Source organism: Marinobacterium sp. YM272, assembly GCF_050908845.1.
Classification (GTDB): Bacteria; Pseudomonadota; Gammaproteobacteria; order Pseudomonadales; family Balneatricaceae; genus Marinobacterium_D.
Genome location: NZ_CP194171.1, coordinates 3747702 through 3863044, shown reverse-complemented (window position 1 = coordinate 3863044; position 115343 = coordinate 3747702). Strand labels below are relative to the sequence as shown.

General features: G+C 58.5%; 101 protein-coding genes and 2 pseudogenes (1 of these 103 only partly in view). 58 read left to right on the top strand and 45 right to left on the bottom strand.

What is annotated here, in order from left to right; genetic code table 11:
- Positions 1-100: 100 nt before the first annotated feature.
- Complete coding sequence (locus ACQUQP_RS17205; RefSeq protein ID WP_432696265.1) at positions 101-1594, bottom strand: carboxypeptidase M32; 1494 nt, start codon at positions 1592-1594, stop codon at positions 101-103.
- 203 nt (positions 1595-1797) lie between these two features.
- On the opposite strand from ACQUQP_RS17205, the gene ACQUQP_RS17200 reads away from it, so the two are divergent.
- The 3 genes from ACQUQP_RS17200 to ACQUQP_RS17190 are packed head-to-tail and all read left to right on the top strand — an operon-like array spanning position 1798 to position 5694.
- The gene (locus ACQUQP_RS17200; RefSeq protein ID WP_432696264.1) at positions 1798-3141 is read left to right on the top strand and encodes a vWA domain-containing protein; all 1344 of its coding nucleotides are present in this window, start codon (positions 1798-1800) and stop codon (positions 3139-3141) included.
- Between the two features lie 46 nt (positions 3142-3187).
- Positions 3188-4996, top strand: a complete 1809-nt coding sequence (locus ACQUQP_RS17195; protein WP_432696263.1) for a sensor histidine kinase — start codon at positions 3188-3190, stop codon at positions 4994-4996.
- Positions 4993-5694 carry a response regulator transcription factor gene (locus ACQUQP_RS17190; protein WP_432696262.1) on the top strand — a complete coding sequence of 234 codons (702 nt, stop codon included), beginning with the start codon at positions 4993-4995 and terminating at the stop codon, positions 5692-5694. Before ACQUQP_RS17195 ends, ACQUQP_RS17190 begins: the two co-directional genes overlap by 4 nt.
- A gap of 86 nt (positions 5695-5780) precedes the next feature.
- On the opposite strand, the gene ACQUQP_RS17185 is transcribed toward ACQUQP_RS17190, so the two are convergent.
- Entirely contained in the window at positions 5781-7460 is a 1680-nt protein-coding gene (locus tag ACQUQP_RS17185) for a tannase/feruloyl esterase family alpha/beta hydrolase (protein WP_432696261.1), read from the bottom strand.
- A gap of 353 nt (positions 7461-7813) precedes the next feature.
- Between ACQUQP_RS17185 and ACQUQP_RS17180 the strand changes: the two genes are divergently transcribed.
- Together ACQUQP_RS17180 and ACQUQP_RS17175 are read left to right on the top strand one after the other, a co-directional pair.
- Positions 7814-8542 carry a hypothetical protein gene (locus ACQUQP_RS17180; protein WP_432696260.1) on the top strand — a complete coding sequence of 243 codons (729 nt, stop codon included), beginning with the start codon at positions 7814-7816 and terminating at the stop codon, positions 8540-8542.
- Positions 8543-8680: 138 nt separating this feature from the next.
- A complete protein-coding gene (locus ACQUQP_RS17175) occupies positions 8681-9118 on the top strand; it encodes a PACE efflux transporter (protein WP_432696259.1) in 438 nt (145 codons plus the stop codon).
- A gap of 45 nt (positions 9119-9163) precedes the next feature.
- Here the strand turns inward: ACQUQP_RS17175 and ilvY are convergent, their stop codons facing one another.
- Entirely contained in the window at positions 9164-10042 is an 879-nt protein-coding gene (gene ilvY, locus ACQUQP_RS17170; RefSeq protein WP_432696258.1) for an HTH-type transcriptional activator IlvY, read from the bottom strand.
- Between the two features lie 205 nt (positions 10043-10247).
- On the opposite strand from ilvY, the gene ilvC reads away from it, so the two are divergent.
- Both ilvC and modF read left to right on the top strand, forming a co-directional pair.
- Complete coding sequence (gene ilvC, locus ACQUQP_RS17165; RefSeq protein WP_432696257.1) at positions 10248-11720, top strand: ketol-acid reductoisomerase; 1473 nt, start codon at positions 10248-10250, stop codon at positions 11718-11720.
- Between the two features lie 102 nt (positions 11721-11822).
- The gene (gene modF / locus ACQUQP_RS17160) at positions 11823-13250 is read left to right on the top strand and encodes a molybdate ABC transporter ATP-binding protein ModF (RefSeq protein ID WP_432696256.1); all 1428 of its coding nucleotides are present in this window, start codon (positions 11823-11825) and stop codon (positions 13248-13250) included.
- An 87-nt stretch (positions 13251-13337) separates the two neighbouring features.
- Here modF and ACQUQP_RS17155 read toward each other — a convergent pair whose 3' ends face one another.
- Positions 13338-14384, bottom strand: a complete 1047-nt coding sequence (locus ACQUQP_RS17155) for a sensor domain-containing diguanylate cyclase (protein WP_432696255.1) — start codon at positions 14382-14384, stop codon at positions 13338-13340.
- A 366-nt stretch (positions 14385-14750) separates the two neighbouring features.
- Here ACQUQP_RS17155 and ACQUQP_RS17150 point away from each other — a divergent pair, with 366 nt between their 5' ends.
- Both ACQUQP_RS17150 and ACQUQP_RS17145 read left to right on the top strand, forming a co-directional pair.
- On the top strand, positions 14751-16208 hold the full coding sequence (locus tag ACQUQP_RS17150; RefSeq protein ID WP_432696254.1) for a TrkH family potassium uptake protein: 1458 nt from the start codon (positions 14751-14753) through the stop codon (positions 16206-16208).
- Between the two features lie 2 nt (positions 16209-16210).
- The gene (locus tag ACQUQP_RS17145; RefSeq protein ID WP_432696253.1) at positions 16211-16894 is read left to right on the top strand and encodes a potassium channel family protein; all 684 of its coding nucleotides are present in this window, start codon (positions 16211-16213) and stop codon (positions 16892-16894) included.
- 32 nt (positions 16895-16926) lie between these two features.
- Here the strand turns inward: ACQUQP_RS17145 and ACQUQP_RS17140 are convergent, their stop codons facing one another.
- The 7 genes from ACQUQP_RS17140 to ACQUQP_RS17110 all read right to left on the bottom strand — a co-directional run bounded on the left by ACQUQP_RS17140 (position 16927) and on the right by ACQUQP_RS17110 (position 25588).
- Entirely contained in the window at positions 16927-17874 is a 948-nt protein-coding gene (locus ACQUQP_RS17140; RefSeq protein WP_432696252.1) for a carbon-nitrogen hydrolase family protein, read from the bottom strand.
- A gap of 351 nt (positions 17875-18225) precedes the next feature.
- Positions 18226-19110 (bottom strand): EamA family transporter, encoded by an 885-nt coding sequence (locus ACQUQP_RS17135; protein WP_432696251.1) that lies wholly within the window; start codon positions 19108-19110, stop codon positions 18226-18228.
- On the bottom strand, positions 19107-19952 hold the full coding sequence (gene phnX / locus ACQUQP_RS17130) for a phosphonoacetaldehyde hydrolase (RefSeq protein WP_432696250.1): 846 nt from the start codon (positions 19950-19952) through the stop codon (positions 19107-19109). Before phnX ends, ACQUQP_RS17135 begins: the two co-directional genes overlap by 4 nt.
- A gap of 204 nt (positions 19953-20156) precedes the next feature.
- The gene (locus ACQUQP_RS17125) at positions 20157-21866 is read right to left on the bottom strand and encodes a putative 2-aminoethylphosphonate ABC transporter permease subunit (RefSeq protein ID WP_432696249.1); all 1710 of its coding nucleotides are present in this window, start codon (positions 21864-21866) and stop codon (positions 20157-20159) included.
- A gap of 14 nt (positions 21867-21880) precedes the next feature.
- Entirely contained in the window at positions 21881-23047 is a 1167-nt protein-coding gene (locus ACQUQP_RS17120; RefSeq protein ID WP_432696248.1) for a putative 2-aminoethylphosphonate ABC transporter ATP-binding protein, read from the bottom strand.
- Between the two features lie 65 nt (positions 23048-23112).
- Complete coding sequence (locus ACQUQP_RS17115; protein ID WP_432696247.1) at positions 23113-24162, bottom strand: putative 2-aminoethylphosphonate ABC transporter substrate-binding protein; 1050 nt, start codon at positions 24160-24162, stop codon at positions 23113-23115.
- A 523-nt stretch (positions 24163-24685) separates the two neighbouring features.
- Entirely contained in the window at positions 24686-25588 is a 903-nt protein-coding gene (locus ACQUQP_RS17110; protein ID WP_432696246.1) for a LysR substrate-binding domain-containing protein, read from the bottom strand.
- A gap of 132 nt (positions 25589-25720) precedes the next feature.
- Here ACQUQP_RS17110 and phnW point away from each other — a divergent pair, with 132 nt between their 5' ends.
- The 3 genes from phnW (at position 25721) to ACQUQP_RS17095 (ending at position 29157) form a co-directional block, all read left to right on the top strand.
- A complete protein-coding gene (phnW, locus tag ACQUQP_RS17105) occupies positions 25721-26857 on the top strand; it encodes a 2-aminoethylphosphonate--pyruvate transaminase (RefSeq protein WP_432696245.1) in 1137 nt (378 codons plus the stop codon).
- A 364-nt stretch (positions 26858-27221) separates the two neighbouring features.
- Complete coding sequence (locus ACQUQP_RS17100) at positions 27222-28460, top strand: MFS transporter (RefSeq protein ID WP_432696244.1); 1239 nt, start codon at positions 27222-27224, stop codon at positions 28458-28460.
- A 157-nt stretch (positions 28461-28617) separates the two neighbouring features.
- On the top strand, positions 28618-29157 hold the full coding sequence (locus ACQUQP_RS17095; protein ID WP_432696243.1) for a DnaJ domain-containing protein: 540 nt from the start codon (positions 28618-28620) through the stop codon (positions 29155-29157).
- A gap of 30 nt (positions 29158-29187) precedes the next feature.
- Here the strand turns inward: ACQUQP_RS17095 and ACQUQP_RS17090 are convergent, their stop codons facing one another.
- Both ACQUQP_RS17090 and ACQUQP_RS17085 read right to left on the bottom strand, forming a co-directional pair.
- Positions 29188-29922, bottom strand: coding sequence for a helix-turn-helix domain-containing protein (locus tag ACQUQP_RS17090; protein ID WP_432696242.1), 735 nt, complete (start codon positions 29920-29922; stop codon positions 29188-29190).
- A 36-nt stretch (positions 29923-29958) separates the two neighbouring features.
- The gene (locus ACQUQP_RS17085; RefSeq protein WP_432696241.1) at positions 29959-31002 is read right to left on the bottom strand and encodes an FUSC family protein; all 1044 of its coding nucleotides are present in this window, start codon (positions 31000-31002) and stop codon (positions 29959-29961) included.
- A 215-nt stretch (positions 31003-31217) separates the two neighbouring features.
- Between ACQUQP_RS17085 and ACQUQP_RS17080 the strand changes: the two genes are divergently transcribed.
- The 23 genes from ACQUQP_RS17080 (at position 31218) to ACQUQP_RS16970 (ending at position 54346) form a co-directional block, all read left to right on the top strand.
- A complete protein-coding gene (locus ACQUQP_RS17080; RefSeq protein WP_432696240.1) occupies positions 31218-34670 on the top strand; it encodes an acyl-[ACP]--phospholipid O-acyltransferase in 3453 nt (1150 codons plus the stop codon).
- Positions 34671-34684: 14 nt separating this feature from the next.
- On the top strand, positions 34685-35995 hold the full coding sequence (locus tag ACQUQP_RS17075) for a DUF2157 domain-containing protein (protein WP_432696239.1): 1311 nt from the start codon (positions 34685-34687) through the stop codon (positions 35993-35995).
- A gap of 61 nt (positions 35996-36056) precedes the next feature.
- On the top strand, positions 36057-36578 hold the full coding sequence (locus tag ACQUQP_RS17070) for a GDYXXLXY domain-containing protein (protein WP_432696238.1): 522 nt from the start codon (positions 36057-36059) through the stop codon (positions 36576-36578).
- Between the two features lie 313 nt (positions 36579-36891).
- On the top strand, positions 36892-37533 hold the full coding sequence (locus tag ACQUQP_RS17065; RefSeq protein WP_432696237.1) for a DUF1285 domain-containing protein: 642 nt from the start codon (positions 36892-36894) through the stop codon (positions 37531-37533).
- Positions 37534-38023: 490 nt separating this feature from the next.
- Positions 38024-38953, top strand: coding sequence for a catechol 2,3-dioxygenase (locus ACQUQP_RS17060; protein ID WP_432696236.1), 930 nt, complete (start codon positions 38024-38026; stop codon positions 38951-38953).
- A 115-nt stretch (positions 38954-39068) separates the two neighbouring features.
- A complete protein-coding gene (locus ACQUQP_RS17055; RefSeq protein WP_432696235.1) occupies positions 39069-39368 on the top strand; it encodes a phenol hydroxylase subunit in 300 nt (99 codons plus the stop codon).
- A 45-nt stretch (positions 39369-39413) separates the two neighbouring features.
- Entirely contained in the window at positions 39414-40397 is a 984-nt protein-coding gene (locus ACQUQP_RS17050; RefSeq protein WP_432696234.1) for an aromatic/alkene monooxygenase hydroxylase subunit beta, read from the top strand.
- A 10-nt stretch (positions 40398-40407) separates the two neighbouring features.
- Positions 40408-40677: an MmoB/DmpM family protein gene (locus ACQUQP_RS17045; RefSeq protein WP_432696233.1), complete on the top strand. Its 270-nt coding sequence runs from the start codon at positions 40408-40410 to the stop codon at positions 40675-40677.
- 39 nt (positions 40678-40716) lie between these two features.
- Complete coding sequence (locus ACQUQP_RS17040) at positions 40717-42216, top strand: aromatic/alkene/methane monooxygenase hydroxylase/oxygenase subunit alpha (protein WP_432696232.1); 1500 nt, start codon at positions 40717-40719, stop codon at positions 42214-42216.
- A gap of 95 nt (positions 42217-42311) precedes the next feature.
- The gene (locus ACQUQP_RS17035; RefSeq protein WP_432696231.1) at positions 42312-42674 is read left to right on the top strand and encodes a phenol hydroxylase subunit P4; all 363 of its coding nucleotides are present in this window, start codon (positions 42312-42314) and stop codon (positions 42672-42674) included.
- Positions 42675-42689: 15 nt separating this feature from the next.
- Positions 42690-43751 (top strand): NADH:ubiquinone reductase (Na(+)-transporting) subunit F, encoded by a 1062-nt coding sequence (locus ACQUQP_RS17030; protein WP_432696230.1) that lies wholly within the window; start codon positions 42690-42692, stop codon positions 43749-43751.
- A gap of 513 nt (positions 43752-44264) precedes the next feature.
- Positions 44265-45725, top strand: a complete 1461-nt coding sequence (locus ACQUQP_RS17025) for a 2-hydroxymuconic semialdehyde dehydrogenase (RefSeq protein WP_432696229.1) — start codon at positions 44265-44267, stop codon at positions 45723-45725.
- Between the two features lie 8 nt (positions 45726-45733).
- Positions 45734-46531, top strand: a complete 798-nt coding sequence (dmpE, locus tag ACQUQP_RS17020; protein ID WP_432696228.1) for a 2-oxopent-4-enoate hydratase — start codon at positions 45734-45736, stop codon at positions 46529-46531.
- Complete coding sequence (gene dmpH, locus ACQUQP_RS17015; protein ID WP_432696227.1) at positions 46531-47325, top strand: 2-oxo-3-hexenedioate decarboxylase; 795 nt, start codon at positions 46531-46533, stop codon at positions 47323-47325. Before dmpE ends, dmpH begins: the two co-directional genes overlap by 1 nt.
- Positions 47326-47341: 16 nt before the next feature.
- On the top strand, positions 47342-47566 hold the full coding sequence (locus ACQUQP_RS17010) for a tautomerase family protein (protein WP_432696226.1): 225 nt from the start codon (positions 47342-47344) through the stop codon (positions 47564-47566).
- Positions 47563-48477 carry an acetaldehyde dehydrogenase (acetylating) gene (locus ACQUQP_RS17005; protein ID WP_432696225.1) on the top strand — a complete coding sequence of 305 codons (915 nt, stop codon included), beginning with the start codon at positions 47563-47565 and terminating at the stop codon, positions 48475-48477. Before ACQUQP_RS17010 ends, ACQUQP_RS17005 begins: the two co-directional genes overlap by 4 nt.
- The gene (gene dmpG, locus ACQUQP_RS17000) at positions 48477-49520 is read left to right on the top strand and encodes a 4-hydroxy-2-oxovalerate aldolase (protein WP_432696224.1); all 1044 of its coding nucleotides are present in this window, start codon (positions 48477-48479) and stop codon (positions 49518-49520) included. The genes ACQUQP_RS17005 and dmpG overlap by 1 nt, the downstream gene beginning before the upstream one ends.
- A gap of 91 nt (positions 49521-49611) precedes the next feature.
- Complete coding sequence (locus ACQUQP_RS16995; protein ID WP_432696223.1) at positions 49612-50376, top strand: SDR family NAD(P)-dependent oxidoreductase; 765 nt, start codon at positions 49612-49614, stop codon at positions 50374-50376.
- Positions 50377-50500: 124 nt separating this feature from the next.
- Positions 50501-50911 (top strand): tautomerase family protein, encoded by a 411-nt coding sequence (locus ACQUQP_RS16990; protein ID WP_432696222.1) that lies wholly within the window; start codon positions 50501-50503, stop codon positions 50909-50911.
- Positions 50912-50927: 16 nt separating this feature from the next.
- Positions 50928-51254, top strand: a complete 327-nt coding sequence (locus tag ACQUQP_RS16985; protein WP_432696221.1) for a 2Fe-2S iron-sulfur cluster-binding protein — start codon at positions 50928-50930, stop codon at positions 51252-51254.
- A 698-nt stretch (positions 51255-51952) separates the two neighbouring features.
- The gene (locus ACQUQP_RS16980; protein WP_432696220.1) at positions 51953-52909 is read left to right on the top strand and encodes an alpha/beta hydrolase; all 957 of its coding nucleotides are present in this window, start codon (positions 51953-51955) and stop codon (positions 52907-52909) included.
- Between the two features lie 41 nt (positions 52910-52950).
- Entirely contained in the window at positions 52951-53706 is a 756-nt protein-coding gene (locus tag ACQUQP_RS16975) for a hypothetical protein (RefSeq protein ID WP_432696219.1), read from the top strand.
- A gap of 169 nt (positions 53707-53875) precedes the next feature.
- Positions 53876-54346 (top strand): hypothetical protein, encoded by a 471-nt coding sequence (locus ACQUQP_RS16970; RefSeq protein ID WP_432696218.1) that lies wholly within the window; start codon positions 53876-53878, stop codon positions 54344-54346.
- Positions 54347-54683: 337 nt separating this feature from the next.
- Here the strand turns inward: ACQUQP_RS16970 and ACQUQP_RS16965 are convergent, their stop codons facing one another.
- Positions 54684-55589: a LysR substrate-binding domain-containing protein gene (locus tag ACQUQP_RS16965; RefSeq protein ID WP_432696217.1), complete on the bottom strand. Its 906-nt coding sequence runs from the start codon at positions 55587-55589 to the stop codon at positions 54684-54686.
- Between the two features lie 162 nt (positions 55590-55751).
- On the opposite strand from ACQUQP_RS16965, the gene ACQUQP_RS16960 reads away from it, so the two are divergent.
- The 5 genes from ACQUQP_RS16960 to ACQUQP_RS16940 all read left to right on the top strand — a co-directional run bounded on the left by ACQUQP_RS16960 (position 55752) and on the right by ACQUQP_RS16940 (position 64452).
- Positions 55752-57422: a DUF1302 domain-containing protein gene (locus ACQUQP_RS16960; protein ID WP_432696216.1), complete on the top strand. Its 1671-nt coding sequence runs from the start codon at positions 55752-55754 to the stop codon at positions 57420-57422.
- A gap of 32 nt (positions 57423-57454) precedes the next feature.
- Positions 57455-58807: a DUF1329 domain-containing protein gene (locus ACQUQP_RS16955; protein ID WP_432696215.1), complete on the top strand. Its 1353-nt coding sequence runs from the start codon at positions 57455-57457 to the stop codon at positions 58805-58807.
- A 104-nt stretch (positions 58808-58911) separates the two neighbouring features.
- A complete protein-coding gene (locus ACQUQP_RS16950) occupies positions 58912-60030 on the top strand; it encodes a WD40/YVTN/BNR-like repeat-containing protein (protein WP_432696214.1) in 1119 nt (372 codons plus the stop codon).
- Complete coding sequence (locus ACQUQP_RS16945) at positions 60030-62465, top strand: efflux RND transporter permease subunit (protein ID WP_432696213.1); 2436 nt, start codon at positions 60030-60032, stop codon at positions 62463-62465. The genes ACQUQP_RS16950 and ACQUQP_RS16945 overlap by 1 nt, the downstream gene beginning before the upstream one ends.
- 298 nt (positions 62466-62763) lie before the next feature.
- Positions 62764-64452, top strand: coding sequence for a sigma 54-interacting transcriptional regulator (locus tag ACQUQP_RS16940; RefSeq protein ID WP_432696212.1), 1689 nt, complete (start codon positions 62764-62766; stop codon positions 64450-64452).
- 262 nt (positions 64453-64714) lie between these two features.
- Here ACQUQP_RS16940 and ACQUQP_RS16935 read toward each other — a convergent pair whose 3' ends face one another.
- From ACQUQP_RS16935 to ACQUQP_RS16900, 8 genes are all read right to left on the bottom strand, one after another.
- Positions 64715-65680, bottom strand: a complete 966-nt coding sequence (locus ACQUQP_RS16935; protein WP_432696211.1) for an asparaginase — start codon at positions 65678-65680, stop codon at positions 64715-64717.
- 350 nt (positions 65681-66030) lie between these two features.
- Positions 66031-67407, bottom strand: a complete 1377-nt coding sequence (locus ACQUQP_RS16930) for a D-serine ammonia-lyase (protein WP_432696210.1) — start codon at positions 67405-67407, stop codon at positions 66031-66033.
- Positions 67408-67452: 45 nt separating this feature from the next.
- Positions 67453-68238 carry a sulfite exporter TauE/SafE family protein gene (locus tag ACQUQP_RS16925; RefSeq protein WP_432696209.1) on the bottom strand — a complete coding sequence of 262 codons (786 nt, stop codon included), beginning with the start codon at positions 68236-68238 and terminating at the stop codon, positions 67453-67455.
- A gap of 88 nt (positions 68239-68326) precedes the next feature.
- Complete coding sequence (locus ACQUQP_RS16920; protein WP_432696208.1) at positions 68327-69817, bottom strand: amidase; 1491 nt, start codon at positions 69815-69817, stop codon at positions 68327-68329.
- Positions 69818-69890: 73 nt separating this feature from the next.
- A complete protein-coding gene (locus ACQUQP_RS16915) occupies positions 69891-71537 on the bottom strand; it encodes an ABC transporter ATP-binding protein (RefSeq protein WP_432696207.1) in 1647 nt (548 codons plus the stop codon).
- Positions 71537-72427, bottom strand: coding sequence for an ABC transporter permease (locus ACQUQP_RS16910; protein ID WP_432696206.1), 891 nt, complete (start codon positions 72425-72427; stop codon positions 71537-71539). The genes ACQUQP_RS16915 and ACQUQP_RS16910 overlap by 1 nt, the downstream gene beginning before the upstream one ends.
- Entirely contained in the window at positions 72427-73368 is a 942-nt protein-coding gene (locus ACQUQP_RS16905) for an ABC transporter permease (RefSeq protein WP_432696205.1), read from the bottom strand. Before ACQUQP_RS16905 ends, ACQUQP_RS16910 begins: the two co-directional genes overlap by 1 nt.
- 98 nt (positions 73369-73466) lie before the next feature.
- Entirely contained in the window at positions 73467-75071 is a 1605-nt protein-coding gene (locus ACQUQP_RS16900) for an ABC transporter substrate-binding protein (protein ID WP_432696204.1), read from the bottom strand.
- A 188-nt stretch (positions 75072-75259) separates the two neighbouring features.
- Between ACQUQP_RS16900 and ACQUQP_RS16895 the strand changes: the two genes are divergently transcribed.
- Entirely contained in the window at positions 75260-76162 is a 903-nt protein-coding gene (locus ACQUQP_RS16895; protein WP_432696203.1) for a LysR family transcriptional regulator, read from the top strand.
- A gap of 15 nt (positions 76163-76177) precedes the next feature.
- On the opposite strand, the gene bhcC is transcribed toward ACQUQP_RS16895, so the two are convergent.
- Entirely contained in the window at positions 76178-77341 is a 1164-nt protein-coding gene (gene bhcC / locus ACQUQP_RS16890) for a 3-hydroxy-D-aspartate aldolase BhcC (protein WP_432696202.1), read from the bottom strand.
- A 144-nt stretch (positions 77342-77485) separates the two neighbouring features.
- Here bhcC and ACQUQP_RS16885 point away from each other — a divergent pair, with 144 nt between their 5' ends.
- Together ACQUQP_RS16885 and ACQUQP_RS16880 are read left to right on the top strand one after the other, a co-directional pair.
- Positions 77486-78238: a TetR/AcrR family transcriptional regulator gene (locus ACQUQP_RS16885; RefSeq protein WP_432696201.1), complete on the top strand. Its 753-nt coding sequence runs from the start codon at positions 77486-77488 to the stop codon at positions 78236-78238.
- 20 nt (positions 78239-78258) lie between these two features.
- Positions 78259-79491: an NAD(P)/FAD-dependent oxidoreductase gene (locus tag ACQUQP_RS16880; protein WP_432696200.1), complete on the top strand. Its 1233-nt coding sequence runs from the start codon at positions 78259-78261 to the stop codon at positions 79489-79491.
- Between the two features lie 410 nt (positions 79492-79901).
- On the opposite strand, the gene yaaA is transcribed toward ACQUQP_RS16880, so the two are convergent.
- The 3 genes from yaaA to ACQUQP_RS16865 form a co-directional block, all read right to left on the bottom strand.
- Positions 79902-80684 (bottom strand): peroxide stress protein YaaA, encoded by a 783-nt coding sequence (gene yaaA, locus ACQUQP_RS16875; RefSeq protein ID WP_432696199.1) that lies wholly within the window; start codon positions 80682-80684, stop codon positions 79902-79904.
- 114 nt (positions 80685-80798) lie between these two features.
- Positions 80799-81038, bottom strand: a complete 240-nt coding sequence (locus ACQUQP_RS16870; protein ID WP_432696198.1) for a DUF2789 domain-containing protein — start codon at positions 81036-81038, stop codon at positions 80799-80801.
- Positions 81039-81177: 139 nt separating this feature from the next.
- Positions 81178-81447: a hypothetical protein gene (locus tag ACQUQP_RS16865; protein WP_432696197.1), complete on the bottom strand. Its 270-nt coding sequence runs from the start codon at positions 81445-81447 to the stop codon at positions 81178-81180.
- A gap of 126 nt (positions 81448-81573) precedes the next feature.
- Here ACQUQP_RS16865 and ACQUQP_RS16860 point away from each other — a divergent pair, with 126 nt between their 5' ends.
- The 3 genes from ACQUQP_RS16860 to ACQUQP_RS16850 all read left to right on the top strand — a co-directional run bounded on the left by ACQUQP_RS16860 (position 81574) and on the right by ACQUQP_RS16850 (position 84085).
- Entirely contained in the window at positions 81574-82854 is a 1281-nt protein-coding gene (locus ACQUQP_RS16860; protein ID WP_432696196.1) for a tryptophan--tRNA ligase, read from the top strand.
- Positions 82855-82882: 28 nt separating this feature from the next.
- Positions 82883-83737, top strand: coding sequence for a sulfurtransferase (locus tag ACQUQP_RS16855; RefSeq protein ID WP_432696195.1), 855 nt, complete (start codon positions 82883-82885; stop codon positions 83735-83737).
- A 150-nt stretch (positions 83738-83887) separates the two neighbouring features.
- The gene (locus ACQUQP_RS16850) at positions 83888-84085 is read left to right on the top strand and encodes a hypothetical protein (protein ID WP_432696194.1); all 198 of its coding nucleotides are present in this window, start codon (positions 83888-83890) and stop codon (positions 84083-84085) included.
- A 72-nt stretch (positions 84086-84157) separates the two neighbouring features.
- Here the strand turns inward: ACQUQP_RS16850 and cysK are convergent, their stop codons facing one another.
- Entirely contained in the window at positions 84158-85126 is a 969-nt protein-coding gene (cysK, locus tag ACQUQP_RS16845) for a cysteine synthase A (RefSeq protein ID WP_432696193.1), read from the bottom strand.
- 265 nt (positions 85127-85391) lie between these two features.
- Between cysK and ACQUQP_RS16840 the strand changes: the two genes are divergently transcribed.
- Positions 85392-85871 carry a tetratricopeptide repeat protein gene (locus ACQUQP_RS16840; RefSeq protein ID WP_432696192.1) on the top strand — a complete coding sequence of 160 codons (480 nt, stop codon included), beginning with the start codon at positions 85392-85394 and terminating at the stop codon, positions 85869-85871.
- A gap of 22 nt (positions 85872-85893) precedes the next feature.
- On the opposite strand, the gene ACQUQP_RS16835 is transcribed toward ACQUQP_RS16840, so the two are convergent.
- The 8 genes from ACQUQP_RS16835 to ACQUQP_RS16800 all read right to left on the bottom strand — a co-directional run bounded on the left by ACQUQP_RS16835 (position 85894) and on the right by ACQUQP_RS16800 (position 92849).
- Positions 85894-87285: a DUF4139 domain-containing protein gene (locus ACQUQP_RS16835; protein ID WP_432696191.1), complete on the bottom strand. Its 1392-nt coding sequence runs from the start codon at positions 87283-87285 to the stop codon at positions 85894-85896.
- 28 nt (positions 87286-87313) lie between these two features.
- The gene (locus ACQUQP_RS16830; RefSeq protein ID WP_432696190.1) at positions 87314-89314 is read right to left on the bottom strand and encodes an SUMF1/EgtB/PvdO family nonheme iron enzyme; all 2001 of its coding nucleotides are present in this window, start codon (positions 89312-89314) and stop codon (positions 87314-87316) included.
- 41 nt (positions 89315-89355) lie between these two features.
- Positions 89356-90204 carry a 3-deoxy-8-phosphooctulonate synthase gene (kdsA, locus tag ACQUQP_RS16825; protein ID WP_432696189.1) on the bottom strand — a complete coding sequence of 283 codons (849 nt, stop codon included), beginning with the start codon at positions 90202-90204 and terminating at the stop codon, positions 89356-89358.
- Between the two features lie 34 nt (positions 90205-90238).
- Positions 90239-90655: a PilZ domain-containing protein gene (locus tag ACQUQP_RS16820; protein WP_432696188.1), complete on the bottom strand. Its 417-nt coding sequence runs from the start codon at positions 90653-90655 to the stop codon at positions 90239-90241.
- Between the two features lie 54 nt (positions 90656-90709).
- Positions 90710-91654, bottom strand: coding sequence for a GIDE domain-containing protein (locus tag ACQUQP_RS16815; protein WP_432696187.1), 945 nt, complete (start codon positions 91652-91654; stop codon positions 90710-90712).
- Positions 91655-91661: 7 nt separating this feature from the next.
- Positions 91662-92234, bottom strand: a complete 573-nt coding sequence (locus tag ACQUQP_RS16810) for a LemA family protein (RefSeq protein ID WP_432696186.1) — start codon at positions 92232-92234, stop codon at positions 91662-91664.
- Positions 92235-92345: 111 nt separating this feature from the next.
- Positions 92346-92555 (bottom strand): DUF2788 domain-containing protein, encoded by a 210-nt coding sequence (locus tag ACQUQP_RS16805; RefSeq protein ID WP_432696185.1) that lies wholly within the window; start codon positions 92553-92555, stop codon positions 92346-92348.
- 93 nt (positions 92556-92648) lie between these two features.
- The gene (locus tag ACQUQP_RS16800; RefSeq protein WP_432696184.1) at positions 92649-92849 is read right to left on the bottom strand and encodes a CopG family transcriptional regulator; all 201 of its coding nucleotides are present in this window, start codon (positions 92847-92849) and stop codon (positions 92649-92651) included.
- Between the two features lie 133 nt (positions 92850-92982).
- On the opposite strand from ACQUQP_RS16800, the gene dauA reads away from it, so the two are divergent.
- A complete protein-coding gene (gene dauA / locus ACQUQP_RS16795; RefSeq protein WP_432696183.1) occupies positions 92983-94716 on the top strand; it encodes a C4-dicarboxylic acid transporter DauA in 1734 nt (577 codons plus the stop codon).
- Here dauA and ACQUQP_RS16790 read toward each other — a convergent pair.
- Positions 94707-95177 (bottom strand): Rrf2 family transcriptional regulator, encoded by a 471-nt coding sequence (locus ACQUQP_RS16790; RefSeq protein WP_432696182.1) that lies wholly within the window; start codon positions 95175-95177, stop codon positions 94707-94709. The genes dauA and ACQUQP_RS16790 overlap by 10 nt on opposite strands.
- Positions 95178-95432: 255 nt before the next feature.
- Here ACQUQP_RS16790 and ACQUQP_RS16785 point away from each other — a divergent pair, with 255 nt between their 5' ends.
- A complete protein-coding gene (locus tag ACQUQP_RS16785) occupies positions 95433-96662 on the top strand; it encodes an NnrS family protein (protein WP_432696181.1) in 1230 nt (409 codons plus the stop codon).
- A gap of 425 nt (positions 96663-97087) precedes the next feature.
- On the opposite strand, the gene ACQUQP_RS16780 is transcribed toward ACQUQP_RS16785, so the two are convergent.
- Both ACQUQP_RS16780 and ACQUQP_RS16775 read right to left on the bottom strand, forming a co-directional pair.
- Positions 97088-98836, bottom strand: coding sequence for a DEAD/DEAH box helicase (locus ACQUQP_RS16780; RefSeq protein ID WP_432696180.1), 1749 nt, complete (start codon positions 98834-98836; stop codon positions 97088-97090).
- Positions 98837-98869: 33 nt separating this feature from the next.
- A complete protein-coding gene (locus ACQUQP_RS16775) occupies positions 98870-99343 on the bottom strand; it encodes an Lrp/AsnC family transcriptional regulator (protein ID WP_432696179.1) in 474 nt (157 codons plus the stop codon).
- Between the two features lie 330 nt (positions 99344-99673).
- On the opposite strand from ACQUQP_RS16775, the gene leuA reads away from it, so the two are divergent.
- On the top strand, positions 99674-101341 hold the full coding sequence (gene leuA, locus ACQUQP_RS16770) for a 2-isopropylmalate synthase (RefSeq protein WP_432696178.1): 1668 nt from the start codon (positions 99674-99676) through the stop codon (positions 101339-101341).
- 6 nt (positions 101342-101347) lie between these two features.
- Here the strand turns inward: leuA and ACQUQP_RS16765 are convergent.
- From ACQUQP_RS16765 to ACQUQP_RS16750, 4 genes and pseudogenes are all read right to left on the bottom strand, one after another.
- Positions 101348-101782 (bottom strand): annotated as a pseudogene (locus ACQUQP_RS16765) (GGDEF domain-containing protein); the annotation flags it as partial.
- A gap of 543 nt (positions 101783-102325) precedes the next feature.
- Positions 102326-102778: pseudogene (locus tag ACQUQP_RS16760) on the bottom strand (PAS domain S-box protein); the annotation flags it as partial.
- A gap of 288 nt (positions 102779-103066) precedes the next feature.
- A complete protein-coding gene (locus ACQUQP_RS16755) occupies positions 103067-103348 on the bottom strand; it encodes a peptidylprolyl isomerase (protein WP_432696177.1) in 282 nt (93 codons plus the stop codon).
- An 89-nt stretch (positions 103349-103437) separates the two neighbouring features.
- The gene (locus ACQUQP_RS16750) at positions 103438-103935 is read right to left on the bottom strand and encodes an FKBP-type peptidyl-prolyl cis-trans isomerase (RefSeq protein ID WP_432696176.1); all 498 of its coding nucleotides are present in this window, start codon (positions 103933-103935) and stop codon (positions 103438-103440) included.
- A 92-nt stretch (positions 103936-104027) separates the two neighbouring features.
- Here ACQUQP_RS16750 and ACQUQP_RS16745 point away from each other — a divergent pair, with 92 nt between their 5' ends.
- Positions 104028-104717, top strand: a complete 690-nt coding sequence (locus ACQUQP_RS16745; RefSeq protein WP_432696175.1) for a 16S rRNA pseudouridine(516) synthase — start codon at positions 104028-104030, stop codon at positions 104715-104717.
- Between the two features lie 17 nt (positions 104718-104734).
- On the opposite strand, the gene ACQUQP_RS16740 is transcribed toward ACQUQP_RS16745, so the two are convergent.
- Both ACQUQP_RS16740 and ACQUQP_RS16735 read right to left on the bottom strand, forming a co-directional pair.
- The gene (locus ACQUQP_RS16740) at positions 104735-105082 is read right to left on the bottom strand and encodes a DUF4870 family protein (protein WP_432696174.1); all 348 of its coding nucleotides are present in this window, start codon (positions 105080-105082) and stop codon (positions 104735-104737) included.
- 50 nt (positions 105083-105132) lie between these two features.
- Positions 105133-105324: a DUF3012 domain-containing protein gene (locus ACQUQP_RS16735; protein ID WP_432696173.1), complete on the bottom strand. Its 192-nt coding sequence runs from the start codon at positions 105322-105324 to the stop codon at positions 105133-105135.
- 144 nt (positions 105325-105468) lie between these two features.
- Between ACQUQP_RS16735 and ACQUQP_RS16730 the strand changes: the two genes are divergently transcribed.
- The 3 genes from ACQUQP_RS16730 to ACQUQP_RS16720 all read left to right on the top strand — a co-directional run bounded on the left by ACQUQP_RS16730 (position 105469) and on the right by ACQUQP_RS16720 (position 106936).
- Positions 105469-106077, top strand: a complete 609-nt coding sequence (locus ACQUQP_RS16730; RefSeq protein WP_432696172.1) for a sigma-70 family RNA polymerase sigma factor — start codon at positions 105469-105471, stop codon at positions 106075-106077.
- Positions 106074-106268, top strand: coding sequence for a zf-HC2 domain-containing protein (locus tag ACQUQP_RS16725; RefSeq protein WP_432696171.1), 195 nt, complete (start codon positions 106074-106076; stop codon positions 106266-106268). Before ACQUQP_RS16730 ends, ACQUQP_RS16725 begins: the two co-directional genes overlap by 4 nt.
- Positions 106269-106444: 176 nt before the next feature.
- Positions 106445-106936 (top strand): Crp/Fnr family transcriptional regulator, encoded by a 492-nt coding sequence (locus ACQUQP_RS16720; RefSeq protein WP_432696170.1) that lies wholly within the window; start codon positions 106445-106447, stop codon positions 106934-106936.
- 55 nt (positions 106937-106991) lie between these two features.
- Here ACQUQP_RS16720 and gcvT read toward each other — a convergent pair whose 3' ends face one another.
- Complete coding sequence (gcvT, locus tag ACQUQP_RS16715) at positions 106992-108110, bottom strand: glycine cleavage system aminomethyltransferase GcvT (RefSeq protein ID WP_432696169.1); 1119 nt, start codon at positions 108108-108110, stop codon at positions 106992-106994.
- 340 nt (positions 108111-108450) lie between these two features.
- On the opposite strand from gcvT, the gene ACQUQP_RS16710 reads away from it, so the two are divergent.
- From ACQUQP_RS16710 to ACQUQP_RS16695, 4 genes are all read left to right on the top strand, one after another.
- A complete protein-coding gene (locus ACQUQP_RS16710; RefSeq protein ID WP_432696168.1) occupies positions 108451-109827 on the top strand; it encodes an L-serine ammonia-lyase in 1377 nt (458 codons plus the stop codon).
- Between the two features lie 54 nt (positions 109828-109881).
- Positions 109882-110271: a glycine cleavage system protein GcvH gene (gene gcvH, locus ACQUQP_RS16705; protein WP_432696167.1), complete on the top strand. Its 390-nt coding sequence runs from the start codon at positions 109882-109884 to the stop codon at positions 110269-110271.
- 91 nt (positions 110272-110362) lie between these two features.
- Positions 110363-113251, top strand: a complete 2889-nt coding sequence (gene gcvP / locus ACQUQP_RS16700) for an aminomethyl-transferring glycine dehydrogenase (RefSeq protein WP_432696166.1) — start codon at positions 110363-110365, stop codon at positions 113249-113251.
- A 483-nt stretch (positions 113252-113734) separates the two neighbouring features.
- Positions 113735-115343, top strand: the 5' portion of a protein-coding gene (locus ACQUQP_RS16695; RefSeq protein ID WP_432696165.1) for an ELWxxDGT repeat protein. It continues 995 nt past the right edge of the window; only the first 1609 of its 2604 coding nucleotides appear in the window; the start codon lies at positions 113735-113737; its stop codon lies off the right edge, out of view.

Below are 115343 nucleotides of genomic sequence, written 5' to 3'. Positions count from 1 at the left end.
GCGAAATCCGAGTTAAGTAAACGCTGATATGCCTTTGGTACAGGGAAAAATTTAATGGACCACTCAGCTAAATAAGCTATTCCACCAAGTAAGCGTAAGCTTACTCCTCCAGGTAACGACTCCGAATATGCCGGATAAAGTACTCCGGATTGGTCGCCTCCCCGGTGGCCTGGGTGATCAGCTCCCGTGAACTGAGGAAGGACCCCTTGCTCCAGATCTTCTCGCCCAGCCACTGGCGCAACGGTGCCACATCGCCCTGGCCCAGATGGGCGTCGAGATCCTCCACATCCCGGCGCATGGCCGCGAACAGCTGGGCTGCGTTCAGTGCGCCCAGGGTGTAGGAGGGGAAGTAACCGAATGCGCCGGATGGCCAGTGGATATCCTGCAGGCAGCCATCCTTGAAATTGCCGTTGGTATCCAGACCCAGATAGGTGTGCATCTTCTCCGCCCAGGCGTCGGGGATATCCTCCGCTTCCATCTCGCCGTTGATCAGTTTCGACTCGATCTCGTAGCGCAGCACGATATGCATCGGGTAGGTGACCTCGTCGGCGTCCACGCGGATAAAGCCGCGCTGCACATGGGACATCGCCTGCCAGAACTCGTCGCTGTCGACCTCGTTCAGGGCCGGGAAGTGGCGTTGGATGATCGGTGTGAGGTGCCTGACGAAGGGTTTGCACAGCAGCAGCTGCTTCTCAAACAGCAGGCTTTGGCTCTCATGAATGCTCATGCTACGCGCCGCGCCCACCGGCAGGCCGTCCCAGGCTTCCGGCAGGCCCGCCTCATAGCTGGCGTGGCCGGTTTCATGCACCGTGCCCATCAGGGCATCGATAAAGCCGCTTTCGTTGTAACGGGTGGTGATGCGGTGATCGCCGCGCACGCCGGTGCTGAACGGGTGGCTGCTGATATCGAGCCGGCCCTTGGCGAAGTCGAAGCCGAGCAGTTGCATCACCTCGCGGCTCAGCTGCTCCTGCGCAGGCACCGGATAATGGCCGCTCAGATCCACATGGGGCCTGCGACGCTGGCGCTCGATGACGGCGTCGATCAGCCCTGGCAGTTCCGCTTTCAGACCGTGGAACACTTCGCTAATCGATGCGCTGCTGTCGCCGCTGGAGTAGAGATCCAGCAGGGCATCGTAGGGTGTGGCGAAGGCGCCGTCGGCGGCTTCCTGGCGCGCTTTCGCCTCCAGCCGGGAGAGATTGACCAGTTCTTTGAAGTTACCGAGAAACCCTTTCCAGTCGTTGTTGCTGCGTTGCTCTCGCCAGGCATGGGCGCAGCGGGATGAGGCCAGCGACTGCGCCTGCACCAGGTCCGATGGCAGACAGCTGGCCTGCAGCCACTGGCGATGCATCTCGCGCAGGCTGGCCTGTTCGTCGGCACTGAGCGTCTGCTGCTGCGCCTGTGCAAACCAGTCGCCAAGAGGGTCGGCGGTGAGCATTTCATGCTGCAGCTGGTGCAGTTCCGCCATCGCCTGGGCCCGGCTCTCGGCGCCGCCCGGCGGCATCATTACCTCCTGATCCCAGCCGAGGAAGGTGCTGGCATGGGCGAGCCTGTTGAGGCGGGCGAACTGATTGACGAGAGATTGGTAGGCGCTCATTGGCAATCCTTATATGAACAACGGTTAGTGGCGGCTGGCTCTTAGGGTAACGCCTAATGCGTCATTTGGCTGCCATCCGACCATCTGTGATTTACAAATCTATTACAAACTCCATACATCTGTCTGACCAACCGGGAAGCCGCTGCTCCTAGAGTGCAGTTAGGCGGCGTAGCCGCACTCAACGCACAAAAAGGAGAAAGGCGATGAACAGAATCACTAATCTTGGCCGCTGGATCATGCCGCTGTTGCTGCTGGCCTGTTTTGCACAGCCGGGCCGGGCGCAGCAAGCGGAGCAGGAGGTGGCGCTTGATCTCAGTCTCGCCACGCCGGTGATGACGGCGGACGCAGTACAGAAAGCCTATATCAAGATCTCGCTCGAAGGCTTTGAACTGGGTGGTCAGAGCGAGCGTATCCCCGCCAATGTGGCCATAGTGCTGGATCGGTCTGGCTCCATGAGTGGCGAAAAGATACGCCAGGCACGCAACGCCGCAATCATGGCACTGGAGCGTCTCGATGGCCGCGATATTGTCTCGATAGTCGCCTACGATTCCTTTGCGGAGGTGGTGGTGCCGGCGACAAAACTGCAGGAGCCGCAGCCGGTTTACCGGGCGATCCGCCAGATCCGCGCCGGTGGCAATACCGCGCTCTTCGCCGGTGTCAGCAAGGGCGCGAAGGAGCTGCGCAAGTTTCTCGACCCTAACCGGGTTAACCGTGTCATCCTGCTATCGGATGGGCTGGCGAACGTGGGGCCGGACCAGCCCAGCGATCTCGGCCGCCTCGGTCGTTCACTTGCCCGGGAGGGGATCAGCGTAACCACCCTTGGCCTGGGTCTTGGCTACAACGAGGATCTGATGACCCAGCTCGCGGGTATGAGCGACGGCAACCACGCATTTGTCGAGAATGCCGCCGATCTGGCAAGGATCTTCCAGTACGAGTTTGGCGATCTGACGTCTGTGGTGGCCCAGCAGCTTATTATCGAGATCCGCTGCCTGAACGGTGTGCGACCGCTGCGTCTGCTGGGCCGAGAGGGTGAAATCCGCGGAGACAGCGTCAGCACCCGCCTGAATCAGCTCTATAGCGAGCAGGAAAAATACCTGGTGCTGGAGGTGGAGGTGCCGGCGCAGCAGGCCGGCAACGAACTGGCGCTGGCCAGCGTACAGGTGGATTACACCAACCTGGCCAGCCGCCGGCCGGCGCGGCTTGATGGCCGGGTGATCGCCCGTTTCAGTGCCTCTGACCGGGAGGTGGAGCAGGCGGTGGATAAAACCGCGCTGGAATCCGCCGTGGAGCAGCTGGCCAATGAGTACAGCCGGGCGGCCGTGGAGCGCCGTGACAGTGGCGATGTGGCCGGTGCGCGCCAACTGATGGAGGAGAGTGCGGCTTACCTCGGTGCTCAGGCCGAGGCGCTGGCCTCACCGGAACTCAAGGCCCAGGAGGAGGAAGCGCTGCAGGATGCTGATAAGCTATCGTCAGAACAGGACTGGAACAGACAGAGAAAAGAGATGCGCGAAAAACAGTATAAGCGCACCAATCAGCAGAGCTACTAGCTGCGCGGGCGATGCACAATAACCGCCAAACAACGCCGGGAGGCCGATGAAACTCCGAGCTGCACTACTGTTAACCCTGCTGGTTCTGCTGCCGTTGCTGCTGCTCGGCGGGCTCGGCTTCAAGCTGCAGCAGAATGAGCAGGAGCTGGTGGGCCTGCAACTGCAGAAACTGATCGAGCAGCAGCTCGAGTCGGTGGACAACCAGCTGCAGAGCCACTTTCAGCAGCTCGAGGTGCTGCTCAGGCGCCAGGCCGGGGATCTCTACCGGCTTACCGATCCCGGTTATCCCGCCGCGCAGCTGCGCCACTTCGTCAGTAACTCCCCTCAGGTACAGCAGGTGTTCGTGCTGGACGAGCGCGACCAGCGTCAGTTTCCTCCCCGCAACCAGCCATTGAGCCGCGAAGAGCAGCGGCTGGTGGATGTGCTGGAGCCGCTCTGGCAGTCGCCGGGCCTGTTTCATCCCGAGCGTCGCGATGCCGCGACCGCGGATGCCCAGGCATCTCCAGTGATGGAGGAACGGCGGATAGATACCCGGCTGTCCAAATCCGGCGAGTACTTTGCCAGTGGTCAGCTGGCCCAGCGAGCTCCCGCCGAGCTGGCGGCGCCCCTGGCGGACTACGCCGGCCGGTCGGAAAGCAGCATTATGGCAGAGCCGGAAATCTCATCCCGAAACCGGGTACTGGAAGCTAGGCGCGAGGCCGATGCCGATGCGGATGGCGGACAGTTGGTGTCCGCTGATGAAGAGCGCTCTGGCTGGATCGCCTGGTATGTGGATGCGCGGCTGATGCATATCTTCTGGTGGCGCGACCCGAGCGGACGTACGCTCGGCTTTGTGCTTAACGATGCCCGCCTGGTGACAGATCTGATCGCGCGTCTGCCGGATGCGCAACAGGGCAGCCGGGAGCTGGGTGATGCGCGGATCCGCCTGCTCAACAGTCGCAACCGCAGCGTCTACAGCTGGGGCGATTACCGGGATGAGGGCCCGGCACTGAGAACACTCGGGTTGAGCCATCCCCTGGGTAGCTGGCGCCTGGAGTATCACGCACCCAACCTGCAACGGGCGGTTCCCTCGCTCTGGCTGACGCTGGCCGCACCACTGGTGCTGCTGGGCGTGGCGCTGATCGGTCTGGGCTATCTGCTGTATCGGGAGCAGAAGCGCGAAACCCTGTTGGCGCAGCAGCGGGTCAATTTCGTCAACCAGGTCTCCCACGAGCTGAAAACCCCGCTGACCAATGTGCGTCTCTATGCCGAAATGCTCGAACAGCGGCTTGATGGCGATGAGGATCCCGCCACCGGGCGTTACCTGGGCGTGATCACCGATGAGAGCCAGCGGCTGTCGCGGCTGATCGATAATGTGCTCAGCTTCTCGCGGCTGCAACGTCAGCAGCTCAAGCTGTCACCGCAGCTGGCGGAGCCGGACGCGCAGATCGAAAAAGTGCTCGATACCTTTGCGCCTCTGCTGCGGCAGCGCGGGATCGAGCCGCTGTTCGATCCCGGTATAGGCACAAGCCGGCGCTACGATTTGGCAACCCTGGAGCAGATTCTCAACAACCTGCTCAGTAACGCCGAGAAGTATGCGCCCGACAGCGGTGAGCTGCGTCTAAGTTCCTGGCTGGAGGGGGAAATGCTCTGTATCAGTGTGCGGGACAGCGGACCCGGTATCGCTGCCGGCGAGCGTGAGCGAATATTCGAGCCGTTCTATCGCAGCAGCAGCCGGTTGACCGATGGCGTTTCCGGCACCGGGATCGGCCTTGGACTGGCGCGGGATCTGGCCCGTGCCCATGGCGGCGATATCACGCTTGAAACCGGTAAAAAAGGTGCCTGTTTCACTATCAGACTGGAGAGCGGACGATGAAAGTGCTGATCGCGGAAGATGATCTCAATATCCGCCTGGGGCTCTGCGATCTGCTGGAGGCCGAAGGTTATGATTGCATCGAAGCAGCCGAAGGTGAGCAGGCCTGGACGCTCTATAACGAGCGCATTGCCGGTCAGCCGGGGCCGGCGCTGGTGCTGCTCGATATCATGATGCCCAGGGTAGACGGCTACAGCCTGTGCAGGCGTATCCGTCAGCAGGATCAGCAGATTCCGGTGATCTTCATCACCGCGAAGTCGGAGGAGATCGATCAGGTGCTGGGGCTGGAGCTCGGCGCCGACGACTACATCAAGAAGCCGTTCGGCAGCCGCGAGGTGATCGCCCGGATCCATGCCGTGACCCGGCGCTGTCTCGCCAGCCGGGCCGCAGAGCCTCAGCCGGAGAGCTTCCAGATGGCGGACCTGCAGATATTTCCGGCGCAGCTGCGGGCGGAGCGGGACGGGGAGATGATCGACCTGAGCCTGAGGGATATGAAAATTCTGCAACTGCTGCACCGCAACAGGGGACGGGTACTGAGCCGGGATGAACTCTTCGATCAGTGCTGGGGACGACGCTATTTACCCAACAGCCGCACCCTGGATCAACATATCTCCAAGCTGCGCAAAGCGGTGGAGCGCGATGTGCAGGCACCTGAGATTATCGTGACCGTGCATGGTGTGGGCTACCGCTTTGATGGCTAGGCTGAAGCGGTGGGCGTTCTGCGAAGGGATGGTCGCTGATAGAAGCCGGCCCCGAAAGGCCGGCCGGTTTGCTTGGCAGGTGTGGATTACTCGCAGCTGAAGCTTTCTGCACTTTCTGGATCGCCGCCCTGATAACGGGCAACCTGGGGGTAAGGGCAGAGCTTGCGGGTGCGATCTTCCGACCAGTCGGAGAAGCGTTCGCCATTACCTGCCGCGATGCTGGCGGTGACCGCCTGAGGCTCGTTACCGCTTTCAACCCAGTCAACCAGTTTGCTGAACAGGTCAAAGTCATCGGTGGCGGGGCCGCCTGCACAGTGGTTCATGCCGGGCACCGGGTAGAGTTTGACGAACTTGTCCGCCTCGCCCCGGTAGTTCTCATCCAGGCGGTTATACCAGTTCACGGTATCGTTGTAGGAGAACACCGGGTCGGCCACGCCGTGGAAGATAATCATCTTGCCGCCGCCGCGCTCAAATTTCTTCATCTTCGGGTTTTTCGCATCTGGCGGTGTCATGAATGCCATGGCGGACTCATGAAACTTGCCGCGGCGGGCGTAGATCTGGTCGCCGTCATTGGCGATATCAAAATCGAGCAGGAAGTTGATCAGCTCCTCCGGGGTCCCGTCCACCTTGGTCGGCGGTGTTGTAAACACCTGTGCCAGTGAAGAGGAACCCATGACGGCGATCAGCGGGTTACCGCCCCAGGGCGGAATGCCGCTGGAGATCTTCCAGAAGCGCCAGTCACTGCCGGCGATACCGGAATCCCAGGCCCAGTCGCTGTACAGTGGGTTGCCCTTGCGATCCATGGGGCCTGCGTGGATGGTTTTCAGCACCTCGGCTTTTTCCGGGGCGATACAGGCGTCTGTCTGGCCTTCCGGGCAGACGTAATTGTCGATATCGAAAGTGGCCTGACAGGCGGCGGTGTCAGACACCAGGGAATCCTCCAGCCCATCCAGAGCGTCGCAGGCATGAAGCACAGCTGAGGCGACCAGCAGGCGATCCTCATCGGTCAGCGACTTCTGTATGTCGCTGTTGAGTGAGCTCAGCTGCTGCACATCCAGCGCGTGCTGAACCGCGGCTTTGGGCAGGTTAAAGCCCGGCGCACCCACCAGGAAGCCGTCATAGGCATCACCGAGGCGGGATGCTGTCACCATGCCGTGACGGCCGCCGTTGGAGCAGCCGACACCGTAGGAGTAGCGAGGGTCGTCACCGTAGAAGTTATGGATGATCTGCTTGGCGATCGGGGTCAGCACTTCAACGGTTTTGTAGCCGTAAAAGGAACGTGCCTCCGGATCCAGACCAAAGCGCGAACCGGCGGCCAGCCCGGCTTCAGCATTCTGAGCGGAACCATTGTGCCCGGCATCGGAGGAGAGCACCGCGTAACCTCGTCCCAGTGCGGTACGTTCTCTGTTACCGCTCAACAGCGGCCCGGTGGCCGGGTTCACCGAACCGTCGTTGCCGCCATTGAACTGGTGCACGAAGTCGCCATTCCAGTCATCCGGCAGGTTGATCTGAAAGTTGACGGCATAATCCCAGCCATCTTCGCCGACACGCTGTGCGGTCAACGCGTTGATCTCGCAGTGAGCGGGAAGCGTTTCTGATTCGGCAACGGCCCGTTTAGAGGTTACCTCAACACCGATAACGCCGAGCGTTTCGGTGCTGATTTGCTCGCAACTCATTTGGGCTGAGGCGCCCTGGGAGGCAAGTGAAAGGAGTGCAGCGCCCAGCGTGGTTACGCCGAGACTGCGGCTGGCAGAAATTCTTCTCATTGGTTGGATCCTCGGTACTTATAGTTATTGTCGAGTCAGCCGTGACCGTCCCGATCAGGTGAGGCGATCAGCTGATGTCGGGTCTTACTGTTTTTTGCATCAACAATCTTGGGCCGCAATCGCGGATTCGTCAATAACGGGTCTGGTGCAGCGCATCTGGGGTAAGTCGTCAATCGACCCCTCGCTTCTCAGGCAGGGCGACTCAGATCATCTCCGTTGCAGAAATAGCGGTTTTCCGCTTCGGATAAGGTCCCGGGTTTGCTAACTTAAACGGCCGTTTGTCTTGAGTGTCAAAGGGTTAAGGATTGCGCATGGCAGGTTGGCAGTTATTCGGGTACCCCCGGGTAAAGAAGATGTGGGCTGTTGTATCGACATTGTTGCTGCTGGGGACGCTGAGTGCCGAGGTGCGCAGCGCTGAGGTTGATCCGGCTGATGTGGTGGCAGGGGGCGCGTCAGTGAATAACCAGCGCTATCGGCTTCAGGCGCGCATCGATCAGCTCTATTCCGAAGCTCGGGGGCTGCCAGCGATAAGCTTCGCTCCCGGGCTGCTGAGCGCCGCCGAGGTGGACCCCGCCGTTGTAGAGATCCTCGCTGAAGCGCGTATGCAGTTCGAGCGTCGCAGGGAGGAGGTTCGGCAGAAGCAGGCCCAACTGCGCACACGGTTGCAGGATTCGGTGGCCAGCATCGACGGTCAGCAGCAACTGCTGAATGCCAATCGCCGCCGCCTCGCGATGATCCGGGGCAAGTTGAAAAGCCTGGAGCCCGCGATCGAGAAAGGGCTGATCGGAGAAAACTATATCAGTGCCCTGTCCGGCGAGGTGGAACACCTGAACGACCAGTGTGATGCGCTCGAAGCCGGTATCGGCCGCATCAAGCGCGACGTTGCCGAGTATGCGCTGGCCCTGTCGCAGCAGACGTCCGAGCGCCGCAAAATTGTGCAGGTGGAGCTGGAGTCGTTGAAAAGGCAGTTGGCCCTGCTGGTTCCGCAACGAGAAGAGCGTGAGACGATTGCAAGCGGGGAGATAGAGCCGGTGGCATCAGGCCTGAGCGCGGCCGTTGGCTTGAAGAGATCCCTGAACTAGCGCGACCTGTGTATTTTGCCTGCCGCGTAAGTGGTCATCGGCTTGAACTATCGCTCCACTGATGTGATGATCCTGCCCGGAGGACGACCTCCCCAGTGGTTATAGCCGGGACGACCCGGCACAGTTGTTGAGGTTGTTATGCGCTCCCCCCTTGATCGTCTGCGTCATGCGCTAAGTTTCGAGCTTATCGCCCTGTTTCTGATTGTGCCCGTCGGTGCTCTGGTGTTTCAGATGCCGGTGCAGGATATGGGCGTGGTCGGTGTGGTCAGCGCCACGCTCGCCACCCTGTGGAACTTTATCTACAACTATCTCTTTGACCTGGGCTTGAAGCGCTGGACCGGCACGACCCTGAAAACCGGTGCCATGCGCGTTGCTCACGCGGTGCTGTTTGAAATCGGGTTGCTGATTGTGCTGATGCCGTTTATCGCCTGGTATCTCGGGGTGTCGCTCTGGCAGGCGCTGGTCATGGATATCTCCTTTGCGCTGTTCTATATGCTGTACGCGCTCGGCTTCAACTGGAGCTACGACCGGCTGTTTCCGCTGCCGGAGTGGCAAGGCAAAGCCTCGTCAAACTGAGTGCCCTCGTGCACGGAGAAAACCACCGGCACTTCAGTCTTCCGCCTACATAAGATTCCAGAACGCTTCGACCAGCGGGTTTGCCAGGTTTTTCTTTAACGTGAACAGACCGATGTCGTAGGGGGCAAGCTCTGGCTGCACCTCCAGCACATGGATGCGGCTGGCGAGCGGGCTGTTATCGAGCACGATTTTGGGGACGACGCCGATCCCGAAACCGAGACTCACCATGCTGACGATCGCCTCGTTACCGGTGACCTGGGCATAGATTTTCGGCTTGATGCCATGCTGTGCAAACCAGTCATCCACCTGGTAGCGGGATACCCCGCCCTCCGACAGGATCATCGGGATATGCGCCCACTCCTTGGGGTCGGTGGGCGGATGCGTAGGCACGTTGGGCACCTGCTGCTCCACCGGGGCGATAAACAGCAGCGGCGAGGTGGCAATCGGTTTGAATGCAAGACCGTTTGGCAGCTTGGAGGGCCTGGCCGCAATCGTAATATCCTCAGACCCGTCTAAAATGTGGGCGAGCGCATGTTCCGGGTCGCCGGTGCGCAGTTTGATCTCGATCTCCGGATGCGCATGACGAAACCGGCGCAGCAGGTCGAACAGAAAGCTATAGCTGGCGGTCACCGAGCTGTACAGGCTGATTTCACCGCGCAGCCGGTCCGAGGCATCGGCCAGCTCATGGCGGATCAGGTTCCACTGGTTGCAGGTCTCGCGGGCATATTTGACGAATTTTTTGCCCTCCAGCGTCAGTGTGACGGTACGGTTGTCGCGGTTGAACAGGCGCACACCGAGCTCTTCCTCAAGCTGACGGATATTGCGCGACAGGGCCGAGATACTGATGTTGCACTCGTCGCTGGCGCGGCCGAAGTGCAGGGTTTCTGCCAGTGAGAGGAACTGCTCCAGGGATCGAAGGTTCATACAGGGGAGTGCTACCGGTATGTTGCGTTATGTGGGATATAACATTGCATATATATCAATTTACGAAAAGGTTCGCTTTGAGTAAAGTGGCGCCCTAATTGGGATGGCCGCTCTCTCTGCGGTAACCCATATGACTCCTGTTTGAAGTATTGATACCCGGGGGTTCGATACTTTTTAACGCTAAATTTAGGATTGGTGTAACAACATGGCTAACTACTTCAATACACTGCCGCTTCGCGAGCAGCTGGAACAACTGGGCAAATGCCGTTTCATGGCGATGTCTGAATTTGCTGATGGCGTTGAAGCGCTGAAAGGCAAGAAAATGGTTGTTATCGGTTGTGGCGCCCAGGGCCTGAACCAGGGTCTGAACCTGCGTGACAGCGGTCTCGACGTATCTTACGCGCTGCGCCCGCAGGCCATCGCTGAAAAACGCCAGTCCTGGAAAAACGCTACCGAAAACGGTTTCACCGTTGGTACTTACGAAGAGCTGATCCCGACTGCAGACGTCGTCCTGAACCTGACTCCGGACAAGCAGCACACCGCTGTTGTTAACGCTGTTATGCCGCTGATGAAAGAAGGCGCCTGCCTGTCTTACTCTCACGGTTTCAACATCGTTGAAGAAGGCATGAAGATCCGTGACGACCTGACCGTTATCATGGTTGCTCCGAAGTGCCCGGGTTCTGAAGTACGTGCCGAATACGTGCGTGGTTTCGGTGTACCGACCCTGATCGCCGTTCACGAAGACAACGACCCGAAAGGCGAAGGCCTGGCCTTGGCCAAGGCTTATGCTGTCGGCACCGGCGGCCACAAGGCCGGCGTTCTGATGTCTTCCTTCATCGCTGAAGTGAAGTCTGACCTGATGGGTGAGCAGACTATCCTCTGCGGTATGCTGCAGACCGGTTCTATCCTCTGCTTCGACAAGATGGTCGAAGAGGGTATCGACCCGGGTTACGCTTCCAAGCTGATCCAGTACGGTTGGGAAACCATCACCGAAGCGCTGAAATACGGCGGCGTAACCAACATGCTGGACCGTCTGTCCAACCCGGCCAAGATCAAGGCATTCGACCTGGCTGAAGAGCTGAAGCAGATCATGCGTCCGCTGTACAACAAGCACCAGGACGACATCATCGATGGCACCTTCTCCCGCGTAATGATGGAAGACTGGGCCAACGACGACAAAAACCTGCTGCAGTGGCGCGCTGACACCGCTGAAACCAACTTCGAAAAGACTCCGGCTGGCGATGTAGAGATCTCCGAGCAGGAATACTTCGACAACGGTATCCTGATGGTTGCCATGGTTAAAGCGGGCGTTGAGCTGGCGTTCGAAACCATGACTGCTGCCGGCATCATCGCTGAGTCTGCTTACTACGAGTCTCTGCACGAAACTCCGCTGATCGCCAACACCATCGCGCGTAAGAAACTGTACGAAATGAACGCTACCATCTCTGATACTGCAGAGTACGGTTGCTACCTGTACAACCACGCTTGCGTACCGCTGCTGGCTGACTTCATGAAAGGCATCAAGTCTGACGTGATCGGCAAAGGCCTGAGCGTTGACGACAACGGTGTAGACAACGCTCGTCTGATCGAAGTCAACACCGCTCTGCGCAGCCACCCGGTTGAAGCCATCGGCTCCGTACTGCGCGGCCACATGGCTGACATGAAGAAAATCGTTTAATCGGCTTCTAGCCCGTTAAGCAGAAAAGGCCGGACTCTCCCGATGGGAAGTCCGGCCTTTTTGTCTGTAAATTCTTAATACCCTTTGCCTGGATTCGTAACGATGAGCGCTTCTATCTGCCTGCAAGATTTAACAGTGAACTTTGATGATCGCTTTAAACTGAGCGAGATCGACTGGAGCATCACCGCCGATCAGCATTGGGTGATTACCGGCACCAACGGCGCCGGTAAATCCGCATTGGGCGCCGCACTGGCCGGTGCGGGCGAGATAGAAAGCGGCACGCTGTCCGGTGTTCCTGGCAAGGTCGGGCTGGTCTCCTTTGAGGCCCAGGCCGAGCTGATCGCCCAGGAACTGAAAAAAGATGACGCCGATATCCTGGACGTTATCGCCGAGGGCACGCCCGTCCGCGAAATGATTTTTAATGACTGCGCCGATCCTGAATTGGCCAGCGAACTGATTGAGAAATTCGGGCTCTCCGGACTGCTGGATCGAGCCTTCCGCAAGCTCTCCACCGGTGAAACCCGCAAAATGATGCTGATCCGCGCGCTCTCCAGTAAGCCGGATCTGCTGATCCTGGATGAGCCGTTCGATGGCCTGGATGCCAATACCCTGGTGATGCTGCAGGAACATCTCGCTGCCATCGTCGATCAGGTGCCGATGATTCTGGTGTTGAACCGCTTTGACGAGATGCCGGCGTTTATCACTCACGTGGCCTATGTCGACAAGGGCCGGCTGACGTACACCGTTGATCGTCAGGATGAAACTGCATTCAACGAGCTGTACCAGCTACTGCACCTGAAAACCACGGACCTGGAGGTGCCCGCCGCGGACCCGGCCAGCCTGTTGCCGGCACTGGATCCGGAGCAGCCGCTGGTGCGGCTTAAAAACATCGGCGTCAAATACGGCGATGATGTGATCATCGAGGGTCTCGACTGGACCATCGAGCGCGGCCAGCACTGGCAGCTCAGCGGCCCCAACGGCAGCGGCAAAACCTGTCTGCTGTCGCTGATTACCGGTGACCATCCACAGTGTTACGTTAACGATATCTTTGTCTTCGGTTTTCAGCGCGGTAACGGTGAAAGCATCTGGCAGATCAAGCAGTTTATCGGTTACGTCTCCACCGCCCTGCAGTGGGAATACCGTGTCAGCACCAGCTGTAAGAACGTGATCATCTCCGGCTTTTACGACAGCATCGGCATGTACACCAAATCCACCGATGCGCAGAAGAAAATCGCCGATGAATGGCTTGCCCTGCTGGGAATGACCGAGCGTGCCGACCAGCCGTTCAACAAGCTCTCCTACGGCGACCAGCGCCTGCTGCTGATCGCCCGCGCCATGGTCAAACACCCGCCGCTGCTGATTCTGGATGAACCCTGTCTGGGTCTGGATGACATGAACCGTCAGCTGGTGCTGGCCCTGATCGAAAAGATCTGTGCCGCCAGGGAAACCACCGTGCTGTATGTTAATCACCACGCCGAAGACCAGATCAAGGGAATAGAGAACCACCTGGCGCTGAGCAAAAAGCCTTAGTCAGCTTGCGTATGCCGAGGCAGAGGCGCTGTAAAAGCGCCGCTGTCTCTGCCTTTGGGTAATGTCCGCACCGCATGCGGATGCGATTTATTCCACCTGAAGCTCGACAACGCGGTTGCGGCCGCTGTTTTTGGCTTTGTAGAGCGCGTTATCGATTCGCGCAAACAGGTCCTCGAAACGGTCTCCCGCTTTATAGGCCGTAACCCCAAAACTGCAGCTGATCTTCAAGCCGGGTTCCAGCTCCTGTGCATCGATCAGTTGACGCAGCTTTTCAGCGCAGCTGATCGCTCCCTCCAGCCCGATATCGGGAAAAATCAGTACGAACTCTTCGCCGCCCCAGCGGGCGAAGAAATCGATATCGCGAATATTGGCGGAGATAAAGTCGGCAAGCCTTTTTAACACGCGGTCGCCGGTCTCGTGGCCAAAGGTATCGTTGATCGCCTTGAAGTGGTCAATATCGAACATGCTGATCGACAGTGGGTGGCCGTAGCGATCCGCACGTGACATTTCATTCTGCAGCTGTTCTTCGAATTTTTTGCGATTGGCGATCCGGGTGAGGGTGTCGGTATTGGACAGCTGTTCAACCTCGGCAATCTTGAGTTGAAGCTCGCGGTTTCTCTGCTCCAGCTCCTGCGCTTTTTTCAGGATGATCTTCTCGAGCGCCACGTTGTCTTCCCTGAGCAGCCTGTTTTGCTCAGCCAGCTCCAGCTGGGCTGTTTTACGTTCATGGATATCGAGGTGGGCGCCAATGATGCGTGAGACTTTGCCGTCACCGGTGCGTTCCACCATTCTGGCGTTGTCGGTGATCCACAGGTAGCTGCCATCCTTTTTCTTGCACCGGTAGTCGATGCTGTAGTTGCCAATCTGGCCACCGGTGAACAACTCGAAATTGCGCATCACCCGGTCATAATCTTCCGGGTGGATGATGTTTTCCCAGGTGAACACATCCTGTTTGAACTCGCCAACCTCGTAGCCAAGCATGCGGTACCAGCCGGGGCTGCGCAGCACCTCGCCTGTCTTCTGACTCCAGTCCCAGGTGCCTTCAACAACCAGGTCGAGGATATTGTTCAGTGTGCTGTCAGCGTCAGCGAGGCTGCCGTGCCTGTATGTGACAACCGGCGCTATCTTTTCCATGATCTGGCCTCAGCATTCAACATAGTGTTAAGAATTTCATACGATTATATATAGATAGTATGGACCTTATCGCTACCCTTGGGCTCATGAATATTGTGCAACTTTGTGGGGCATAGTTGCCGCGCTGACAAGCTTACCCGGCTGCGCTGTTCCGCCTGCTGCAGCAGGAACTGTCGGAATCGGTCAATGAGCAGACCAACAGTACCCTGGCGATTAACCGCTACCTGGATTAGCAGCCATCCCGATGCCCCTGTAACCCGGTGCGCCTTTAAAAAGCATCGATACGGCGTTCAATGGATGACCTAAACTGAATCTGTCCTGGTGTGCACCTGGGTGCCACAAATCGCTGAACAGGGAGTTTCTACAGTGCCGGATGCGTCTGCTCATGCGCTGATGCGGTCGGTCAGGCCGCCGGTGGTTTTCAGGTCTGTTGCACAACTGCTGATCGCCCTTGGCGTACTGACCGCCGTGCCCGCGCTGTTTGCGTTCTGGTCCGGGGCGGGTGAACTGGCGCTGCGGCTTGGCATTCTGGTGCTGGGGCTGGTGGTCGTCTCGGTGCCGTTCACCCGCCTGCCCGAGCCCCATTATATCCAGCGTAACGAGGCGCTCTGCATCACCGCGCTGGTGTTTCTGATTGTCCCGCTGCTGATGAGTTATCCCCTGATGGCGGAAGGCCTGCCGTGGATCGATGCGTGGTTCGAGGCGGTCTCGGGCATCACGACCACCGGGCTGAGTACGCTGGCATCGGTGGAGTCCCATTCCCGGGCGTTTTTGTTCACGCGGGTGTGGATGCAGTGGTATGGCGGCCTCGGTATCGCGGTGCTGGCGGTGGCGCTGCTGATGGGGCACCAGGTGGCCAGTAAAAAGCTGCTGCAGACCAGTGGCGAGGAGGGCGCCAGTTCCACCGCACGCAGCTACGCCCGTCAGGTACTGTGGGTGTATTCCGGGCTGACGTTGCTCGGTTTCCTGTTGATCTGGCTCAGTCATGGCAAGGCGTTCGATGCGCTGATCCATTCGCTGGCGGCGCTGTCAACGGGCGGTTTTTCCGGCTTCGATGCCAGTCTTGCCTCGCTCTCCGCCACAACGCAACTGGCGATCACGCTGTTGTCGCTGGCCGGGGCGATCAGCCTGCCGCTCTATTTTATCGCGCTCTCCCGGCGGCAGTCGCAGCGCCTGTTCGAGGACGAGACACGGGCACTACTGCTGGCGATAGCGCTGCTCGCCCTGCTGCTTGCCGGTTATTTTCTGGTTAGTGGCGGGATGACGCTAACCGAGGCGGGTAGAAACGCGCTGGTGCTTGCGGTGTCCGCCCAGTCTACCACCGGTTTTAGCAGCCTGGAGCTGGCGCCGCTGGATAACGCTGTGAAGCTGCTGCTGATTCTGTCGATGCTGGTGGGCGGCTGCACCGGTTCCACGGCCGGTGGGCTGAAACTGATTCGTGTACTGATGCTGATTCAGGTGATCCGGGTGGCGCTGCAGCGGATCAATGCGCCATCCCGTGCCGTTCTCACGCCGCGCCTGGGGCGGGATGTGATCGATGCAGAGGATATCAGCAGCGTGCTGGTGCTGCTGGGGTTGTGGATACTGGTGGTGATGGTCTCCTGGTGGGTGTTTCTGCTCCACGGTGAGCCGCCTTTGAATGCCCTGTTCGAGGTGGTTTCGGCGCTGGGCACCGTGGGGCTATCCAGCGGCGTGACGCGGCCGGATCTGGCCCCGGTGCTGAAACTGGTGTTGTGCATCGATATGTTAGTGGGGCGGGTGGAGATCGTCGCGCTGCTGGTGCTGTTTCGTCCGCGTACCTGGATCGGCAGGAGGCATGATTGAAAATGAGATTTGTATTTCTGGGAACCAACACGCTGACGCTGGCCACCGCACGCATGTTGCTTGATGAAGGCTTCGATGTGGTGCTGGTCGAGAAGAGCAAGGCCCGGATCGACGAGCTTGCGGAGCAGATCGACTGCGGTTTTCTGCATGGCGACGGCAGTCTGCCCGACGTGCTGGAACAGGCGGACCCGGCCGGCACCGACGCACTGTTTGCGCTGCTCAATAACGAGCGCGACAACATCATCGCCGCTCTGGTCGCCCGCTCACTGAAGTTCAAGCGGGTGATTCTGCTGGTGACGGCGCCGGAGTTCGAGCATATCTGCGTGGAACTGGGGCTTGAGGATACGGTGGCGCCAAACCGGGCGGTGGCGCGTCATCTGGTGAATATGATCAAGGGTGAAAAAAGCCTGGAACTGTCCGCCATCATCCATTCGGACGCTGAAGTTTTCTCGTTTTTCGCCACCGAGTGCGAAGCGGGTTCGATCAGCGAGCTGAGCCTGCCCAAGAGCACACGGATCATCTGTCTGTACCGTGATGAGAAGCTGGTGTTGCCGGATGAGACCGAACATATTCAGGTCGATGATGAGATCGTAGTCATCATCCGCAGTGAACGCCTGCCGGCTTTAAAAAAGCAGCTTGAGCAGCGCTCGAATGGAAATGAAGACGATACTGAAGCGGCTGATTGAGCAGAGCGCCAGCCATGTGAAGCCAGCCAGACTCAGTCAGGTTTATCCTTGAACAACACCGGCGGTTTGACGCTGCGGTCCACTTCCAACTGGAAAATGTCCGGTCGGCCATAGTGCCCGGCCACATCCAGCGGCTTCCTGGCGTTGCGCGCATCTTTCAGAGCGATATCGGCGTAGAGGATGCTTTTATCCCTGTGATGCGGGCCGGCGATCACGCCCCCGAAGGGTTTGATGATGGCGGCGTCGCCGGGGTTGATCCATTCGTCATCGTTAAACAGGCTGTCCCGTTCCGGAATATCCGCCGGCACGTCTTTTCCTTCCAGTGCGGTGGCGGTGCTGAGTACCCAGCAGCCGCCTTCGCGGGCGATATGATTCATTGAAGCGATCCAGGTGTCGCCACTGTCCCAGGTGGGCGCGATGTAGATATCGATGTTCTGCGCATAGAGCGCAAAGCGGGCCAGGGGCATGTAGCTCTCCCAGCAGATCAGGCAGCCGATGCGGCCCACCGGCGTATCGACCACTCTGAGGCCTGAAGCATCGCCCATGCCCCAGACCATCCGCTCCGGGTTGGTGGGCATCAGCTTGCGGTGGCGGTTGAGAATCTGGCCATCGCTGCCGATGACGACCACCGTGTTGAACAGGGTGCTGCCACTGTAGGCGGAATCAACCTCGTTCATCCCCATCACGACCACAACCTTGTGTTTGGCCGCCGCATCGCGGAGTTTATCCAGCCCACCGGAGCCAATATCGACGGCGTTATCGCGCAGCAGGGCGTGCAGCCGGTTGCCCAGTGCCATATCGCCGCCGGGGCGCAGGCGCCAGATCCAGGTGGGGTAGCCGGGCAGGTAGGCTTCGGGAAAGACGACCAGCTTTGCGCCGCTGGATGCGGCCTCTTCCAGTGTTTCCAGGGCGCGCTCCATGGTCGCCTTGAGGTCGAGTAATACCGGTGGTTTCTGTGCAATCGCAACCTTTGTGTGCATCTTGCGGTCCGCCTTCAGTCGGGTGATGACAGGACCAAGGGGCTGCTGTGACGTGTCGGGTGCTGTTTGATCATTACGTCCAGGGAGCAGAGAAACCGGTCTGTCTAAAGTTATTCAGCGTAGACGCAGGTGAGAGGGATGGCTAATCGAGCCAGCGGACTGCTGGCCAGCTCGTCAGGTCGAGGGAACAGGTGATCCAGTACCGTGGAGGAGACCAGCGTCAGTATCAGTCCGGTGATTACGCCCAGCGTCAGCCTGATTGGTTAGCGGCCGATTACATCGAGCTTCTGATAGATCGGTACCGTCAGGGCAATAGTGGTCGGCCGCAGCCTGAACGAGGTGTTGGAAGTGCTATAAAGACACCATAACCAGCCCAGTCAGCATCAGCAGCAGTCCCTGAAGGCGGGGAGTGCTGACCGGTTCGCGCAGCCAGATCACGCCGATGGCAACGCCGAGCGGGATGCTGATCTGGCGCAGGGCCACCACGTAGCTGACCTCGTTCACCATCGACATGCTGATCAGAATCAGCAGGTAGGTGCCGATAATGAAACTGCCGGCCAGGGCGGTCATACCGATATCTGGAATCTTGCGCAGTGACTCCTTCATCACCAGGCGAACGAAAGGCAGCATCCAGAGCAGGGTCGCAGCGGCCTGCAGCACGACAAAGCTGCTGCCGGCGCTGAAAGCGTCGATACCGCTCTCGGTCATCATGCCGATGGCCATGCTGTCCACCAGTGAGTAGCCGGCGGTGGCGCTGGCGGCCATCAACACCCAGCCGATAGCGGGGGTACAGTAGTTGCGAAATTGGAAGTTGCGCCAGTGGTTCAACGGCAGGGCGAGGGAACCGAGGATGATCAGCAGCATGCCGACCACATCCTGCAGATCCAGTGCGCTTTGGCCGTAGATCAGCAGGACCAGCATCGGCACCAGCAGCACCGGTATCGCTCTCGCCAGCGGATAGACCAGGCTCAGGTCACCGGCGCGGTAGGCATAGGAGAGCCCGGTCATGTATAGCGTCTGGCACAGGCCAGACAGGATCAGTAGCAGCCAGAAAGCGGCCGGCATGTCGATCACATCGTCCCAGGCTCTGACCAGCAGCGGGCTGAAAATCAGCATGCCAAAGCCCATGGCAAAGGCGTAAAAGCGTACCGTCTGTGCGGTACGCTTACCGATCAGGTTCCAGCCCGCATGTAGCAGGGCTGAAACCAGAATCAGGGCGATAGCCTGGGCTGTCACGGCTTCTCACCCTGGGACAGGCGCTGGTTGATCGCCTGAAGGCAGGGGATCACATCAGCGATGCTGTCGATCACGTAATGGGCGCCGGCGCTGCTCATGCGGGCATAGGCAGCAGTGCGTCGTGATGCCTGTTCGCTGGCGTCCAGCTCGTTCCACTCCTCCAGGCTGAGTCCCACTTCGTTACCGCTGATGGCGACACCGATGGTCCACATACCGGCGTTCAGGCCCTCTTCGATGCCTGTGAGGGTATCGTCGATCTTCACGCAGGCGCCCAGGTGCTTAACGCCCAGGTCCATGGCGTTCTTCATGCTCATGTACGGGTAGGGGCGACCCTTGGGAACTTCCGTTGCACAGACGTTGCTGTCCGGGCTGTAGCCCTGTTCCGCCGCCATGGCGACCAGGCCCTCGATCATGCTGGCGGCGTAGCCGGTGTTGGCGCCGACGCGGATATTCTGGCCGCGCATCCACTTAAGGGCTTCGGTCAGGCCCGGGATCAGCCTGGCTGTTTGCGAGATGGAGTCGATCTGCAGCGGCACGAAGTCGTCATACATCCGGTCGATATCGGCCTCGGACGGGGCGGCACCCTTGAGTGCGGTCCATGCCTCGTTGATACGGGGGTGGGCGCAGAGCTGGCGGATATGTTCGCGCTTTTCAGTGCCCATGGGGCCGCGGGCTTCCGCCTCGCTGATCGAAATACCCTCTTCGGCAAAGAGCCGCTGGAACGCGCGGATCGGCGCCATGGAACCGAAGTCCACGGTGGTGCCGGCCCAGTCCATGATCACGGCTTCGAGCGGGCCGGTGTAGCGACGTTCGAACAGGTAGGGGCTGGTTGTCTTTGGCATCTGAGATCTCCTTGGTGGTCCAGTATGTGCTGTTTTTTGTTAAGGCAGTTATGCGATCGGTTGTCGGTCTTGCGCTGTTTTTTACTGAAGTCAGGCTGAGCTCGGGCCGCACCCTGCCAGGCCCCTGTCTCAGGGGCAGGCGCAGTGATTGGGTGATGCGGCGATTTACTTCGGTTAAGGGGCTGCTCGGGGCGGCTCAGTGGCTTAGTATTCCCGCCATCTCTGGGTGCGTTGCAGCAGGCGGCGGCAGATCAGCCAGTGCAGGGCTCTCACCGCGGCCGAGGTGGCGACGATCACCATCGCCATGGCGGCCGCGGGTGCTATATCTCCGGCGCCCTCCATGTTCAGCACCGCCACCGAAGCCAGCTTGGTATCGGAGGAGTAGAGGAAGATAACCGCCGACACGGTGGTCATCGCCGTAGTGAACAGGTAGGTGGAGATTTCCAGCACCGCCGGCAGGCACAGCGGCAGGGATACGCGGGTGAACACCTTGTACAGCGGCACCTTCAGGGAGGCGCCGACGGCTTCGATCTCCGGGTCCATCTGCTTGATGGCGGTCACCGCGGTGATATGGCTGACGGTGTAGTAGTGCACGATGGTGCTCAGTACCAGGATGGTCATGCCACCGTAGAGCCCGTTCAGCGGGTTATCCGGCGAGTTGAAAAAGAAGATATACGCCAGGCCCAGCACCATTCCCGGCACGGCCATCGGCAGCAGGGTCAGGACACCGATCAGGTTGAGGACCGGCTTGAAGCCCTGGCAGCGCTCCACCACGTAGGCGGAGATGAAGATAAACAGGGTGCCGATTACCGAGGTGTAGAGCGCCATGCGCAGCGAGTTGTAGAACGCTTCCCAGCCGCCGCCGTCCATCTGGTCAAACTGGTAGTTGGCGAAGGAGAGCGACAGGTTATAGGGCCAGAAAGTGACGAAGGAGGCGTAGGCGGCCATCGCCAGCATGCCCACCAGCAGCAGGGCGATGAAGCTGCAGTAGGCGAGGAACAGGCGGTCGCGCACTGGGTTCGGCTTGGGGGTGTAAACCACGGCGCGGGAGTTCATGGCGGAACCCTGTTTGCGTTTGGCGTAGCGGTCTACCATGAAGGCGATCACGGCGGGCAGCAGCAACAGTAGCCCGACCACCGCGCCCATCTGGAAATTCTGCTGGCCGATCACCTGCTTGAAAAGGTCGGTGGCGAGAACGTTGTAGGAGCCGCCGATCACCTTGGCGACGCCGAAGTCGGTCAGTGTCAGGGTGAAAATTACGAAGGTGGCGCTGATCAGCCCGTATTTGACCCCCGGCAGAGTCACCACGAAGAAGGTTTTGATCGGGCTGGTTTTAAGCACCGCGGCGGCTTCATAGAGGCGTCCGTCGACCATTTTCATGGAGGTCAGCAGGATCATCAGCGTTGATGGAAATACCCAGAACACCAGCCCCATGACGATACCGATGGGGCCATAGATAGTCTGGCCCATCAACACCTCACGGATGATGCCCTGGTTGCCGAACAGGTAGACCAGGCTGATCGCCGGCAGCAGCGAGGGTGCCAGCAGCGGAATAAGGCTCAGGGTTTTGAACAGCCCCTTGAACGGCATGCAGGTGCGGCTGAGGCCGTAGGCGTAAAGGAAGGCAAGCAGCAGGGCGATAAGGGTCGACAGCGCGGCCACCCAGAGCGAATTGCCTATCGCATCCACCAGGGATGAGTTGCTGAAATACTGGGCGAAGTTTGCCACGCCGATAAACTCGCCGTCGCGGTTCTGCACACTCTTGGCGAGCATGCTGTAGAGCGGGAACAGCACGGCGATCAGCAGCACCAGGGCGGAAAACAGGGCGCAGCCGCGCAGTAGCATCTGGTCGGCGCTCAGCTGCGGGCTGGTGCGAAACGGCGCGTGCACGGTGCGGTGTTTTGCGGTTGTCATGGTGAAATCCTCGCTCAGGCCGTCGCTGAATCGGTATTGAACAGATGAACCGATGCCGGTGGCAGGCGCAGAGTCAGTGCAGTGCCTGCTCCGATCTGGCGGCTGCGGATCTGGCGCATCGATAGGTCCACCGTCAGCCTAAGCGCGTTGTCGCCGCGCAGTTCGATCCGTGCGAATGAGCCGAGAAACTCTACCGATTCCACCTCTGCCCGGAGCAGATTCGCCTCGCTGGAATCATCCTCCACCAGCTCGATATCCTCAGGTCTTATCGCCAGTTGCCCTTCGTGGCGAAGCAGGTGGTTGGTGGTGGGAACGTGAAACTGCATGCCGTTTAGTTCGACCCGTTCAGGCCCGCTTACCCGGCAGGGGATCAGGTTGATGGTGCCGACAAACCTGGCCACGAACACGGATGCCGGGTTCTGGTAGATCTCCTGAGGCGTGCCGATCTGTTCGATATGGCCGTGATTCATCACCACGATCCGGTCAGCCATAGACATCGCCTCTTCCTGGTCGTGGGTCACCATGATGGTGGTTACGCCCAATTGATGCTGCAGCTGTTTGATCTCCTGACGCAGATGTACGCGAACCTGTGCATCCAGCGCTGACAGGGGCTCGTCGAGCAGCAGCAGGCTGGGCGATGTCGCCAGTGCTCGGGCCAGCGCCACGCGCTGCTGCTGACCGCCGGAAAGCTGACCGGGGTACTTGTTTCCCGCGTCAGGCAGGCCGATGTTGTCCAGAAGTTTGGCAACGGTTACACCGATCTCCTGTTTGGCAACGCCCAGGTTTTGCAGGCCGAAGGCGATATTCTGCGCCACCGTCAGGTTAGGGAAGAGCGCGTAGGACTGAAACACTATGCCGAAATCGCGCTTGTTGGGCGGCAGCCATGAGACATCCAGGCCATCTTGGATGATGCTGCCCGCTGTCTGAAACTCTAGCCCGGCGATTGCCCGCAAGAGTGTGGTCTTACCGCAGCCGGAGGGGCCTAGAAAGCAGATAAACTCGCCTTCGCTGACATTCAGGGATACCTGGTTAAGGGCTACGAAGTCGCCATACTTCTTGCTCAGGTCATGTACCTGCAGATAGGGCGCTGTTTTTGAGGCAGCGTGGCTGACAACTTTGGCCGCAGCGGGCTGGCTGTTATGAGGCTCGGTGGATACTGAGGCTCGGCGTGCTTCTGACATGGTCACTCCAGACATTCTAAATCGAGGGGCCGATGCCCCGGCGCTGCAGGCCGGGGCGGGCGGGGTCACTCTTTCGCTTCTGACTTTGAGTCGTAGCGGGAAGACCACTCCTCAAGAATCTGGGCGCGGTTCGATGCAGCCCACTGCAGGTCGTTTTTGATCATACGCTCGGTAATTTCCGGCGGGAAATGTTTCACCGGCTTGGCGACACCCGGCATGGCTACGACGGCAAAGCCTTCGTTATAGAGTTCGTTGGCCTTGCGGGTAACGGACCAGTCCATCAGTGTCTTGGCGGCTTCCAGGTTTTTGGTGCCGCGCACTATGCCTGCGGCTTCAAGTTCCCAACCGACGCCTTCGGTGGGCACGATCACATCCAGCGGGGCGCCTTTCTCCTTCAGCTTTGCTGCGCGGAAGGCGAAGGAGATACCGATGGGGATTTCACCAGAGGCAGCGAGTTTGCAGGGTTTGGAGCCGGAGTGGGTGTAACGGGCGATGTTGGCGTGCAGGCCGTCCATGTACTCCCAGCCTTTCTCTTCACCGAACATCTGCAGCCAGCTGGATACATCCAGGTAGCCGGTGCCGGAGGAGGCGGGGTTCGGCATGATCAGGTGACCCTGATAAACCGGCTTGAGCAGGTCTTCCCAGCTTTCCGGTTTGGGCAGGTCATATTTTTCCGCTTCGTAGGGGTTAAAGCAGATTGACGCGACCCAGGCATCCATACCGGTCCAGGCCGGTTCTGCTGCGGCATCCTTGAAGCCTTCAGACAGCTGCTCGACGCCCTTGGGTGCGTAGGGCTCCAGCATATCTTCCTCGTTCAGGAGCAGCAGGCTGGTGCCGGCCAGGCCCCAGATTACGTCGGCGCGTGGATTCTCTTTTTCAGCCAGCAGTTTGGCCGTGATGATGCCGGTGGAGTCACGCACCCAGTTGATCTTGATATCGGGGTGGTCTTCGTTGAAGCGCTCCGCATACTTTTTCAGATCGGAGGCTTCCAGGCCAGTATAGACAGTCAGTTCGGTCTGGCTTGCCTGGGCATTCAGAGACAGGCCGATCAGTGCGGTAGCGAGCGTGGACTTGATGACGCGGGAGAGTAGTTCCGTTGTTTGCTTATCTTTCATCCAGTTGATCCTCAAAAAATGAAATCGCATGACTGTTCGTGTTAGCAACCATTTTTAAGGCGTTCAGCTGGGGCGGACAAATCGTAATTTATTATACAAAGCATAGGTTTTACCGATGTGTTTTTTGGCGTTGTTATTGGGTCTCAACGCAGCGTGCCCGCCGAGCTCGCGACAGGGCAGGTCAAGGGGGTGGCTTTAAAAACAGGGAGATAAACCTGCTCTACAGCGTTCTGTGTGGCGCTGATTGTTGGGAGAGTTTTGTTTTCCTAGGTTTTCGCCAGCACTGTGAAAAGCCTTAAAACACCCTGTTAAGAGTTATCTTCGGCCAGTTTTATCGATCGAGGAGATAGCAAAAGCTACGCCATTTAAGTAAGGCTGCATGTAAGCGGGGGGTGAACCGGGCTTTTCTGGGAAGCCCGGGCCAGGATAGTCTGTCAGTTTGCTCTATTTTGGTGCATTAATGGGGTGTGGGCGAGCCTTTGTGGTGCTAAGACATAGGTTGAGTCGATAGATTTTGGTTTGCCTAAGCTGGGTTTTGTGCGTCCGTCTCAAGCGCGGCGGTATCCTGGGTATTGTTTAGCAGTTCAAAAAATGCACTGATCGTGGGCATCGGGTAGGACTCTTTGAGGCAGACAAAATACTCGGTGACGTTCAGCGCAGCGTCGCGCACGACCAGGGGATGGATGCGGTTGTCATGGCCCACTTCGCTGGCGCTTATGTAGCCGATACCAAGCCCTGCTGCGACCGCCTCCCGCATCCCCTCGCGGCTACCGATCTCCAGTGTGGTGCCAGGTCTGATCTCATAGCGGCGCATCGCCTGCTCGAAAATCGCCCGGGTGGTCGAGCCCTGCTCGCGCATGATCAGGCGCTGTCCGTTGAGTTCCTCGAACTGGATGCTGCTGCGGCGCGCCCACTCATGACCGCTGGGCACGAGGACCACCACCTGGTCCTTCTTATAGGCCTGGGCATGCATCTGGCTGTCTTCGATATATTCCGGCATCACGCCGATGTCGGCGCGGTGGGCTTTCAAGTCCTGCAGCACCCTCTCACTGTTGCCGAAGTGCACCGAGATCTCTATGCCGGGATAACGGCGATAAAAGTCGCCCAGTAGTGGCACCACCAGGTAGGGGCTGTCTGCGGTGACAAAGATCCTGCCGCTGAGCAGACCCTGGGCCCTGGTCAGCAGCTGTTCCGCTTCCGCTTCCAGATAGAACTGGCGTCGGGTGATGTCCAGCAGTGCGCGGCCGAGGCCGGTCAACTTAACGCCACGCCCCTGGCGCTGGAACAGTTTGACGCCGTAACGCTCTTCCAGCGCTTTCACATGGTCCGACAGCGTTGGCTGGGTGACATGAAGCAGCTCGGCGGCTTTGGTGTAACTGCCCTGGCTGGCAACAGCATGGAAGGCGCGGATCTGGGCATTATTCATAGTCGACCATTTATAGGTAATACCGATGTTAAAGATATGAATTATCGATTTGTTCAGAAAAATAAAAGTTATTACAACTGAGGGCAGAGTGTAAAACCCTTTCTCAGATGAACGCATCAGCAAGGTAAGGCTATGACCCCGATCGATCTTCCTGAAACTCCCTATTTCCTTCTCACCCCGGGCCCGTTGACCACCACTGCGAGCGTTAAGCGCAAGATGCTGGCCGACGCCTGCACCTGGGATGACGATTACAACGGCGTAGTGCAGCAAGTCCGCGCCCGTCTGGTGGCGCTGGCTACTGCTAAGCCCGGTTATACCTCGGTACTGATGCAGGGCAGCGGCACGGCCTGTGTTGAGGCGGTGATCGGGTCCGCGATCCCGGCAGACGGCAAACTGGTGGTGTTGGCAAACGGCGTTTACGGCAGCCGCATCGCCGAGATCGCCAGCTATCTGAACATTCCGCTTCACCTGATCGATGCTGGGGAAACCGAGTTGCCTGATCTGGCCGCGTTGGAAACTCTGCTGCAGACCGACCCGGGTATTACGCACGTGGCGGTTGTTCATTGCGAGACCACCACCGGTATGCTCAATCCGATTGCGGCGGTAGGTGCATTGGCCAAGGCGGCGGGAAAAACCTTTATTGTCGATGCGATGAGCAGCTTTGGTGGCATCGAGATGGATGTGGCCGAGTTGGAGATCGATTTCCTGATCAGCAGTGCGAACAAGTGCATACAGGGAGTTCCGGGGTTCGGGTTCGTTATCGCGCGTATCGAGGCGATGCTGGAAACCGAGGGTCGTGCGCGCTCGCTTAGCCTGGACCTCTACAGCCAGTGGAAGTGCATGGAGGAGAATAACGGCAAGTGGCGCTTTACCTCGCCGACTCATGTGGTGCGTGCTTTTGCCCAGGCGCTGAACGAGCTGGATGAAGAGGGCGGAGTGGCGGCGCGTGCCCTGCGTTATCGCGAAAATCACCGCGTACTGGTGGAAGGGATGCGCGGGCTTGGGTTCGAGACGTTGCTGGATGATACGGTGATGTCACCGATTATTACCTCTTTCTACAGCCCGACAGATGATGAGTACAGCTTCAAGCAGTTCTATGACCTTCTGAAGGCGCGGGGGTTTGTGATCTACCCGGGCAAGGTATCGGCGGCGGACTGCTTCCGCGTCGGCAATATAGGCAATGTGATGCCCGAAGATATCCAGCAGCTGATCGAAGCGGTCGAGCAGTGCTGCTACTGGCGCAGTTCCGTCCAGGCCGCAGCGGTCTGATCTGGTTATAATTCAGCCCCGGAACTCTCCGGGGCTCCCTGTTTCTGGTTGTTCATCACCCACGGCGGTGCTTCACTTCCTCTCGCTTCCGATCTGTTCGGCTTCTGTTATCGCTCTGGCGTTTAGATCTTGAGGTTTTATCTCTAGTGACTTCATCGGCGATGTAAGTTCGCAGGATCAGGCAAGTCTGAAGGAGGAACTTGCTACCTCTTCTTTACATATTTTCGCTCTAATATCGGCTCCTTAGACCGGCGTTACTCCTTTAACAGCGGTTATCCCCCTGAACCGGAGAACTACGCGGCACCAGACAGGCGCTCTGATTTGTGTGGTTGTGGTTCTACAAAAGATATTCGAGAGCAGAAAAGTGGATTTAGCCAATACCAGCAATCAGGCATCCGGCGGTGCGGAAGAAGGTGTTAAAGAAGCCAACTGGAGTGGCGTGTTTGCCATGTCCCTATGCGCCTTTGTGATGGTGGCCGCAGAGTTTATGCCGGTCAGTCTGCTGACGCCCATGGCCGCAGGGTTGGGGGTGAGTGAAGGCGCTGTCGGTCAGGGGATCTCCATGTCTGGCGTGTTCGCGGTGATTGTCGCGCTGTCCGTTTCATCGCTTGCCGGAAAGCTGGATCGTAAAAAGGTGTTGGTGGCGCTGACCGGCGTGATGCTGGTGTCTGGCGTATTGATTGCGCTGGCGCCGAACTACCTGGTTTATATGGTCGGTCGCGCCCTGGTTGGTGTTGCTCTGGGCGGCTTTTGGTCCATGTCCGCATCGGCGGCCATGCGCATGGTACCGATGGATAAGGTGCCCAGGGCGCTGGCGATCTTTAACGGTGGTAATGCGCTGGCGATGGTGATTGCAGCGCCCTTGGGCAGTTTCCTGGGGGCGCTGGTGAGCTGGCGCGGTGCCTTTATGTTTCTGGTACCGGTAGCGCTGATTGCGCTGCTCTGGCAGTGGATAAAATTGCCGTCGATGCCCGCCGAAACCCAGGGCCGCAAGCTACATCATATTTTTCGCCCGCTTAAGCGCAGTATGGTGGCGGTTGGCTTTTTTGCCACGGCGCTGCTGTTTATGGGGCAGTTCACGCTGTACACCTATATCCGACCGTTTCTGGAAGGCGAGACAGGTGTCAGCGAGCAGCTGCTGACGCTGGTGCTACTGATGATCGGCGTGGCCGGATTTATCGGTACGTCGCTGATCAGCAGCGTGCTTAAAGGCAATATCTACCGCGCGCTGATGGCGATGCCGGTGATTCTGGCGATCTGTGGTGTGGCGCTGGTTCAGTTTGGCGATCAGCTGGGTGTTGTGTTGCCGGTGCTGTTTGTCTGGGGGCTGGTGGCGACTTCCGCGCCGGTGGGTTGGTGGACCTGGGTGTCCCAGTCGATGCCGGACGATGCCGAAGCCGGCGGCGGTCTGATGGTTGCCATCGTCCAGCTGGCGATTGGGCTGGGCTCCACGGTGGGCGGTGTGCTATTTGACCACTGGGGTTTCGAGAGCGCATTTTCAGTCAGCGCCGCGTTGCTGATCGGCTCCGGTGCCCTGGCGCTGCTCAGCATGGGAATCAGTCGACGCAGTTCGGCTCAGCCGGCGCAGATGGCCGCATCCTGATCTCTTAATAATCGCCGCCCTGGTGCAAGGCCAGGGCGGAATTGCTTACCTCCTCTCCAAGACTGGCCCGGTCCGCTGGTGTGTATTTTGCAATTCGTTAATGAATTGCCTGAACCATACCTACATTTGTCACATTCACCGTCAAACGGGGCCGCTTATGTCGCATATTCCGCCATCCTCCGAAGAGGAATTCTGGGTGATCTGGAGCCCCAGCCTTGGCGTGGTTGATACGGTCAGCATTGAGCGGATAGAAGATGGCCCTCAGGGTCGCCAGGCCTGGCTCGATGAGCCCTATGAGATGGTCGGGCCGATCAGTCTGGATGCGCTGGAAGAGAAAGGGCAGGTGAACTTTGCCGCCTGCAGGGTCATGTCCCGCCAGCGCTGGCAGCGTGACCAGGTGGAGCTGCGGCGCGAATCCCGCAGGCTGAGGCGTGAGGCACAGCAGCGCGAGCAGGAAGCGTTTGTCCTGTTTAACCGGCGGCGCATGGCGGCAGAGCCAAGCCCTTTTGAGCAGTACGCCGAACGTGGCCATCGTGAATCCCTGGATCTGCCGGCCGAGGGGCCGCTTGATGTGGCGCAGATCAAGAGCGCTTACCGGCGGCTGGCGCAGAAACACCACCCTGATGCCGGTGGCAGCCAGGAGCAGTTTGTGAAGATCACCGCCGCCCGTGATGAGCTGTTAAGTCGCGTATCCTGAACGGGGTTTTCCCCGGTATGCGTGCAGTGTTTAATCGGCGCCGGGATTAAACAGCCCATAGCGCCAACCCCGGATCGCAATGATCACCGTGGCGCCGTGGCGGTCATCGAACTCCTGGGCTACATCTTCCCGGTTGAACTCCTCGAACTCCCGCGCCAGGCGCTGCATACGACGCTGGAACGCCTGGTTGGATGACTTCGACAGCATGCCGTTGAGCACGATCAGGCTTTCGTCCTCGCGCTGAAAGCGGGAGTTGAAATACTCTGCGGCGATGCGCTGCTGAAAGAACTGCTGGATAGGACCGTTCTCGATCCAGTTGAAATTGGCGGCCACCTTCAGCTTGATCCGGTTTCTGGGCTGCAGGTCGATGATCTGCAGCCTGTCCAGCCGCGCCAGTTTCTGGATGCACAGGTGTTCGTCGAGTTTATGCACGCTGAGAATCTGCTCCAGCGTCCAGCGGTTGAGTACGCAGACGGCGACCAGCAGCAGTGTCAGGTCACCGGCGATCTCCCGCTCCTGTTCCACGGTCAGCTGCTCGATCCGGCCGGAATTCTCCTCCATCTGTTTCACCAGGTCGGTGATTTCCATCCCCATCAGCTGACAGATCGCATCGAGCCGCTCCAGCGACAGCTGGTTGGTGGAGAGCAGCCGCTTGACGCTGGCTTCCGACAGCTCCAGTGCAACCGCTACATCGGCGTAGGTTTTGCTATTGGCTTTCAGGCAGCGCTTGAGGGTATCGATCAGCGGTTTGGTCTGACGAGCCATGGTGTAGTCCTTGGTGTGTGGATCATTAAGCGGTAATCAGCCCTGCTTCAGCAGCCGGTGCAGCACCCAGCCACCGATAAAGCCCATCAGGCTGCCGAGCACGGTTTCGACAAAGCGCTCTTCGATCAGCGTGCCGAGGTCGGTCTGCAGCGAGGAAGCTTCGGAAAAGATCAGCGTCATTGGCGTGATAAACACCAGCGCCAGGGCGTAGTTACGCACCACCAGCGACTGGATGGCGACGTTGAACAGGCCGATGGCCAGGGCCAGCACCAGTGTCGAAGGCTGAAAGCTGAACAGCAGCCAGGCAACACCCAGGCCCAGGGCGGTGCCAACGATGCGTTGCGCCTGGCGCTGCCACATATGCTGCAGGGAGTTGCCCTGCAGAATCGCGGCGCAGGCGATGGTGGCCCAGTAAGGTTTGAGCAGCTCCAGTTCACTGGCGATGTAGAAGGTGAGGGCGACAAACAGTGCACTGCACAGGCCATCGGCCAGGGTGGCACTCCATGGATCCTCCGCGCTCTGGTTGGGCGGCAGCTTGGGCGGGCCAGCGGCCGGGTTGACCGGTACCAGCAGGTGATAGATCAGCATGCCGAGCATGGCGGTCAGGCTGCCCAGGCCCAATATCAGCAGTCGCTCGTCAACGGGGGGCATTTCCGGCGCCTGAATAGTGGCGGTGGTGGCGACCAGCACAAAGAAGAAGCGCCCCGGCAGCGCTACCCGTAGCAGGCGCACCACCAGCGTCATAGCGAAAGTGATCAGAAACAGGATCAACACGGCGCCCGGCAGTGTTTCGGAAGCGGTGGCGCTGAGGTAGTAGGAGAGCTGGAAACCGATGGCGACCATCAGCAGGGTGAACAGCCTTTTCGCCAGAGTGGCCTGAGGGATGTAGATAAAGATCATCGTTCCCAAACAGCCGATCACCCCCAGGCTGAAGGCGCCGTAAAAAGCGCCGACCAGCGCCGGGATCAGCGCGCAAAGGCCGGTCATCACCGGCAGGTGCCAGGGGCGGGCATGTTGTTTAATCTGGAAAAAGTCAGTGAACATCTGCCGGGCTGCAGAAAACCGCCGTTGCTCGCTCATCGTCGCTGGCCTTCTAGAGTATAAGATCAGAGTAGCAGCCCACTGCAGAACAGGGAGGTGCGAGACTGCAGAACGGGAGTTTAGCGAAGTTAGGTATTAATATGTAATACCTTGTGGCGTTTATGACGCAACTATAAATAAGGAAGTTGTACCAGGTGTGGTTCTGACCAGAATGGCAGAACGACTAACCGCACAGAAACTGGAATCTGCCCACTATGAATCAGCTCTTGAAGGTTAAGGGATTTATCGCCTACCTGCTGGTGGTGTTCCTCAACGCCTTTGTGGATCTTGGCCACAAAATCGTAATTCAGAACACCATCTTCAAAACCTGGGATGGCGACGTGCAGGTGATACTGACAGCCGTGATCAACGGCCTGATCCTATTGCCGTTTATCCTGTTGTTCTCCCCCTCCGGCTTTCTCTCCGACCGTTTCCCCAAACCCAGCGTGATGCGCTACGGCGCGCTGGCGGCGGTCGGCGGCACCGCGCTGATCGGCTTGAGCTATCTGGCGGGCTGGTTCTGGGTGGCGTTCGGCCTGACCCTGCTGCTGTCGATTCAGAGTGCGATCTACTCGCCGGCCAAGTACGGCTATATACGCGAGCTGCTTGGGGATGAGCGTCTGGCCCAGGGTAACGCGCTGGTGCAGGCGACCACGATTATCTCGATTCTGGGCGGTACCTTCGCGTTTTCAGCGCTGTTCGAGCATTTCTACCAGCCGGATTTTTCCAGCACCACCGAGGTGATGCATGCCATCGCCCCCCTGGGTCTGGTGCTGGTGGCGCTGTCTTTTGTGGAGTGGATTCTGGCGGGTCGCCTGCCCAGGCGTGAAGCGGGGGAGCCAGGCAAAACCTTCAGCTTCAAGACCTACGTCACCGGCGGTTACCTGCGTGGCAATATCGGTGCGATTCGTGGCAACCGGGCGATCTGGCTCTCCATTGTGGGCCTGGCCATGTTCTGGGCGATCTCCCAGGTGGTACTGGCGGCGTTTCCGGCCTACGCCAAAGAGGTGCTGGCCGAAACCAACACCCTGGTGATTCAGGGCCTGCTGGCGGTGAGCGGTATCGGTATTCTGATCGGCTCCGTCACGGCGGGGCGTGCGTCCCGCGCTCATATCGAGCTGGGCCTGGTGCCGCTGGGCGCCATCGGTATCGCACTCTGCCTGCTGCTGATGCCGGTGTCAGAGAGCCTGGTGTCTCTGGCTGCGCTGTTGCTGCTGCTCGGTGTCTGCGGTGGCCTGTTTATCGTGCCGCTGAATGCGCTGATTCAGTACAGCGCCCAGGCCAGCAAGCTGGGTACGGTGCTGGCCGGTAACAACTGGATTCAGAACCTGGCGATGCTCGGTTTTCTGGCGCTGACCGTGGTGTTCTCCCTGGTCGGCTTCAGCAGCCGTGGCCTGTTCTACCTGCTGGCGATCACCGCCATCGCCGGTGCTGCTTATACCTTCTACTGCCTGCCGCACTCGCTGGTGCGTATCTTTGCCGGCGTGATCCTCAAGCGCAGCTACCGCGTCAGCGTATCTGGCCTGGAGAACCTGCCCAAGCGCGGTGGTGTGCTGCTGCTGGGTAACCATATCAGCTGGATCGACTGGGCTATCGTACAGATCGCCTGCCCACGCCCGGTGCGCTTTGTAATGCTGCGCAGCATCTATGAAACCTGGTACCTGAAGCCGTTCCTGAAGTTTTTCGGCGCAATTCCGATCAGCGCCGGCAACAGCCAGGGGGCGCTGGCCAGCGTCAACGAGTGCCTGAAAAACGGTGAGGTGGTCTGCCTGTTCCCTGAGGGAGCGATCAGCCGCACCGGTCATCTCGGCCTGTTCCGCAACGGCTATGAAAAGGCGGTGGAGGATGTGGAAGAGGGTGTGATCGTACCTTTCTACCTGCGCGGCCTCTGGGGCAGTCGCCTGTCCCGCTCCCACAGTGAGAAGCTGCGCGAGAACACCCGCGATGGCTTTAAGCGTAATGTGATCGTGGCACTGGGCGAGCCGCTGCCGCTGGAAACCAAGGCCGATGCACTGAAACAGAAAGTGTTCGAGCTGTCGGTGAATGGCTGGGAAGACTACACCGCCAGCCTGGAGCCGCTGCCGCTGGCCTGGCTGAAGCAGGCCAAACGTCATCCGCGGGCGGTTAGCCTGATCGATACGATGGGTGATGCCCAGTATAGCAACGCCCGTGTCATCGCCGGTACCACGGCTATGGCGCGCAGCATGAAAAAGATCTGCCGTGAGCAGAATGTGGGTCTGTTGCTGCCCTCCAGTGCGGCCGGTGTCATGGCTAACCTGGCGGTGATGCTGAACGGCCAGACGGCGGTGAACCTGAACTTCACCGCCGGTGTGGAATCGGTGCAGGCGGCGATCCGCAGCGCTTCTATCGATACGGTATACACCTCCACCCGCTTTGCGAAAAAGCTCAAGTCACGCGGTATCGAGATGGATGCCATGCTGGCCGGTACCAAAATCGTGTACCTGGAAGATGTGCGCGCGAAGATGACCAAAACCCGTCTGCTCGGAGCTCTGATCGGTGCTTATGTGCTGCCAGCCTCGCTGCTTTGCCGGCTGTATGGTCGTGGCGTGAAACTGGAAAGCCCGGCGCAGATCCTTTTCTCCAGCGGTAGTGAGGGCACACCCAAGGGCGTGGTGCTGAGCCACCGCAACCTGATGGGTAACATCAAGCAGATCAGCGATGTGCTCAACACCCGTAACGATGACGCCATGATGGCCTGCCTGCCGCTGTTCCACTCCTTTGGCCTGACGGTGAACAGCCTGCTGCCGATGGTGGAGGGGATTCCGGCGGTCTGTCATCCGGATCCCACCGATGCGCTGAATATCGCCAAGGCGATCTACCGCTACAAGGTCAGCATCCTCTGCGGTACTGCAACCTTCCTGCGCCTGTATACCCGCAACCGCAAGGTGGTGCCGGAGATGCTGGAGCCGCTGCGCGTAATCGTTGCCGGTGCGGAAAAACTCTCCGCCGAGGTGCGCGACAGCTTCGAGCTCAAGTTCAAGAAAACGATCTTCGAAGGTTATGGCGCTACCGAAACCGCGCCGGTGGCCAGCGTCAACGTGCCCGATGTGATGGACCCGAACACCTGGAAGCTCCAGGCCGGCCAGAAGAAGGGCAGTGTGGGTCTGCCGCTGCCGGGTAGCTGCTTCCGCATCGTCGATCCGGAAACTCTGGAAACCCTGCCCACCGGTGAAGATGGTCTGATCCTGGTTTCCGGTGGCCAGGTGATGCAGGGCTACCTGAACGACCCGGAGAAAACCGACGATGCCATCGTCGAGCTTGATGGTCGCCGCTGGTACCGCAGCGGGGACAAGGGGCATCTGGATACGGATGGTTTCCTGACCATCGTCGATCGCTACTCCCGCTTTGCCAAGATCGGCGGCGAGATGATCAGCCTGGGCGCGGTGGAAGCCGCCGTGGCCGGCGTAGTGGATACGGAAAGCATGGAGTTCGCCGCCACCAATATCAAAGACGACAAGAAGGGCGAGAAGGTTGTGCTGCTGGTCACCGGTGCGGCTGACGACGTGCGCCAGAAGATGATCGATACCGGCGTGAACCCACTGATGATTCCCTCAGAGGTGATCGCTGTTGAGGAGCTGCCGAAACTGGGCAGCGGCAAGATCGATTACAAGGGGCTGAAACAATGTGCGCTGGACGCACAGGCCTAAGGGAGGCGAAGCAGATGAGACTCATGAGACTGTTCAAGAAAGATCTCGCCCATGAGGTTCGCGACTGGATCGGCGATGGCCTGATCGAGCGTGCCCAGGGGGAGGCGATCCTCGCACGCTACGGTGCAAGCCTGGATGAGGGCAAGGGCGGCAGCTTCGCCTACTACGTGCTCAGCGCCCTGGCGGTGATGTTCGCGGGCCTCGCGATGATCCTGGTGCTGTCCCATAACTGGGACGAGATTCCGCGCATGCTGAGGATGCTGGGGCTGATCGGCGCCACGCTGGTGATCAACCTGATCGGTGGTCTGGAACTGCTGCAGGGCAGGCAGCGCGCCGGTGTGCTCTGGCTCTTCTTCGGCGGTATCAGCTACGGCGCATCGATCATGCTGATCGCGCAGATCTACCATCTGGGTGAACACTTTCCGGATGGCATCTTCTGGTGGGCGCTTGGAATTCTGCCGCTGGTGGTCCTGACCCGCTCACGGCTGATCGCGCTGCAGGTGCTGGTGCTTTCAACGTTGTGGATGTACACCGAGGCCAGTACCGGCTTTATGCCGGCCAGCTACCCGCTGTTTGCGCTGGCCTGTCTCTGGCTGGTGTGGACCCATCGACGTTCGGCACTGATCTTTCTGGGCTCTCTGGTGGGACTGGTGGCCTGGATCAACCTGATGCTCGCCTGGGGCGCCGGTGACTTCTATTACTACGACGCCTTTGCTGACCAGGTACCGCTGACTCTGGCTTTGGGACTGGCGCTGATCGGCGCTGCCTGGTGGCTGATGCGTCACGGTGAACCGCTAAAGCGTGATTATGGTCAGCTGCTGCATCTCTATCTGCTACGCGGCGCGATCCTGACACTGCTGATACTCAGCTTCACCGGTTTCTGGCGTGATCTGATGCGCGGGGATTACCTGCTGGGCATCTTCAACCCGCTGCTGCTGGCGCTGGGTACGCTGATCGGCTTTGTCCTGGCGCGTCCCTCTGGTGTGAACGCCAGCGGCCCGATTCTGCTAAACGGTGCGTTTTTCACCCTGGCCGCGCTGCTGGTGCAGCAGAACTGGGCAGAACCGGTTTGGCTCGCCATCGCCACCAACCTGGTGTTGGTTATCACCGGTATCTGGCTGATCCGCCGCGGCGTGGAGGATGCCGTTACCCACTTCTTCTACACCGGTGTGGCGGTCCTGCTGCTCACCGCCATGCTGCGCTACTTCGACCTGATCGGCGATTACATCGGCGGCGCACTGCTGTTCATGGTGGCCGCGGCAGTACTGTTCGGTGCCGCTCGCTTCTGGAGAAACCGTACAACTGAGGGCCAGGATCATGTCTAATTCAACGTTGTCTAATTCACCTGTGTCTAACACGAAAGGGCTTCATACCCCTGAGATTTCCGTGCCGGTCAATAAGAAACTGCTTGGTATCGGTCTGCTGCTCACACTGGTCCTGCAACTGGGCGTACTCGGCACCGAATACCTGAGCTCAGTCTGGCCGCTGAAATATGGCGAGCCGGTGCTGCTGAAAACCGAACCGATCGACCCGCGCAGCCTGTTTCGCGGTAACTACGTGCGCCTTAACTACGGCATCAGCCGTGTGGATGCTGCGCTGGCGGCGGAGCCTTTCCGCAAACACCAGCAGGTATACGTGACGCTGAAGAAGGAGGGGAAATACCACCTGGCCGATAAACTTCTGCATGAGCCTCCCGAACAGGGCCCGGTTATCCGGGGGCGTATACGCTGGGCCAACGACCAGTTCTACACCATCGACTATGGCATCGAAGCGTTCTTTATGCCCAGGCAGAAAGCACTGGCTGCACAGTCAGCGGTGCGGGAGAAGGAGGCCTGGGCGGAGGTTTATCTGCTGGATAGCGGCAAGGCGGCAATTGCTGATTTGATCTGTGAGGGTGGGTGCAGATAGCGGTTGGGTAGTAATGCAAAAGGCGATCTTGCGGGCGCTTCCGTAGCGGTGCGCCCCCATTAGATAGAGGTCTGAGGGCAGATTTCGATTCCTGGCTGACGGAATGGCAAGGGCTGGCGCATCGACCGTTGCTGGCTCTTAGCGTGCATGGCGCGTGCCGTGTTCCAGGCGAACCAGAGGCACAAACCAGTCATCTAGCCTTTGCGATTTTTGCTCTCCTCAAATGCACTGAAACGTCTGCAAAACCAGGGGAGGCTCAGGTTAGCCCTTGGCCCTGCCTGTTCTTCGTTCGGTCACATAGTCAGAAAAAGGCATGTTAGAGTCGAACCACTTGGACAGTGAAAGCAAATGCCAGCCACTGCATTATCTCAACACGGAAACGATATATCCCATCATGAGCATTTCTGATCTAGATAAACTAAGCCGTAACCTTGAGCCCAACAGCCAGGGGATACCACCGCTGGAGCTTTGGCACCCGGACTTCTGCGGCGACATGGATCTGCGCATTGCACGCGACGGCACCTGGTTTCATGAAGGCACGCCGATCACTCGCCAAGCGATGGTAAAGATGTTTTCGCGGATCCTGTGGCAGGAAGACGGCGCCTATTTTTTGAAGACTCCGGTTGAGAAGGTAGGCATCCAAGTCGATGACTTGCCCTTTCTGTTTGTCTCACTCGAGGTTAGGGACGGCCCACGGGGACAGGAGCTGCACTTCCTGAGCAGTACGGACGATGCCATTGTCGCCGGGCAAGAGAACCCGCTGGTCGTCACCGAAAGCGAGGGCAACGGCGAACCCCAACCCGCCCTGGCTGTGCGCTTTGGCATGTGGGGTCGGCTGCACCGCAATGTGTTTTATCAGTTGGTCGAACTGGGTACAGCCGAACCCTGTGCCGATGGCGCTGAAGAGCTGGTTGTTTACAGCTCCGGTGAGCGCTTCTCGCTGGGGCGCTTGTAGAGAGGCCGCTCCGAGCTGTACTTAGCAGATCACAGCAAGTCGATGGCCAGATTTTTGAAGTTGTTGATGTAATTTCCCCGATCGCAGACCAAATAAATCCGCTGGAGTCGAGCGCAGCGGCCTGGCTTTCTCTGTTGTCGCAGACGAGCTAAACCTGCTGGCGAGTAGAAGCCGCGACGCGAGATGGAGTATTCGGGAAATGGCAGAGGAGTTTAAACAGAAGCCGGACTACCTGGTAGCCCGTTTTACGCTCAGGGGCGGCGAGGAGGAAAGGGTGACAAATTTGTAATCCACGCGGAAGAGTCGACAAAATTGTCAATTATTCCTAGGGGCTAAAGACGGTGCTTTATATAAAACTCATATAAAACAATAAGTTAATATTTTTGGTCCGCATTGTGCCTTATTAGGGTTAAGTCGCTTGGCCGGCGTCACAGAGTCAAGTGCTACATGCATAACGTACCTATATAAAAACAATGACGGAGTACAAAGTATGGCTATGACTGGTGTTCTGCGCCCGGGACATGCACAGGTTCGCGTGCTGGATCTGGAAGAGGGGATTAAATTCTACCGTGACGTGTTGGGACTGGTTGAAACCGGTCGCGATGACCAAGGCAGGGTTTATTTCAAGTGCTGGGATGAACGCGATCACAACAGCTACATCATTCGCGAAGCCGATCAGGCCGGGATCGACTTCTTCGGTTTTAAAGTGCTGGATGAGGCAACGCTGGATAAACTTGAAGGCGACCTGATCGAGTACGGCATCGAAACCCGCCGTATCCCCGCTGGCGATCTGCTGGAAACCGGCGAGCGTGTCCGCTTTACTCTGCCGTCCGGTCATGAGATGGAACTCTATGCCACCAAGAGCTCCATCGGTAACGGCATGCCGATGGTTAACCCCGATCCGTGGAATACGGACTCCGAACGCGGTATCGCGCCGGTACGTCTCGATCACGCCCTGCTGTACGGTCCTAATATCGCTGAAGTGAAGAAGATCTTTACCGAGGTGCTGGGCTTCTACCTGGTCGAACGAGTGCTTGGCGAGGATAACGAAACCGAAGCGGCGATCTGGCTCTCCTGCTCGCACAAGGTGCACGATATCGCCTTCGCCGAATATCCGGAGCCGGGCAAGCTGCATCACTGCTCTTTCCTGATGGACAGCTGGGAACGCGTGCTGCGTGCCGGCGACATCATGTCGATGAACAACGTCGCCGTGGATATCGGTCCGACCCGCCACGGCATCACCCGCGGCTGCACCATCTATGCCTGGGATCCTTCCGGCAACCGCTTCGAAACCTTCATGGGTGGTTATCAGCCCTACCCGGACTACGAAACCCTGACCTGGACCTTCGATAACTTCGGCCAGGGCCTCGACTACCCGCAGCGCAAACTGCACGAGACCTTCTTGACCGTCGTCAGCTGACGCTAACGCCAACAGCCAACTGTTTCCCGCAGGAGAGCGGTCTCTGTGACCGCTCTTCCGGGGCGCTCTACGCCGAAAAAGGGCAGCGGGTGGCACAAATGAAGGAGTTCGAAGCATGCATCTTGTGAAAAACGACACGCCGCGCAGCAGCGTCGGCGGCCTGACCAAGTACATCCGTGTGCGTAGTGAGCCTGACGCGCGTTTTGTTGAGTTCGACTTCGCCATCGGAGATCCCGCGCTGTTTGTTGAACTGGTGATGCCGAAAGGCGCTTTCGATGCCTTCTGTGCCGCCAACCAGGTGGTGCACATGAGTGCCGAGCAGATACAGGCCGTGGATGCGGAGATGGCGAAGTGGCGCTACGGCGAGGACACGCTGATGGCCCATAACCACGATCAGGATCATGGCAGCGACTGAGCGCTGGCCGAATCCGCAGATAACAATAAATTGGGGATCTGGAACATGAGTATAGAGATCAAAACATCGACGCTGGAGCCGGTGCGCAACACCTACAGCCATATCGAGCGACGCTTCGGCGACAAGCCGGCTACGCGCTACCAGGAGGCCACCTACGATGTGCAAGCCGAAACCAACTTCCATTACCGCCCCTATTGGGATCCGGAACATGAACTGAATGACCCGCGCCGCACCGCACTGGTGATGAGCGACTGGTATGCGTTCAAGGATCCGCGTCAGTTTTACTACGGCACCTATGTACAGCAGCGTTCGCGGATGCAGGAGGTGGCCGAGAACAACTATGCCTTCTTCGAGAAGCGCAATCTGGCAGACCGTCTCGGTGATGAGATTAAGGCCCTGCTGATTCGCTTCCTGCTGCCACTGCGCCATGTGGAGCACGCCGCCAATCTCAACAACATGTACGGCACGGCCTATGGCTATGGCACCGCTATGACCCAGGCGCTGCTGTACGACGGCATGGATCGGCTGGCTATCGCTCAATACCTGTCCCGTATCGGCCTGATCCTCGACGGTAACAGCGGCGAGTCTTTGGTCCAAGCGAAACAGCTGTGGATGCAGGACCCGGTTTGGCAGGGGATGCGGGCGCTGTGTGAGAACACCCTGATTACCAAGGACTGGTTCGAACTGTTCCTGGCGCAGGATCTGGTGGTCGACGGACTGGTATCACAGCTGTTCTACAAGCAGTTCGACGACAAGCTGGTGGCTGAAGAGGCCCAGGATATCGGCATGCTGCTCGAGTTCATGCAGGAGTGGAGCAAGGAAACCACGCGCTGGAGCGATGCAGTGGTCAAGATCGCGGTGGCCGAGTCGGATCACAACAAGACGCTGGTTGCCGGCTGGATCGACAAATGGCGTGGCAAGGCGGCCGAGGCCCTGGCGCCGCTGGCGCTGGAAATGTTCGGTGAAGGTGCGCTGGACCAGGCGCTGGCCGAGTTGGATAAGCGCGTCGCCAAAGCCGGTATCAAATAAGGAGTCGATCATGTCGAAGGTTTATCTCGCACTGCAGGACAACGACGAGTCCCGTTACATCGTCGAGGCAATTGAAGAGGACAACCCGGAGGTCACCATCATCCACAACCCGGCGATGATCCGCATCGAGAACGAGGGCCGGTTGCTGGTCAAGCGCGAAACCGTGGAGGAGAAGCTGGGCCGCGATTGGGATCTGCAGGAACTGCATATCAACCTGATCACGCTGGGCGGCAATGTCGATGAAGACGACGACCAGCTCAGTCTGACCTGGAACGTCTGACAAGCCGCTAACCGGGACAAGAATAAAAAGGTAATTGAAATGGCTACCAAGAAACTGAGTCTGAAAGACAAATACGCGCTGCTGACCCGTGACCTTGACTGGGACTTCACCTATGAAGACCGCAAGGAAGCCTTCCCGTTTGAAGAGTTCGAGGGGATCAAGATCACCGACTGGTCCAAGTGGGAGGATCCTTTCCGTCTGACCATGGATAGCTACTGGAAATACCAGGCGGAAAAAGAGAAGAAGCTTTACGCCATCCTTGATGCGTTCGCGCAGAACAATGGCCAGCTCAACGTCACCGATCCGCGTTACGTCAACGCCATCAAAGTCTTCCTGACCGGTATTTCACCGCAGGAGTACCAGGCGCACCAGGGTTTTGCCCATATCGGTCGCCAGTATGGCGGCGTTGGCGCCCGCGTTGCCTGCCAGATGCAGTCGCTGGACGAGCTGCGCCATGTGCAGACGCAGATTCACGCAATGAGCCACTACAACAAGTACTTCGACGGCTTCCAGAACTGGTCACACATGCAGGACAGACTCTGGTACCTGTCGGTGCCGACGTCGTTTTTCCACGATGCGCGCAGTGCCGGTCCGTTCGAGTTCCTGGTATCGATCGGTTTCAGCTTCGAGTACGTGCTGACCAACCTGCTGTTCGTACCGTTCATGTCCGGTGCCGCCTACAACGGCGACATGGCGACGGTGACCTTTGGCTTCTCGGCCCAGTCCGACGAGGCGCGCCACATGACCCTGGGGCTGGAGGTGATCAAGTTCCTGCTTGAACAGCATGAGGACAATGTGCCGATCGTGCAGAAGTGGATCGACAAATGGTTCTGGCGCGGCACCCGTCTGCTCAGCCTGGTTGGCATGATGATGGACTACATGCTGCCGAACAAGGTGATGAGCTGGAAGGAGGCCTGGGAGGTGTACTTCGAGGAAGCGGGCGGTGCGCTGTTCAAGGATCTGGCCCGTTACGGTATCACCATGCCGAAGTATGCCGAACAGGTGGAGATCGAGAAGGAGCATGTGTCGCACCAGGCCTGGTGGACCTTCTACACCTACGGTCAGGCGGCCGGTTTCCACACCTGGATCCCCACCGATGAAGAGCTGGACTGGCTCAGCGAGAAGTACCCCAGCACCTTCGACAAGTACTACCGTCCGCGCTGGGAGCTGGCGAAAAAAATGGAGGCGGAAGGCAAGCGTTTCTACAACGGCACACTGCTGCAGCTGTGCTCCTGCTGTCAGCTGCCGCTGTTGTTCACCGAACCTGATGATCCGACCCTGATCGCGCAGCGAGAAACCCACTACAAGGGTGAGCACTACCACTTCTGCTCTGATGGCTGCAAAGAGATCTTCGAAGAGGAACCGGAGAAGTACGTGCAGTCCTGGCTGCCGGTGCACCAGATCTTCCAGGGCAACTGCGGTGGTCCAGATCTGCCGGGAATCCTCCAGCACTGCGGCATCAACGTGGGCAGCGACAACATGGATATCAAGGGATCCCCCGACGAACAGCGCTGGAATAAATGGAAAGGGGTGGCCTGAGCGGGCTACCGAGCGTACTGAAAAACAGCACCGATAAATAAAACAAAGCTAAATGTGCCGGGGCGAGAGACCTGTCCCGGCCGGGAGACAAGATCATGCCCGTACATGCATACACACCGGATTACACCGGCACGGTTCGCGATAAAGTCGAAAATTTTCACGGCAACCAGTTGGTATACGTTTGCTGGGAACGCCACCTGCTGTTTGCCTGCCCCTTTGCCTTTCTTCTGTCGTCACAGATCACCTTCCGCCAATTGCGTGATGAGGTGATGGCAGAAGCCTACAGTGCCCATCCTCAATGGCAGCAGATCGACTGGGATCAGGCACTTTGGACGCTGAGTGGCGAAGCCTTCCAGCCGGCGCTGGATAAAACGCTGGAGCAGCAGGGGATCGACCATAAAGCCAGCCTGCGTTTCAGCACCCCGGGCCTGGAAGGTCTGTTCGGTGCCGGCATCTGATGAGGGGGATCAAAAATGACTTACGAAGTGACGGTTGAGCCCACCGGCGATGTGATCGAGGTGGAAGAGGGGCAGACGATTCTCGACGCCGCGCTGCGTCAGGGTGTCTGGCTGCCCTTTGCCTGCGGCCATGGCACCTGCGCCACCTGCAAGGTGCAGGTGCTGGAAGGTGATGCCGATATCGGTAACGCCTCGCCGTTTGCGCTGATGGATGTGGAACGTGAAGAGGGCAAGGTGCTGGCCTGCTGCTGCAAGCCGGAGTCGGACCTGGTGATCGAGGCCGATATCGATGTGGACCCCGATTTTGTCGGCTTCCCGGTGCGCGATTTCGTCGGCACGGTGACCGGTATTCGCGACCTTTCGCCCACCATCAAGGGGATCTGGTTTCAGCTGGATCACGGTATGGAGTTTCAGGCAGGCCAGTACATCAACCTGAGTATTCCCGGCGTGGAGGGTACCCGTGCCTTCTCCATCGCCAACCGCCCCAGCGACAGCGAAATGCTGGAGCTGCATGTGCGCAAGGTGCCGGGCGGCGTGGGCACCACCTGGCTGCATGAACAGCTGGAGGTGGGACAGAAGCTGGAGATCTCCGGTCCCTACGGGCAGTTCTTCGTGCGCAAGTCTGATCCCCAGGGGGCGATCTTCATCGCCGGAGGCTCGGGTCTTTCAAGCCCCCAGTCGATGATCATGGACATGCTGGAAGGCGGTGATGAAAGGCCGATCTACCTGTTCCAGGGCGCCCGCAATCTGGATGAACTGTATAACCGCGAGCTGTTCGAGCAACTGCAGCGGGAGCACGAAAATTTCCACTACATCCCGGCCCTTAACGAACCCCAGCCGGCAGATAAATGGGAGGGGTTCAAGGGCTTTGTGCATGAAGCGGCGATGGACTATTTCGACAACCGTTTCAGCGGACACAAGGCCTACCTCTGTGGTCCGCCGCCGATGATCGATGCCGCCATTACCGCGTTGATGCAGGGACGTCTGTTCGAGCGTGACATCCACATGGAGCGTTTTGTCACCGCTGCCGATGGGGCAGAAGAACAGAATCGTTCGGCACTGTTTAAACGAATCTGATCAAGCGCTACTGATTGGCCAATTAGCTCAACTCTGTCGCACCGTTGGTTCGGCGTGGTCCTCCTGCAAAAGGCCCGAATCGACCTTTGGTGGAATCGCCCAGGCGGGTGGTTCCGCTGTTTTTTATGTACAGGAAGTACGGTCCCTGCCATTTGCTCCTGCAATGTCAGGATTCCCGCCATCCTTGGCGGTCATGCCGCGGGTGCATGGATGCACAGGAGCGGCGATGTACAGGAAGTACGGTCCCTGCCATTTGCTCCTGCAATGTCAGGATTCCCGCCGTCCCTGGCGGTCATGCCGCGGGAGCGGCGGCGCAAAAATCTATCCGCTCTGAACGATACCTTAAAAGTATCAAATGTCCGGATAAATAGTATTAGATGGTATTTACCCGGTTGATTAACCTCTAGTTATCGCCGGTTGGCTGCATGGGTACACCTGCCTGTGCGGTGCGCGCGGTTTAAGCGCGGTAACGCCGGACATTCAAATAAAAACCAAGTACAGGTGAAAAAAGCGATGCGCCTTATTAACAACTTTATCAACGGGCAGTTCGAAACCGCTGTTAACGACAAGCGTTTCGACAAACGTTCCCCGGTCAACAACGAGGTCATTGCGACCATTGCCGAAGCCGGGCGCAGCGACGTGGATCGCGCCGTAATGGCGGCCCGAAATGCGTTGAGCGGTGGGTGGGGTGGGCTGACGCCCGAACAGCGGATCGATCTGCTGTACGGTGTTGCTGACGAGATCACCCGCCGCTTCGACGACTTCGTCGAGGCGGAGATGGCCGACACCGGGCAGCCGCACCACGTCATGAGCCACGTCTTCATCCCCCGCGGCGCCGCCAACTTCAAGATCTTCGCCGATGTGGTGAAGAACGTCGCCAGCGAATCCTTCCAGACCAGCACCCCGGACGGCCGTGGCGCGTTGAACTACGCGCTGCGGGTGCCGAAGGGCGTCATCGGCGTGATCTCGCCGTGGAATGCGCCGTTCATGCTGATGACCTGGAAGGTTGGTCCGGCACTGGCCTGCGGCAACACCGTGGTGGTTAAGCCCTCGGAGGAGACGCCGCTGACTTCTGCATTGCTTGGCGAGGTGATGAACAGCGTCGGTATCCCGGCCGGGGTCTACAACGTCATCAACGGTTTCGGGCCTGACTCGGCCGGTGAATTTCTGACCCAGCATCCGCAGGTCGATGCCATCACCTTTACCGGCGAGACCCGCACCGGCACCGCGATCATGAAAGCGGCCGCCGAAGGTACCCGCGATGTCTCCTTCGAGATGGGCGGCAAGAACGCCGGTATCGTGTTTGCGGATTGCGATTTCGAAGCCGCCGTGGACGGAATTTTCCGCTCCGCGTTTCTCAACAGCGGGCAGGTGTGCCTCGGGACCGAACGGGTCTACGTGGAGCGCCCGCTGTTTGAGCGTTTTGTTGCTGCGCTGAAACAGAAGGCGGAAGCGGTGAAGTTTGGTCATCCGCTGGATAAAAACTCCAACTACGGCCCGCTAATCAGCCGCGAACACCAGGACAAGGTGCTCTCCTACTACCGCAAGGCGGTGGAAGAGGGCGCCACTGTAGTGACCGGCGGCGGCATCCCGGAGATGCCGGCGGAGCTGGCCGAAGGTAACTGGGTGGAGCCCACCATCTGGACCGGGCTGGCTGACGATGCCGCCGTGGTTACCGAAGAGATCTTCGGCCCCTGCTGCCATATCCGTCCGTTCGACACTGAGGATGAAGTAGTCGGCCTGGCCAACAACACCCAGTACGGCCTCTCCACCACCATCTGGACCAACGATCTGTCCCGTGCTCACCGCATGGCGGCGCGTATCGACGTGGGTATCACCTGGATCAACAGCTGGTTCCTGCGCGACCTGCGCACCGCATTCGGCGGCTCAAAACAGTCCGGTATCGGCCGCGAAGGTGGGGTGCACTCGCTGGAGTTCTATACCGAAACCCGCAACGTCTGCATCAAGCTCTGAGGTGACGAATGGACGCTAACAAGATTCAAGCGCTGGGCGACGCGCTGTACGCGGCCTTCGCTGACCGCTGCACAATCGCACCACTGACCGAACAGGAGCCGGAGATCACGCTGGAGGATGCCTACCGTATCCAGGAGCGTTTTATTGCTCGCCGCCTTGAAGCCGGAGAAAAGGTCGTCGGTAAAAAGATCGGCGTAACCAGCAAGGCGGTGCAGGACTTCCTCGGCGTGTTCCAGCCGGACTTTGGCCAGCTGACCTCCGATATGGTGTTTGCCGATGGCGCCACCCTTGATCTGAACGGTTTGATCCAGCCCAAGGCAGAAGCCGAACTGGCGTTCGTGCTGAAGGAGGACCTGAATGGCCCCGGCATCACCGCCATGGATGTGATCCGGGCCACCGACTATGTGGTGCCCTGTTTCGAGATCGTCGATTCCCGCATCGACAACTGGAAGATCAAGATTCAGGACACCGTGGCGGACAACGCCTCCTGCGGCGTCTACGTGCTGGGCGATACCCATGGCGATCCGCGCAAGCTCGACCTGACACTGGCCGGCATGGTGCTGGAGAAAAACGGTGAGCTGTACTCCACCGGCGTTGGTGCCGCCGTACAGGGCTCGCCGGCCAACGCCGTCGCCTGGCTGGCCAACACCCTTGGTGAGCTCGGTATCCCGTTCAAGGCTGGCGAAGTGATCCTGTCCGGTTCCCAGTCACAACTGGTGCCGGTCAACGATGGCGACGAGCTGGTCTGCACCGTCGGTGGGCTCGGCAGCTGCCGGGTCAAATTCAGCGGAAGGAGTGCAGTCTGATGATCACCCTGTCACGTGAAGAGATAGTCCGCCTGTGCGAGCGGGTCGAAGGGGCGCAAACCCGCGCCTACGCCATCCCCAAGCTGACCGACGAATACCCGGAAATGACGATGGATGACGGCTACGCGGTACAGACCGAACTGCGTAAGCGCTTCATCGCTCAGGGTCACACCCTGGTGGGCTGGAAAGCGGGGCTCACTTCGCGCGCCAAGATGCAGCAGATGGGCGTTGATGTTCCCTCCATCGGCTTCCTCACCGACCGCATGGCGCGGCCGGAGAACTCGGTCATCAGCGTCTCCGACCTGGTGCATCCGCGTGTGGAGTGCGAGATCGCCTTTGTCACGGCCAAACAGCTGAGCGGTCCCGACTGCACGGCGCAGCAGGTGCTCGATGCCACCGACTACATCCTGCCGGCCATCGAGGTGATCGATTCCCGCTACTCCGGCTTCAAGTTCGACCTGGAAAGCGTGGTGGCCGACAACGGATCCTCGGCTCGATTCGTCGGCGGTGGTCGCGCCCGTTACCCCGCTGAGCTGGATATTCCCACCCTCGGCGTAGTGATGGAAAAGAACGGCGAAATCGTCGGGATGGGGGCCGCGGCTGAAGTGCTCGGGCACCCGGCCGAGGCGGTGGCGATGCTGGTGAATATTCTGCACGACCTGGGCGAAACCCTGCCCTCCGGCAGCTTTGTCATGAGCGGCGGTATCACCGCCGCGGTGGCGGTGCAGCCCGGTGATCACATCAATGCCCGCTTCCAGGAGTTGGGCTCCATATCGATCCGTTTTGCCGAATAGGGCGGAGGAGTTTTCCATGCCAATTATCGAGATGCATCTGCTGGTGGGACGCAGCAGTGACGACAAGGCGCGTGTGGCCAGTGCGGTGACGGCCGCAGCAGCGGAGAGCCTGGGGGTAAGTGCGGATACGGTACGTATCCTGATCACCGAGCACGCCAAAGATGAATTCTATGTTGCGGGTCGGGCCGGACGGGCCAGCGACCAGGCGGCGCAGGCTGCACTACAGGAGACAGTAAAGTGAAGAAGATCAAATGTGCACTGATCGGGTCCGGCAACATCGGTACCGATCTGATCTACAAGATTCAGCGCAGCCAGGTGCTGGAACCGGTGTGGATGGTCGGTATCGACCCGGAATCGGAAGGTCTGGCGCGGGCCCGCGACATGGGACTGAAAACCACTGCGGAAGGCGTCGATGGCCTGCTGCCGCATGTGCTTGAAGATGGCATCCAGATCGCTTTCGACGCCACCAGTGCCTATGTGCACGCCGAGAACAGCCGCAAGCTGAACGAACTGGGCGTGATGATGATCGACCTGACGCCGGCGGCCATCGGCCCCCTGTGTGTACCGCCGGTCAATCTGGCCGAACACGCCGACAAGCGGGAGATGAACGTCAATATGATCTCCTGCGCCGGCCAGGCGACGATTCCGATCGTCAACGCCGTATCGCGCGTCCAGCCGGTGGAGTATGCCGAGATCATCGCCAGTCTATCCTCCAAGTCTATCGGGCCTGGCACCCGCGCCAACCTGGACGAGTTTACCTTCACCACCTCCAATGCTATCGAAGTGGTGGGCGGAGCCAAAAAAGGTAAGGCGCTGGCGATCATCAACCCGGCCGATCCGCCCATGATCATGCGCAACACCATCTATTGCCTGACCGAGGGTGAGCCGGATCAAGCGCGTATCCGCGACTCGATCCTGACCATGATCAGCGAGGTGCAGAAGTACGTGCCGGGCTACAAGCTGGTCAACGGGCCGAGCTTTGACGGCAACAAGGTAGCGGTGTTCATGGAGGTTGAAGGCCTTGGCGATTACCTGCCCAAGTACGCCGGCAACCTGGACATCATGACCGCCGCGGCGACCCGCACCGCGGAGATGTTTGCCGAAGAGATCCTGGCCGGAACAATCCAACTTAAGCCCGTGGAGGTAGCCTGATGAGCGCGCTTGAAGGTCGTAAAGTAATTCTGCATGACATGTGCCTGCGTGACGGTATGCATGCGCTGCGCGAGCAGATCAGTGTCGAGCAGATGGTCAAAGTGGCCTCTGCACTGGATGATGCCGGTGTACCTTACCTGCAGGTTACGCACGGTGCCGGGCTTGGCGGCAATTCGCTGCAGCATGGTTTCGCGCTGGCCAGCAACGAGGAGTACATCTCAGCGGTGGCAGATGCAGTTAAGCAGGCCAAAATCTCGGTGCTGCTGATCCCGGGGCTGGGCACCATGAAGGAGCTGCGCTCCGCCTATGACTGCGGCGCCCGCAGCGTTCACGTGGCCACCCACTGCACCGAAGCGGATACCTCGCCGCAGCATATCGCCTGTGCCCGTGAACTGGGCATGGATACCTCCGGCTTCCTGATGATGTCGCACCTGAACGATGCCAAGGGGCTGGCGGAGCAGGGCAAGCTGATGGAGTCTTACGGCGCCAACACCGTCTACATCACCGATTCCGCCGGTTACATGTTGCCGCAGGACGTCACGGAACGGGTGAGTGCGTTGCGCGATGTGCTGAAGCCGGAGACCGAAATCGGCTTCCACGGTCACCATAACCTCGGCATGGGTATCTCCAACTCCATCGCCGCGATCGCCGCTGGCGCGACCCGTATCGACGGCTCGGTGGCCGGACTGGGCGCCGGGGCAGGTAACACGCCGCTGGAGGTGTTCGCCGCGGTCTGTGAGCGCATGGGCATGGAGACCGGTGTCGATCTGTTCAAGCTGATGGATGTGGCCGAAGAGGTCATCGTGCCGATGATGCAGCATGTTGTGCGTGTCGATCGCGAGTCGCTGACGCTGGGCTATGCCGGGGTCTACTCCACTTTCCTGCTGCACGCCATACGTGCCGGCGAGCGCTACGGCGTGCCAGCCCGGGATATCCTCGTAGAGCTGGGCCGCAAGAAGATGATCGGTGGCCAGGAGGACATGATCCAGGACACTGCGATGACCATGGCCAAGGAGCGTGGCCTGCTGTCGGCGGATGCCTGATTGCCAGCCGGAGGCCCTGCCCGGGTGCTGACCCGGCGCGGCCCTCCGCTGTTAAAGAGATTGCCAACAGCATCATCAAAGGTGGCTGCTTATGCAGGAACAGCAAGAACAGCAGGAACAGATCGTACTGGTGGGGGCTACCGGTGCCTTCGGGCAGGCGCTGGTCCACACGCTGACGGCGGCGGGTTACCAGATTGTCGCCGTAGCGCGCACTGCCGAGTCCCTGCGGGCGTTGCAACAACGGTATCCGCAGCTGCTGATCTGTCAGACCGATATCGCGGAGGATTCGGCCATTGCCGCTATCCGCGAGGTCGCCAGCGGCCCCGTGCGTGCCGTGGTGCATGGGCCGGGCGTCGGTGTGGCCGGAGGTATTCTCGAAGCGCCTACCGAGACGCTGAATCAGGCGGTCAATATTAAGGTCGGTGGTCTGTTGCGACTGGTCCGAGCCATTGATGCCCGGTTGCAACCGCAGTCGCGGCTGATCGCCATTGGAGGTCACTACGGCTTTGAACCCACCGCTTACGCGGCGGCGGCCGGTGTGGCCAACGCCGCCCTCGTCAATGTGGTGCGCCAGTTAAGTCTGGCTTACGGCAGTCGCGGCGTGACAGCGCATTTGGTGGCGCCGGGACCGGCCGATACCGAACGTCTGCACCGGGTTGCAGCGAGCCGCGCCGAACGTCAGGGCATCACGCTGGAGGTGGTGCTGGAGCAGATGAAGAGCGAGTCCTCGCTGGGTGCCTTTACCACGCCGGAGCAGGTGGCCTGGGCAGTGAAAATGCTGCTGGAGTCGGAAGCCGATGCGATGACCGGTTCCGCCCTGATGCTGGATAGTGGGCGGCGTAAAGGTTTGCCCTAACAGGCCGTTGAAAATCTGCCGGTGCTGCCGGCTACCTCGATAACGCTTTTCAACACCCTGTTAAGACTCCAACCCAAAACGATTTGAAGTTCCCGATAGATAACAATAAGAGGGATCGAAAGCCATGCCTGTTGTTACCTTCCGTATTCCCGCGGCGCGCGCCACTGATGCGCGCTGTGAGCGACTGTTAGTGCAGGGCTCGGCCCTGTTTGCCAAACTGCTGCAGAGCCCGCCCGAGCGTATCCGCGCCTTTGTCGAGGTGTATGAGGCGGGACGCATGGCGGTGGGCGGACAGCTCAGCGCCGATGCTGGCGCGGCCTTTTTCGAGTGTTACGTCCTTGCCGGACGCCCGCAGCAGCAGCGCCATGCCTTGCTGGCCGCGTTCAACGACCTACTGGCCACGACGCTGGATATCGATCCTGCGGTGATTCGCGGCGCCTGCATTCCGGTGGCGCCGGAAGACTGGGGTATCGCCGGGCGTCCCGCCAGCGCGATACGTAGTGCTGAAATTGCTCAGCGCGCAGCACAGGGGTAGGGCGATGGAGGCGGATATGAAATTCAAGATCGATATAGTCGATAGTGAAGAGAGCTTCCTCTGCGATCAGCAGCAGAACGTGCTGGAGGGCATGATGCGGCTGGGGCGACGCGGTATCCCCTGTGGCTGTCGCGGCGGCGGCTGCGGCGTATGCAAGGTGGAGGTGCTCAACGGCGATTACCACAGCCAACGTATGAGCAGTTGTCATGTCGATGAAGATGATCTGGCCGAGGGGCGGGTACTGGCCTGCCGTATCAACCCGGACAGTGATCTGCAGATCCGCGTCGTCGGCAAGATGCAAAAGTGTTTTAAGAAAGCGCATGTGAACTCACGACCTGGCTGAAAGGCAGGATTGATAACCTGAACAGCAAGGCTCAAAGGGCCTGTTTACCGAGCCTTATTACCGCACCTCTGGGCAAAAATTGGTCTTCATCTCGATACCCCTTCGACCAGGGACGGTCTTCTTTTTGGGCTATTTGCCTACCAGGGGTGGAGGCGCCTGATTCTTTTCAACCTGATCGCTGGCGCTGGTTGGCTCTCATCGGGGGCCGGACGCTTGGCGTGGGTGTAACTTCAAGGCTTCCGGTGATGGATCAGACCGGACGTTTAGCGATCTCTGATCCAACCAAAAGCGGACATTCTTTCGGCTGTTCAGACCAAGGAAAATAGTCACTTTCGACCCTGAGCTGCCATTGGCGCATGTGGCTAACACCTCTCATAATTCTTTGGTTTTATTCAGTAATTATGATCTTTGCACGTCTTGCCGCAAAGCCGTGCTCAGTTTCCACTTGTGATAGGTGGAAAGTCGTCTAATCTCAAAACATTATGAAAAGTAAGTCGCGGGATACTGCGCACGGTAAAGCAGGAAAAAGCACATGCTCGTTTTCATCGGAAGAGAATAGCTGTGATATCTTGATTTCTTTTTTCTCTTCGGTTGATTCGATCTAATTTATCAGCGTTGCGAGAGGTATTTAAATGCGCATGCGCAGTATTAAAATGTTATTGCACGCGTGAGCTTGAATCAAGCAAAGGGGATGTAAGATGTTAATAGTCACCAATAGAAATATTAATAGCTCCAATTTTAAAAATGGAGTTGGGGATCATAAAGCTTTTGGAGATAGTGTTAACTCAAAGGGGCCAAATGAAGTTAGGCTGGCCAAAGCGGAGAAAATAAATGGTAAGTGGAAAGTTGAATTAATTAAAGAGCCATCAAGAATAACTGAAAACAACATTCCATCAAGAAAGGAGTTTTCTAAAATTAGAGATAAACTGACAGAGACAGGAAAGAATTGCGTATTCTTTGTTCACGGATTCAACCAGTCTTTTGAAAAGAACCTAGAGAAAAGTCTTGCTTTAGAGAAAGAACATAAGGTAGAGGTCATAGTTTTTTCTTGGCCTTCTAATCCTGGAGGGTTTAAAACAAAGGAATACCGACACGCTAAGCGAACTGCTAAAGCGTCAGTGGGTGCTCTGGATTCTACTTTAGAGAAACTTGGCTCCTATTTAAAAGAGCCTTTCAATAGAGAGGCACTAGAGACGTGCAATATTAAATTTACCTTAATGACATACAGTCTAGGTAATTATTTATTTCAAAATTACATCATCGATTCTGTGTATGAAAATGAAACATCAATATTTGATAATGTTATTCTTTGTCAGGCAGATGTTGATAATAAGGGACATGCTTCTTGGGTGAACCTAATTGAAACCGGAAAAAAAGTATATATAACCATAAATGAGAATGACTGGGTTCTTAAATGGTCCGATGCTAATTTTCAAAAAGATAGGCTTGGAAGAACAGCAAAGAATTTAAATTCAGATAATGCCATCTATTTCGATTTCACGAATGGTAATGGCGTAGGTAAAACTCACGGAATTTTTTACAAAAAAACAAATAATGTTGTGAAAGATTTTTTTACAAAAGTCTTAAATGGGGAGCGGGGTGAAGATATTAAAGGGATGAGCTACGATTCCCGGTCAAATTCATACAGATTTTAGTAGTCTATTATCGAAAATGGAAGTTGGATAGGGGATATTAAATGATTAATTCTATCTTAACCCACGATCAGAGTAACCCATGGGAGTTTTTTACATTATTAGTATCGGTTACTTCATTATGCATAGCACTTGTTTCACTCCTGCTGTCAAGGCGTCATGCTCTTAGGTTATTTCGTGTTAATCAGTATCCTAACTTCCAATTTTCATTTGATATTGATGTTGCATCAAATATAGCAATAAATGGCTGCTATGAAAATATACAGAGAAGCGTAGACATTGGATCAACAAATCTTCCTGCTATGGTAGTCGACTGGAAAAATACGACTGATAAAAAGGCTATCGACTTGCGCGCAGAGTTTATTCTAGTAGGTTCAAGAGGTTCGGTTTTATGGGAGGATTTTTTGGATGACTGGAACGAGATTGATGGACTCTCTCACGATCGAGGCGTTATTGGTATGAGAATTGGGCACGCTATGGCATGTGTGGGAGATAACCAGGTAGAGATTCGAGAAAATAACAGTCCACTACGTGAGTTGATTGGACCTGGTCCATATGTTGCGATTAATTCCGAAAATCCGAAGTTAACGAATATTTCATTTCTATTGATCGTGGGGTTCTCATGGAGCCCGGCAATTCATAATCCTCCTAAACAATCAAGTTTTTATACTTTTCGTATTGTGCCAACAAAATATGACGGAGTATTAGTTACAAAATGGAAAGGAGAACGGGTTAAGATAAGTCGATGGCATCGTATGTTGTACCGTTTTAGAGCAAAAAAATTAAATTCTCTCCAATAATTTTCTAGATGTGTTAACAGCCTAGAAGCAGATTCTTTAAAGGGATTAGGAATGACAGCTAAGTGCCGATTGCGGGTATGTGTCACCGATCTATCTTTCCATTAGAACTTGAATATTTCTGGTGAAAAAATTTATTAAATTTTGTATCGAAAAGGCACAAGGATGTTATATGAAAAAACTGATAAATTTGCTCATCTTCATACTCTCTTCGTCTACAGTTCAGGCTGCTGAGTATGAGTATATAGACGCTCAGAGTTTCGGCGAAAGCAAGGAAAGTCTCGAGCTTGATGAAAACGAATTTTCCCCGTCGATCCTTAGAGGAAACAGAATAAACTCTTTTCCGGTTGGTACTGGTAAATGTCAGAACTTTATTGATGGATTAGATGACCGTTATATGAGAATCGCGATTGCAGCACATCAGTCTCACTTATTTGATAATGGCTTGTATAAACATGTTAAGTATTTATATTTAAGATGTGTTCGAGTCCATGAAGTCGATCAAGAATGTGTGGATTATGTACGCAATGCAATGCCGAAAACATTAAGTCCTCGAGATCAAATTTGGCTCGACATTAAGACACGAATGGATTGTAGAAAAAAAGAAGTTGTATACGAGGGGAGGGTTTTCCAGTCTAACTGATACAGAATCGCCCTTAGCTCTCTGGACATCTAAGAGCATTAGGGTTGCTCTCAATCAAGAATAGCGAGAGACAGCTCTGTGCCGATAGCGGCGGTTGAGCCAGCTTTTACCGAATGTCCGCTTTAGGGATTTCAGTTTGATCCTGTTACGGCTGCAAAGTGCGTAAAGCCGCTGCTTTACATCAACACCCAACGAATTTGTGCAAGAAACAGGTCTATAGAGTCAGAACCTGTCCCTACCAGGTTTTTAAAAAACAGAGGGGTTGTCCCCGATGTCTCAGACGAACAACCCCACCTCAGAATGCAACTGGCGCTGTTTATTCCTTTCGATCCTTTCACTAACCGTCTTCACGTCGTGAGCGTGCGTACTCCCTGATCGTACCGAGAAAGGATTCGAGGATAGGCGAGCGGTCATCCTCGCGGTAGATACAACTCAGGTCCACTGACGCTCCGGGAGGGGTGTTGCGCAGCGGGATGTAGGCTACGCCGGGCAGGCGCAGTGTCTGGGCTGCCTCGGTGACGATGCAGACGCCGAATCCACTGGCGACCAATGCGACACCGGTCAGGATGTCGTCCACCTCCTGCGATACCTGCGGGCTGAAGCCCGACACTTCGCACAGTTTAAGCACCTTGTCGATGAAGTTGGGGCGGCTCTGGGCCGGGAACAGGATCAGCGGATGCTGCTCGAGATCGCGGAAGTCGATACCGTCCAGCTGCGCCAGTGGTGAGGCTTCGTTGACGCACAGCAGCAGCTTTTCGGTGACGACCAGTTCGGAACGGATATCGCTCAACGGCTCAAGCATGCGGTTGAAACCGATGGTGATGCGACGCTGACGTAGCGCTTCGATCTGGGCGTGCTTCTCCAGGGTGTGCAGTACCACCTTGACGTCGGGATAGTCGCGCCGGAATGCCAGCAGAATATGCGGAATGGTATCGAGAATGCCGGAGCCGAAGGTGGCCACGTCGAGTCGACCGAGGCGCCCCTGGCCGGCGCGCTGGGTACGCTCGGTTGCCTGTTCGATCAGCGCAAAGATGTTGCGCGCCTCCTCAAGGAAGAGGGTGCCGGCGTGGGTGATCTCCATGCCCTTGGCGGTGCGGGTAAAAAGCTGCACGCCGAGTTCTTCTTCCAACTGGTGAATCTGCCGCGTCAGCGGTGGCTGGGAGATGTTGAGTACCGTCGCGGCGCGGCTGATATGGCCCTCTTCGGCGACGGTTATGAAGTATTTCAGTTTGCGCAGATCCATCCTGGGTGACCCTCCCGTGAATCTTTTCTCATACCTTAAGGGTATCAAAAGTGCTCGTCAATTGTATTGGAAGGTAATTGAGCACTTTTATACCTTAGGTCTCAACCGTGATTGTTCCTGCAGTTACGTAACAAAAATAACAATGACGCGAGAGGAAAACGCATGATGAACATGCAACGCAATCCGTCTTCGCCGCAACGGGTCAGCCGTCGGCGTCAACTCTGTGTCGCGATCGCTCTGGCGACGGGAATGGCCTGGACTGCCGGTGCGCAGGCAATGTCGATCGACAGTGGCAATCCCGATATCCGCATGAATTGGGATAACACCTTCAAGTACAGCGCCGGATTCCGTTTGAAGGATGCCGATCCCGATGTGGCGTCGGTAGATGGACCTCCCATCAATACCAACGACGGCGACCTCAACTTCGACAAGGGACTGATCTCGAACCGCGTCGATATCCTGTCCCAGTTCAACCTGTCTTATAAGCGCAAATACGGTTTTCGCGTCAGCGGCGCGGCCTGGTATGACGATGTCTATCATCAGGATACCGATAACCCGGGTCTTTTCGTGAACTCGAATTCGGTGGATTACACCCAGTTCACCGACGACACCAAAGACCTGCATGGCGGCGATATGGAGCTGCTCGATGCGTTCGCTTACGGCAACTTCAGCCTGGGCAATAAAAGTCTGAACCTGAAAGCGGGTCGTTTTACCCAGCTTTATGGTGAGAGCCTGTTCTTCGGTTCCAACGGTATTGCCGCGGCGCAGACCTCGCTCGATCTGGTCAAGGCACTGTCGGTACCCAACTCTCAGTTCCAGGAGATTCTGCGCCCGATCGGTCAGGTCTCCGGCCAGATCCAGCTTAGCCCGGATCTGTCCATCGGTGCCTACTACCAGCTGGAGTGGCGTAAAACCCGGGTGCCGGGTGCCGGCAGCTATTTCAGTTTTGCCGACTTCGTCGATGAGGGCGGTGAAACGCTGATCCTGGGGCCGGGGGCGGTTGCCTATCGTGGCAGTGATATCGAGCCCAGTGACAGCGGCCAGTTCGGTATGCAGCTGCGTTTTGCCACCGATAATGTGGAGTACGGCCTGTATGCCGCCCAGTTCCACGACAAGATGCCGCAGTTCTATGTGCGTCCTGGGGTAAACCCGCAAGGCGCCTACCTCGGTGATTATGTAGAGGTGTTCGGTGAGGACATCCGCACCCTTGGTGCCAGCTTCAGCACCCTGGTTGGCGAAACCAACGTGGCCGGTGAGATCTCCTTCCGTGACAACATGCCGCTGGTGGCCAGCGGTAATGCGGTGATTACCGGTGCTGCCTCCGATGGCGACTCCAATGCTGCTTTCCCGGTTGGCCGGACTATGCACGCCAACCTTTCGGCGATCAGTATCCTGGGCGAAAGCGCGCTCTGGGATGCTGCCACCTTTATTGGTGAGTTCGCTTACAACCGGCGCCTGAGCATCAGCGACAACGAGGATCAGCTCGATCCGCTGGCGACAAGGGATGCCGGAGCGCTGCAGTTCGTGTTTACGCCGGAGTACTTCCAGGTGATGCCGGGACTGGATCTGAAAACCCCGATCGGCGTGGGCTATGGCCTGTTCGGACGTTCTTCGGTCAACGGTGTGCTGTTCCCCTCGGAGGGCGGCGGCAACATCAGCCTGGGTCTGACCGCGGACTACCAGCGTACCTGGCAGGCGGGTCTGAACTACACCCACTACATCGGCAGTGCCGGTTCCATCGTCAAGCCAGGTACCGCAGTGCCTGAGCTGTCCTACGACAACTTCCACGGTGACCGTGACTTCATCTCATTCACCGTTCAGCGCACGTTCTGATCGGACTCGAATCTGTGGTTAGGAGAACAATAATGAAACCCTATTCCTCTTTTCTCGCCGGTGTGGCTGCCCTGCTGATCGCGGCTCCACAGGCACAGGCGGCGGTATCCGCTGACGAAGCCGCCAAACTTGGCCAGGAACTCACGCCTCTCGGCGGTGAAAAAGCCGGTAATGCCGATGGTAGTATCCCGGCCTGGACCGGCGGTATTATCGAGATGCTGCCGGGCGATTACATGGGTGATATTCCCAAGTCCATCTTTGCCGATGAACAACCGCTGTATCAGGTGACGGCACAGAATCACGCCGAGTATGACGCGCTGCTCAGTGACGGCATCAAGGCGATGCTGAGTAAGTATCCGGACAGCTTCCGTCTCGACGTTTACCCAACCCATCGCTCCATGGCCGCGCCGCAGTCGGTGTATGACAGCACCCTGGCCAACGCTACCCGCTGTCAGCTGGCTGAAGGTGGCTATTCGGTATCCGGCTGTGCCGGCGGCATTCCCTTCCCGATTCCGCAGGAAGGGGTGGAGGTGATGTGGAATTTCCTGATGCGGGTGGAAGCACCGTCCATCGAGTACACCTTCAAGAACATTGTCGGTAACGCGGATGGCAGTCATACCCTGGCGACCCGTAACGATATCTCTTTTCAGTACCCGCCGTACTACAAGGACGTGACGCCGGATAATTGGTCAGGCGAGTACTCCATGTTCCGTTTCAACACTCTGGAACCGCCATTCAAGGCCGGTGAATCCCTGGTCGTGCGTGACAGTATCGACCGGGATCAGCCGCGCCAGGCCTGGCAGTACCTGCTCGGTCAGCGCCGGGTGCGTCGCGCGCCGACGGTCTCCTACGATACCCCTGACTTCGTCGCTTCCGGTGCCAACTACTTTGATGAGGTACAGGGCTTCTTCGGCTCGGTGGATCGTTTCAAATGGACGCTCAAAGGTAAGAAGGAGCTGCTGGTACCGTACAACAACAACAACTTTGTTGGTGCATCGCTGGATGAAGCGCTGTCCGACTACCACCTGAATTCCGACAAGGTGCGTTGGGAAAAGCACCGTGTCTGGGTGGTTGAAGCGAACGTGGCGGACGGCAAACGTCATGCGGTGCCCAAGCGTACCTACTATGTCGACGAAGACAGCTGGCTGGTACTGCTGGTGGACGGTTACGACGCTGAAGGCAAGCTCTGGCGTACCTCCATGGTGACACCGTTCGTGGTACCGAAAATTCCGGCGCTGATGGAAAAGACGGCCACCGTATTCAACCTGCAGGCCAACACCATGAGTGTGATCCAGGCGTTGAACGACGAGCACTTCCGCATTGTCGATACCAAGCAGGAAACCTTCTTCACCGGTGATGCGGTGGCCGCGGAAGCGGTGCGCTAAGACCCACTCAGCCTGCCTCCGGCCTACGGGTCGGAGGCAGCGCAGAGTCAAATAAAGGCCGGCGGCAAAGCGGTCGGCCTTGAGCGTCAGTCGAGTAGTCAGTGATGAATATAACAACGCGAAAACGTCTAATCCGGCCTGCTGTGGCGCTGTCGGTTTCCCTGCTGGTCTCCGGCGTTGCTGCTGCGGCAGTCTCTGAACGCAAAGCTGCGGTTGTGCCGGATCTGCTGGAGCTGCCGGCCCAGAAAGCCTCCAGTGCCCTGCATTCGATCCAGCTCGGCATCGCCCGGGCCGGCGAGCGACTGGTGTCGGTCGGAGAGCAGGGAATCATCCTGCTCTCCGATGACGATGGTAAAAGCTGGCGCCAGAGTACCGGTGTGCCAGTCAGCGTTACGTTGACCGATGTGCAGTTCGCTTCCGCAAAACAGGGCTGGGCCAGCGGACACAGTGGCGTCATCCTGCATACGGCAGACGGCGGTGAAAACTGGGAGCTGCAGGTCGACGGTTATCGCGTCGCTGACATCATCTACAACGAGGCGAAACGTCGTGCGGAGCTGGGACTGCCCGGTGCCGAGGATGCGCTGACCAACGCCAATTACCTGGTCAAGGAGGGGGCGGATAAGCCTTTCCTTGATCTCTATATTGCGGATGAACAGCACGGCTGGGCGATCGGTGCCTACGGTATAGCACTGGCCACCCGTGATGGCGGTAAAAGCTGGCAGTCGATCGTGGACCTGCTGCACAACGACAGTGGGCGTCATCTGTATTCGATTCAACCGGAGCAGGATGGCATGGTCGTGGCCGGTGAGCAGGGTTCCCTGTTCAGCCGGGGGGGCGGCCAGGTCGAATACCAGCGCGTGGAGACCCCCTATGCCGGCACCTTCTTCGGTTTTATTCCACTACCCAGCCAGAAACTGCTTGCTTTCGGCCTGCGCGGCAACGTCTGGCGTGAGCAGGACAGCGGCTGGCACCGTATCGATCTGGGCAGCGAAGCCACGTTGACCGCCGGTATGAGTCTGAGCGATGGCACACTGCTGCTTGGAGACGAGAGCGGACATCTGGTTGTGAGCCGCGACCGGGGACGCAGCTTCAGCAAGGCGGACGTGAGTCCGACCGCCTCAATCACAGCGATGGTCCAGGCCCGTGATGGCGCCATCGTACTGTCGACCGCACGCGGTCCGGTACGCCTGGATACCCCATTCTCCAAGCCGGAAGCACAGTGATGAATAGTCCAAACCAAGGTTCAGCTGGCGAGCAGATTCGTCACCTGGAGGATTTCGATACCCGTTCCGGTCGCATCACCGAGCGGCTGCTGTTCAACAACCGTATTGCGGTGATCCTGATCTGTCTGGCGATCACGGTTTATCTCGGGTTCCAGTCGGCCAACCTCGGCATGAGCGCTGCGTTCGAGAAAATGATCCCGACCAACCATCCGTTCATCGTCAACTTTCTGGAGAACCGCACACAGCTGGCCGGTACCGGCAATACGCTGCGCATTGCGGTGGAGAACAGAGAGGGAACGATCTTTGACGCCGAATACCTGGATACACTGCGCAAGATCCATGACGAGATCTTCCTGATGCCGGGGGTTGACCGGCCGTTCATGAAGTCGCTGTGGGCGCCGGCAGTACGCTGGACCGGCGTTACCGAAGAGGGGCTGGATGGCGGTCCGGTTATTCCCGATGGCTACGATGGTTCGGCGGCCAGCCTCGACCAGGTGCGTAACAACGTGGAACGCTCCGGCGAGATCGGTCAGCTGGTGGCGGCCAACTTCCACTCCTCGATCCTGCAGGTGCCGCTGCAGGAGCGCGATGCCAACACCGGTGAACGCATCGACTACCATGCTTTCTCGCAGCAGCTGGAACAGCTGCGCCAGAAGTATGAATCGGACAAGATTCAGATTCATATCACCGGTTTCGCCAAGGTGGTAGGGGATCTGATCGATGGCCTGAAACAGGTTCTGCTCTTCTTTGCGGTCACGATCGCCCTGGCGACCACTGTGCTGTTTCTCTACACCCGCTGTGCCCGCAGCACGCTGCTGGTTGTGGTGTGCTCGCTGACTGCCGTGGTCTGGCTGCTCGGTCTGCTGCCGCTGCTGGGTTACGATCTGGACCCCTATTCGATCCTGGTACCTTTCCTGGTGTTCGCCATCGGTATGAGCCATGGTGCCCAGAAAATGAACGGCATCATGCAGGATATCGGTCGCGGCATTCATAAACTGCTGGCGGCGCGCTACACCTTCCGCCGTCTGTTCCTGGCCGGCCTGACCGCGCTGCTGTCCGATGCCATAGGTTTTGCCGTACTGCTGGTGATCGATATCCCGGTGATCGGCGACCTTGCGATCACCGCCAGCATCGGCGTAGCGACCCTGATCTTTACCAACCTGATCCTGCTGCCGGTGCTGCTCTCCTATACCGGTGTCAACGCGAAAGCCGCGCAGCGCAGTGTCCGTGCCGAAAGCGTAGACCTGAACGACACTGAACATCGCAAACATCCGTTCTGGGCCTGGCTCGACCTCTTTACGCAGAAGCGTTATGCGGGCTTGGTGGTGCTGGCGTCACTGCTGCTGGGCGGGCTGGGGCTGGTGGTGAGCCTGCAGGTCAAAATCGGCGATACCGGGCAGGGCGCACCGGAGCTGCGTGCCGATTCGCGCTACAACCAGGATAACGCCTTTATGGTGGCCAACTACGCCGCCAGCAGCGACGTGTACGTGGTGATGGTGCGTACCGGGCAGTACGAGTGTGCTCACTACGATACGCTGATGGCGGTGGATGCCCTGGAACGGCGCCTGGCGCAGCTGCCCGGCGTGGAAGCGACCAGCTCACTGGCGGGACTGGCCAAGATCGCCCAGGCCGGCATGAACGAGGGCAGCCTGAAGTGGTACGGTATCCCGCGTTCGCAGGGGATGCTGAACGCCATCATCACCCGCGCCCCGCGCGAGCTGTTCAACCAGAACTGTGATCTGCTCACCGTTTACGCCTACCTGAAGGACCACAAGGCCGACACCCTGACCAGCGTGGTCGCCACCGTGGAAGCGTTCGCGGCGCAGTACAATAGCGACTCGATCCGTTTCCTCAGCGCGGCCGGTAATGCTGGTATCGAAGCCGCCACCAATATCGTGGTGAAGAAGGCCAACGTGCAGATGCTGCTGCTGGTGTACGCGGCGGTGATTATCCTGGCGTTTATCACTTTCCGTTCCTGGCGTGCAGTGGCCTGTGCCGTGCTGCCGTTGATGCTGACCTCGGTGCTGTGTCAGGCGCTGATGGTGTGGCTCAACATTGGCGTCAAGGTAGCCACGCTGCCGGTGATCGCGCTCGGTGTCGGTATCGGCGTCGACTACGCGCTGTATATCCTGACCGTGACACTGGCACGGCTAAAGGAGGGCAAGAGCCTGTCCGAAGCCTACTACCAGGCGCTGCTGTTCACCGGCAAGGTGGTCGTGCTGACCGGTATCACCCTCGGTGTCGCGGTGTTCACCTGGATTCTTTCGCCGATCAAATTCCAGGCTGACATGGGGATACTGCTGGCGTTCATGTTCATCTGGAACATGCTCGGCGCGTTGATACTGCTGCCGTCACTGGGCTATTTCCTGCTACGCGACAGCGGTGTTAAGCAGGTTGAAGTGAAGCTGGAAAAGAGCGGTGCGATGGCGACCTGAGCTTCCCCTGTTTAGCCGGCCCGGCCCTGAGCAGGTGCCCGGCCGCGCCGGATAGACCCGCCGCTTGCGGCCCCTGCATCAGCATGGCGTTAACCGGTATTCGTTAATGCTGCAGGGGCTGCAAGCGTTTTTGCAGGGACAGGGAGCTCGCTACTAACAATGGCACTAACTGCCGCGCAACCAAAAACTAGAACAGCACTAGACCTTTGGAACCTCGACAGCCAGCAACAGCGTGTTATGTTGTTCCGCAGATGAGCCGAGAAGAACACCGACAATAACAAAAACAGGCGTGACGACCATGAGCGAAAAAAGGTTGATCGAGCATTTCAATCTGCGCTCGAAACTGAAATTCGATATCGATAACGGCCATATCTGGTTCGGCGAAAACCGGATGTTGCTGCTCCACACCCAGGCCCTCAGCGGCCTGCGCGATGAACTGTTTGCCAACCTAGGACAATCCCGCGCCCGCGGTCTGCTGATTCGCATGGGGTTCCGTGCCGGGCAGATGGATGCCGAGGTGGCGACCCAGCTTTACGGTGCCGGCGATGACTACGACGTATTCAAGATCGGTCCCGAGTTGCACGCGTTCGAAGGTAACGTAAAGGCGGAGATCACCCAGGCGGATATCGACTGGGAGCAGGGCAGCTTCGATGGTCGGGTGCACATGGAACACTCCTGGGAAGCCGAGGCCCATATCCAGCAATACGGTATCGGTGACGATGTCGGCTGCTGGACGCTGGTGGGCTATGCCTCAGGTTATGTCAGCACCTTTTTCAAACGCTTTATCGTGTTCCGCGAAATTGAATGCGCCTGCAAGGGCGACTCTCACTGTACCGTGATCGGCAAGCCGGCCGAAGACTGGAACGATGACGCCTACATCGACCTGTTCCGGATCGACCAGAAGGTGCCGCCTGTCTGCGATATCGAGCAGCAGCTGCATCAATTGCGTGGATCGCGACCGTCAACGGCACAGCTGGAGCAGGGCAATCTGGTCGGTCAGTCGCCGGGGTTTCTGAAAGCGTTCGACCTGTTGCACAAAGCCTCCAGGGGGCCGATCAACGTGCTGCTGCTGGGTGAGACCGGGGTCGGCAAGGAGGTTTTCGCCAAGTGGTTGCATGAGAACAGCGACCGGGCGGACAAACCTTTTGTGGCGATCAACTGCGCGGCGATCCCCAATGATCTGATCGAGGCTGAACTCTTCGGGGTGCGTCGAGGCGCCTACACCGGTGCCCAGGAGTCGCGTCCGGGACGTTTCGAGCGTGCCGATGGCGGCACCCTGTTCCTCGACGAAGTGGGCGATCTGTCACTGTCGGCACAGGTAAAACTGCTGCGTGCCCTGCAAAGCGGTGAGGTGGAGCGGCTTGGCGATAACGAAGCCCGCAAGGTCAATGTGCGGCTTATTGCTGCCACCAACCTGGATCTGGAGCGGGCGATCGCCGAAGGTAAGTTCCGTGCCGATCTGTTCTATCGCATCGCCACCTATCCGGTGGAGATTCCGCCGCTGCGTGAGCGCAAAAGCGATGTGCCGCTGCTGGCCAAGGCGATGCTGAAGAAATATGCCCCGGTCTATGGCCGGCCAGAGCCGGGCTTGACCGATGGTGCGACGCAGGCGCTTATGGAGTACAGCTGGCCGGGTAATATCAGGCAACTGGAAAACCTGATCGAACGTGCCCTGTTGCTGGTGCCCGAGGGCGGTAAGATCGAGATCGGCCACCTGTTTCCCGGTAACAGCGAACAGGCGCTGGGCGGTGCTAATCTGGATAACCGGGGACGCCTGTGCAAGCAGGACGAGAGTCGCATGAATGCGCTTTACGATACCCTGATCAGTAGCGCCGATGGCCTTGAGACCCACCTGAACCGGATCTACCAACTGGCCATAGAACGTGCCGGTGGCAATCTGGCGGAAGCGGCGCGGATGCTCGGGGTAACCCGGCGCCAGGTGGCATACCGGGTACAAAAGGAGGGCGAAACGGAAGGCGAGGCTTAGTGCGAATAAGCTCGTCAGCATGAGAAAGTCTGCGCCGACGTGTCGAGGACTTTCCATGGACGCTATAGGGACAGAATCGTCCCAGGTTCTATAGACCTCTTTGGGTCCACATCGCTTAAACGAATGGCAGCTCTGTACTGCGGACAGCCGACAGCTGCTAAAAAGACATATTCCTGTATCTCGCGCAATCAGGAAAAGCAGCTATTCAGGCTGCTTTTCGCATACCTCTTGTTGTTTATAACGCTGGAAATGTGGTGGCGCGTTATAGAAAGCTCGAGTCATCTACCCTGTGCCCAGAACCAAGCAAACAAGCGAGCATAATTCGTGCTTTTTTAGCATCCATATCCTGCCCGCCGATAACGCCCTTGGCGGTCAGATCGGCAAAGCTGCCGGGGTATTCGTAGGCTGGATAAACGCGTCCTTCATCGCAGGCAGAGGTGATCACCACCGTCATACCGCTATCGACCGCCTCACGGATTGCCGACACCCAGCTCGGCGGGACATGGCCGCGGCCGAAGCCCTCGATCACCAGACCCGCCAGATTGCTGGCGGTGGCGGCGCGGATAAACAGATCTGACATGCCTGAAGCGGCCTTGATTAGCGGTACTTCCGCCATGGCGGGCAGGTTATCGAAACAGGCTTTCGGTGCGCCTGGGGTGTTTTGGATAAACAGTTCACCACGGTCGATAGTGCCGATCTGGCCCCCGGCGAAGCCATCCACGTTTGAGGTATGTACCTTGCGCACTGAACGGGGCGAGAAGATCTTTTCATTAAACACCAGCAGGGTGCCGGAGCAATCTGGCTGGTCAGCTGCCGCCAGGGTGATCGCATCACGGATGTTGGCGAAAGAGTCGCTGCCCATTTCTCCGGGAATCCGCTGGGAACCGGTAGTCACCACCGGCTTGTGGCTGGTAATGGCCAGGGAGAGGAAGTAGCTGGTTTCCTCCAGCGTATCGGTGCCGTGGGTGATCACCACACCGCTGATATCGGTGCGCAGCAGGAAGGATTCCACCACAGACTTCAACAGCAAAAGCTTGTCGAAATCCATGGCGTTGCTGGGGATCTGAAAGGCGCTGAACACCTCCAGCTCGACCTGATCCGAAGAGAGATCTCTATACGCGCCTAGCAGCTTTTCACCGGTAAGTTTGCCGGCGATAGAACGCCCGGTTTCCGGATCGGTGGTGCTGGCGATGGTGCCGCCGGTGGTAATAACGGCTATTTTTTTCATGAGTTTTCTCATGTGGAAATTTTTACGCTGCCGCGTTTAGGTGCAGGTTTCGCCCTGCTGGGCGAGTCAAGGCACTTGTGCGGCTGATTTAGAGGGAAAAGGTGCCTTAACAATCCCAAACCGCCCCTACTGCTTGGTCGGCTGCTCCGACTGCCCTGTGCTTCTCGCCTGAAAGAGAGGGATCTCCAAACTCGCCGCTTCGCGGCTCAGACAGTCGATCCCTTTTTCCTCTTTCAGTCTGCGATGCTCGGCTGCGCAGAAGGGGAACCACTGTCTGGCTCAGTTGGGCTCGGTGTGATCGAGCCCTGTTTTAGCCACGGATTGTCAAAAAGCGAACCCAAAGAAGGGGGTTAATCATCACGTCCGGAAGCTTCTTTCAAAGCCTTCTCCCCCAGCGAGTAATACTTAGCGCGCTCTTCAGCAGGCACCATATTCCCCCCGGTCGCCCAGGCCAGATGCGTGGCATTGGCCAGATTATCGGCCAAACCGATCTGCGCAAGCGTTTCGCTGCCAGCCTTCTGCAACCAGGCAAACCCTGGCAAACCAGCGGCGGCCGAAGGCTCGATGGAAAGATCTTCGGCATCGGTCATCAGTTTCACCAGCGCGTGGAGAGTGTCGTCGCTGGCGGTGTAGATGCCATCCAGCAGCGGATCCATCACTTCGCCAACAAACGCGGACGGACGACCCACCGCCAGGCCATCGGCGCAGGTCAGGTTATCCAGGCCGATATCCTGCACGCTAATACCGTTATGCAGGCCTGAGTGCATACCCAGCAGCATGCAGGGGGATTGGGTCGGTTCCGCAAAGAAGCAGTGAACGGCATCGCCGAACACATGCTTGAGACCGAACGCCACGCCGCCGGGACCACCGCCCACGCCGCACGGCAGGTAGACGATCAACGGATGTTCGTTATCCACAACAACCTGCTGCTCAGCAAGCTGCTTTTTAAGGCGCAGGGCCGCCACGCTATAGCCGAGGAAGAGCGTGGTGGAGTCTTCATCATCGACGAAGTGGCAGCCGGGTGTGGCCAGTGCTTCTTCACGGCCCTGGGCCACGGCGACGCTGTAGTCGGATTGGTGCTCGACCACGTTGACGCCCTTGGAGCGCAGCATCGCTTTTTTCCATTCGCGGGCGTCGGCGGACATATGCACGGTCACATTGAAGCCGAGCTTGGCACTCATGATACCGATACTCAGACCCAGGTTGCCGGTGGACCCGACCACGATGCCGTGCCTGGCGAACAATTCTTTGAACGGTGCGCTATCGAAGCAGGTGTAGTCCATGCCCTCGTGCAGCAGGCCGTTCTCTTCGGCCAGTTTTTCGGCGTACTGAAGCACTTCATAGATACCGCCTCGCGCCTTGATGGAACCGGAGATCGGCAGGTGGCTGTCGCACTTCACCAGCAGGTGGGTCGGCGCTTCGGTGGCGAGCAGGTCGGCCACCGCTTTCGCGCCTTTATCCACGCGGATCAGGTCGGACTCGATGATGCCGTCGCGTTCGGCGGTTTCAGGGAACACCGCCTTGAAGTAAGCGGCGAACCGATCCAGTCGAGCTCTAGCGTCTTCAATATCGGCGAAGCTCAGTGGCAGCGTGTTTTTAACCGACTCGAAAGAGGTGACCTTGGGGTTGATCCAGAGGCGCTCGCGGCACTGCTGCAGATCGTCGAGAACCGGATCCTGCTCGGTGGTCGCCTTGGCTATCCAGTCGATGTAATTCAGGTTTTCCATAATCAGTTAAACCTCGGGCTGGGGCAGTTGGGTCAGAGCGTCGGGTCAGAGCAGAAAGTTGATGCCGACAATCAAAAGTAACATTGAGAACAGACGCTTCAGCAGCACCTGGTCCAGACGGTGAGCCAGCTTCGCACCGAAGCGGGCAAAAAACATACTGGTGGCGCCGATACCGATCAGGGCCGGCAGGTAAACATAGCCCAGGCTCCACTCGGGCAGGCCTTGTGCCTGCATGCCAAACCAGATAAAGGAGGCGGAGCCTGACAGGGCAATGGGCAGACCGCAAGCGGCGGATGTCGCCACTGCGATTTTCATCGGGAAGCCGCGCCAACTGAGCAGCGGAACGGTCAGTGAGCCGCCGCCGATACCGAAGATCGCCGATGCCCAGCCGATGAAAATACCGGAGCCGCCCAGGAACACCCGGCCCACCGGTTTCTCCTCACGGCCGCTCGGTTTGAGCTGGAAGAACATCTGCACGGCGATGACGATGGCAAACACGCCGATCACCCGCTGCAGCACCTCACCGCTGAGGAATGAAGCGGTATAGCCTCCCAGCACGCTGCCGCCAACGATCCCCAGGCTCAGCATAGCCACTGCAGGCCAACGCACGGCGCCGTGCTTGTGATGCGCCATCACCGAGTTGATCGAGGTGAAGACGATGGTGGCCAGTGAGGTGCCCACCGCCAGATGGGTAAGAATCTCCGGCGAGATACCCTGGGCGGTGAACATGTAGACCAGGATCGGCACGATCACCAGGCCGCCGCCGATGCCGAAAAGGCCCGACAGGACACCGGCTACCGATCCGAGGATCAGGAAGGTTATCCACTCCATTATCTATAGATTCCGTACTGCTTGAAGAATGTCCCGATGTCCCTGGGGACACCGGGTATACGAGGAGCTAACAGTTTTCCAAAGCGTATCAGGCGAAGCCGAGGAAGCCTTCCACTTCGCTGATCGGGCTGGCGTTCTTCAGGTAGTCCAGATCCACCTGTGGGCGCTCCAGTTCCACGTCGCCGGCGAACAGGGTTTCCAGCTCACGGGCAAAGGCCAGGGTTTCCAGATCGCTGCCGCGACGGCCGATGATCTGCAGACCAAACGGCATGCCGTTGGCATCGCGACCGGTGGGCAGGGTCACTGACGGGTGGCCGGCCAGGGTGGAGGCGTAGGCCATGGAGAGCCAGTGGTAGTAGCTCTGGGTCGGTTCGCCGTCGATCTCGGTGGGGTAGAGCTCGTGCCAGTCACGCGGGCTGATGGTAGTGGTCGGCGCGACGATAAAGTCGTGGTGTTCAAAGAACGCCTGCCACTGACGGTAGAGCTTGGTCTGGTTGGTCAGTGCACGTACTACGTCCAGCGCCGAGTAGCTTTCGCCTTCGATCACGTTGTCGTGAACGTTCGGGCCCACCTTGTCCGGGTACTGTTTGGCCAGATCGCGGTGATGGCCGGAGAAGCACAGGGCACGGATCACGGCGAAGGTGTCATCGGCGCTGATGCAGTCCGGGTGGGTATCGTTGAACTGACCGAACACATGACCGAAACGTTTGAGTTTGGCGTGGAAGCTGTCAGCCACCAGCTTTTCGGTCATGGCGAAACCGAAGTTGTGGGTAAACGCGACACGGGCGTTGCACAGGTCGTAGTGCGGCAGATGACGGAAGGCTTCAGGCTTGTAGATCTCCTGACCTTCGATCACCGGGGTCCAGGGGTCGCGACGATCCGGGCGGATCATGGCAGAGAGCATCAGTGCGGCATCGTCCACGGTGCGTGCCATCGGGCCGTTCAGTGACATCGGCAGCCAGCCCAGCGGGCGGCTGTGGCCGGGCACCAGCCCCGGGGTGCTGCGAAAACCGACCACTCCACAGAAGGAGGCCGGGTTACGCAGGCTACCGCCGGTGTCAGAACCGGTGGCCAGCGGGCTCATACCGCAGGCCAGGGCCACGGCGGAACCGCCGGAAGAGCCCGCGCAGGAGCGGGTCAGGTCAAAGGGGTTGGCGGTAACGCCGTAGACCGCGTTGCGGGTGTTACCACCGGCGCTCCACTCCGGGTTGTTGGCCTTGCCCATCATCAGCGCGCCTTCCTGGCGCAGCTGTTGGATCATCGGATCATCGCCCTGGGCGATATTGTCGGCGTAAATCTCGCTGCCGAAGGTGGTGGGCAGGCCTTCCACGTCGACCATATCCTTCACGGAAACCGGCAGGCCGTGCAGGACGCCGAGCTTGTCACCACGGTCGATGGCGTTCTGGGCGTCGGCTGCGGCGCTGCGCATCTTGGCGTAGTCATCAACCACCAGAGCGTTAACCGCAGGGTTTACCTCTTCGGCGCGGGCGATGCAGCTTTCGGTCAGTTCTACCGCAGACAGCTTTTTCGAAGCCATCAAACGGCGGGCTTCGGAGGCACTCAGATCACAAGGGTTCATAAACTTCTCTCTAAATCGTCAATTCGTCTCAAATGCCTGGCGCTGAATTGCCAGGTGTTCTACTAGCAGGCGCTTAGCTGGCTGGTGAAAAATTGGCAAAATCCCAGGAGCGTCCCGGCGCCACTTCGATCAGCTGGCGCGTGTATTCCGCCTTTGGGTTGCCGAGCACATCGCTGGCCGGGCCGTACTCGACCACTTTGCCGCGCTGCATCACCAGCACGTCGTCACAGATCTGTGCGGCCACACGCAGGTCGTGGGTGATAAACAGCACCGCGATACCGAGGCGCTCCTGGATATCATCCAGCAGGGCCAGCACCTGGGCCTGGACCGATACATCGAGGGCGGAGACGGCTTCGTCCGCCACGATCACATCGGGCTCCATGGCCAGGGCGCGGGCGATGGCGATACGCTGGCGCTGACCGCCGGAAAACTGATGCGGGAAGCGATCAATGGCGTCCGCCGGCAGGCCTACCAGCTGCAGAAGCTCGGCGGCACGGCCCAGGGCGGTTTCCCGCTGGGCGCCATAGTTCATCGGCCCTTCGATCAGGCTGTCACCCACGGTGCGGCGCGGGTTCAGCGAGCGGTAAGGATCCTGGAAAATCATCTGGATGCGATGACGGTGCGGTTTCAGACCCACGGCGGTGAGGCCGGAGATCTGCTGGCCATCGACACGGATCACACCATCGGTGGGGTCGATCAGGCGCATGACACAGCGTGCCAGGGTGGACTTGCCGGAACCGGATTCACCGACGATACCGAGGGTGCGGCCTTCATACAGCTTGAAGCTGATGTCGTTGACCGCCTTGGTACCGGCCTTGGGCTTCTTGAACCAGCTCAGCAGGCTGCGCGGCGGCGCGTACTCTTTCACCAGCTCGGCCACATCCAGTACCAGGCGCGGGCCTCGCTGGGCGCGCGGGTCACGCGGCGTCAGGCTCGGCACCGCCGAGAGCAGATCGCGGGTGTACTGCTTCTGCGGGTTCGACAGGATCTGACGCACCTCACCCTGTTCCACGATGACACCGAAGTGCATAACGCAGACGCGATGGGCGATATCCGCCACCACACCCATATCGTGGGTGATAAACAGTACGGCGGTACCGTGTTTCTCCTGTAGCTCGCGGATCAGCTTCAGGATCTGGTGCTGGGTGGTTACATCCAGCGCCGTGGTCGGCTCATCGGCGATCAGCAGCTTGGGTTTCAGCAGCAGCGCCATGGCGATCATGATGCGCTGGCGCTGACCACCGGAGAGCTGGTGCGGGTAGCTGTCGTACATCCGCTCGATATCCGGCAGGTGTACCTGCTCCAGCGCATCCAGCACGATTTCGCGGCGCTTGGCGGCCGGCTCGGAGGTGTGGCAGGCCAGCACTTCATCGAGTTGACGGCCCACGGTCAGCACCGGGTTCAGTGCCGTCATCGGTTCCTGGAAGATCATCGCCATGCGGCTGCCGCGCAGCTCGCTGATCAGCTTCGGGCTCGCCTTGAGCAGATCTTCGCCATCCAGGGTGATGCTGCCGCCGGCGGCGCGCAGGGCGCCTTCCGGCAGCAGGCCCATGGTGGTCAGCGAGGAGACTGACTTGCCGGAGCCACTTTCGCCCACCAGGCAGAGGGTCTCGCCCGCTTTGATCTCGAAGGAGATGCCTTTAAGGATCTGTTTCGGATCCTTGGCGTCGGTTTCAACGACCAGAGAATCGACTTTCAGTACGGGGTTTTCAGTGCTCATCAGCCTTCCCTCCGCTTCATTTTCGGATCCAGTGCATCGCGGGCCGCGTCACCCAGCAGGTTGACCGACAGGATGCAGAGTGACAGCAGCAGACCCGCCCAGAGAATCATCGAGGGGTTGAGCTGGAAGTAGATACGGCCCTCGGACATGATGTTGCCCCAGGTCGGTGTTTCAGAACTCAGCCCCACACCCAGGAACGACAGGGTCGCTTCGGTCAGGATCGCGGCGGCACAGATATAGGTGCACTGTACGATCAGCGGTGCGAAGGTGTTGGGCATCAGGTGACGCCAGAGGATGGTGCGGGTCGGCGTGCCCATCAGCACCGCTGCTTCCACGAACGCTTCTTCGCGGGTGGCCAGCACCTGGGAGCGCACCAGTCGCACGATCTGCGGGATCTCCGGCACCATGATCGCAATCATCAGTGTCCAGAGGTTGGCCGAGGTCAGCGACACGATGGCAATCGCCGCGAGGATACCGGGGATCGCCATCAGGCCATCCATAAAGCGCATCAGGATCGCATCCAGGGTGCGGAAGTAACCAGTCAGCAGCCCCAGCGGCAGACCGATCAGCACGCAGAGGAACGCCACGCCCAGGCCCACGGTGAGGGAGACCTGCGCACCGTAGACCACCCGGGAGAACAGGTCGCGGCCGTAGGCGTCGGTGCCGAGCAGATGTTCCGCGCTCATTCCCTGCAGGCGGTTGGCCGGTGAGAGTTCGACCGGATCATGGGTGGCGATCATCGGTGCGAAGATAGCCATCAGTACGATCAGCGAAAGAATGGTACCGGCAATGATGGTGGCGGTTTTCGGGCGTACCCGGAACACCTTGCTCATCAGCTTGTGGATGCCGCGGCTCGCAGGCATCTCGGTGGAGACAGTCTGTGCGTGCATTAGTAACGGATCCTCGGGTCAGTGATGGCGTAGGACAGGTCGATCAGCAGGTTGATGACCACGTAAAGGCCGGCAGTAAGCAGTATCAGCGCCTGGATCACCGGATAGTCACGGGACAGCACCGCATCCACGATCAGACGGCCAAGGCCCGGGATGTTGAACACGGTTTCGGTGACCACCACGCCGGAGACCATCAGCGCGAAACCGGCACCAACCACGGTGAGGATCGGCACGGCCGCGTTACGCAGGGCATGGCGGAACAGTACGATGCGCTGGCCCAGGCCCTTGGCGCGGGCGGTACGAATGTAATCCTCGCCGAGCACTTCCAGCATGCTGGCGCGGGTCATACGGGCGATCAGTGCGATATAGACAGAAGAGAGGGTCATCGCCGGCAGAATCAGGCGCGAGATGAATTCGCCGATGCCATCATCGATGCTGCGGTAACCCTGTACCGGCAGCCATTTCAGCTCGATGGCGAACACCTGAATCAGGATGTAGCCGATGACGAAGACCGGTACCGAGAAGCCAACCACGGAGGTGGACATCACCAGGTTGTCGATCCACTTGCCCTGTTTCCAGGCAGCAATCACGCCCAGGGGCACAGCGACCAGAACGGTCAATGTAATAGCGGCCAGAGCGAGACTGATGGTCGGCTCAAGACGCTGGGAGATCATCGACATCACCGAGGTCTGGGAGATCAGCGAGGTGCCGAAGTCACCCTGAAGCAGGTTGCCGATCCAGATAAAAAACTGGGTATGGAGCGGTTCGTTCAGGCCGAGGGCGGTACGGATGTTGTTAACCTGCTCGGCATCGGCCATTTCACCGGCGATGATGGTAGCGGGATCGCCCGGCGAGAGGCGCAGTAGCAAAAACACGGATAGAGCGACGACGAGCATGACGGGTATGGCGGCCAGCAGTCGACGGATAAAGTAACCAAGCATGGTTTATCCCCCGGATAGAGGTGAATCGGGATCGAGCACCCCGCCCGGGCGGGCGGGGCTTGTTACAAGGGTTCGAAGAGAGGTTTCAAGCCTTAAGCTTAGTCCTCTTTCTTCATGCCCCAGAAGGCAGTCAGCGGACCCTGGACGATGTCGGAGACATCATCGCGCCAGGAGTTGACCAGCTTGAACTGACCCAGCGGGATGGTGTTGACCTCCTGCATGGCAAGCTTCTGCACGTCGGTCACCATCTGGGCACGGGCGTCAGCATCAGTAGTCGCCGCGTAGTCCGAGCGCAGTTTTTCCATTTCGGGGATATCCGGCCAGCCGAAGTAGCTGCCGGTTTCGCCGCTGGAGATCAGCAGCGGGTTAACCACCGGAGACCAGAGCGCATCGACGCTGTAGTTGGTGATAAACATGCCCCAGCCGCCTTCGCTCGGCAGGTCCTTGCTGGCGCGCTGGCTAACCACGGTCTGCCAGTCCATCGGGCGCAGTTCAACCTTGAAACCGGCCTTGCGCAGTGCCTGGGCAACAACGATTGGCTGCGGTGCCAGGGTGGCCACGTCGGTGGGCTGCAGGATCACCACCGGGGTGCCGTCGTAGCCGGCTTCTTCCAGCAGTTTCTTGGCTTCTTCCAGGTCGCCGCCGCTGGTCAGAGATTCACCGTCAACTTCACTTTCGCGGGGGTGGTTGCAGCCGAAGACGGAGGCGCAGAGTTCGTAGAAACGCGGATCACCGATCATCGCCGCCATCACGTCTTCCTGGCTCACGGCCAGCAGTGCGGCGCGGCGGATGCGGGCGTCGTTCAGCGGCGCGTGCAGGAAGTTCATGCGCGCCACGGACATCCAGCCCAGCGGGTCGTTCACCGCAGTGTGCACTTCAGGGTTGGCTTCAAGCAGCGGCATCAGGTCGTAAGGGGTACGCTCGATGTAGTCGATATCGCCGCTGTTGATGGCGTTGATGGTGGTCTGCACGTCCGGCATGTTGATCCACTCGACGCGGTCCACATACACCTCTTTGCTGCCGGAAGTAGCTACTGGTGCTTCAGTACGGGGTACGTATTCATCGTACTTTTCGTAAACTACTTTGACGCCTGGCTGGAACTCATCGGCGACAAACTTGAACGGACCTGAACCGATCTGGTTCGGCAGCGGCTCACCGTTCGGCACGCTGGCCACCGCTTCCGGCATCATGAAGGCGGGAACGGAGGAGGGCTTGGAGATCAGGCTGATCACTTCGCCAAACGGCTTGGCCAGCTTCAGCTCAAAGGTTTTATCGTCAACAGCGGTCAGGCTTTCAGTGTTAGCCATCAGCAGCTTGCCGCCGGCGTCGAAGGTGCCCCAGCGCTTAAGCGAAGCGATACAGTCAGCGGCGGTGACCGGCGTGCCGTCGTGCCAGGTCAGGCCATCGCGCAGGGAGAAGGTGTAAGTCATACCATCTTCGGAAACTTCCCAGTCAGCCATCTGCGGCTTGGGCGCGTAGTTTTCGTCCAGACCCAGCAGGGTGTCATAGATCATGTAACCGTGGTTCTTGGTGATGGTTGCACTGCTGGCAACCGGATCAAGACCACGCAGCGCTGCGTGCATGACGGCACGTACGGTGGTGTCAGCCTGAACGTTAGCAGCGAAGGAAAGAGCGCTGGCCATGCCAGCAACTGCCAGCATACCGAGTCCTGTCGAACGGCGGTTGAACTTCGGTTTCAACATCGTGTGGTACTCCTTAGCGGGTCTAATCTCAGGGGCATAACTTTATATAGGTCTGCACTGTTTTTTTGTCGTGCCTTAACCCTGTTGCATTCGATACTAACGCTGGCTTTGGGCATGCAGTTAGATGTATTTTTCGAATAAGGTATTGCCTTTTCGGCAATACCCTCGGGGCGTGGAAGGATAGAGATATGAATGACCGGGCGCTAGTGGACAATGCGTTGCGCTATTTTCTTGAGGTGGCCCGTCAGGGCTCGATCAACAAAGCTTCCAACGAGTTGCATGTGGCGCCGTCGGCGGTGAGCCGGCAGATTGCGCGGCTGGAGTCAGAGCTGGGTACCCAGCTGTTTGAGCGCCTGCCCACCGGTATGAGGCTAAGCCCATCGGGGGAGCTGCTGGCCGGTCATGCGCGCAAGGCGCGGCTGGAGGCAGCGCGGATTATCGATGAGATCACCGGCCTTGAAGGGATACAGAAGGGGATGGTGCATATCGCCAGTATCGAGGGTCTGGCGAGCTATCTGCTGCCCCATGTGATCGGTGAGTTCCGCAAGAAGTACTGGGGGATCCACTTCGATCTGCAGATCTGCTCATCGGCCGAAGTGACCCGCAGGGTGCGTGAGGGCAATGCGGATATCGGCCTGGCCATATCGCCGCCGCCGGAGCGGGATATCAAGGTGGAGAAGCGGATCATGGCACCGATCTACGCCATCATGGCCAAGGATCATCCGCTGGCATCGAAGAAGCAGGTGACCCTGGCCCAGCTCAGCAACTACCCGCTGGCGCTGCCGACACCGGATACCACGGTACGTCAGCTGTTCGATGTGAGCTGCAGTCGCCAGGGGTTGCTGATCGAGCCGGTGATGGTGTGTAACTTTGTCAATTCACTGATCCAGTTTGCCGCCTGCGAGGGCGGTATCACGCTGTTTGGCGAGGTCTCTATCCGTCATCTGAATGATGGCTCCGAACTTAAGGCGCTGCCGATCAAGGATCGGGAGATGAGCGCCCGAACCATCGAAGTACAGACCATGGCGGGGCGCACTCTGCCGAAAGGGGTTGCTGCCTTTCTGGAACCCCTTTGCATGGCTTTGGAATGAGGCGCTGCAGTACGTTCAGTATGCCTTGCCTCGCGCGCTGACCGGCCAGAGAGCTTCCACCTTGCCGTTGCGCACGCCCACGTACCAGTCGTGGATGTTGCAGGTCGGGTCGCAGTGGCCGGGGATCAGGCGCAGGCGTTCGTTGATCTTCAGAACGTTGTGCGGATCCTCGATCTCGCCGTGCTCGTCGGAGCATTTGACGTATTTCACATCGTCGCGGCCGAAGATCACCGGCAGGCCTGAGTCCACCGACTGCACCTTGAGACCGGCGTCGCAGACCGCCTTGTCCGCCTTGGCGTGGCTCATGATGCTGGTGAGAATAAACAGCGCATTCTCCCACTCGCCCTGATCGATTCGGCGCCCCTCCTGGTCCAGGTTGCGGCCGTAATCTGCATCCATGAAGGCGTAGGAGCCGCACTGAAGTTCGTTGTAAACGCCGGAGTTACTCTCCAAATAGTAGGAGCCGGTGCCGCCGCCGGTGACCAGCTCAGGCTTGAGGTCGGCTTCGGTCAGCGCGTCCACCACCTGCTTAGCCTTCGCCACGGCGATATCCAGTTTCTCCTTGCGCTCGGCATAGGTACGCAGGTGCTGCATATCGCCCTGGTAGGCCTGGATGCCGCCGAACTTCAGGTTGTCGGCTGCGTCGATTGCCTGGGCGATCGCCACTGCCTGCTCCGGTGTATCCACACCGCAGCGCCCGGCGCCGCAGTCGATCTCTACCAGGCATTCCAGCTCGGTGCCCGCGGCTGTTGCCGCTGCCGATAGCTCAGCCACGTTAGCTATATCGTCGATGCAGACACTGGTGCGGACACCCAGCTTGGGGATAGCTGCCAGACGTTTCAGCTTCAACGGATCGCGCACTTGGTTGGAGATCAGCACATCCTTGATACCGCCACGAGCGAACACCTCGGCCTCGGAGACCTTCTGGCAGCAGACGCCATCGGCGCCGCCGAGTTTCTGCTGCAGCTTGGCCACATCCACCGACTTGTGCATTTTGCCGTGAACACGGTGGCGCATGCCGTGGGCTTTGACGTACTCGCCCATCTTGATGATGTTACGTTCCAGCGCATCCAGGTCGAGGATCAGGCAGGGTGTCTGAATCTCACTCTCGTCCATTCCGACCTGAGCCGGCAGCTCAAAACCTACTTCCAGTGCCTGCGGATCAGGACCCGTGACCATGCTGTGTACTCCGTGAATTATGCGTTGCTGATGATGTGGCCCGGCTGCAGTCTTCTGCTGTGCAGGCTTAATTGAACGGTGTTCTATTAAGTAGTATCGTCAAAACGATCAAAAGGCAATCGTAGTCATCGGGAAAGCAGCTTCTTGGCCAGTCATAGCGATAAAAACGATAAGAAACCGGGGCTGCGGGGCAGGGCGGCAACAGTGGGCCTGGATAAGGCGCAGATTGTTAATGCCGCCATAGAGCAGATCGACCAGCGCGGGCTGGCCGCCTTCTCCATGCGCGAACTGGCCAGAACCCTTGGGGTATCGCCCGCCGTGATCTATTGGCATGTGGGCGGGCGCCAGGAAGATCTGTTCGCCGAAGTTTCCGCGGTGATCACCGCTGCACTGACCGATGATTTCGAACCGGATCAGGGCTGGCAGGAGCGCCTGCGCTCGGTGTTCCGCCGCTACCGTTACCTGGTGCATCAACACCCCAGGGTGGCGCCGCTGCTCGGTGCGCAAATGAAGTCCAACGGTGTTGCCAACCTGGTCTGGGTGGAGACGGTGCTGGCGGCACTGGCGGAAGCGGGCTTTGAGGGCGAGAGTCTGCGCGATGCGTTCAATGTGCTGATCGGCGGCTTGTCCGGTTTTGTCACCATGGAGCTGGCGCCGCCACCGGCGGATGACTCCAGCGGCTGGCAGCAGACTTTTGCCGATCGGGTCGCAAGCTTCGATGCCGAACAATTTCCCCATACCCACGCGGTGCTGCCGCTGATCAGCAATCGTATTTTCGTGCTGCGCTGGCAGAACGGCGCCGATGTTTCCTACGACAGCAGCTTTGAGATGCTGCTCGATATCATCATCGATGGCCTGGCGCAGCGGGCGCCCAGGTCGGACAACACTGGCGGATAAGCGGCAGCAGGGAGGGCTGGATGTCAGAGATACTGGTTCTGGGTGCCGGCATGGTCGGTGTTTCCACCGCGCTCGCCTTGCAGGCCCAAGGGCACTCGGTGGTGCTGGTGGACCGGCATAGCAGCTGTCGCGAAACCAGCTACGGTAACGCCGGCGTGATCCAGACCGAGGCGGCGGAACCCTATGCCTTGCCGAGAAACCTGACAACCCTGTTCCGTTACGGCCTTGGCCTCAGTAACGACGTGCTCTGGCAGCCGGGTGCTCTGCTGCGGATGATGCCGGCGCTCTGGCGCTACTTCCGCCACTCCGCGCCCGCCGAGCACGCCCGTATCAGCCGCATCTATTCACAGCTCACCTCTCGTGCTGCCGATGACCACGCGCCTCTTGTGGATGCGGCGGGGATGCGCCCGCTGATTTCCACCGATGGACTGTCGGAGGTTTATCGCCAGCAGAGCAGTTTTGAACAAGCAGCCAGGGACGCTGAGCGGTTCAGAGAGCAGTACGGCATCAGCTCACGCATTCTCGAGGGCGCTGCCTACCGTGCGGAGGAGCCCGCGCTAAAGCAGGCGCCCGCCGGAGTTATCCACTGGAACCAGAGCTGGAGCTGCCGGGACCCCGGCGCGCTGACCGATGCGTACCGTGCGCTGTTTATTAAGCGTGGTGGCGTCTGTCGGCAGGGTGATGCTCAAAGCCTGCGGCAGACAGGCAAAGGTTGGTGTGTTAAGAGCGAAAACGGATCGATCGAGGCCGAACAGGCGGTCATCGCCCTGGGTCCCTGGTCACCGCAGCTGCTGCGCCGCTTTGGCTACCGGATTCCGATGATCTACAAACGCGGCTATCACGGCCACTTCGATGCGCCGGTGGCTCTGAAGCGTCCGTTCCTGGATGTGGATAACGGCGTCGTGGTGGCGTCGATGCAGAAGGGGATGCGCGTCACTTCGGGCGCGGCGCTGGTGGGTCTGGACTCGGCAGCGAAACCGATCCAGCTGGAACGTGGTGCTGCAGCGCTGCGCAGCCTGCTGGACCTGGGCGAACGAATCGATGAGCCCCAGTGGTTCGGTAGCCGGCCCTGTATGCCCGATATGCTGCCAATGGTGGGTGCGGCACCGAAGCACCAAAGCATGTGGTTCAACTTCGGCCACGGCCATCAAGGGTTTACGCTGGGGCCGACTACCGGCCAGCTGCTGGCCGAAATAATGGCTGGAGTAGACTCGGAAATAATCCGCGGTCTGGCACCTGCAGCGAGGCTCTGATTGGATCGGGTTACTTTGGTCAAACCATCTTCAGTGGGGCGGGTGTGCCAGGTTTGCTCTTTTGACCAGAACGCTTAATTTCACTTTGGCTCCTAGCCGTCTAAGCGCACCAATCATCCCCTTCAGCGCAGCCGAGCATCGCAGGCTGAAAGAGAGAAACGGGATCGACTGTCTGAGCCGCGTAGCGGCGAGTTTGGAGATCCCGCTCTTTCAGGCGAGAAGCACAGAGTAATCGGCGTAGCCGATCAAGCTGTCGGGGCGGTTTAGGATTGTTAAGGATCTTGGGCGCCCAAGATCCTTGACTCGCCAGCAGGCGAAACCTGCGTCGAAGAGGCTTGAGGTAAAGATGAAGCCAGCATTAGTTGCGACTGGGCTTCATTCAAATAAACGATGCGGAGTAAAAACTATCCTTACTTCGCCGGCGGCTCATCCCGCAGGAAAATCCACTTGTTACCCTCAGACTGCTCCGGGCTGAAGTAGTAGCCTTCCAGATCGAACGCTTTCAGCGCTTCCGGGTTGTCGATGCGGTTCTCGATAATATAGCGACTCATCAGGCCACGGGCTTTCTTGGCGTAGAAGCTGATGATCTTGTACTGGCCGTTTTTCAGATCCTTGAAATCCGGGGTGATGATGTCGCAATCCAGATTCTTCGGCTTCACCGACTTGTAGTATTCGTTGGAGGCCAGGTTCACCAGCACCGGGTTTTCCTGTTCGTTCAGTTCCGCCTGAAGGGACTCGGTGATGATGTTGCCCCAGAACTGGTAAAGATTATCGCCGCGCTTGTTTTTCAGCTTGGTACCCATCTCCAGGCGGTAGGGTTCCAGCAGGTCCAGCGGGCGCAGCACGCCATAGAGGCCAGAAAGAATGCGCAGGTGGTTCTGGGCGAACTCGAAATCCGCATCGCTGAAGTTTTCCGCTTCGAGGCCGGTGTAAACATCGCCCTTGAACGCCAGTACGGCTGGGCGGGCGTTGTCCAGGTTGTGCTCGCGTTCCCAGCTTTCGTAGCGTGCCACGTTGAGGCTCGACAGCTTGTCGCTCAGCTTCATCAGGTCGGCAATATCCTGCACGGCCAGGGTGCGCAGCTGCTCTATCAGTTCCGCGGAGTGGTCGAGAAAACGCGGCTCGGTGTGCTTGTCGGTCGCGAGCGGAGATTCGTAGTCCAGTGTTTTGGCGGGGGAGATCAGAGTCAGCATCGAAGTTGGGCCTGCAATCCGTGAATTGAGAACTGCCGATGATACCCAACCTGCCTGGTCGGCAAAAGGCGGCCGCTTCAACGAGAGGGAAGTGGCCGCGGTTTCTTGATGGCTTTAATGGGCGTTGCGCAGGCGGATGTTGAGTTCATCCACCACTTCGGCCCAGTCGGAATCGGCCTGGATCGCATCCTGCAGGAACGAGGCCTGGGAGTCGGTCCAGAAAGTGGCTTTGTGCAACGGAATCTCTTCGCTGAACAGGCGGTGGGTCTCGATAAACTGGTCGATAGCCGCCGTATCACTGGGCAGACCCAGCTGCTCGAACAGGGTATTCAGCGTATGGGCGCTGGTATCCATAATCTTCAAACCTCCTGTTTTCAATTGATTGTTCGCAGGCGTTGCTACGCCGGCGGGATGCAACCGGTTTAAGTATGGATGGGCCGGTGTCGATGTCAAAGCCCGGGGCCGCTGCCAACAGCCTCAGACCAAAGCTTGTTCAGGTGCGGCGCTGCTGCATCCACTGCTGGCCGATCACGCAGAGCAGGGCACCGAGGAGAACAAAGGCGGAGTTCAGTAGCGCCGGAGATTCGCCCAGCAGCGAGATCAACGCGCCGGCAAACACCAGCCCGCCAAACATGCAGAACAGTGCGATCAGCAGGCTGTGGGTAATTTCTCCGGCAGAGCGGGCGCGGCGGCGCTTGATCAGGATGCCCGCCGGCAGCAGAAATCCGGCCAGGGTGATGAAAGAGGGTATAAGTTCGGACATTTTTATTCTCGTTGCTGGTTAGCCGATGATTTTTTGTATCATCTTGTTGCCTTTGGAGACAGCCTCCAAAGGTCGATATCGTGTATCATATCGCTCCTCACACGCGAAGGATCCAAAGAGTAAACGATGAGTAAAAAGACCGTACTGACTGGTATCACCACCTCGGGTACGCCGCACATCGGCAACTACCTGGGCGCGATCAAACCGGCCATCGAAGCGAGCGAGAATCCGAACTTCAACAGCTTCTTCTTTCTTGCCGATTATCATGCGCTGATCAAATGCCATGACCCGGAGCGGGTTGCCCGTTCCACCCGCGAGATCGCCGCGACCTGGCTGGCGCTGGGGCTGGATACCGACAAGGCGACTTTCTACCGTCAGACCGACATCCGCGAGATCCCGGAGCTGACCTGGATCCTGACCTGCCAGACCTCCAAGGGCCTGATGAACCGCGCCCACGCCTACAAGGCGGCCACCGATGCCAACCGTGATGCGGGCAGCGAGGACCTGGACGACGGCGTGACCATGGGGCTGTTCAGCTACCCGATCCTGATGGCGGCGGACATCCTGATGTTCAATGCCGATATCATTCCGGTGGGCAAGGACCAGATCCAGCATATTGAGATGGCGCGTGACGTGGCTGGCCGTTTCAATCATGTCTACGAACCGCTGTTCACCCTGCCGGAAGCGCTGGTGGATGAAGAGACCCAGCTGATTCCGGGCCTCGACGGTCGCAAGATGTCTAAAAGCTACGACAACACCATTCCGTTGTTCTGCTCCAGCGACGAGTTGCGCAGCCTGATCAACAAGATCAAGACCGACCTGCGCGAGCCGGGCGAGCCGAAGGATCCGGACACCAGCACCCTGTTCCAGCTCTACAGCCTGTTCGCCAATGAAATCGAACGCGGAGAGTTACGTCTCCAATACGAAGAGGGGATCGCCTGGGGCGATGCCAAGCGTGAGCTGTTCGAGTTCCTCGATGCCAAGCTGAGCGCACCACGCCGCCGCTACAACGAGCTGATGAACGACATGGGTTATGTGGAAGAGGTATTGCACAAGGGTGCCGAGAAAGCCCGCGCCCACGCCGCGCCTCTGCTGGAAAAAGTACGTATTGCCGCCGGCATCCGCCCGCTGACCTATGTGGCTAACGCCAGCACAGGGCAGGATGAGAAGAAAAAAGAGAAGAGCGCCGAAGAGCTGGCCCGTATCGAAGAGGGCAAGCGCCGCGCTATTCTCAAGCAGGTGCAGCACCTGATCGACCGGGTCGTTAACGCCGACGACAAGGGCAGTGTCGCGGCAGCCGTGGTCGAAGAGAAGTCTGCTGAAGTTGAGCAGCTGAAGAAAAAAGCCAAGCAGAAAGCCCAGAATGAGCTGGATCTGCTGAAAGAGGAGCTGGCCGGCTACCTCTGAGTCCCGCCAATAAACGAGAGGTCCGAGAATGTACGACACGCTGATTACCGTGGAACAGCTCAAATCACTGGATGATCCACTGTTACTCGATTGCCGTTTTGTACTCTCGACCTCTCCCGATGACCGCGATGCGGGTTTACGAGCATACCGGGAGGGTCATATTCCCGGTGCTGCCTACATGCACCTCGAAGATGATTTTTCATCACCGATCACGCCCGAATCCGGACGCCACCCGCTGCCGGATGCCCATATCCTGCAAGCCAAACTTGATGCCCTGGGGCTGACACCCGCGCGTCAGGTCGTCCTGTATGATGATTCCGGCGCAGCCTTTGCGTCCCGTGGCTGGTGGCTGCTGCGCTGGCTCGGCCATCGGGCAACGGCGGTGCTGAATGGTGGCTGGAGTGCCTGGCAGGCCGCAGGGGGGGATGTTGAACGGGCAGAGGCTGACCGGGAGGTCCTGGGGATAACTGACGCCGTTGCAGATCCAGCCTGTGTTGTCACTGCGGACTCCCTGCAGACGGAGCTTGAAACGAACAGCTGCCTGCTGGTTGATGCGCGGGCGCCGGAACGTTTCCGTGGCGAGGTGGAGCCACTCGATCCGGTTGCCGGTCACGTGCCGGGCGCGCTGAACCTGCCGTTCACCGATAATCTCGATAACGGCTGCTTTCCTGAACCGGAGATACTCCGCCAGCGCTGGCAGACACTGCTTGGTGAGCGCTCACCTGAAGCGGTGGTGCATATGTGCGGCTCGGGCGTAACCGCCTGCGTTAATCAGCTCGCCATGGAGTATTGCGGGCTGAATGGCTCGCGCCTGTATGCGGGTTCCTGGAGTGAATGGATAAGAGATACCGGTCGTCCCGTCGCCAAAAACGACGCCTGTTAACCTCTTACAGGAAGGCCTCCGGAACGGTTGTTTGTTGCTTGAATTTCATCCGAAGGGGGTATTGACCAGGCGTCACTTCGTTGTCATACACGCCATTTACGCTATACTTCTGTAAATAAATTACACAAAAACAATAAACTGGGGTGCATCATGGAAGTACAGCAGCGTGTCAAAACGATCGCCATTCTGGGCGTTGACGGCGATAACTACGAGGTTGGCGGTGTCTATATCGGTGAGGAGCATAAGCCCTGCTGGTATACAGTGACCAAGACGGATGACCGCAGCGTCCGCTTCGAAAAGCTCGATGCTTTTCCGAGCCACGAACAGATCCGCGAGTTGATTCACTGATATCTGTCGCAAATAAAAAAGCCGCGATTCTATCGCGGCTTTTTTGTGTCTGGTGTTCAGGTTTCGATCGCCTTACTGCACCATCTCATTCTCGGTGAACATACCCTCGAACAGTGGGGATGACAGGTAGCGCTCGCCGGAGTCCGGCAGGATCACAACGATGTGCTTGTCCTTGTTCTCCGGCTTGGCGGCGATGCGCAGCGCAACAGCGGCAGCGGCGCCACAGGAGATGCCGGCCAGGATACCTTCACGCTGCATGATCGCCCGCGCGGTTTCCATCGCTTCTTCATTGCTGACCTGTTCAACAACATCCACCAGATCCAGGTCCAGGTTTTTCGGTACGAAGCCAGCGCCGATGCCCTGAATCTTATGCGGTGACGGCTGCACCTCATCACCCTGGATGGTCTGGGTGATGACCGGCGATGCTGTGGGCTCGACGGCGATAGAGGTGATCGCCTTGCCCTGGGTCTGCTTGATGTAGCGGGAGACACCGGTGATGGTGCCGCCGGTGCCAACGCCGGCAACAAGGATGTCGATCTGACCATCGGTATCCTTCCAGATCTCGGGGCCGGTGGTCTTTTCATGGATTGCCGGGTTGGCCGGATTTTCAAACTGCTGCAGCATCAGGTACTGGCCCGGGTTGCTCTCAACCAGCTCTTTCGCTTTTTCGATCGCGCCTTTCATCCCCTTGGCCGGCTCGGTCAGGTGGATATCGGCACCCAGCGCCTTCATCAGTTTGCGGCGTTCCAGCGACATGGAAGAGGGCATGGTGAGGACCAGTTTGTAACCCTTGGCGGCGGCGACGAACGCCAGGCCGATACCGGTGTTGCCGCTGGTCGGTTCAACCAGGGTCATGCCGGCTTTCAGCTGGCCGCTCTCTTCGGCGGCGTTGATCATGCTGGCACCGATACGGCACTTCACCGAGCCTGCCGGGTTGCGGGCTTCCAGTTTTGCGTAAACGTTACCGGCGGGCCAGAGGTGCTTCAGGCGCACCAGGGGAGTGTTGCCGATCGTCTGGGAGTTGTCGTCGTAGATGTTCATAGATCTCCTTTTCCTTGAAGCCGGTTTGCACTGTGGGGTTGTCAGGTCCACGAACCTGGACCGCCTGGAATCGGGCATGGATCGCTGTCACTGGATCCGGTTAGCCAGCCCACAGTGTAAACGACTTGTGCTGATTTGCTCATACGGACTTTGCATAAAGTTATAAAGAAACGGGTCTCATATAATCTAACGCCTCTGCAGGCTGCTTGGAGCTGAAACGCGGCTCCTGTAGATTGAGGCTTTTCAGATCGCTTGCGGAGGTCGAATGCGCACCCTGACGCGCTGGTTGTCACCGGTTATCTTCTGGATCGCCAATGCGGTGTTCCGTAGTCCGCTGTTTAAAACGTCGCGCTGGCGCCATCAACTGGCGATGAAGCTGTTTCGGGTAGCGGCGGAGAGCGGCAGTGTCAGGGCGCTGTCCATGTATGGGCATCTGCTCCACTTTCGTGGCGAAGATGTTTCAAGCCGGATTCAGGGCGGGATCTATCTTCAGCGTGCGGCGGAGAAGGGCGATATCAAGGCGCTCTATCAGATGGGCCGGATACATGAATCCGGCTTCGAGCACTATTTCACCGTCAAGCCCGCCCAGAGTCTGGCCTGTTACCGGGCCGCTGCGGAGCAGGGGCACCCGCTGGCGCTGAAGCGGATGCGTGCGGTGTACGAAGAGGGCGGTCTGGGCGAGGCACCGGACAGGGCGGAGGCTGAGCACTGGCGGCAGCTGCAGGAGCAGCATTCACCCGCCTGAGCGCGACCTCTTCACCGCTGTTTCAGTTGCGCAGCAGCCGCGCGCTGTACTCCAGCACTTTTTCCCCGCCGGCGGGAATATCCAGCTGCCAGTAGTGGATTGCGCCCTGTTCCTCGCCGGCCTCGCTGCTCTCCAGCAGGATGCGTGGCTGGCTGAAGACGGCGCGATATTCCACGCTGCGGTCCTCGTCGCCACTGTTGCGAATGCTGATACGGTAACCGACCACCGTATTGACCCCCTGACGCTCAAACCGGGTCTGTGTCTGTTCAACCGTCAGATCGAACGCTTCGCCCAGCGTCAGTCTGACCTCTTCACCGGCTGCAGTGGCCCGCAGCTGCTGTCCACCGACAAAGATCAGTCCATGCGCCTCGGTATCCTGATAGACCCGCGCGGAGCCGGCGGGCAGCGGCACATCCCGGGCTTCATCGTTGGGCAGGGTGAAGCTGATATCCCGGCGTGGGTGGCCAATCTGAGCCTCCTGCTGGGCACCGCCGTAAACCTGCTGGGTGAACAGGTAGCGGCTGGTCACATCCATCTCCAGTGGGGCCAGCAGAGGCACACTGACAGTGCCGCCCTGTTTCAGAGTCACCGGCTCCGGCAGGGGGTAGAGCTGGTAGTCCTCCAGTGCTTCCCGCTTAGGCGCTGCGTCGGAGCGCATCTCGGCGCTGGCAGCGAGTGCGTACATCGGTGTGCGCCCGCCGTTGGGCTGGTTGACGCTGCCCGCCAGCAGGCGCACCCGGGCGTTGTCGAGATCGGTGCTGGTGTTGTTGCTCAGGCTGGCGCGCCCTTCGAGCCGTACCCGCTTGCCATCGGGTAGCATTTCCAGTTGATAACCGGCCTGCCAGCTTAAGCCGTTGGACAGGTAGCTAAGGTTGAGCTGATCGCCGGGCGCGCCGCTACCGCGCAGAGACAGCTGTGGGCCTTCGGCGGGTAGCTCGCTACCGGGCAGGCGGATCTGCCAGGGGCCGTCGAAGGGAATGAATTCGGTGGCGCCGCCATCGGTTACCTGGATGCCGGCGGGTTCAACATAGATCAGGGTGACCTCACGGCTGCGCGCCTTGCCTGAGGCGGGCTGGAACACCAGTTCGATCTGTTCGCCTTGCAGTGAGCGCAGACGCTGGGTAAAGCCGGGTGTTGGTGCACTGAGTTCGATGCGGCGTAGGTCACCGATGCCAGTGGCGAAGATCGAGTCGGGCAGCAGACGGTTGCTGATATCGTCCAGGCGGACCTCGGCAGGACCCGCGCCATTCAGGTTTAGCGGGTAGGTCTCGGTGAACAGGGCCAGATCCTGCTGATAGATGGTCAGGGTGCGGCTGCTGCGGGCATCGGCATCAAGCACCAGATCCGGTGCGGCCGCTGCTGCCTGGCTGATAATGGCGAGCCCGATCAGGCCCAAATGCTTGCGGAAAAACATGCTGCTGCTCCTTATGCCCGCTGTTCCGTCAGGGGGATGCCGGCAGGTCCAGCACGACGCGGAATCCCCAACTGTTACGACTGGTGTCCGGTGGGTGGCGGTAACGGCTGGCTGAGCGGATAACCCGGGGTATATCGAACCAGGAGCCGCCGCGCATGACGCGCTGATCACAACCGCTACTGAGCTGGGCACTGCCGTCTGTCGGGGTATCCGTATACCTCGGCAGGTAACAGTCAGCCACCCACTCGTCCACGTTGCCGTTCATATCATGCACACCCCAGGGGTTCGCCGCGGTGCTGCCAGCCGGTGCTGGCTGCTTCGCATCCCACTGGGTGCCGCATCCATCACAGACAGCCATACCGGGCGTGAGTTCATCACCCCACCAGTAGATCGTCTCGGTACCGGCCCGGGCGACATACTCCCACTCCGCCTCGGTGGGCAGTCGGTAGGGCTGGCCAGTCTGTTCGGCGAGCCAGCGCGCATAGTCCCGGGCATCGTTCCAGCTGACATTGACCACCGGCAGATCGCCGCGTCCCCGGCCTTCATCATCCGGTAACCGGCGTCCGGTGGCGTTGGCGAACTGGTCATATTCGGCGAAAGTGACTTCATGGCGGCTGAAGGCGAAGCTTGCGTCGATCACCACCTGGTGCACCGGATATTCGTTGTCATCGCCCTGGCCGTGCAGGTCGCCCATCCGGAAACGTCCCTTGGGGATCACCACCATCAGCGGGGCAAAGCCGCCATCGCTCCACTCATCCCGGAAAACGGTCAGGTTATCGGCCGGTTTGTCGGCATTGCGGGCGACATCGCCGGACTGAATCGATGGCTCTGGCCTGTCAATCAGTGTCATTTTTTGACTGTCGGTGTCAGGTTTTGCCGTGTTTTTGTCAACCTGACCGGACGTGGCAAAGTCGCCTGCGCTGGCTTGAAGCTCGCTCAGCTGCGCCTTGAGACGCTGGTTTTCAGCGCTGATACGGACGCTTTCGTCGCTGTCCGCAAGCCTGGCGTCGGGCGAGAGCCAATAACCCAACATGAAGCCGGCCAGGAACAGGCCGCCACCTGCCGCCAGCGGTTTTAGCCATGCCGGGACAGCCGGCAGGCTAAAGCGTCGGGTGCGGGCTGACGCCGGGGTTTCCGGTTCTGCGGCTGCTTCTGTCTCTTCACTGACCTCAAGCGGTTTTTCAGGCTCCGGTTGATAGAGTTGCCTGACCAGTTCAAGTGGCGACTTCGGGCGTGCTTCCGGGTCTTCGTCCAGTGCGCTTTTCAGAACCCGCCACTGCTCTTTTTTCAATCCTGAGGGCGCTTTCAACTCCCGTTGTCGGCTGGTCTCGTCCTCGTCGGCGGTGAACGCCGGACGACCGGCATACAGCTGGTAGATCAGGCAGGCGAGGGCGTAGACATCTTCAGTGAGCGTCAACGGGTAAGGGTGGAAGGCTTCGGGGGATTGCCAGGCCGTATATTCGAGCGGGGCCTGCAAGCTGTGGTTGATCGGCGCTATCAGGTCACGCCAGCCGAACCCCATCATGCGCACGCCGTTGCTGCGGTTAACGTAGATCAGCTCCGGGGTGAGGCTGGCGTGGGGAGTGTTGTTCTGCCGCAGGTTGCTCTCCAGTGAGCGTGCTACCTGGGTGACAAGTCCTTGTTTCTGCTTGTCTTTCAGTTTGCGGGCGCTGCCGGACCTGAGCATCACCGCCAGCGTCAGTCCATCCAGTCTCTCCCAGGAGCAAAACAGCAGACCACGCCAGTTGAACAGGCCGTAGCAGCGTGCAGCCTGCTTGTCTTTCAGGCTGCGGTTCTGGTTGATCAGGTTGCGGAATTTATCGGCAAAACCGGACCGGGCCAGTAGCGGGGCATCCAGGAACAGAAGGCTCACCGGCGTTGGGGTGGTGGTGGAGATATCCTCCGCCTCCCAGAGCTGGCCGAGTGGATGGGGTGACTGAACCGACTTGAGCCGGAAGCGGTGGTGCTCCGGCCCCAGAACCAGCTCTGGCTTCAATGACGCCAGAAGCTGGGTGGTAGCGTTATCCATAACCTCTGTTCCTGAGCGGGTGAACCCTGTTTACTGCGGCATCAGCCGGATGTGTCCAGCGCCGGGAACTGTTTGACCAGCTCGTCGATCGCTTTCATCTGGGCCAAGTAGGGCTCCAGTTTATCCAGCGGCAGGGCGCAGGGGCCGTCGCACTTGGCTTCGGCCGGGTTCGGATGAGCTTCCAGGAACAGGCCGGCAATGCCCTGAGAAAGACCGGCGCGGGACAGCTGGGCCACCAACGCACGGCGGCCGTCGGCAGAATCGGAGCGACCGCCCGGCATCTGCAGGGCATGGGTGGCGTCGAACATCACCGGATAGCCGAACTCTTTCATCACGCTGAAGCCGAGCATGTCGACGACCAGGTTGTTGTAGCCGAAGCTGGTGCCGCGCTCGCACAGGATCAGGCGGTCGTTGCCGGCTTCCTTGCACTTGTGCAGGATGTGGCGCATCTCCTGGGGAGCCAGGAACTGGGCTTTCTTGATATTGATCGCCGCGCCGGTCTCAGCCATCGCCACGACCAGGTCGGTCTGGCGGGAGAGGAACGCCGGCAACTGAATGATATCGCACACTTCTGCCACCGGTGCTGCCTGATAGGGCTCGTGTACATCGGTGATCAGCGGGACGTTAAAGGTGGCTTTCACCTCTTCGAGAATTTTCAGTCCCTCTTCCATGCCGGGGCCGCGGAAGGAGTTCAGGGAGGAGCGGTTTGCCTTGTCGAACGAAGCCTTGAAAACGTAAGGAATGTTCAGCTTGTTGGTGACTTCGACATAATGCTCGGCGATTTTCATCGCCAGATCGCGGGACTCCAGCACGTTCATGCCGCCGAAGAGCACCATGGGCTGGTCGTTGCCGATGGCGATATCGCCTACCTGTACCACTTTTTGTTGCATGTCCTACACTCAGTTGGTTGACGTCGACTGCCCATTATAGGCCATCTGTCGGGAAATGAGCGGCGAATTTCTCGATCCACTCCAGCGCAGCGCCCTGTTTTTCCGGGTGATTACGCGATGGGTGGGTACGACGATACTCTTCGATATGGCACAGCTGCTCCAGCATGCGGATCTTGTACAGCTCGTCCGATTTATTGAACGCCACGCCCACCTGGTGGCCTGCGCCGGTGGAACGGCACCAGGCGATCTCACCGCGAATCGACATTTCAGGTGCCTGTTTCGGCGCTGAAATCTCTATCTGTTCACCGCTGGCATAGGGTGTATCGGTGTTGCAGATAAGTCCCAGTGGAAGCGTAGGGTTGCCGGTGGCGCTGGTGTCGATCGGTGTCAGTACCAGTGCAATATTGGTGGGGTGTTGCATGTAGTGTACAGGGTTGCGGTTAGAGGTCATCGCTTGCTGCCTCTCAGGCTGTTAGATTCCCTTAACGGTGGGCCCTGGCTGCATTTAGACCGGTGTTGTCAAAAGCAGCTCTAGCCCTAACCAGAATGCAAGCAATCCGCATGCCATGAAACCACCGAGCTGCCAGCGAAACCGGCTGAGCAAGCGTTCTTCGTCAAAAGTGGAGATAACAAAGGGGTGGCCCTGCTCTTTTGGGTCACCGAGCACGTGCATAGTTGGCATCTTGTCCATTTCACGCTGCTGCAGTTTTGCCTCGCGCAGTGCCTGTTTGCGCGCTTCATACCACTCCTGCTGATCGATCTTGCCGTCTTTATCGGCATCAAAGCGGCCAATTAATGCCGCCTGGTCCGATTTCCAGCCGCGCAGGATGTCGGTGGTGGCCGCTTTCAGGTCGAGCCGCTCACGACCGCCCCCGACGCTCTGGAAACTGCCAAGCGTATATAAACGTTCGTGCTCGAAGATCAGCTCTTCGGTATAGCGGTAACGCCCACTGGCGAAGCTGCCGACAAGTCTGGCGCTGTACTGTTGGAAGGAGGAGGTGGAAAGTGCGGCGCCAGGCATCTCGGTGTGGCCGAACCAGACTTTTTTGTGCTGGGTGGCCGCCATCGCCCCCTCAGGATCGACCAGGCAGATACCGGTGCCGTCATCGATCTGGAACCAGGCTTGTGAGGTTTCCCGGCGTACCGAACGCCAGCGCCCGCCCTTGTTATTGCTGTTGCGCTCGTAGCGGTCCACCTTGATGCGGTACCAGACGCAGGGCTGGCCGGAGAGCGGGGAGCGCAGCTGGCCGTCTTCGCCGGCGATGACGCTGCCGCTGATCTCCACATAACCCTGGGGCGCCGAGCGGATCAGCGCCGTGGGGGTGTCGACGATCAGGCGGTAATGGCCGAAACGGCGGAAGGCGAAGAAAACGCAGACCAGAAAGCCGATGATGCAGATTATCAGGCCGATCAGGCGTTCATGACTTTCGATATTCAGGTCCAGCAGCATGACCGCCTCAGTTGAACAGGGATTTGAGGTCTACGTCTGCCTTCTCGGCCTCGTCAAACTCCAGCAGTGTGGCGCCGGTAAAGCCCAGCCTGCGGGCGACGATAATGTCGGGGAACTGCTCGATACGGATGTTGTAGAGGTTGACCGAGTTGTTGTAGTACTCGCGGCGATCGGCGATGGAAGACTCCAGCCCGCTGATGCGGCCATGCAGGTGCATGAAGGATTCGCTGGCGGTCAGTTCCGGGTAATCCTCCGCCACGGCGAACAGGTTGCCAAGGCCCAGGCGCAGCTGGCTCTCCGCCTGGCCCAGTGCCTTGATATCGCCGCTATCGCTGGCGCTGGCCACAGCCGAGCGTGCTTTCATCACCGCTTCAAGGGTTTTCTGTTCGTAGCCCATATGCTGCTTGCAGGTTTCCACCAGTTTGGGCAGTTCGTCATGGCGCTGCTTGAGCAGTACGTCGATATTGGAGAAGGCGCGGGAGACGTTGTGCTTGAGCCGCACCAGATGGTTGTAGATAAAGATCGCGTAAACGACGACAAGCGCAATAATCACCAGAATAGTGATCAGAACCGGATCCATGGGCCACTCCCTGCAGCTAGCTGTTTGCAGCGACTATAACCCAGTTGAAGCGGGGAGGTGAAATGCCGGGCCGGCAGAGGGCCTGCCCGGGGAATGTGTTCGGGGTGGACCTTAGACGTGGCCACCTTCGATCATCTCGACCACCACGGTCTTCAGCAGAAACGCGGCCAGGCCCAGGCCCAGAGCGAAGAAAAGCACAAAGGTACCGAACTTTCCGGCATTCGACTTTTTCGCCAGGTCATAAATGATAAAGAAGACAAAACCGGCAAATATCACAAGGCCGATGTTCAGCATCAGGCTTTCCGCTTCCGCTAGGCGCATGCAGTTACTCCAGGTAAGGGTCAAAAGGGGTGGTCAAAAATTGCGCGAATTCTACTCTGAGGCCTCGAGTTTATAAACCTTTACACTCTGTGGTTATTGCTCTTTGGGCCTGTCTTTATCGTCAACCAGTACCTGGTCCCGCCAGTCAGGCCCGAGGTTTTCCTCAATGAAATCACGGATGAACTTGCGAACCATCTGAGAGGGGGTGACGTCCTGCTCGGAACAGAGTTTCTCGAAAACCGCTTTCTTGTTGGGATCGATCAACAGGGTCAGGCGGGCTGTGCGTTTTTCCATACAAACTCCCGGGTGACGGGCCGCGCCGTCAGGTAAGTAGACTATATGTTAATGCTATTAACATTGCATTTTAACCAAAGTCGCTTGTAATGTTTATGCATACTTACTCATTTACCTGCAGGTCCGTTTAGCGATGTCGTCCCGTCGAGCCCGGTTGCACAGCCTTTCCTTTGCCAGCGCGATACGGGAGTCTCTGGCCGAGGGCTATAAGCGACGGGATCTATTCTCGGACCTGATTGCCGGGATCACCGTTGGCATCATCGCTATCCCGCTGTCGATGGCGCTGGCGATCGCCAGTGGCGTGCGCCCGGAAAACGGTCTCTATACGGCGATCATCGCCGGTTTCCTGATCGCGCTGACCGGCGGCTCCCGCTTCAGCGTGTCCGGCCCCACTGCCGCCTTCGTGGTGATTCTCTACCCGGTATCCCAGCAGTTCGGGCTGGCGGGGCTGCTGCTGGCGTCGGTGATGGCGGGGCTTATCCTTATCGGTCTGGCGCTGGCGCGGCTTGGCCGTCTGATCGAGTACATCCCTGAATCGGTGACGCTGGGGTTTACGGCGGGGATCGCCATCGTTATCGCCACGCTGCAGGTGCCTGACCTGCTGGGGCTTGCGACGGAGAACCTGCCGGCACACTACCTGGACAAAGTCGTCGAGCTGATCCAGCGGCTACCGCAGTGGCACTGGGCCAATGCCCTGGTCGCCGGATTGACGCTGGCTGTGCTGATTCTCTGGCCACGCCTGCGTCTGCCGATCCCCGGGCATCTGCCGGCGATCCTGCTGGGTACCGGGCTGGCCTACTGGCTGAACCAGCAGGGAGCGGCCATCGATACCATCGGCAGCCGCTTCATGTACGAGCTGCCCGATGGTTCCACCGGGCAGGGGATCCCCCCGATACTGCCCGGATTTGAGTGGCCCTGGCAGCAGCCGGGCGTGGATGGGCAGGCGTTCGAGTTGAGCTGGACAACGGTGCGCGAACTGCTGCCGGCGGCGTTCTCCATTGCCATGCTCGGCGCCATAGAATCGCTGCTTTGCGCGGTGGTGCTGGACGGCATGACCGGCCGGCGCCATCACGCCAACGGTGAGCTGCTCGGGCAGGGCCTGGGCAACCTGGTGGCGCCTTTCTTCGGTGGTATTACCGCCACGGCTGCCATCGCACGTTCCGCCGCAAACTACCGTGCCGGCGCGCGCTCGCCACTGGCCAGCGTCATCCATGCGCTGGTGGTGCTGGCCGGATTGCTGCTGCTGGCACCGGCGCTGGCCTGGCTGCCGATGGCAAGTATGGCGGCACTGCTGTTGATGGTGGCCTGGAACATGAGCGAAGCGCCGAAGGTGGTGGCGCTGTTCCGCCGCGCGCCGATGGGGGATATTCTCGTGCTGCTCTGTTGCCTGTCGCTGACGGTGCTGTTCGATATGGTGATCGCCATCTCCACCGGTATCGTGCTCGCGTCGCTGCTGTTTATGCGCGATATCGCCGGAATGACGCGGGTTAACGATATTTCCACCCAGCGCAAGCATGTGCCAGAGCCACTCCTGCCGGGCTGGCGGGTGATCAAGGTCACTGGGCCGCTGTTTTTTGCCGCCGCGGAGCGGGTCTTTGACGAGGTGGAATCTCTGCTTGAGGATACCCGCGGCCTGGTACTTTATATGGATGCGGTGCCGCTGCTGGATGCGGGAGGTCTGAGTGCCTTTGCCCGTTTCCGCAGCAACTGCGAGGCGCGGGGGATTGAACTTGTGGTGGCCGATCTGCAGTTTCAGCCGCTACGGGCGTTGGCCCGGGCCAATATCCAACCGGTGGAAAAACAGTTGAGCTTTACGCCGACGCTGGCTGCCGCACTTGAGCCGGTTTCCCGGCGATCTCAGGCGTGAGCTCGGATAGCCGGTTTCTGGGCTGCGCGGTCGGTCGTCAAATGCAGCAGCTCGCTCATATTGCTGTCTGAGCCGCACAGGTCTGCCAGCGTGTGTTTGCCGAGTTCGTTCAAAAATGCTTCCTGCGCACCGAAGAGTATGCCCTGCAGATTGCAGTGGCCTGCGATCGGACAACAGGGGTGAGCACAGTTTACCGGGCGCAATGTCTCTTCGGTGGCTTCGACCAGCTCTCTGAGGTTGATCTCGGCTGAGGGTTTCCCCAGCCTGATACCACCGCCTTTGCCGCGCACCGTATCGATAAACCCCGCTTTCGCCAGGTGGTGAACGATCTTGATCAGGTGGTTGCGTGGAATATCGAAATGCTCGGAGACCTGGGTGATAGTCACGCGCTCGCCGCTTGGCTGAATGCCAAGGAAGATGAGCGTGCGCAGTGCGAAGTCGGTGTACTTGGTCAGTTGCATGATTCACAGCTCCAGAGCGTTGCGGCAAGAAGCCCGAACCGCGACTGCAGCTACAAAATGATAGAGATGGGCCGGGACAGAATCGGGGCTTCCGGATATTCTCGCAGTATAACCAAGTTGATTTCGGCGTTGCAGCGGCGGACGGGCACAGCGTTCAGATCGACTGACCTGGATCAGGTTATTGGTATTCAGCGGTTGTCGGCTCATTGGTTTAAAGATGTAAAATTTATGCATCTTTAGTACCGGAGCCTTTTTATGCTGATCTCACCACCGCAGGAACCGAGGAACGCCTGGGCGCGTTTCTTCAGTAACGGCTTCCGGCCGCTTTTCCTGGTCTGTGCCGTTCAGGCGATCGTCATCATGTTGATCTGGCTTGCCTACCTGGGAGGCGGTTTCGCGCTGGACGCACCTGAGGGCTGGGGTGCTGTTGCCTGGCATGGTCATGAGATGCTGTTCGGGTTTGTCGGCGCCGCGGTGGGCGGCTTTCTGCTCGCTGCCGTGGCGAAATGGACCGGGCGGCCTCCGGTGCAGGGGGTACCGCTGGTAGCGCTTACGCTGTTGTGGATTGCCGGCAGAGCACTGGTCTGGAGCGGTAACAGCTCGGTATGGCTGCTGACGCTGGCCAATACCGGTTACTGGGTGCTGCTGGCGATTCTTGTCGGGCGAGAAGTCCTGATCAGCCGTAATAAACGCAACCGGGTGGTGATCCTGGCCCTGGCGGTGATGGCAGGGTTCAGCCTGCTGTTCCAGCTCGGTGCCGTTGATCGCCTGCATCTGCTGGAATCCCAGGTGTTGCTGATGGCGCTGCTGATCTCTCTGATCGGTGGCCGCATCACGCCGGCGTTTACCCGCAACTGGCTGATCCGCCAGCAGGCAGACAAGTCGAAAATGCCGGCTACGTTCGGCTGGATAGATCGGCTCGCCGTGGGCTTTTCGCTTTTGGCTACGCTGGCCTGGGTGACCCTGGCAGCGCCACCTGTCGCCGGCTCGCTGCTGATCATCGCCGGTGGCCTACAGATCGCTCGTCTGCTGCGCTGGCGAGGGCTGACCAGCATCGCGGAGCCGCTTCTGCTTGCGCTGCACCTGGGTTATCTCTGGGTGGGCATCGGCTTTGTACTGCTGGGCTTGTCCTCGTTCACCACCGCTGTGCCGGTAACTGCAGGTATTCACGCCCTCGCGGTGGGCGCCATGGGTGGCATGATCCTGGCCGTGGCGTCACGGGCAGCGCTGGGGCATACCAATCGTGAGCTCAAAGCAGGCGTGCTGATGTCGCTGAGCTTCCTCGCGGTGCACCTGGCGGCGCTTACCCGGCTGCTGTCCGCGTTAATCCCCGAGCACGCGCTGGTGCTGATGATGCTGGCCGGCACGGCCTGGCTGATCGCTTTCGCGCTGTTTGCCGTTCGCTATGTGCCGATACTGATAGGACCGGAGGAGAGCCTGTCGGATGCGCTGAAGAGAGAGAAGGCGAAGGCTCAGGCACGCTAACGAAGTGCTTTTTGCAGGCGCTGCCCAATGACATAGTCAGTGCTCTGGCGGTTCAAGATTGGTTCTACCAAATTATGAACAAGGTGATGTTTCTACAGGCTTTCTTAGTGCAGCACTTTGTCCCCTTTGCCGCAGCCGAGCATCGCAGACTGAAAGAGAAACAAGGGAAAGGCTTTCTGAGCCGCGAAGGGGCGACTTCCCTTAAGGTGAAGAGTCGATCCTGCTCTTTCAGGTGAGAAGCACAGGGAAGTCGGCATAGCCGACCAAGGCGTAGGGGCGGTTTGGGATTATCAAGGGCCTTGTCCGCACAAGGCCCTTGATACGCCAGCAGGCGAAACCGGCCTCGACACCGGCGAGAATATGTAGGTCACTAAGAGAGCTTTGGTGAGGCTTCATACCTCTTCCAGGGCGGTTCGAGCTAATCCCTACAACTGATTAGCCTTCCGATATTTCCCCTCATAATCGAACAACCGCTCCCGCACCCGCCAGTGGCTGCTCTGACCGCGCCCTACCTTGCGGGCGATGACAAAGTCCGGCGCGCGAAAGCCTTCTGACTGGCTGACCACTTCATCGGCAGACTTGAACTTGCGCGGCTGGGTACCCTCGCCAAAGCGTCGGCCAAACAGCCGGTTGAACACGCCGCGCTGGCCGCTGTGGGTCAGATCGAAGCTTTCGCTCAGCTCTTCACCCTGTTCATCGTGATAGATGATCCGCAGCCGGCTGTTGGCGTTGCTGAAGCTGACGCCGGCGCAGCGGATCACCAGTGCATCCTTCAGCTGCAGCGCGCGTTTGAGCAGATCATCCGGGTCCACCACCGCTTCGTTGCACTGATGACAGGTGCGGGCGGCGATATCGTTCTCGGCGCCGCAGTGCGGGCACTCCTTGAAGCGGAAACGGTAATCGCACTGCTGGGGTGTTTCCCCCTCCATCTCCAGAATGCCCTGGCAGCGGCGGCCGAAGTGCTCGATCACCTGGCCATCGGCATCGGTCTTGCCCCAGAAGATATTGGCGTGGCCGCAGCCGGGGCAGAACACCTGCACCGGCTCGGAATCCGAGTCGGGTCTGGGTTTGCCCACTTCCGGATGGAACAGGTCAAAGCCGGAACTGGCGTAATCGATAATCAGGCAGTCGGTTTTACCGGGGCTCAGGCGCAGGCCGCGACCGACGATCTGCTGGAACAGGCTCACCGAGGCGGTGGGTCTGAGGATCGCGATCATATCCACATGGGGCGCATCGAAGCCGGTGGTCAGCACCGCCACGTTGACCAGATAGCGGATCTGCTTTTGTTTGAACGCCTGGATCAGTCGCTCACGCTCATCGGACTCGGTATCGCCGATAATCAGCGCCGATTCAGCTTCAGGGAGATAGCCGATGATCTCCTGGGCGTGGCGTACCGTGGCGGCGAAGATCATAACCCCTTCGCGCTGGCCACCAAGCTCCACGATCTGCTCGCAGATCGCCCGGGTGACCCGCGGGTGTTTGGCGATCAGGCTGTTCAGCTCGGTCTCGTTGTAGCTGCCGCTGTCACTGGGTTGCAGTGAGGAAAAGTCGTAGTGGGCGATCGCCGCGTCGATCAGCTTGGGCTCGGTCAGGTAACCCTGCCTGATCATGAATGGCAGCGGCAGCTCGTAGATACAGTGCTGGAACAGGCGCGGCTCTTCAGCGCGCACCATACCGCGATGATGGTATTGGTAGATCCAGCCATAGCCTAGACGATAAGGGGTGGCGGTCAGGCCAAGTACTTTCAGCCCCGGATTTCGCTCTTTTAGATGCGCAATGATCTGTTGGTACTGGGAGTTTTCGTCATCGCTGACGCGGTGGCACTCGTCGATGATCAACAGGGAAAACTGATCGTCGAAGCTCTCCAGGTTGCGCGCCAGGGACTGCACACTGGCAAAGGTGACCTGGTGTTCATTGTCACGACGCCCCAGGCCCGCGGAAAAGATTCCGCCATCCATCCCCAGCGCCGTGTACTTGGCGTGGTTCTGCTCCACCAGTTCACGTACATGGGCCAGCACCAGAATGCGCCGCCGCGCCAGTCGGGCCAGCTCGGCGATCACCAGGCTCTTGCCGGCGCCGGTGGGCAGTACGATCACCGCCGCCGCATCGCTTTTGCGGAAGTGGTTCAGCGTGGCGTCGACGGCGTCCTGTTGATAGGGGCGAAGGGTGTACATCTAAAAGCCTGATAGGGAAAGGCGCAGAGCCTATCAAAGCTGATCCGGGATCGGAATCGCTGTCTTGTTGACGATGGTGCGCAGCACGAAGCTGGAGTGCGCGCCGGTGACTCCCTCGATCCGGGTGATCTTGTTCAGCAGCAGGTCCTGGTAATCCTCCATATCGTGAACGATCACCTTGATCTGGTAATCCGCATCCTGGCCGGTAATCAGCAGGCACTCCAGTACCTCGGGGATGGCGCGCACGGTTTTGTCGAAGTTGGCAAAGCGCTCCGGGGTGTGGCGGTCCATGGAGATATGCAGCAGTGCCATCAGTGTCAGCCCCATCTCCTTGGCATCCAGAATGGCGCGGTAGCCGGTGATCAGACCGGATTCCTCCAGCGCACGCACCCGGCGCAGACAGGGGGAGGGGGAGAGTCCCACGCGGTCGGCCAGCTCCTGATTACTGATGCGGCCCTCTGTCTGCAGAATCTCCAGAATGTGGCGGTCGTGACGGTCGATACGCATACTCTGCCTTCAATATTTTAAGGATTGTAATTTATTGCTCTATTATGGTCTCGGTTTGGAATAATATTGCCAAAAAAATCTATATATGCGCAACTTTGAAATCATCTGCCTCTTTCTTTTCCGTAGACTATGCCTTGTCGACTTACCAAGACGACGTTTGCCGAAAGGTACAGGTGTCGGGCCGCCACCCAGGAGCGACACCCTTTTCGCCAACGCTCCCTACCCGGGTGACAAGGTGATGAGGCTTCACAAGAGCCGAGAGGAAACAGGCCGGCAAAACGGCCCACAAGGACAGATAATCGAACTCATTCAGATACAAGGGATAATCCCATGACCGTTTTTAACCATCAGCGTTACCAGCCGGCTCCTGCCGTTAAATTGCAGAATCGCCAGTGGCCGGATCGTACTCTTACCCACGCACCGCGTTGGGCCAGTGTCGATCTCCGGGACGGTAACCAGGCGCTACTGGACCCGATGAGCGTGGCCCAGAAAAAGCGTCTCTGGGCTCTGCTGGTTAAGATCGGACTGAAAGAGATCGAAGTTGGTTTCCCCTCCGCGAGCCAGCCGGACTACGATTTCGTACGCTGGTTGATCGAGGAGGACCAGATTCCCGCAGACGTGACCATCCAGGTGCTGGTTCAGGCGCGTAAAGAGCTGATCGACCGCACTTACCAGGCGCTGGAAGGCGTGAAAAGCGCCATCGTTCACGTCTACAACTCCACCTCCACCGTGCAGCGTGAGCGCGTGTTCAACAAGGATCGTGACGGCATTACTGCCATCGCGGTGCAGGGCGCGAAGTGGGTGAAACAGGGTTCCGAGGCGTACCCGGATACTGAGTGGAAGTTCCAGTACTCGCCGGAAAGCTTCACCGGCACCGAGATCGATTACGCCGTCGAGGTGTGTGATGCGGTGATCGATGTGTGGCAGCCGACGCCGGAGCGCCCGTGCATCATCAACCTGCCGTCCACCGTGGAGAACACCACGCCGAACATCTTTGCCGACCAGATCGAGTACTTCTGCAACCGGGTCAGCAAGCGTGACAGCATCCTGGTGTCGGTGCACACCCACAACGACCGCGGCTGTGCCGTGGCCGCTGCGGAACTGGCGGTACTGGCCGGCGCCGACCGTGTCGAAGGCACGCTGATGGGTAACGGTGAGCGCACCGGCAACATGGATATCGTCACCATGGCGATGAACCTGTACAGCCAGGGCGTGGATCCGCAGCTGGATCTGTCCAACCCGGACGAGATGATCGCGGTTTACACCGAGTGCACCCAGATGCCGGTGCATCCGCGTCACCCCTGGGTCGGCGAGCTGGTTTACACCGCATTCTCCGGCAGCCACCAGGATGCGATCCAGAAGTGTCTGCACCGTCAGCAGCCGGACGAGCATTGGCAGGTGGCTTACCTGCCGATCGATCCGAAGGATATAGGTCGCAGCTACGAGGCGGTGATCCGCGTGAACAGCCAGTCCGGCAAGGGCGGCATGTCCTTCCTGCTGGAGCGCGACTACGGTATCCGTCTGCCGCGCTGGGCTCAGCTCGAGTTGGCGCCGTTGGTGCAGAAAGTGAGCGAAGCCAAGGGCAAGGAGATCTCCAGTGCCGAGATCTACCAGCTGTTCTGCGATCACTTCGTGGCAGATTCCGATCCGGTGCAGCTGAAGAGCTACCGCATCGAGAGCGAAGAGGGCGAACGTATCAGTGCCGACGTAATCTTCAACGGTGAAGTACGCACCATCACCGGCGAGGGCGATGGCGCAATCTCCGCCTTTGCCGGTGCCTGGCAGCGCGCCACCGGTGACTCGATCAATGTGGTCGACTACTCCGAACACGCCCTGGGTGAGGGCTCGGATGCCGAAGCGATCACCTATGTGCAGCTCAATGCCGGTGGTGAACGGGTGATCGGTGTGGCGTTCGACTCCGATACCGTCAGTGCCTCGCTGAATGCGATTATCAGCGCCATGAACCGCTCCAGCGTGATTCGCGAACACGCGGCCTGATAGCGGTCAATCCGAAGCCCCCTGGCCGGGGGCTTCCTGTTTTTTGCGGTACAGCTGCTGATCGGTCAGGCGCATCCATTCCTCCGCATCGACAATATCGTCGCAGAGTTCACAGATACCTACCGATATCCCCGCCTCGACCGCCTCGCCTTTTTCCACCTCAACCCGGACGGTTTCGCCCAGCCGGTGACAGAACTCCAGTGCCTGCTCGGCGCTACTGTTCGGCAGCAGCAGTGCGAACTCATCCCCGCCATGGCGGCCGACCGCGTCCGTTTGGCGCACCAGGCTTTTGAGCCGCTCAGCAAGGCAGACAAGAACCCTGTCCCCCGCGCTTTGTCCCCAGCTGTCGTTAATCTCCCTAAAACGATCCAGGTCGATAAACACCAGGGTTGCGGGCGTTCGATAGCGGCCGTAGCGCTGCAGAGCGTCTTCGACCCTCTCTTTGAAAGCGCTGCGGTTGAGGGCACCGGTTAGAGCGTCGAGCCGAGCCACCTGCTGGAGCTGTTGATAAGTGGCGTTGAGCTTTAACAGCGACGTATCCAGCCGGGCCTGGTGTTCAACCAGCTCGGTTCGGTCGATGGCGGAATTCACAAAAGAGATCGGACTACCCAGGTCAACGACTGTCCTGCCGGTGTGGCGAATATGGCGTATCGAATGAGCGCCGACAACGAGCCGGTAATCGACGCTGAAGTCGGTGTACTTGCCCTGGTTCACGCTATGTTCCACGCGTTCCCTGTCCTCAGGATGAACCGGGGCGAGAAAGCTTTTCGGATCGGCATAGAGCGCGTCGACATCCTGTGACCAGAGCTTCGCGTAAGCCCGGTTGGCATAAAGGGTCTGGCCGAGGTTTTCGCTGCTGAGCCAGATCGCCACGTCAGCGGAGATCGAGTCGGCGATGTTTTTAAAGCGCTCTTCCGAGCGGCGCAATTGATTTTCCTTGTGGATCAATTCCGACACATCCTGGATCGACGAGAGGAAGTAGAGCGGTTTGCTGCGCCTGTCCCGAATCAACCGGGTTGTCAGTTTCGCCCACACCAGGTGGCCCTGCTTGTGTCGATAACGCTTGATAGAAGAGAAACTCTGGTCGATCTCACCGGCCACGGCCTCCTTGAGGAAATGGATGGCTTCGGGCAGTTCCTCTGCCAGCGACAGATCCTGGAAGCGTTTCTGCAGCATTTCTGCCGCAGAGTAGCCGAGAAAGTCGCAGAGGTACTTGTTCACATGGAGAAAGGTGCCGTCGAGATTGACGTGGGCCAGGCCCAGCGCGACCTCTTCAAAGGCGGTTTTGTACCTGGGCCCTTCGCGGATATTGAGCAAGCCGGTCTGGTGCCAGCGTTTGACGCTGGGATAGAGCAGGGTGGCGATGATGGCGAACGCGGCCAGGTCGAGCAGCAGCAGGATCAGGTCATAGGCGGTGCGGCTGGCGGCGGCGGTCATCGAGAGCTGAACGGCTGCCCAGAGCAACAGCAGTCCCAGCAAGCCCAGCAGGCTGAGAAAGTGTTTGTTGTAGGGCCGCTTTTTCACTGGAGTATCCGCCGTGAACAGTGCCTGGCAGGCGTCTTCGGTTTTCCTTATCAACAGAAGCCTAGACCGGTGGGGCGGGTTCGGCCAGATGGGGCCAGCTTACATAGTGCAGCAGGAAGAGGAAAAAGAGCAGGGGAGAGCGCCGGGCCCTGGCAGCCCGGGCGCTGGATTCACGAAGGCTATGCGTCGTGAATGTGGCGATCAGTCTTCGCGGCTGGTGACTTCCAGCAGGTGGTAGCCGAACTGGGTCTGAACCGGACCCTGAACTTCATTGATCGGTGCGCTGAAAACGACTTTATCGAAAGCAGGAACCATCTGGCCCGGGCCGAAGCTGCCCAGCTCGCCACCCTGACGGCCGGACGGGCACTGGGAGTGTTCTTTGGCCAGTTCAGCGAAGTCTGCGCCGTTGGCGATCTGGTCTTTCAGTGCCTGGCATTCAGCTTCGGTACCGACGAGGATGTGACGTGCGCTTGCGCGTGCCATGGGTTTTCTCCCTAACAGTTGGGTTAACAGTTTAAGCATAGTCGTTCAGGCGCCCCTCGCCTGCAGGCTGGCGGGCGCCTCAATATAACTCAGTGATGGTGGCCGCCGACGCCGTGAGCGTGGCCGTGGGCGATCTCTTCATCGGTGGCTTCGCGAACGTCGACCACTTCGATATCGTAGGTCAGCGTCTTGCCGGCCAGCGGGTGGTTGGTATCAACCAGCACCATTTTCAGGCCCGGTTTGACCACGGTGACCTGGCGCATGCCCTGGTCGGTCTGCACCACCGCGACCATGCCCGCCTGCCACTTGCGGGCGCCCTTGGGCAGGCCCTGCAGGTGTTTCAGCGGTACGCGCTGTTCCTGGCCTTCGCGGCGCTCGCCGTAGGCCTGCTCCGGTGTCAGAGTGATGTGCAGCGTATCGCCCTTGGACTTGCCTTCCAGCGCCTCTTCCAGCGCCGGGATCATGCCGCCGTGGCCGTGCAGGTAGGCCAGCGGATCAGCGCCGATATTGGTTTCGATCTGGGTATCATCGGCATCGGTCAGGGTGTAGTGAAACTGCACCACGGTGCCGTCAGTAATCTGTGTCATCGCGTCTACCTTGCGCCTGTTGCGAAACCGCGAAGTATCCGTATATCGATAAAGCTTGGCAAGGACTCCGCCGGATCTGAGATAATTGCGCCATGCGTCTCGATAAATTCATCTGTAAACACAGCGATCTTTCTCACCGTGACTCCCGCTGGGCCGTGGCGTCAGGCCGGGTGTGCGTGAACGATGCCGTTATCCAGGATGCGCGGATGGAGATCGACCGTTTTGTGCGGGTGACGCTGGATGGGCAGATCCTTCAGGAGTGCAAGGCGCACTACATCATGCTGCACAAACCACCGGGCTATCTCAGTGCCACCAGTGATCCGCAGCATCCCACGGTGATGGAGCTGATGCCACCGGCGCTTCGCAATGAGCTGCATATCGGCGGCCGCCTGGATCGTGCCTCCACGGGGCTGTTGATTCTGACCAACGATGGTCTCTGGTCACGCCGTCTCACCGAACCGGGTAAGAAGCTACCCAAGGTATACCGGGTGGCCACGGCCGAGCCCATTGCCGCTGATGCCGAGGCGCGCTTTGCCGAGGGCTTCTACTTTTCGACCGAGAACCTGACCACCTCGCCGGCGCAGCTGCTGCGTCTTGGCGAGCGTGAGGCGAAAGTGACAATCTATGAGGGGCGCTACCATCAGATCAAACGGATGTTCGCCCGGGTGGGTAATCGCGTGGTGTCTCTGCACCGGGAGAGTATGGGAGAGATTGCGCTGGATGACGCCCTGGTGCCCGGTGGCTTCAGGGCACTGACAGAGGCGGAGATCGCCTCTGTCTGAGCGGGGCGGTGCGAGCTTTAACCAAACATCCAGGTTGCAGGCTCAGGATGGGCCAGGCCCTTTTCCAGGTAGTTGAGGCCCTTGACGCAGCGGATGATCAGCCAGATGGTCCAGAACAGGAAAACAAACCAGCCAAGGATGATCGGCGTGGTGATGACACCGATGACCATCATCAGAAGCCCGATCCAGAAGGTACGGATCTGGAAGCGGTAATGGGAGGCGGCGACGCTGTCACTGTCTCCTTTGTTGATATAGGCCATCACCAGCCCGACCAGGGCGGTAACACCGACAACCAGGCCGACCAGGTAAAGGATATAAACCAGCCGGACATTTCCGGCCGCTTTTGTGCTCACGGCTTGTTCCATTATCAAACTTTCCTTGTTCGCTAAGTTGCTTGGATCACCCGGCCCTGTAATCAGGGCATCAGGCAGTTCTTGGTGAAGTCAGCCAGCTCATTGGCTGTCCACTCCCCCTTGGGTTTTTCCTTCATATCGGCGCACCACTCCGGGCTGCCGACTTCCGGTGAGCAGGCGCTGAGCAGAAAAACACCGCTCAGAAGTGCGGCGGTGGCCCAGGTTTTCTTGATTCCTCCGACGGGAGCTTTCATTCTGCCATCCTTAGTTTGGGTTGTTCGTCGGATCTTAGCTGATTGCATTTTAGCTGTCGCGTTCAGCCTCGGGGCGAGTGTGACTGGTCAATGAGGTGTAAGGTTTTTACTCGACCCGCGACAGAGCAACAAAGGAGAGCGTTTTTGAGCACAGAAAAGGATAGCGCCCCGTCGCAGGAGAGCGCGGCCGAGTTACAGAAACGACTGGTGGCGGTAAGGCCCAGACTGCTGGCCTTTGCCCGTTTGCAGTTGTCGGATCCGGTCTACGCCGAGGATATGGTGCAGGAAGCCCTGGCGGGCGCGCTGGAGTCGCTGCACCGGTTCAAGGGGCAGTCCCAGTTTGAGACCTGGGTGTTCGGTATTCTGCGTCACAAGTTGGTGGATGCGATCCGCCGGCGGGGGCGTGATGTCGTCGCCGAACATAATCCCGAGGCCATGCCGGAGGTCGATGAGATGTTTACCGACCACGCCCACTGGGCGGTGGGGGCGCGCCCGCAAAACTGGGTTCAGCCGGAAACCTCCTGTGAGAACGACCGCTTCTGGGAAGTGTTCGATCTGTGCGTGTTCCATCTGCCTAAAAGCGGCGCCCAGGTGTTCACCATGCGTGAGCTGATGGGGCTGGAGACCGGCGAGATCTGTGAGTGCCTGGAGATCACCGAAAAGAACTGTTGGGTCATTCTGCACCGGGCACGGCTGAAACTGCGTGCCTGCCTGGAGTCGGGCTGGTTCAGCAAAGAAGGGGAAGAGTTATGACAATGGCGTGCAAGCGGGCGACAGAGCTGATGTCGATTCAGATCGACCGGCCCCTGTCATTGAGCGAGCGTCTCTCTCTGCGAACTCACCTGATGATGTGCCGCTACTGTCGGCGTTGCGATAAACAGTTTCAGATGCTGCGACGTATAACCGGCAAAAGGCGCGAGGATGAGCCGCCGCAGGAGCACTGAATCCGGCAGGGCGGTCTATCCTGTTATTGTACCAAGGTGTAACTTGTCTTCAGGCGGCGACGGGTCCACTCTGGAAGAGAGCCTTGAGCGGCTCTAACGCGTTATCGATAACAAGACGGGTTCGAATTACCGGTTAGCAAGGCTGAAACGATCGGTAAGCGGACAGTGGGTGAAACATGAAAGATCTGGATGGGCAAAGAGTCCTGGAGAAGTCGGGTCTTGATTATTTCAAGACGGCCTCGACCTTCGGCGCATTAAGCGAGGAGGCGATTCTTTTCCTGTTAAGTAAAGGCAAGCTGCAGGCGCTCGATAAGGGTGACAAGATATTCAGTGTCGGTGAACCCGGGGGCTTTTTTGTCGTGGTGCTGGAAGGTCGGCTGGGGTACTACCGGGAGGTCGACAACGGCCGGCTGTTGATGCGCGAGGTAGGGTTCGGTGAAGAGCTGGGCTATGTCTCGATGATCGGACTACTGGATCGTCAGGGATCCGCCAGTGCACTGGAGCGCAGCGTCATCCTGCGTGTGGATACCGATCTCTTCTATCAGCTGCACCTCGATCTGCCATCGGACTTCGGCATCCTGATGCTGAACCTGTCGCGAGAGCTGGCCCGCACCATCTGCGGCATTAACGACCGCTTTGTGGATGTGGCATCGCATCAGGCATCCTAAGGCCCGGCCTGAAGCCGGGCCTTGATCGCGCTTTTGCTGCTTAACCGCGAATTAGTTAACCTCGATAGTAGCGCTGCGGTACGAAAGGCATACGGCACACTTTCATCGGCAGACGCTTGCCGCGTACTTCCGCGAACACTTCTGTATCCAGCGCGCTCGCGCTGCTGTCTACATAGCCCATGGCGATCGACAGCGCCGCACTCGGGCCAAAGGTACCGCTGGTCACTTCACCCAGCTTGTTGCCCTCGGCATCAAACAGTTCCGTCCCCTCGCGCACCGGTGCGCGACCTTCGCCCACCAGGCCGACGCGCTTGCGCGCTGCCGATTTCTCATCAATTTGCTTGAGAATAACGTCTGCGCCGGGGAAACCGCCGGCTCGGGCGCCATCGCTGCGGCGCACCTTGGAGATCGCCCAGAGAAGGCTTGCTTCCACCGGCGTGGTGTCGGTGCTGATATCGTGCCCGTACAGGCAAAGCCCCGCTTCGAGACGCAGGGAGTCACGTGCGCCGAGGCCGATCGCTTCCACTTCGTCTTCTGCCAGCAGCTTGCGCGCGAGCTCTTCACAGCGGGAGGCGGGGACAGAGATTTCGAAACCGTCTTCGCCGGTGTAACCGGAGCGGCTGACGAAACAGTTGATGCCGGCAATATCCACCACCAGGTTGTCCATGAACACCATGTTGACCAGTTCCGGCTGAAAACGGATCAGTACCTCGGCCGCTTTCGGTCCCTGCAGGGCGATCAGCGCGTGGTTGTCCAGCACTTCAAGTTCGGTGCCCTCGCCCAGGTTGGCGCGCAGGTGAGCGATGTCGGCTTCTTTACAGGCAGCGTTGATAACCAGGTAGTAGCCATCGGTCATACGGGTGACCATCAGGTCGTCGAGGATGCCGCCTTGATCGTTGGTGAAGAGCGCGTAACGCTGTTTGCCCACCGGCAGGTCGATGATATCCACCGGAACCAGGCGCTCGAGTTCGGCGCCGGCGTTTTCGCCGCGGATATACACCTGGCCCATGTGGCTGACGTCGAACAGGCCGGCAGCCTCGCGGGTGTGCAGGTGCTCCTTGCGTACGCCGCTGGTGTATTGAACCGGCATCGCATAACCGGCGAAGGGCACCATGCGGGCGCCGAGCTCTTCATGCAGCTCGAAAAGGGGGGTATGCAGCAATGTCTCTTCCATAGGAAGCCTCTGAAATCCTGTTGTGAATCCGGCGATATGTTAACCAAAATTTCCTATAAGAAACAAATTTGGTTAACCGTTGCAGTAGCGTCCGTCTGCTGTGATTCGGGTTGTGATATCTGCCGATATCACTGTGTAATTGCCTATTATTAAAGGAAACTTTCCTGCCTTGAAGTGCCCGGTGTAAAACGTTTCTTCGTTTGGTGATGTTTCCAATAGGAAATTATTTTCTTGCCCGATCGGTCGACAGTTGTTAGTCTGCCGCCCCATCCAGCGCAACTGGTTTACACTGCAGTTATCGCAATGCGTTTTCGGCGTTGAGTGTAGACGGAGAAAGCAGATGGCGCTCAGTATCTTCGATCTGTTCAAGGTGGGTATAGGGCCGTCGAGCTCCCATACCGTAGGCCCGATGATAGCGGCTCACCGGTTTGTCGATGAGCTGGTGCAGGCCGGTCTCAAAGAGCAGACGGCGTCACTGCAGGTGCAGCTTTACGGCTCACTGGCGATGACCGGTAAAGGCCATGCCACGGATACCGCGGTGATGCTGGGCTTGTGCGCAGAGCGGCCCGAATCGGTCGATCCGGACCGGGTAGCCGGGATTATCGCAGAGATCAATGCGGCGCAATCCCTGCCCGCCGGCCCGCTGCAAGGCGTGAGATTCGATCCGTTGCAGGATATCCGCTTCAATATGGGCGCCAGTCTGCCGGCACACCCCAACGGTGTGCGTTTCGCTGCCAGGGATGAAGCCGGCATTGAGGTATACAGCCTGACCTGCTATTCGGTCGGCGGTGGCTTCGTACTGACAGAGGACGAAGTAACCAGCCCGCCTCAGCCCAAGGGGGAGCCAGAAGCCTGGCCCTTCAGCACGGCGGAAGAGCTGATGCAGCTCGCCGAGCAGCAGGGGATGAGTATCGCTGAACTGGTACTCGCCAACGAGGAGGTGTACACGGCAGCGGAGGAGATTCGCCCGCGCCTGCTGGAGATCTGGCGGGTGATGGATGCGGCAATCCACCGTGGCTGCAGCCAGACCGGCGAGTTGCCGGGTGGCCTTAAAATCAGGCGCAGAGCGCATCACCTGTGCCAGGAACTGATTGAAAAGCCGGGTGGTCAGTTGCATGACCATCTGGCTGTACTTGATTGGGTCAACCTCTATGCGTTGGCCGTCAACGAAGAAAACGCCGCCGGTGGGCGTGTTGTCACCGCGCCGACCAATGGCGCGGCGGGCGTGATCCCCGCGGTGCTGGCGTACTATGATCGATTTGTGCCGGGCGCTAATGACGAAGGCATAGTGAATTTTCTCGCCACGGCGGCGGCGATCGGGATGCTGTACAAGCGTAACGCTTCGATCTCTGCCGCCGAGGTGGGGTGCCAGGGCGAAATCGGTGTGGCCTGTTCCATGGCTGCCGGTGCCCTTTGTGCGGTGTTGGGTGGCAGTGTCCGTCAGATCGAAAACGCCGCCGAAATAGGCATGGAACATAACCTGGGCCTGACCTGTGATCCGATCGGCGGTCTGGTCCAGGTACCCTGCATCGAACGTAACACCATGGGTGCGGTAAAAGCGATTAACGCCGCCCGCCTGGCGTTGCGAGGGGATGGCAAGCACTTCGTTTCGCTCGATTCGGTGATCGAGACGATGCGCCAGACCGGTGCCGACATGCAGGATAAATATAAAGAGACCTCCACAGGGGGGCTCGCCGTGAATGTGGTGAACTGTTAATCACCAAGCTACTGATCACCAAACTACAACCGACTAACAGATGGATAGCGAACAATGAGCGATCTTCCGACTGACCTGAAATATGCATCTTCCCACGAGTGGGTCCGCGACAACGGTGACGGTACCGTTACTGTTGGTATCAGCGACTTTGCCCAGGAGCAACTGGGTGACGTGGTATTTGTTGAACTGCCTGAAGTTGGCCGTGAAGTTGAAGCGGGTGAAGAGTTTTCCGTGGTTGAGTCGGTCAAGGCGGCATCCGACATCTACGCTGCCGTTGGTGGTGAAGTGATCGAAGCCAACGAACAGCTCGACGACAGCCCGGAGCTGATCAACGAAGCCCCGTTCGGCGACGGCTGGATCTGCAAGATCCGCATGTCCGACGCATCCGAGCTGGCCAAGCTGATGGATGCGGAAGCTTACGCCAAGGCTGTAAGCGAAGGCTGATACGCACGACCACATCTCCATCGGGCGGCAGGTGTCGCCCGATGCGACTATTATTCTTCAACCCCCGCAACGTCAGAAAAGGGCAGACAAGATGGCAACAGAACTCCGTGGATTGAGTGAACTGGAAGGTCACGACGAATTTACCCAGCGTCACATCGGACCCGATGGGCAGGAAGAGCAGACCATGCTCGATACCCTGGGGCTGAAATCCCTGGACGAACTGATAGAGCAGGCAGTACCCGCATCTATCCGTCTTGATGACGCACTGGCGATGCCGGAGGGTATCAGCGAAACCGAAGCGCTGAGCGAACTCGAAGCGATCGCCTCCAAGAACAAGGTGAAGCGCTCGCTGATCGGCATGGGCTACTATGGCACGCTGGTGCCGGGCGTTATCCAGCGTAACGTGCTGGAAAACCCGGCCTGGTACACCGCTTACACCCCGTACCAGCCCGAGATCGCCCAGGGCCGTCTCGAAGCGTTGCTGAACTACCAGCAGATGGTGATGGACCTGACCGGCATGGCGCTGGCCAACGCCTCCCTGCTGGATGAAGCCACCGCCGCTGCTGAGGCGATGACCCTGTGCAAGCGCTCCAACCGCAAGAAGACCGATACCTTCTTCGTCTCCAGTGACGTGCATCCGCAGACCATCGACGTTATCCGCACCCGCGCCGAATACTTCGGTTTCGAGGTGGTGGTCGATAAGGCTGAGAAGCTGGATGAGTACGACAGCTTCGGCGTGCTGCTGCAATACCCGGGCACCCACGGCGATATCGCCGATATGGAAGCCCTGATCGCCAAGGCCAAGGATCAGAAATCCATGGTCTGCGTTGCCACCGACCTGCTGGCACTGGTGCTGATGAAGTCACCGGGCGAACTGGGTGCCGACATCGTCTTCGGTTCCGCCCAGCGTTTCGGCGTGCCGATGGGCTTTGGTGGCCCGCACGCGGCCTTCTTTGCCACCTCCGACAAGCTCAAGCGCTCGGTACCGGGCCGTATTATCGGTGTCTCCGTAGACAGCCGTGGCAACCCGGCGCTGCGCATGGCGATGCAGACCCGCGAGCAGCACATCCGTCGTGAGAAGGCGACCTCCAACATCTGTACCGCCCAGGCACTGCTGGCCAACATGTCCTCCTTCTACGCCGTTTACCACGGCCCGGAAGGACTGCGCCGCATCGCCGAGCGCGTACACCGCCTGACCACTATCCTGGCCAACGGCCTGCGTCAGGGCGGCCTGAAGTGCAACGACACCTTCTTCGACACGCTGACCGTGAAAGAAACCAACGCCGGCGAAGTGATCGAAGGCGCCTTGGCGGCCGGTTACAACCTGCGTCTGGTGGGTGGCGAGCATGTCGGCATCAGCCTGGATGAAACCACCACCCGCAAGGATGTGGAAAACCTGCTGGCACTGCTGCTGGGCAGCGACCACGGTCTGTCTATCGACGAGCTGGACGCCAGCATCGTCGATGGTGAAACCACCGGCCTGCCGGAAGCGCTGCGCCGTACCGACGCGATCCTGACTCACCCGGTCTTCAACAGCTACCACAGCGAAACCGAAATGCTGCGTTACCTGAAGAAGCTGGAAAACCGCGATTACTCCCTGGTGCACGGCATGATCCCGCTGGGCTCCTGTACCATGAAGCTGAACGCGACTTCCGAAATGGCGCCGATCACCTGGGCCGCGTTTGCCAACATGCACCCGTTTGCGCCGCATGATCAGACCGCTGGCTACCTGGAGATGATCCGTCAGCTCGAAGAGATGCTGGTCGACATCACCGGTTACGACGCTGTCTCCATGCAGCCGAACTCTGGTGCCCAGGGTGAATACGCAGGCCTGCTGGCGATCCGCAAATACCAGGAGTCCCTCGGTGAAGGCCACCGTAATGTCTGCCTGATCCCGTCCTCTGCACACGGTACCAACCCGGCATCCGCCGCGATGATGGGCATGAAGGTCGTGATCGTCGAGTGTGACGAGCAGGGTAACGTGGACGTGGCCGACCTGGCCGCCAAGGCGGAAGAGCACGCCGACAACCTCTCCACACTGATGGTGACCTACCCGAGCACCCACGGTGTCTACGAGCAGGAGATCGTCGAGATCTGCCAGATCGTGCACAAGTTCGGTGGCCAGGTTTACATGGACGGCGCCAACATGAACGCCCAGGTCGGCATCTCCAAGCCGGGCGTGATCGGCTCTGACGTATCCCACCTGAACCTGCACAAGACCTTCGCCATCCCGCACGGCGGTGGTGGTCCGGGCATGGGCCCGATCGGTGTTAAAGCGCACCTGGCGCCGTTCCTGCCGGGTCACAGCGTCACTCACGTGGCTGGCCAGAAGCAGAACAACGGTGCGGTATCCGCCTCTCCGTACGGCTCCGGTGCGATCCTGCCGATCAGCTGGATGTACATCCGTATGCTGGGCAAGAACGGTCTGAAGCGCTCCACCCAGATGGCGATCCTGAACGCCAACTACCTGACCGAGAAGCTGTCGGCGCACTACCCGATCCTCTACCGTGGCAAGCACGACCGTGTGGCCCACGAGTGCATCGTCGATATCCGTCCGCTGAAAGAAGCGACAGGTGTCAGCGAAGAGGATATCGCCAAGCGTCTGATGGACTACGGCTTCCACGCCCCGACCATGTCGTTCCCGGTACCGGGCACGCTGATGATCGAGCCGACCGAATCCGAGTCCAAGGCGGAACTGGACCGCTTCGTCGAAGCGATGGTCAGCATCCGTGCCGAGATCGCCCGCGTCGAAAGCGGCGAGTGGACTGCCGAAAACAGCCCGCTGCACCACGCTCCGCATACCCTGGCCGATATCACCGGCGAGTGGGATCGTGCCTACAGCATCGCTGAAGCGGTATTCCCGACCCAGGCGAGCCGTGAGAACAAGTTCTGGCCGAGCTCTAACCGTATCGATAACGTTTACGGCGACCGTAACCTGATCTGCTCCTGCCCGTCGGTGGATTCTTATCGCGAGGAGTGATCTTGGGGTTTAGTCACCCAGGTGACATAGAAACGCCCAGCCATTGTGCTGGGCGTTTTTGTTTGTGGTGGTTTGTTGTGCCTGGGAGCAGTGTTTGAGTGCAGGTTTCGCCTGCTGGCGAGCCAAGGGACTTGTGCGGACAAGTCCCTTGGCGATCCGAAGCCGCCCCTGCAGTTTGGTCGGCTTCGCCGACTTCCCTGCGCTTCTCGCCTGAAAGAGCGGGACAGGAAACTCGGCTTCGCCTCAAACAAGCCTGTCCCTTTTTCTCTTTAAGTCTTGAAGGGATAGGGTAGTACTTTTAAGTAGTCTGGAAATCCTGGTTTTACTCTGAATCCTCAAGACCTCTATGCCAAGTTGACCTACCAATAGTGGTAGTAAATAAAGTGAAGAATTCGAGCTACATTTTTCGATAACAGACAGGCTCAGCATAGAAACTATGTTGGCCTGTGTAATCAAAATGCCAATATCTACAGGAGGGAGTGAATGATGTCACAACTAGCCTGGATAAGAGCAGTTTTATTTGTGTTTTCTATTATCCTTACTAATAAGGCATTTTCTAATACGAGCTATCTAGTCCAAGATAGTAATATTGGGAGCGGTGATAGCTTTATAACAAATTCTATAAGCTTTGCAGGATCAATTTTTTACTCTTCATCTAATTTTGATGGAAGTGGCACTGAGCTGTGGAAAAGTGATGGTACTGATTCTGGAACTTTAATGGTTAAGGATATTTATCCTCAAGGAGGAAGTAGTAATCCTGAAAACTTGACCGTAGTTGGAAATACACTGTTTTTTACTGCCACCGATGAGCTTAATGCAACAGAGTTATGGAAAACAGATGGTACCGAAGCAGGTACTATGCTTGTAATGGATATCAATCCATTCGGAAGTAGTAACCCTCATGAACTCACCGGAGTTGATGGAGTACTATATTTTAGTGCGGATGATGGCCTAAATGGTATAGAGCTATGGAGAAGTGATGGCACTTCTGACGGCACTTATTTGGTTAGAAACATAAATATTGACTCGATTGGCAGTGGAAGCAACCCTAGTTGGTTAACCAATGTTAATGGAACATTATTTTTCAGTGCTCAAGGAAGTTCAATTCAAGGCACTGAGCTATGGAAAAGTGATGGTACATACAATGGCACTGTGTTGGTTAAGGACATGAACCCCTTTGATTCGCATAGCAGTTTTCCTTGGCATTTAATTAATGGTAATGGCCGATTATTTTTTAATACGAACGACATCATGTGGGTAAGTGATGGAACAGAGGAGGGCACTTTTCAGGTTCCTCCTCCTTCTGAGTCATTTTCTTTTGGTATATTTAATCACTATATGAATGGGAATATATATTGTGGATGTGATAGTGGATTTTCAGACTCGGAGTTATGGCGTGTTAATACTGAAACTCTGGAAGTTCAATTGGTTAAAGATATAATTCCAGGTGGTAGTTTTACTGGATCGGATCCGGGGAGTTTTTCTTCATCAAATGGACTTCTTTATTTTATTGCGAGATTTAATGGTAGTAGTAACTATGAACCTTGGGTAACTGATGGAAGTGAATCTGGAACTATCTTATTAAAGGATATAAATGGCACTAGTGAAAGCTCTTTTATTTACCAAAGTGATACAATATTGTCATTTGATGGTAAAGCCTTTTTTGCAGCCAATGATGGTATAAACGGTAATGAACTATGGATGAGTGATGGCACATCAGAAGGGACTCAGAGAATATCAGATATTTATTCAGGTGTTGAAAGTAGTGACCCAGATTGGCTGGTTAATCTCTCTGGCCTGGTATTGTTCAGCGCTAGAGATTATGACCATGGAAATGAATTATGGGCGTTTCGGACTGAAGGTATCTCAGATATTGATGGAGATGGTATCGTTGATGAGATTGACAACTGTCCGTCTGTAGCCAATGCAGACCAGACCGACAGCGACGGGGACGGCCTCGGTGATGCCTGCGACGCCTTCCCCAATGACCCAGCCAACGACGCCGACGGCGATGGAGTTGGTGGTGAAATAGACAACTGTCCGGCGGTGGCCAACAGCGATCAGACCGACAGCGATGGTGATGGCCTGGGTG

Excerpts from the sequence above, each read along its gene's own strand:
- ACQUQP_RS17205 (WP_432696265.1), bottom strand. The coding sequence starts at position 1,594 with ATGAGCGCCTACCAATCTCTCGTCAATCAGTTCGCCCGCCTCAACAGG.
- ACQUQP_RS17200 (WP_432696264.1), top strand. The coding sequence starts at position 1,798 with ATGAACAGAATCACTAATCTTGGCCGCTGGATCATGCCGCTGTTGCTG.
- ACQUQP_RS17195 (WP_432696263.1), top strand. The coding sequence starts at position 3,188 with ATGAAACTCCGAGCTGCACTACTGTTAACCCTGCTGGTTCTGCTGCCG.
- ACQUQP_RS17190 (WP_432696262.1), top strand. The coding sequence starts at position 4,993 with ATGAAAGTGCTGATCGCGGAAGATGATCTCAATATCCGCCTGGGGCTC.
- ACQUQP_RS17185 (WP_432696261.1), bottom strand. The coding sequence starts at position 7,460 with ATGAGAAGAATTTCTGCCAGCCGCAGTCTCGGCGTAACCACGCTGGGC.
- ACQUQP_RS17180 (WP_432696260.1), top strand. The coding sequence starts at position 7,814 with ATGTGGGCTGTTGTATCGACATTGTTGCTGCTGGGGACGCTGAGTGCC.
- ACQUQP_RS17175 (WP_432696259.1), top strand. The coding sequence starts at position 8,681 with ATGCGCTCCCCCCTTGATCGTCTGCGTCATGCGCTAAGTTTCGAGCTT.
- ilvY (WP_432696258.1), bottom strand. The coding sequence starts at position 10,042 with ATGAACCTTCGATCCCTGGAGCAGTTCCTCTCACTGGCAGAAACCCTG.
- ilvC (WP_432696257.1), top strand. The coding sequence starts at position 10,248 with ATGGCTAACTACTTCAATACACTGCCGCTTCGCGAGCAGCTGGAACAA.
- modF (WP_432696256.1), top strand. The coding sequence starts at position 11,823 with ATGAGCGCTTCTATCTGCCTGCAAGATTTAACAGTGAACTTTGATGAT.
- ACQUQP_RS17155 (WP_432696255.1), bottom strand. The coding sequence starts at position 14,384 with ATGGAAAAGATAGCGCCGGTTGTCACATACAGGCACGGCAGCCTCGCT.
- ACQUQP_RS17145 (WP_432696253.1), top strand. The coding sequence starts at position 16,211 with ATGAGATTTGTATTTCTGGGAACCAACACGCTGACGCTGGCCACCGCA.
- ACQUQP_RS17140 (WP_432696252.1), bottom strand. The coding sequence starts at position 17,874 with ATGCACACAAAGGTTGCGATTGCACAGAAACCACCGGTATTACTCGAC.
- phnX (WP_432696250.1), bottom strand. The coding sequence starts at position 19,952 with ATGCCAAAGACAACCAGCCCCTACCTGTTCGAACGTCGCTACACCGGC.
- ACQUQP_RS17125 (WP_432696249.1), bottom strand. The coding sequence starts at position 21,866 with ATGACAACCGCAAAACACCGCACCGTGCACGCGCCGTTTCGCACCAGC.
- ACQUQP_RS17120 (WP_432696248.1), bottom strand. The coding sequence starts at position 23,047 with ATGTCAGAAGCACGCCGAGCCTCAGTATCCACCGAGCCTCATAACAGC.
- ACQUQP_RS17115 (WP_432696247.1), bottom strand. The coding sequence starts at position 24,162 with ATGAAAGATAAGCAAACAACGGAACTACTCTCCCGCGTCATCAAGTCC.
- ACQUQP_RS17110 (WP_432696246.1), bottom strand. The coding sequence starts at position 25,588 with ATGAATAATGCCCAGATCCGCGCCTTCCATGCTGTTGCCAGCCAGGGC.
- phnW (WP_432696245.1), top strand. The coding sequence starts at position 25,721 with ATGACCCCGATCGATCTTCCTGAAACTCCCTATTTCCTTCTCACCCCG.
- ACQUQP_RS17095 (WP_432696243.1), top strand. The coding sequence starts at position 28,618 with ATGTCGCATATTCCGCCATCCTCCGAAGAGGAATTCTGGGTGATCTGG.
- ACQUQP_RS17090 (WP_432696242.1), bottom strand. The coding sequence starts at position 29,922 with ATGGCTCGTCAGACCAAACCGCTGATCGATACCCTCAAGCGCTGCCTG.
- ACQUQP_RS17085 (WP_432696241.1), bottom strand. The coding sequence starts at position 31,002 with ATGAGCGAGCAACGGCGGTTTTCTGCAGCCCGGCAGATGTTCACTGAC.
- ACQUQP_RS17080 (WP_432696240.1), top strand. The coding sequence starts at position 31,218 with ATGAATCAGCTCTTGAAGGTTAAGGGATTTATCGCCTACCTGCTGGTG.
- ACQUQP_RS17075 (WP_432696239.1), top strand. The coding sequence starts at position 34,685 with ATGAGACTCATGAGACTGTTCAAGAAAGATCTCGCCCATGAGGTTCGC.
- ACQUQP_RS17065 (WP_432696237.1), top strand. The coding sequence starts at position 36,892 with ATGTTAGAGTCGAACCACTTGGACAGTGAAAGCAAATGCCAGCCACTG.
- ACQUQP_RS17060 (WP_432696236.1), top strand. The coding sequence starts at position 38,024 with ATGGCTATGACTGGTGTTCTGCGCCCGGGACATGCACAGGTTCGCGTG.
- ACQUQP_RS17055 (WP_432696235.1), top strand. The coding sequence starts at position 39,069 with ATGCATCTTGTGAAAAACGACACGCCGCGCAGCAGCGTCGGCGGCCTG.
- ACQUQP_RS17050 (WP_432696234.1), top strand. The coding sequence starts at position 39,414 with ATGAGTATAGAGATCAAAACATCGACGCTGGAGCCGGTGCGCAACACC.
- ACQUQP_RS17045 (WP_432696233.1), top strand. The coding sequence starts at position 40,408 with ATGTCGAAGGTTTATCTCGCACTGCAGGACAACGACGAGTCCCGTTAC.
- ACQUQP_RS17040 (WP_432696232.1), top strand. The coding sequence starts at position 40,717 with ATGGCTACCAAGAAACTGAGTCTGAAAGACAAATACGCGCTGCTGACC.
- ACQUQP_RS17035 (WP_432696231.1), top strand. The coding sequence starts at position 42,312 with ATGCCCGTACATGCATACACACCGGATTACACCGGCACGGTTCGCGAT.
- ACQUQP_RS17030 (WP_432696230.1), top strand. The coding sequence starts at position 42,690 with ATGACTTACGAAGTGACGGTTGAGCCCACCGGCGATGTGATCGAGGTG.
- ACQUQP_RS17025 (WP_432696229.1), top strand. The coding sequence starts at position 44,265 with ATGCGCCTTATTAACAACTTTATCAACGGGCAGTTCGAAACCGCTGTT.
- dmpE (WP_432696228.1), top strand. The coding sequence starts at position 45,734 with ATGGACGCTAACAAGATTCAAGCGCTGGGCGACGCGCTGTACGCGGCC.
- dmpH (WP_432696227.1), top strand. The coding sequence starts at position 46,531 with ATGATCACCCTGTCACGTGAAGAGATAGTCCGCCTGTGCGAGCGGGTC.
- ACQUQP_RS17010 (WP_432696226.1), top strand. The coding sequence starts at position 47,342 with ATGCCAATTATCGAGATGCATCTGCTGGTGGGACGCAGCAGTGACGAC.
- dmpG (WP_432696224.1), top strand. The coding sequence starts at position 48,477 with ATGAGCGCGCTTGAAGGTCGTAAAGTAATTCTGCATGACATGTGCCTG.
- ACQUQP_RS16995 (WP_432696223.1), top strand. The coding sequence starts at position 49,612 with ATGCAGGAACAGCAAGAACAGCAGGAACAGATCGTACTGGTGGGGGCT.
- ACQUQP_RS16990 (WP_432696222.1), top strand. The coding sequence starts at position 50,501 with ATGCCTGTTGTTACCTTCCGTATTCCCGCGGCGCGCGCCACTGATGCG.
- ACQUQP_RS16985 (WP_432696221.1), top strand. The coding sequence starts at position 50,928 with ATGAAATTCAAGATCGATATAGTCGATAGTGAAGAGAGCTTCCTCTGC.
- ACQUQP_RS16980 (WP_432696220.1), top strand. The coding sequence starts at position 51,953 with ATGTTAATAGTCACCAATAGAAATATTAATAGCTCCAATTTTAAAAAT.
- ACQUQP_RS16975 (WP_432696219.1), top strand. The coding sequence starts at position 52,951 with ATGATTAATTCTATCTTAACCCACGATCAGAGTAACCCATGGGAGTTT.
- ACQUQP_RS16970 (WP_432696218.1), top strand. The coding sequence starts at position 53,876 with ATGAAAAAACTGATAAATTTGCTCATCTTCATACTCTCTTCGTCTACA.
- ACQUQP_RS16965 (WP_432696217.1), bottom strand. The coding sequence starts at position 55,589 with ATGGATCTGCGCAAACTGAAATACTTCATAACCGTCGCCGAAGAGGGC.
- ACQUQP_RS16960 (WP_432696216.1), top strand. The coding sequence starts at position 55,752 with ATGATGAACATGCAACGCAATCCGTCTTCGCCGCAACGGGTCAGCCGT.
- ACQUQP_RS16955 (WP_432696215.1), top strand. The coding sequence starts at position 57,455 with ATGAAACCCTATTCCTCTTTTCTCGCCGGTGTGGCTGCCCTGCTGATC.
- ACQUQP_RS16950 (WP_432696214.1), top strand. The coding sequence starts at position 58,912 with ATGAATATAACAACGCGAAAACGTCTAATCCGGCCTGCTGTGGCGCTG.
- ACQUQP_RS16945 (WP_432696213.1), top strand. The coding sequence starts at position 60,030 with ATGAATAGTCCAAACCAAGGTTCAGCTGGCGAGCAGATTCGTCACCTG.
- ACQUQP_RS16940 (WP_432696212.1), top strand. The coding sequence starts at position 62,764 with ATGAGCGAAAAAAGGTTGATCGAGCATTTCAATCTGCGCTCGAAACTG.
- ACQUQP_RS16935 (WP_432696211.1), bottom strand. The coding sequence starts at position 65,680 with ATGAAAAAAATAGCCGTTATTACCACCGGCGGCACCATCGCCAGCACC.
- ACQUQP_RS16930 (WP_432696210.1), bottom strand. The coding sequence starts at position 67,407 with ATGGAAAACCTGAATTACATCGACTGGATAGCCAAGGCGACCACCGAG.
- ACQUQP_RS16925 (WP_432696209.1), bottom strand. The coding sequence starts at position 68,238 with ATGGAGTGGATAACCTTCCTGATCCTCGGATCGGTAGCCGGTGTCCTG.
- ACQUQP_RS16920 (WP_432696208.1), bottom strand. The coding sequence starts at position 69,817 with ATGAACCCTTGTGATCTGAGTGCCTCCGAAGCCCGCCGTTTGATGGCT.
- ACQUQP_RS16915 (WP_432696207.1), bottom strand. The coding sequence starts at position 71,537 with ATGAGCACTGAAAACCCCGTACTGAAAGTCGATTCTCTGGTCGTTGAA.
- ACQUQP_RS16910 (WP_432696206.1), bottom strand. The coding sequence starts at position 72,427 with ATGCACGCACAGACTGTCTCCACCGAGATGCCTGCGAGCCGCGGCATC.
- ACQUQP_RS16905 (WP_432696205.1), bottom strand. The coding sequence starts at position 73,368 with ATGCTTGGTTACTTTATCCGTCGACTGCTGGCCGCCATACCCGTCATG.
- ACQUQP_RS16900 (WP_432696204.1), bottom strand. The coding sequence starts at position 75,071 with ATGTTGAAACCGAAGTTCAACCGCCGTTCGACAGGACTCGGTATGCTG.
- ACQUQP_RS16895 (WP_432696203.1), top strand. The coding sequence starts at position 75,260 with ATGAATGACCGGGCGCTAGTGGACAATGCGTTGCGCTATTTTCTTGAG.
- bhcC (WP_432696202.1), bottom strand. The coding sequence starts at position 77,341 with ATGGTCACGGGTCCTGATCCGCAGGCACTGGAAGTAGGTTTTGAGCTG.
- ACQUQP_RS16880 (WP_432696200.1), top strand. The coding sequence starts at position 78,259 with ATGTCAGAGATACTGGTTCTGGGTGCCGGCATGGTCGGTGTTTCCACC.
- yaaA (WP_432696199.1), bottom strand. The coding sequence starts at position 80,684 with ATGCTGACTCTGATCTCCCCCGCCAAAACACTGGACTACGAATCTCCG.
- ACQUQP_RS16870 (WP_432696198.1), bottom strand. The coding sequence starts at position 81,038 with ATGGATACCAGCGCCCATACGCTGAATACCCTGTTCGAGCAGCTGGGT.
- ACQUQP_RS16865 (WP_432696197.1), bottom strand. The coding sequence starts at position 81,447 with ATGTCCGAACTTATACCCTCTTTCATCACCCTGGCCGGATTTCTGCTG.
- ACQUQP_RS16860 (WP_432696196.1), top strand. The coding sequence starts at position 81,574 with ATGAGTAAAAAGACCGTACTGACTGGTATCACCACCTCGGGTACGCCG.
- ACQUQP_RS16855 (WP_432696195.1), top strand. The coding sequence starts at position 82,883 with ATGTACGACACGCTGATTACCGTGGAACAGCTCAAATCACTGGATGAT.
- ACQUQP_RS16850 (WP_432696194.1), top strand. The coding sequence starts at position 83,888 with ATGGAAGTACAGCAGCGTGTCAAAACGATCGCCATTCTGGGCGTTGAC.
- cysK (WP_432696193.1), bottom strand. The coding sequence starts at position 85,126 with ATGAACATCTACGACGACAACTCCCAGACGATCGGCAACACTCCCCTG.
- ACQUQP_RS16840 (WP_432696192.1), top strand. The coding sequence starts at position 85,392 with ATGCGCACCCTGACGCGCTGGTTGTCACCGGTTATCTTCTGGATCGCC.
- ACQUQP_RS16835 (WP_432696191.1), bottom strand. The coding sequence starts at position 87,285 with ATGTTTTTCCGCAAGCATTTGGGCCTGATCGGGCTCGCCATTATCAGC.
- ACQUQP_RS16830 (WP_432696190.1), bottom strand. The coding sequence starts at position 89,314 with ATGGATAACGCTACCACCCAGCTTCTGGCGTCATTGAAGCCAGAGCTG.
- kdsA (WP_432696189.1), bottom strand. The coding sequence starts at position 90,204 with ATGCAACAAAAAGTGGTACAGGTAGGCGATATCGCCATCGGCAACGAC.
- ACQUQP_RS16820 (WP_432696188.1), bottom strand. The coding sequence starts at position 90,655 with ATGACCTCTAACCGCAACCCTGTACACTACATGCAACACCCCACCAAT.
- ACQUQP_RS16815 (WP_432696187.1), bottom strand. The coding sequence starts at position 91,654 with ATGCTGCTGGACCTGAATATCGAAAGTCATGAACGCCTGATCGGCCTG.
- ACQUQP_RS16810 (WP_432696186.1), bottom strand. The coding sequence starts at position 92,234 with ATGGATCCGGTTCTGATCACTATTCTGGTGATTATTGCGCTTGTCGTC.
- ACQUQP_RS16805 (WP_432696185.1), bottom strand. The coding sequence starts at position 92,555 with ATGCGCCTAGCGGAAGCGGAAAGCCTGATGCTGAACATCGGCCTTGTG.
- ACQUQP_RS16800 (WP_432696184.1), bottom strand. The coding sequence starts at position 92,849 with ATGGAAAAACGCACAGCCCGCCTGACCCTGTTGATCGATCCCAACAAG.
- dauA (WP_432696183.1), top strand. The coding sequence starts at position 92,983 with ATGTCGTCCCGTCGAGCCCGGTTGCACAGCCTTTCCTTTGCCAGCGCG.
- ACQUQP_RS16790 (WP_432696182.1), bottom strand. The coding sequence starts at position 95,177 with ATGCAACTGACCAAGTACACCGACTTCGCACTGCGCACGCTCATCTTC.
- ACQUQP_RS16785 (WP_432696181.1), top strand. The coding sequence starts at position 95,433 with ATGCTGATCTCACCACCGCAGGAACCGAGGAACGCCTGGGCGCGTTTC.
- ACQUQP_RS16780 (WP_432696180.1), bottom strand. The coding sequence starts at position 98,836 with ATGTACACCCTTCGCCCCTATCAACAGGACGCCGTCGACGCCACGCTG.
- ACQUQP_RS16775 (WP_432696179.1), bottom strand. The coding sequence starts at position 99,343 with ATGCGTATCGACCGTCACGACCGCCACATTCTGGAGATTCTGCAGACA.
- leuA (WP_432696178.1), top strand. The coding sequence starts at position 99,674 with ATGACCGTTTTTAACCATCAGCGTTACCAGCCGGCTCCTGCCGTTAAA.
- ACQUQP_RS16755 (WP_432696177.1), bottom strand. The coding sequence starts at position 103,348 with ATGGCACGCGCAAGCGCACGTCACATCCTCGTCGGTACCGAAGCTGAA.
- ACQUQP_RS16750 (WP_432696176.1), bottom strand. The coding sequence starts at position 103,935 with ATGACACAGATTACTGACGGCACCGTGGTGCAGTTTCACTACACCCTG.
- ACQUQP_RS16745 (WP_432696175.1), top strand. The coding sequence starts at position 104,028 with ATGCGTCTCGATAAATTCATCTGTAAACACAGCGATCTTTCTCACCGT.
- ACQUQP_RS16740 (WP_432696174.1), bottom strand. The coding sequence starts at position 105,082 with ATGGAACAAGCCGTGAGCACAAAAGCGGCCGGAAATGTCCGGCTGGTT.
- ACQUQP_RS16735 (WP_432696173.1), bottom strand. The coding sequence starts at position 105,324 with ATGAAAGCTCCCGTCGGAGGAATCAAGAAAACCTGGGCCACCGCCGCA.
- ACQUQP_RS16725 (WP_432696171.1), top strand. The coding sequence starts at position 106,074 with ATGACAATGGCGTGCAAGCGGGCGACAGAGCTGATGTCGATTCAGATC.
- ACQUQP_RS16720 (WP_432696170.1), top strand. The coding sequence starts at position 106,445 with ATGAAAGATCTGGATGGGCAAAGAGTCCTGGAGAAGTCGGGTCTTGAT.
- gcvT (WP_432696169.1), bottom strand. The coding sequence starts at position 108,110 with ATGGAAGAGACATTGCTGCATACCCCCCTTTTCGAGCTGCATGAAGAG.
- ACQUQP_RS16710 (WP_432696168.1), top strand. The coding sequence starts at position 108,451 with ATGGCGCTCAGTATCTTCGATCTGTTCAAGGTGGGTATAGGGCCGTCG.
- gcvH (WP_432696167.1), top strand. The coding sequence starts at position 109,882 with ATGAGCGATCTTCCGACTGACCTGAAATATGCATCTTCCCACGAGTGG.
- gcvP (WP_432696166.1), top strand. The coding sequence starts at position 110,363 with ATGGCAACAGAACTCCGTGGATTGAGTGAACTGGAAGGTCACGACGAA.